Source organism: Kitasatospora sp. NBC_01300, from assembly GCF_041435235.1.
In the GTDB taxonomy this organism is placed as follows: domain Bacteria; phylum Actinomycetota; class Actinomycetes; order Streptomycetales; family Streptomycetaceae; genus Kitasatospora.
The window spans coordinates 735281-849651 of the sequence record NZ_CP108408.1 but is presented as its reverse complement, the minus strand read 5'-3'; the positions used below and the strand labels follow the sequence as shown (position 1 = coordinate 849651).

The window sequence follows — 114371 nt, the reverse complement described above, 5'->3', positions numbered from 1 at the left end:
CCACCAGCCGGAGACCCACCCGTCGGAGACCGACCAGGCGGAGGCTGGCCAGTTGGAGGCCGATCAACCGGAGGCCGACCAGTCGGAGGCCGACCTCGCCTTCATCCGGCGCGAGACCGAGCTGAAGCCCGTCCCGTTCGTCCCCGAGGTCGGCCTGCACATGGCCGAGGACGCGATCGCCCTGTGGGAGACCACCGAGCGGGCGCGGGGGGAGGTCGGACTGCCGCCGCCGTTCTGGGCGTTCGCCTGGGCGGGCGGGGTGGCCGTCGCCCGCCACGTGCTGGACCATCCCGAGCTGGTGGCCGGGCGGGTGGTGCTCGACGTGGCCGCCGGGGGCGGGGTGGTCGGCGTCGCGGCCGCGCTGAGCGGCGCCGCGTCCGTGCGCGCCGCCGAGATCGACGCCTACGCGGTGGCCGCCATCGGCCTCAACGCCGAGGCCAACGGCGTGCGCGTGGAGGCCGCGCTGGTGGACCTGGTGGACGGCGACGGCGCCCCGGCCGACGTGGTGCTCGCCGGAGACGTCTTCTACGAACGGGCCATGGCCGCGCGCTTCCTGCCCTTCCTGGAACGGGCCGCCGCGCGCGGCGCCACCGTCATCGTCGGCGACCCCGGCCGGGCCTACCTGCCCCGGGAGCGGTTCACCGCGCTCGCCGCCTACCAGGTGCCGGTCGTCGCCGACCTGGAGGACACCGCCGTCAAGACCACCACGGTGTGGCGGCTGGGCTGACGGCCCGTCCGTCCAGGCTGTGGAATTCCCGGCCGCCGGGCGGGACCGCCTGCTAGACAGGCCGCCATGACCGACGAGTTCGCCCCGCGCACTGCCGCCCCCGACGGGATCGCCCCGCGCCCCGCCACCCCCGACGGGATCGCCCTGCGCACCGCCACCCCCGACGAGATTCCCGCCCTGCTCGCCCTCTGGGCCCGGGCGGCGAAGGGCGCCAGCATCACGGACGACGCCCCGGGCGTGGCCGCGCTGCTCGCCCGGGACCCGGAGTGCCTGATCGTCGCCACCCCGGTGGGCGACCCGACCGCCGTCCTCGGCACCGTGATCGCCGGCTGGGACGGCTGGCGCTGCCACCTCTACCGGCTCGCCGTCGACCCCGACCACCGCCGCCGGGGCATCGGCGCCGCCCTGCTCGCCGCCGCAGAGGCGCGCTTCGCCGCGCTCGGCGGCCGCCGAGCGGACGCCATGGTGCTGGACGACAACGCCCTCGGCCACCGCACCTGGGAGGCCGCCGGCTACCGCCCCGAACCGCAGTGGAGCCGCTGGGTCAAGCCGCTGACCGCCTGATCCCGCACCCGTCCGGACGGGCGCCGAGCGCTGGCGGCCGTGCCCGGGGCGTGGTCCGCTGGGGCCGATGCGTGTGCGAACGACCATGTTCCGGCACGCCTCCCAGCCCACCCCGCGAAGCCCGGAGAAGGACTGCCATGACCGACGACACCCGCACCCTCGCCTCTCCCGAGGCGGCCGCCGAACAGCTCACCCGGATGACCGACCTGGAGCAGGCCCTCGCCTACTTCCACCAGCACGTGGCGTCCCCCCGGGCGGTCAACCTGTCCGTCGCCGAGAACGTCCTGCTCTACCACCACTCGATGAAGAAGAAGGTCTTCGACAACATCCAGCTGATCCCCGAGCGGTACATCCAGTACATCGACTCGGCCGGGACCTTGGCGGTGCGCCGGCCGGTCGCCAAGCTGCTCACCCTGGCGCTCGGCGCCGAGGTCGACGAGGGCGACGTGTTCGGCGTGGCCGGGGTCTCGTCCGCGCTGGAGTGCATCGCCTTCGCGCTCAAGGGCCGCGACCCGGTCGGCCCGCCGCTCAGGGACGGCGACGAGGTGCTGATCCCCGCGCCGTACTGGCAGGGCTTCAACTGGTCCTTCCAGGAACGGCCCAGGCTCAGGTGCGTCCCGGTGAACCTGCCGACCACCGGGGAGGAGCGGTACCGGCTCACCCTGCCCCTGCTCAAGAAGGCCTACGAGGACCGGAAGGCGGCCGGCCGCACGCCGCGCCTGCTCGTCCTCACCAACCCGCACAACCCGCTGGGCGTGAACTACTCGCGGGCCCTGCTGGACGAGATCTACGGGTGGGCGCTCCACCACACCGACCTGCACATCATCTCGGACGAGATCTACTGTCACTCCCAACTCGACAGCAGCACCACGAAGTTCACCAGCGCGCTGGCCCTGAAGGCGTACCGGGAGCAGCCCGACCGGATCCACGTGGTCTGGGGCTTCGCCAAGGACTTCGGCCTGTCCGGCTTCCGCACCGGCTTCGTGATCTCCCGGAACCCCGCCGTGCGCAACACCATGCTCGGCAACAACGACCCGGCCGAGCCCACCCACCCGCTGCCCTGGTTCAGCCCCTTCGACTCGCTGAAGACCTACGTCATCCAGGACCTGCTGAGCGCCCCCGCCAACGGCCCGGGCGGCGAGCTCTACACCACCTACGCGATGCGGGAGTACCGCTCGCTGCTCAAGACGAGCTTCGAGAGGGTCAAGGACGCCCTGGACGCCGCCAGGATCGACTACGTGCACCGGCCCGGTGACAACGCCGCCCAGTTCTTCTGGCTCGACCTCACCAAGTACCTCGGCAAGCACCCCGTCCACGGTCACGAGGAGGTGGCCGGGCTGCCGCTCGCCGGGCCGAGCGGACTCGACCCGAAGGAGGAGCGGCTGTTCAGGTACCTCATGGCAGAGCCCACCGAGGTCACCCTGCTGCCGGGCGGCACCATGTACAACCCGGCGCCCGGCTTCTTCCGGCTCTGCTTCACCGCCCGCCAGCCCGAGGACGTCGTCGCCGCCGTCCAGCGGGTGGGGACGGCGCTGGGGAAGCTGAAGTAGCCGCAGCCCGCCGGGACGTGTCCCGGCGGCGGGAGGGCGCGCGACGGCCGGATACCGTGGGACGTATGCGAATGCTGAGGCGGTGGTTCCGTCGGCCGGACTTCGACCACGAGGCCTTCGAGGAAGGGCTCCAGAGGTCACTGGAGCGGTTCCACGGCGATCTGCTGAACTACCCCGCCGACGGGCCCTGGGGCGAAGTCGCGTACTGGGACCCGCTGTCGGCCGTCCGGCTCTTCGGCGGCGGGGTCGGTGACGGGCGCTGGGAGGACCGGAGCCGGCTGGGCGTGCCCGGGCCGTTCTACGCCGGTATGACGGACACCGGCCTCAACGGGCCGTTCTACCTGCCCGCGCACGTCCTCTCCAGCGAGGAGCACTGCGAGTTCGTCTACCGTCAGCCGGGCGACTTCCGGGAGCTGGCGGCCCTCGTCGGGGTCGCCCAGATGGAGCCGATCGGCGGCTTCAACTGCGACGGCGACGACTACTGGACGCCGGAGACCGTCCGGGCGTGGTGGCACGGGCGGGACGCCGTCCGGGAGTGGATCGCCGCCGAACTGGCCGACACCGACGGGCGCAACGACCCCGAGGCGTTGCGCGGGTACGCGGCGTACCTGGACGACGGGCTGGAGGACTACCTGCGGGGCTACGTCTTCTGGTTGACCGAGGGGCGCGAGCCGGGGCTCGACGAACCGCTGCCGACACTCTGACGCCTGACGCCTGACGCCTGACGCCTGACGCCTGACGCCCGGCGCCCGGCGCCCGGCACCGCGCCGTGCGGCACCCGGGATCTCCCGGGTGCCGCAGCTGTCGTTCCGGGGCTCAGCCGCGCAGTTCGGCGAGCCAGGCCTCGACCTCGGTGGAGGTGCGGGGGAGGCCGGCCGAGAGGTTCTCGTTGCCGTCCTCGGTGACCAGGATGTCGTCCTCGATCCGGATGCCGATGCCGTGGTACTCCTCGGGCACCGTCAGGTCGTTCTCCTGGAAGTAGATGCCCGGCTCGACGGTGAGCACCATGCCCGGCTTCAGCGGGCCGTCGACGTGCTCCTCGGTGCGCGAGTGGGCGCAGTCGTGGACGTCGAGGCCGAGCATGTGGCCGGTGCCGGCCAGGGTGAAGCGGCGGTGCAGGCCCAGCTCGTACACCTTGTCGGCGGTGAGGTCGCCGAACAGGCCCCAGGAGGTGAGGTGTTCGGCGAGTTCGCGCTGGGCGGCGTGGTGGAAGTCGCGGAAGTCGGCGCCGGGCTTCACCGCGGCGATGCCGGCCTCCTGTGCCGCGAACACCGCGTCGTAGACCTTGCGTTGCAGGTCGGTGAAGCGGCCGCTGACCGGGAGGGTGCGGGTGACGTCGGCGGTGTACAGCCGGTTGGTCTCCACGCCGGCGTCGAGCAGCAGGAGGTCGCCGGGCTTGGCGTGGCCGTTGTTGCGCACCCAGTGCAGGGTGGTGGCGTGCGGGCCGGCCGCGGCGATGGTGCCGTAGCCGACGTCGTTGCCCTCGATCCGGGCGCGGACGAAGAAGGTGCCCTCGATCAGCCGCTCGGGGGTCTCGGTGTCGGTGCCGAGGATGCGCACGACGTCCTCGAAGCCGCGGGCGGTGGCCTCGCAGGCGAAGCGCAGCTCGGCGATCTCGAACTCGTCCTTGACCAGGCGCAGTCCGGACAGGAAGACCTCGAACTCCGCGTCCCGCTCGGCGTCGGCCCGGCCCTGGAGGGACTGCTCCACGCCCGCGTCGTGGCGGCGCAGCACGCGCACCGGTCCGGTGGCCGCGCGCAGATCGGCGTGGACGGTGCGGACGTCCCGGCAGGGCAGGCCGAGCAGGCGCTCGCTCTCGGTCAGGCTGTTGCGGCGGCCGTCCCACAGCTCGCCGTGGTTGTCCAGCCAGAACTCGCCGTTGTCGGTCCGGGAGCGGTCGCGCAGGTAGACGGCGGCCCGGTGGCCGGTGTCGCCGGTGGGCTCCAGGACCAGCACGGCGTCCTGGGACTGGTCGCCGGTCAGGTAGACGTAGTCGGAGGACGGGCGGAACGGGTAGTCGGTGTCGTTGGCCCGCACCTTCGGGTTGCCGGACGGGATCACCAGCAGTTCGCCGGGGAAGGCCGCGGACAGCTCGGCGCGGCGGCGGGCGGTGTGCGCGGCCTGCGGGATCGGCTCCAGGGCGCTGCGCTCGGTGTCGGCCCAGCCCTGCTTCATGTGCTCGGCCAGCTCGTCGGTCACCCCGCGGGTGAGGCCGTTCTTCCGGTACTTGATGGTCTCGGCCGGTTCGGTCACTGCGGTCTCCTGGTGAGGGTGGTGGATGCGAGGCGCTTCGCTACGCTGGCCCATCCGTCGGCCTACGTCCCGTACGGTATATCGAACACTGTCCGGAGAGAAGGGGGAAGGCGTGAGCGTCTCCGAGGGATCCGTCCGGGGCGTCCTCGCCGCCAACCTGAAGCGCGTCCGGGCCCAGCGCGGGCTGTCGCTCTCCGAGCTGTCCCGGCGGGCCGGGATCGGCAAGGCGACGCTCTCCCAGCTGGAGTCCGGCACCGGCAACCCGACCCTGGAGACGGTCTTCGGGCTCTCCCGGATCCTCGGCGTGCCGATCTCCGACCTGGTCGACGGGCGGCCCGCCGGCGCGCTGACCGTGGTGCGCGCCGCCGACGTCGAGGCGCTCAGCGGCGAGGGCGTCGACCTGCGCCCGCTGCGCCGGATCGAGGCCGGGGACTCGGTGTTCGAGGTCTACGACCAGCAGGTGCGCCCCGGCGGCACCCAGGACTCCGGCGGCCACGTCGGCACCGAGCACACCATCGTGCAGGCGGGTCGGCTGGGCGTGCGGGTGAACGGGTGCGAGACCGAGCTCGGGCCGGGGGACTACGTCGGCTTCGACGCCTCGCTGCCGCACGCGTACACCGCGCTGGGCGGCGAGCCGGTGCGCTCGGTGCTGCTCCTGCACCACCGGGCGGAGCAGCGGCTGCACCTGGCGGACCAGCCGTGCCAGGCAGGCCGAAGGGAGCAGGCGGGCCAGCCGGGCCGGGCGGACCGGGCGGACCGGGCGGACCGGGCGGACCAGGGCGAGGCGGCCGCGCCGCAGCCCGGCCACTGAGCGCCGTCCGGTTCGCCGACGCGCGCCGGTCGTTCGGTTTACCGAACCCTCGAAGTGGGCGCGATCCGACCCCGCCCCACCACGCCGGGGCCGTTCGCATGCATCCCCTATGATCCCCACCCCGGCGGCCTCCGGCGTCGGCGTCTACCGGCCCGGCGACCGCAGCGTCAGCGAGAACAGCCACAACGACGTCCACCTGGGGACCTCCGGCACCTCGGCCCTGTTCACCGGCCCGGACGACGTCCCGCTCACCGGCCACTGGAACGGCCCCGGCATCGACCGTGTCGGCGTCTACCACCGGGGGACGGCGACCTTCGTCCTGCCCAACGCCGACGGCACCACCTCCACGTACCCGTACGGCAACCCGGGCGACGTCCCGCTGATCGGCGACTGGACCGGCCAGGGGCGCAGCACCATCGGCGTCTACCGGCCCGGTGACCAGACCTTCTACCTGAGCAACGACAACGTGAACCCCACGATCGGGATCAAGTACGGCAACCCCGGCTGGACCCCGCTCGTCGGCAACTGGAGCGGCAGCGGCGCCGACACCATCGGCGCCTACGACCCGAACACCCAGATGTTCTACCTGCGCAACACCAACACCCCGGGCGACGCCGACCACGTCTACAGGTTCGGCAATCCCGGCGACACCCCGATCAAGGGCGACTGGGACGGCACCGGCATCGACACCGCCGGCGTCTACCGCGCCACCGACCGCTCCTTCTACGGCTCCGCCAAGGAAGGCACCCTGCTCACCTACGGCACCCGCTTCGGCAACGCCGGCGACCTGCCGCTGGTCGGCAACTGGGGCTGAGCGCCAGCCGGTTGACCCTGCTCCCGGACGCCACCGCGGCGACCGGGAGCACCCGGCCGCCACCCCGGCGGTGCGATGGCGCGACGGCGGCCCGGCCGGCGTCCCGTCACCGCACCGCCCCGCGGCTCAGGGGTTGTTCAGGGCGTAGGTGCGGAAGGTGGCCAGCAGGGGGAGGACCTCGGTCTGGCTCGGGTCCTCGGTCACGGCGCGCATGGAGTCGATCACCGCGCGGGCGATGGCCTTGGTCACCGCCAGGTCGTCCCGGGGCGCGAGGGCGCCCCAGGTCTTCAGGGACTGGGTGAGCAGGGCGCTCATCCGGGCGCCGATGTTGGAGCTCACCGCGTCCGAGAGTTCGGCGATCTCCTCGTCGCTCATGGTGGACCGCAGGCCGAAGGCCAGGGCCATCAGGGTGTCCATCGCGTGCTCGCCGTACGCGGCGACCAGCGCCGGGAGCGACCGCTCGTCCGCACCGCCCGCGGCGAGGGCGGAGAGCGCCTCGTCGTCGTCCTTCCACGCAGCCTCCAGGGCGGCCAGGGCCCGAAGAGACTCGTCTACCGTCATCCCGTCTGTCATGGGAGGAACGGTATTGAGCCCGTAGCGTCCGAACCCAGGGTTCGGGCGCCGGAATCACCCCTTCGAGCGAAGCGGGGCCTGTTCGGGCCGGTGGGAGTGCGTGAAGTGCTCCGCGTCCCAGGTGCCGCCCAGCTCGGGGGAGAGCGAGGCGAGGGCGAGGTCAGCGAAGTCCGCGGCGGCTGCGGCGCGTTCCGGCAGGGCGCCGAGCAGCGGGGCGCCGGCCGAGCGCGGCAGGTCGGCGAGGTTGCACCGTTCGGCGAGCCCGGGGGCGGTGGGCCAGGAGCCGACGAGCACGCCCGCGAGGGGGAGTCGGCGGGCGGCCAGGGCCTCCGCCGTGAGCGCGACGATGTTCAGCGTGCCCAGTCCGGCGGAGGCGACGAGCAGGACCTCGGCCGGCAGCCCGGCGTCCAGGACGGCCCGGGCCTGGTCGGCCAGGGTGCGGCCCTCGTCGTCGTAGCGGACGAGCAGCCCGCCGGCGCCCTCGACCAGCACCAGGTCGTGCGTGGCGGCCAGTTCGGCGACGGCGGCGGCCACCTCGGCGGGGGAGAGGAAGGGCATCCCGGCCCGCCGGGCGGCGGTGTCGGGCGCCAGCGGCTCCGGGTAGCGGACGAGCTCACGGATCGTCAGGTCGCCTGCCAGGCGCCGGACTTCGGCGGCATCGCCGGGCTCGCCGGGGGCGATCCCGGTCTGTCCGGGCTTGAGCACCGCGACCCGCAGGCCGGCCCGCAGCGCGGCCGAGGCGACGGCCGCCGTGGCGACGGTCTTGCCGACCTCGGTGTTGGTGCCCGTCATGAACAGGATCCGCGTGCTCATCCGGCCACCGCCGCAGCGGTCACGGCGTCGGCGATGCGTGCCACGTCCTCGTCCTCCGTCACGTAGGGGGGCATGGTGTAGATCAGGTCCCGGAAGGGTCGCAGCCAGACGCCGGCCCGGGCGGCCGCCTCGGTGGCCGCCGGGACGTTCACCGGGTGGTCCAGCTGGACGACGCCGATGGCGCCCTGGACCCGGACGTCCCGGACGCCCGGGAGGCCGGCGGCGGCCGCGAGCCCGTCGGCCAGCCCGGCCTCGATGCGCTTGACCCCGACCGCCCAGTCCTGGCCCAGCAGCAGCTCCAGCGAGGCGTTGGCGGCCGCGCAGGCCAGCGGGTTGCCCATGAAGGTCGGCCCGTGCGCGAGCACCGGCATCTCGCCGCGGCTGATGCCGTCGGCGATCTCGCCGGTGCACAGCGCGGCGGCGAGGGTCAGGTAGCCGCCGGTGAGCGCCTTGCCCAGGCACATCACGTCCGGCGAGACGCCCGCGTGGTCGGCGGCGAACAGCGCGCCGCTGCGGCCGAATCCGGTGGCGATCTCGTCGAAGACGAGCAGCACCCCGTACCGGTCGCAGAGTTCGCGCAGCATCCGCAGGTAGGCGGGGGAGTGGAACTGCATCCCGCCGGCGCCCTGCACCACCGGTTCGACGATGACGGCGGCCAGTTCGTCGGCGTGCCGGGCCATCAACTCCTCGAACTCGGCCGCGTACCCGGCGTCGAGCGGGGCGTCGAACCCGGCCGGCGGCTGCGGGGCGAACAGCTGCCCGGGCAGCACCCCGCCCCACAGGTGGTGCATGCCGCCGTCCGGGTCGCAGACGGACATCGGGTGGAAGGTGTCGCCGTGGTACCCGCCGCGCCAGGTCAGCAGCCGACGCTTGGCCGGCTGGCCGGTGGACTGCCAGTACTGGAGGCACATCTTCATCGCGACCTCGACGGCCACCGAGCCCGAGTCGGCGAGGAAGACGTGCTGCAGCGGCTCGGGCGTGATCTCGACCAGCGTCGCCGCCAGCCGGACGGCGGGCTCGTGGGTGAGCCCGCCGAACATGACGTGGCTCATCCGCCCCAGCTGCTCGCGCACGGCCTCGTCCAGCACCGGGTGCCGGTAGCCGTGGATGGCCGCCCACCAGGACGACATCCCGTCGACGAGCTCGCGCCGCCCGCCCGCGACGGGCTCGGCGAGGCGCAGCCGGACCCCGGAGGCGGATTCGACCACGTACGGGGTGGCGGTGCCGGGCATCGGCCCGTACGGGTGCCAGACGTGGGCGCGGTCGAGGGCGAGCAGCGTGTCCGCGGACAGCTGGGGCATGGTGCGTCAGTCTCCAGAACTATGAACTATCAGGCATTGGGCGCGAGTTCGGTGCCGGCGCCGCGCAGCCGGACCTTGACGAGGTCGCTGCGCAGCTCCCCGTCCGAGCCGCCCGAGCCGTCCGAGCCGCCCGAGGTGCCCGAGGAGTCCGAGGTGCCCGAGGAGTCCGAGGCGGCGTCGTCGGCGTCGACCGCGACGGCGGCGTCGGCCGGGGCGTGCGCGTGCCCGCCGCACGGGCCGCAGCCGCCGCCGCTGCCGCAGGCCGAGGCCGCGGTGCCGCAGGAGGCGGCCGCCGCGACGTCCGCGCGGTGGCGGGGCAGGGTGGCCTCGCCGGCGCCCTCGACCTCGAACCCGGCGTCCTTGATCATGTCGAGGTCGGTCTGCCCGGCCTGGCCCTCGCTGGTCAGGTAGTCGCCGAGGAAGATCGAGTTGGCGACGTGCAGGCCGAGCGGCTGCATCGAGCGCAGGTGCACCTCGCGGCCGCCGGCGATCCGCACCTCGGTGTCCGGGTTGACGAAGCGGACCATCGCCAGGATGCGCAGGCAGCGCTGCGGGCTGAGGTTCCACTCCTTGGCGAGCGGGGTGCCCTCGAACGGGATCAGGAAGTTGACCGGGACGGAGTCCGAGCCCAGCTCGCGCAGCGCGAACACCACGTCGACCAGGTCCTCGTCGCTCTCGCCCATGCCGGCGATCAGGCCGGAGCAGGCGGACAGGCCCGCGCCGTGCGCCTTCTGCACGGTGTCCACCCGGTCCGCGTAGGTGTGGGTGGTGGTGATGTCGCCGTAGGTCTTCTCGGAGGTGTTGAGGTTGTGGTTGTAGGCGTCGGCGCCGGCCGCCTTCAGCCGCTCCGCCTGGTTGTCGGAGAGCAGGCCGAGGCAGACGCAGATCTCGACCTCGGGGTCGGCGTCCTTGATGGCGGCCATGGTGTCGGTGACCCGGTCGATGTCGCGGTCCGTGGGGCCGCGGCCGCTGGCGACCAGGCACACGCGCTTGGCGCCGCCGGCCACCCCGGCGCGGGCCGCCTCGGCGGCCTGGTCGGGCTTGAGCCAGGTGTACTTGAGGATCTCGGCCTTGGAGCCCAGCCGCTGCGAGCAGTAGTTGCAGTCCTCCGGGCAGAGCCCGCTCTTGAGGTTCACCAGGTAGTTGAGCTTCACACGTCGGCCGAACCACCTCCGGCGGACCTTGCCGGCCGCGGCGACGACGTCCAGCAGCTCGTCGTCGGTGGTGGCGAGGACGGCCAGCGCCTCCTCGCGGGTCGGGACTTCGCCGCGCAGGCCCTTGGCGGTGAGGGTATCGAGCAGATCCATGGGGCCGATCCTGCCTGGTGGCGCTCGAATGGCGCCAGAGGGAACCCGCCAGAAGATCGGCGGAAGGATGTGCCACTTGCCACAGTGTCGAAGCTCACGGTGTCGCCGCTGGTCACGAGCTTGACGCCGGGGCGAATCGGAGGTTACCGGCCGGTAGGAGGTGGCTGTGGCGAAGGGCCGGGGAGGTCGGCGCGGGGCGGTCGCCGGTACGCGCGCCGGACGGTCGCGGGCGCCCGCGCGCGGCGGTGACCGGCAACCGCCCACCCAGTGATCCACGCCACCCGACGGTTGCTTAGAATCTGCGCCATGACCACGCAGGGGGAGCGCACCCCGACTCCGGGAGAGGGCCAGAACGGCCAGGCAGTGCGGCGGACCGGCGGGGCCCCCGCCGGCGCGGGCACGGACCTGATCGGCAGTCGGAGCGGCGGCAGGGGCAGGCGGTTGACGGCCCGCCGGGCGGTGGGCTGGGTCGTCGTGGTGGGAGTGGTGGCCGCCGGCGGATGGATCATCACCCGCCCGATGCCCGGCGACTACATACCCGGGCTCGGCCCGTCCACCAAGGACGCGGCCAGGACGCCGCCGGTGGTGGGGACCCCGCCGCCGCGCACCGACCCCGAGGGGCTCAACGCGGACACCTTCTTCCCGCCCCAGCGCCCGGTCGAGGTCGGCGCCTACAAGGCCCGGCGCGGCGGCATCCGGCAGGGCGGCAACTGCACCGAGGTGCTGCAGGACCGCACCCAGGAACTGCTCAAGGACACCGGCTGCCAGGCCTACCTGACCGTCAGCTTCACCGGCCAGGACCGCCCGGTGCTCAGCAGCGTCACCGTCCTGCGCTTCGGCGACCAGGCCGCCGCCACCCGGGCCGCCGACACCCTGCGCGGCAAGCCCGGCGCGCTCGCCTTCATGCTTCCGGACACCAACCCCGCCCCCGCGCCGTCGTCCGGCGGGCCCAAGTCGGCCGAGCCGCGGGTCGAGGCGGTCGGGCACTACGTGACGGTGGCGAGCTCCCGGCTCAGCGACGCCCGCACGCCAGGCCCCGGCACCGCGTCCACCCCGGCCGCGACCACGTCGGGCCCGGCGCTCACCACCGAGCAGGCCCTGGAGGAGGCGACCCGCGCGCTCTCCTACGCGGCGGGCGCGCCGTTCGTCTGGATGTGACGCCGCGCCGGCCCCCCGCTCCGGGGGGCCGGCGACTCCGCAAGCGGGGGTTGACGGACCGTCAGCCGCCCAGCCGGTCCACCGCGGTGACCCGCAGCACCGCCCGGCCCTCCTCGTCCGAGCCGTACAGGTCGACCTCGGCGCTGATGCCCCAGTCGTGGTCGCCCTCCGGGTCGTCGAAGATCTGCCGGACCTTCCAGGCGGAGTCCTCCTCCTCGATGATCAGCATCTTGGGGCCGCGCGCGTTCGGGCCGGTGCCGAGGTCGTCGTACTCCTCCCAGTACCCGTCCATGGCGTCCGCCCAGCGGTCCGCGTCCCAGCCGTACGAGCCGTCCAGCTCGGCGAGCTCCTCGTAGTGCTCCAGCGCGCACAGCTCGACCCGGCGGAACAGCTCGTTGCGCACCAGCACCCGGAACGCCCGCGCGTTCGCCGTCACCGGCGCCGGCTTGTCGTCCAGCGTCACCTCGGGGGCCTGCGGGTCCGTCGGGTTGGCCAGCTGCTCCCACTCGTCCAGCAGGCTGGAGTCGACCTGGCGGACCAGTTCGCCGAGCCAGGCGATGACGTCCTTCAGGTCGTCGGTCTTCACGTCCTCGGGGACGGTCTGCTCCAGCGCCTTGTACGCGCTCGCCAGGTAGCGCAGCACGATGCCCTCGGTGCGCGCCAGCTCGTAGAAGCCGACGTAGTCCGAGAAGGTCATCGCCCGCTCGTACAGGTCGCGGACCACCGACTTCGGCCTCAGCTCGTGGTCGCCGATCCACGGGTGCGCCCGGCGGTACACCTCGTACGCGTGGGTGAGCAGCTCCTCCAGCGGCTTCGGGTAGGTGATCTCCTGGAGCCGCTCCATCCGCTCCTCGTACTCGATCCCGTCGCGCTTCATCTCGCCGACGGCCTCGCCGCGCGCCTTGTTCTGCTGCGCGGCGAGGATCTGGCGCGGGTCGTCGAGGGTCGCCTCGACCACCGAGATCACGTCCAGCGCGTACGAGGGCGAGGTCGGGTCGAGCAGTTCGAAGGAGGCCAGCGCGAAGGTGGAGAGCGGCTGGTTGAGCGCGAAGTTCTCCTGGAGGTCGAGGGTGAGGCGCACGATCCGGCCCTCGGCGTCCGGCTCCGGCAGCCGCTCGACCACGCCGCCCTGCAGCAGGGAGCGGTAGATCGCGATCGCGGTGCGGATGTGCCGGCGCTGCGCCGCGCGGTCCTCGTGGTTGTCGGTGAGGAGCTTGCGCATCGCCTCGAAGGCGTTGCCGGGGCGGCCGATCACCGACAGCAGCATCGCGTGGCTCACCTTGAACCGGGAGACCAGCGGCTCCGGGTCGGCGCCGATCAGCTTGTCGAAGGTCTCCTCGGTCCAGCCGACGAAGCCCTCCGGCGCCTTCTTGCGCACCACCTTGCGCTTCTTCTTCGGGTCGTCCCCGGCCTTGGCGATCGCCTTGTCGTTCTCGATCACGTGCTCGGGCGCCTGCGCCACCACCTGTCCGACGGTGTCGAACCCGGCCCGGCCGGCCCGCCCGGCGATCTGGTGGAACTCCCGGGCGCGCAGGATCCGCACCCGGTTGCCGTCGTACTTGGACAGCGCCGTGAACAGCACCGTACGGATCGGCACGTTCACCCCGACGCCCAGCGTGTCCGTCCCGCAGATCACCTTCAACAGGCCTGCCTGGGCGAGGCGTTCGACCAGCCGGCGGTACTTCGGCAGCATGCCCGCGTGGTGCACGCCGATGCCGTGGCGCACGAAACGGGACAGGTTGCGGCCGAACTTGGTGGTGAAGCGGAAACCGCCGATCAGGTCGGCGATGGCGTCCTTCTCCGCCTTCGAGCACATGTTGATGCTCATCAGCGACTGCGCCCGGTCCACCGCCTCCTTCTGCGTGAAGTGCACCACGTAGACCGGCGCCTGGCCGGTCTGCAGCAGCTCCTCCAGGGTGTCGTGCATCGTGGTGCGGCGGTACTCGTAGAACAGCGGCACCGGGCGGGTCGTGTTGCGCACCACCGTCGTCGGGCGGCCCGTCCGGCGGGTCAGGTCCTCCTCGAAGCGGCGCACGTCGCCGAGCGTCGCCGACATCAGCAGGAACTGCGCCTGCGGCAGCTCCAGCAGCGGGATCTGCCAGGCCCAGCCGCGGTCCGGCTCCGCGTAGAAGTGGAACTCGTCCATGACCACCTGGCCGACGTCCGCCCGGAGCCCGTCGCGCAGCGCGATCTGCGCCAGCACCTCGGCGGTGCAGCAGATGATCGGCGCGGTCGGGTTCACGCTCGCGTCGCCGGTCATCATGCCGACCTGCTCGGTGCCGAACATCTTGACCAGGTCGAAGAACTTCTCCGACACCAGCGCCTTGATCGGCGCCGTGTAGAACGTCCGCTTCCCCTCCGCCAGCGCCGCGAAGTGCGCGCCCGCCGCGACCAGGCTCTTGCCCGAACCGGTCGGCGTCGCCAGGATGACGTTGTTCCCCGACACCAGCTCGATCAGCGCCTCCTCCTGCGCCGGGTACAGCGTGATCCCGCGCTCCTCCGCCCACGCGGCGAAGGTCTCGTACAGCGCATCGGGCGTGGCGGGCTTCGGCATCAGATCAAGGAGGGTCACCCGGCTATCTTGCCTGCTCGCCGCCACCCCGGGCAAAGCCCGCCCTCCGCCGGCACCCGCCCCGGGACTGTCCGGATCGCTGCACCCGCGGCCGCGAAGCTGTGCGCGGCCGCACATTGATCGCGGCGGCGGGGCCGTGCCAGAGTGCCGGGCATGGTCCAACCGCTCGCGTCCGGAACGCACACCACCGACCCGGCCCCGGCGGCCGTCTTCGACTGGCTCGACGAGGCCGCCGAGCTGCGGGCCGAGGCCGGGCTGACGCGCCGGCTGCGCAGCCGCGCGGCGCAGGACCCGGTGCTCGACCTGGCCGGGAACGACTACCTGGGGCTGACCAGGCACCCGGCGGTGACGCGGGCGGCCGCCGAGGCGGCGCTGCGCTGGGGCGGAGGATCGACCGGGTCGCGGCTGGTGACCGGGACGACCGCGCTGCACACCGAACTGGAGGAGGAGCTCGCCGCGTTCTGCGGGGTCGAGGCGGCGCTGGTGTTCTCCTCCGGGTACACCGCCAACCTGGCCGCGCTGACCGCGCTCACCGACCCGGACACGCTGATCGTGTCGGACGCCTACAACCACGCCTCGCTGATCGACGGCTGCCGGCTCGCCCGCGCGGACGTCCACCGGGCCCCGCACAGCGACCCGCAGGCCGTCCGGGAGGCGCTGGAGCGCCGGACGCAGCGGCGGGCGCTGGTGGTCAGCGACTCGGTGTTCTCGGTGGACGGCGACGCCGCCCCGCTGGCCGGGCTGTCCGCCGCCGCCCGGGCGCACGGCGCCGCTCTGCTGGTCGACGACGCGCACGGGCTGGGCGTCCTCGGCCCCGGCGGCGCCGGGGCGCTCGCGGCGGCCGGGCTCGCCGGGCAGCCGGACACCGTCGCCACCGTCACGCTCTCCAAGTCGCTCGGCTCGCAGGGCGGCGCCGTGCTCGGGCCGCGCCGGGTGATCCGCCACCTCACCGAGACCGCCCGCACCTTCATCTTCGACACCGGCCTCGCCCCGGCCGCCGTCGCCGCCGCTCTCGCCGCGCTGCGCCTGCTGCGCGCCGAGCCGCACCGCGCCGACCGCACCCGCGAGGTGGCCCGCGGCCTCGCGGCCCGGCTGACCGCCGCCGGGCTCCTGGCCTGCGAGCCGGACGCGGCCGTGGTGTCGGTGCGCGCCCCGGGCGCGGAGGCCGCCGTCGCCTGGGCCGCCGACTGCCGGCGGGCCGGGCTGGCCGTCGGCTGCTTCCGCCCGCCGTCCGTCCCGGACGGGGTGTCCCGGCTGCGGCTCACCGCGCGCGGGGACCTGACGGACGCGCAGCTCGCGGAGGCGGTCCGGATCATCGCCGAGCTGGCGCCGGAGGGCGCCCGGGCCGGCTGACACCCGCCGGAAGGGACGCGGGGCGGCCGCCCGCCCGGCTGCCCGCCCGGCCGCCCGTGCAACCGTCCGGCCGTCGGTGGCGTCACCCCAGCGGGGGTGAGTCGATGGGGGTGGCGGTGCGGCGGTGGGGGCCGGTGGCGGCCGGGGTGCTGTTGGCGGTGCTGGCCGGATGGCTGGTGGGAGGGCCGGTGCGGCAGTTCGGGCAGGCGGCGGGGCTGGTGGGGACGCCCGGGATGTTCCGCGCGGAGCGGTGTCTGATCCCGGCGAACGAGGACGGCCCGCATCCTTCGGACTGCCGGGGCGTGTTCCGCCCGGACGGCGGCGGCCCGGCGCACGAGCACGCCCGGATGTGGGCGGGCGCGACGGTCGGCGAGGACGTCTGGGCGGTGTGCGAGGGCGACGAGTGCCACCTGGTGTCGGACGCCGAGGTGGCGCGGACGGTGATGCTGCTGGGGCTGGCCCTGGCACCGGGTGTGGCGGGCGTGCTGCTGACCGGCGTCGGCCTGCGCGCGTGGCGGGTCGGCCGGGGGCTGCTGCTCTCCGGCGCGGTCGTGGGCGTCCTGCTGTTCACCCTGGTGGTGCTGGGCGGCGTCTTCTGGTTCGTGCTGGCCATGACGGGGGTGTGAGCCCGGCCGGCCTACGCCTTGCGGGCCCGGCTGGGCTGCACCCGGGGAGGCTCGCCGGCCGCCTTGGGGTGGTCGGGCGGGTACGGGAGCTCGCCGAGGCCCTCGTCGCGCAGCTGCTTGTCGTACAGCTCCAGCAGGCCGTCCAGACGGTACGCCCGGCCGTCCATCTCGGCGTTCAGGTCGCCGAGTTCGGCGAAGCGGGCGGGGACGGTGCGCAGGTCGAAGTCCTCGGGGGAGGCGTCGTCCAGCTCCTCCCAGCGCAGCGGGGTCGAGGCGGTGGCGCGCGGGCGGGCGCGCAGCGAGTAGGCGGAGGCGATGGTGCGGTCGCGGGCCATCTGGTTGTAGTCGACGAAGATCCGCTCGCCGCGCTCCTCCTTCCACCAGGCGGTGGTGACCTGCCCGGGCATGCGCTGCTCCAGCACCCGGCCGAGGGCGATCACCGCGTGCCGGCCGTCGGTGAAGGTCCACTCGGGCACCAGCGGGACGTACACGTGCAGGCCGCGCCCGCCGGAGGACTTGGGCCAGCCGCGCAGCCCGTACTCCTCCAGCAGGGCGCGCAGTTCGTGGGCGGCGCGGACGGCGTCGTGGAAGTCGGTGCCGGGCTGCGGGTCGAGGTCGATGCGCAGCTCGTCGACGTGCTCGGTGTCGGAGCGGCGGACCGGCCAGGGGTGGAAGGTGAGGCAGCCGAGGTTGGCGGCCCACAGCACGGCGGCCGGCTCGGTGGGGCAGATCTCGTCGGCGGAGCGGCCGCTGGGGAAGCTGATCCGGGCGGTGGGCAGCCAGTCCGGCAGGCCCTTGGGGGCGCGTTTCTGGTAGAAGAACTCGCCGTCCACGCCGTCCGGGAAGCGCTGCAGGGTGGTGGGCCGGTCGCGCAGCCCGCGCAGCACCCCGTCGGCGACGGCCAGGTAGTACTGCGCGACGTCCAGCTTGGTGAAGCCGCGCTCGGGGTAGTACACCTTGTCCGGGTTCGACAGCCGGACGCTGCGCCCGGCGACATCCAGTTCCACGGCTGAGCCCATGCTCCTCACGCTAAGGGCGCCGTGCGCGGCGCGCGTCTTTTCGCCGTGGGCCCTTTTCGCCGTGGGCCCTTCTCGTCGCGGGGCCTTTTCGTCGGGCGCCTTTTCGTCGGGCGCCCTTTCGTCGCGCGCCTTCCGGCCGTGCGCGCGAGGATCGGAGCCATGGACCTGCCCGTGATGCCGCCGGTCGCGCCGATGCTCGCCAAGTCGGTGGCGAAGATCCCGCCGGGGATGCAGTACGAGGCCAAGTGGGACGGCTTCCGGACGATCGTGTTCCGCGACGGCGACGAGGTGGAGCTCGGCAGCCGCACCGGCAAACCGCTGACCAGGTACTTCCCCGAGCTGGTCGCCGCGCTGCGGCGGGAGCTGCCGCCGCGCTGCGTGCTGGACGGCGAGGTGGTGATCGCCCGGGACGGCCGGCTGCGGTTCGAGGAACTGCTGGAGCGCATCCACCCCGCGGCGAGCCGGGTGCGGCTGCTCGCGGAGCGGACGCCCGCCTCCTTCATCGCCTTCGACCTCCTCGCGCTCGGCGACGCCCCGCTGCTGGACGAGCCGCTGTCGGTGCGCCGCGCGGCCCTGGAGACGGCGCTCGGCGCCGCCCGCGACCCGGTGTTCACCGCCCCCGCCTCCACCGACCGGGACGTGGCGCAGACCTGGTTCGCCGAGTACGAGGGCGCCGGGCTGGACGGCGTGGTGGCCAAGCCGCTGGACCAGCCGTACCGGCCGGGCGAGCGGACCATGTTCAAGATCAAGCACGAGCGCACCGCCGACTGCGTGGTGGCCGGCTACCGCGAGCACAAGAGCGGCCCGGTGGTCGGCTCGCTGCTGCTGGGCATCAACGACGCCGAGGGCCGGCTCCAGCACGTCGGCGTCTGCGCCGCGTTCCCGATGGCCCGCCGCCGCGAACTCGCCGAGGAACTGGCCCCGTTGCGGATGACCGACCTCTCCCGCCACCCGTGGGGCGGCTGGGCGGACGAGGCGGCGCACGCCGAGGGCCGACTGCCGGGCGCGGTCAGCCGGTGGACCGGCGGCAAGGACCTCTCCTGGGTCGCGCTGCGCCCCGAGCGGGTGGTCGAGGTCGCCTACGACCACATGGAGGGCACCCGCTTCCGGCACACCGCACAGTTCCGCCGCTGGCGGCCGGACCGCACGCCGGAGAGCTGCACCTACGCGCAGCTGGAGGAGCCCGTCTCCTACGACCTGGCTCGCGTCCTGGGCAGTTGACGGCGCGTCGGAGGCCCGGCCCGGTGATCCGGGCCGGGCCTCCGACGGGTTGCGCTCCGACGGCTCGGGCGCTCAGGCGGTCCGGAGCTCAGGCGTTGACCGTGGTCGGCGCGCCGGAGGCGGACCCCGGGGCGCCGGACGAGGCCGGGGACGAGGCCGATCCCGAGGGCGAGAGCGCGGGCGACGGCGACGGCGACGGCGTCGGTGACGCGGACCCCGAGGACGAGGCCGACGGCGAGGCCGTGTTGCTCGGCGGCATCGAGTAGACGTTCTTCGGCGAGACGATCTGCGTGATCGCCTTCGCGAACAGCGAGGACGGATCCGAACCCCGGTACGGCACATCGGTGTTGATCAGCACCACCAGGGTGGCCTGCGACTGCGGCAGGTACACCGCCACGGTCTCGTAACCGGGCAGCGAGCCGTTGTGCCCGATCCACCCGTTGTTGTTGAACAGCCCGAGCCCGTAGCCGACACCGTCGTCGCCGGTCGGCTGGGTCTTCAACCGCTGGGACTGGGTGTCCTGCTTCAGCAGGGAGCCGGTGACCAGGGACTTCGCCCAGTTCTGCAGGTCGGTGAGGTTGGAGATGACCGCCCCGGCCGTCCAGGCCCAGGACGGGTTCCAGTCGGTGGCGTCCGTGGTCTGGCCGTTGGGCGTCTGGTCGGTGTAGCCGCGGGCGTGCGGGTCGGGGAAGGTCGCGTCGGTCGGGAAGACCGTCCCGTTCAGTCCGGCCTGGCTGAACACCTGGTCCTTGAGGAACTGGTCCACGGGCTCCCCGCCGGCCTTCTCGATGACCTTGCCGAGCAGGATGTAGTTGCTGTTGCTGTACTGGAACTTGCTGCCCGGCGGGAAGTTCGCCGGGTGCTTGTACCCGTAGGCGAGCAGCTGGTCGGGCGTGAACACCCGGTTCGGGTCGCTGATCAGCGCGTTCACGAAGTCCGGGTCGGAGGTGTACGGGAACAGGCCGCTGCGCATCCCGGCGAGCTGGCGGATGGTGATCTTGTCGCCGCCGGGCACGCCGTCCACGTACTTGGAGACCGGGTCGTCCAGGCCCACCTTGCCCTGGTCGACCAGCCGCAGCACGCCGGTCGCCGTGAAGGTCTTGGTCACGCTGCCGATCCGCATGTTCAGATCGGGCGACATCGGGGTGCCGGCGGACTTGTCGGCCTGGCCGAAGGCCCGCTGGTAGCTGCCGTCGGGGGTGGTGACCCCGACGATCACGCCGGGGGTGGAGGTCTGGTTCAGCACCTGCTTGATCGCGGCGTCCAGCTGGTTGGCGACGTCGGGGGTCAGCGGCACCACCGCGCCGGCCGAGCCGCTCGCCGAGCCGCCGGCCGCGCCCGGGCCGGCGGTGGAGCCCGAGGCGGACGGGCTGAGCGCGGCGGGCTCGGCGGTGAGGGCAGCGCCGCCGGCCGGCCGGTTCGGCGGCGACCCGCCGGAGCAGGCCGCGGTCGTGAGCAGGCCGGTCAGCGCCAGGGCGGCGCAGGCCGCTCGGCGGGTGGTACGGGACGCGGCCGGATGCGGCCGTCGGAGCGTGGTCATAGGTCGAGGCGCCTCTCTGCGGCGGACGGCCCCGGAGCGCTGCTCCACGAGGCCGACGGGGGAGCGCCGCCACCGTAAGCACCGCCGGTGCGGCCCCGCGCGTCGGCCGCCGCAGGGCTGACCCGAACGGATCCAGCGGTCAGCCGACTGCCCCAGCCGGCTGGCGCACATCGCCTCCCGTGCTGTCAAGCACCGCTGCCCACCGGGGGGTTGGTGTCGCGAAAACGGGCTCACGCTCGGCCGGACGGGTGAGCGCCGGCATGCCGCACCGGCCCCCGGCCCCTGCTCGGGCACGATCGTTTAGCCCAGCTGTGGCCGCCCTTAAGAATTCCTCGATGGACCGCACCCGCCCTCACCAGGCAGATTGCTGCCTGCCCGGATCGCGTCCGACAGGAACGGCCACACCGGGGCCACTCGGCCTGCCCACCCGCGAAGGCCGCCCCACTCGCACGTCAGGAGCCGTCGCCCGTGAAGGCACTCGTCAAGCAGAAGGCCGAGCCCGGGCTCTGGCTGGTGGACGTCCCGAAGCCCGAGATCGGCCCCGGCGAGGTGCTGATCAAGGTGCTGCGGACCGGCATCTGCGGCACCGACCTGCACATCCGCAACTGGGACGGTTGGGCCCAGCAGACCATCACGACCCCGTTGGTGCTCGGTCACGAGTTCGTCGGCGAGGTCGCCGAGATCGGCGCCGGCGTCGCGGACATCGCGGTCGGCGACCTGGTCAGCGGCGAGGGCCACCTGGTCTGCGGCAAGTGCCGCAACTGCCAGGCCGGCCGCCGCCACCTGTGCCGCAACACGGTCGGCCTCGGCGTCGGCCGGGACGGCGCCTTCGCCGAGTACGTGGCCCTGCCCGCCTCCAACGTCTGGGTGCACCGGGTGCCGGTCGACCTGGACGTGGCCGCGATCTTCGACCCGTTCGGCAACGCCGTCCACACCGCGCTCTCCTTCCCGCTGGTCGGCGAGGACGTGCTGATCACCGGCGCGGGCCCGATCGGCATCATGGCCGCCGCCGTCGCCAAGCACGCCGGCGCCCGCAACGTGATGATCACCGACGTCTCCCCGTACCGCCTCGACCTGGCCCGGAAGGTCGGCGTCACGCTGGCGCTGAACGTCGCCGAGCACACCATCGAGGAGGGCCAGCAGAAGCTCGGCCTGCGCGAGGGCTTCGATGTCGGCCTGGAGATGTCCGGCCGCCCCGAGGCGATGCAGTCGATGATCGCCAACATGACCCACGGCGGGAAGATCGCCGTGCTCGGCCTGCCCGCCGAGCAGTTCCCGGTCGACTGGGCCTCGGTCGTCACCTCGATGATCACCATCAAGGGCATCTACGGCCGCGAGATGTTCGAGACCTGGTACGCGATGTCCGTGCTGCTGGAGGGCGGGCTGGACCTCGCCCCGGTGATCACCGGCCGGTACGCCGCCGACGACTTCGCGGCCGCCTTCGACGAGGCCGCCGGCGGCCGCTGCGGCAAGATCATCCTCGACTGGACCGTCTGAGCCCCCCGTTTCGTCCTCGTTAGGAGTCCGCAGTGTTCGACAACGTGCGCGCCGACATCGCCACCACCCTCGACGAGATCCGCGAGGCCGGGCTCTTCAAGCCCGAGCGGGTCATCGGCACCCCGCAGAGCGCCGCGGTCACCGTCACCGGCGGCGGCCGCCCCGGTGAGGTGCTGAACTTCTGCGCCAACAACTACCTCGGCCTGGCCGACCACCCCGAGGTGCTCGCCGCCGCCAAGGACGCGCTGGACCGCTGGGGCTACGGCATGGCCTCGGTGCGCTTCATCTGCGGCACCCAGGACGTCCACAAGGCGCTGGAGGACCGCCTCTCGGCCTTCCTGGGCCAGGAGGACACCATCCTGTACTCCTCCTGCTTCGACGCCAACGGCGGCGTCTTCGAGACCCTGCTCGACGACCGCGACGCCGTCATCTCCGACGCGCTCAACCACGCGAGCATCATCGACGGCATCCGGCTCAGCAAGGCCCGCCGCCACCGCTACGCCAACCGCGACCTGGCCGACCTGGAGCAGCAGCTCAAGGAGACCCAGGACGCCCGCCGCCGCCTGATCGTCACCGACGGCGTGTTCTCGATGGACGGCTACGTCGCCCCGCTGCGCGAGATCTGCGACCTGGCCGACCGCTACGACGCCATGGTCATGGTCGACGACTCGCACGCCGTCGGCTTCGTCGGCCCCGGCGGCCGCGGCACCCCCGAACTGCACGGCGTGATGGACCGCGTGGACATCATCACCGGCACCCTCGGCAAGGCGCTCGGCGGCGCCTCCGGCGGCTACGTCGCCGCCCGCCGGGAGATCGTCGCCCTGCTGCGCCAGCGCTCCCGCCCGTACCTGTTCTCCAACTCGCTCGCCCCGGTGATCGCGGCGGCCTCGCTGAAGGTGCTCGACCTGGTCGAGCAGTCCAACGAGCTGCGCGAGCGGCTGGCGGCCAACACGGCGCTGTTCCGCAGCAGGATGACCGAGGCGGGCTTCGAGATCCTGCCGGGCGACCACCCGATCGCCCCGGTGATGATCGGCGACGCGGCCAAGGCCGGCCGGCTCGCCGAACTGCTGCTGGAGCGCGGCGTGTACGTCATCGGCTTCTCGTTCCCGGTGGTCCCGCACGGCCAGGCCCGGATCCGGGTGCAGCTGTCCGCCGCGCACTCCACCGAGGACGTCGAGCGCGCCGTCGCCGCCTTCGTCGACGCGCGCGCCGCGCTGGGCGAGTAGGCCGACAGCCGGTACGCCGGCGGCCTCATGAGCTGCCCGCGGGCCGGTCCGCTCGGAACCGGACCGGCCCGCGGGCTCACCACCGTCGTGCGGTGGGGGCGCATCGATCCGCCCCCACCGCACGGCCCACCAACCATCTGCCCCACCCTCCCGCTTCGGGGGCGGGACGCCGGCCCGGCCGACGTCCCGCCCCCGTACGCGGTTCACGGTGCGAGCGGTGGTTGACGGTCAGTCGTCGCTGTCCTGGCCCAGGTCGTCGCCCTGGTCCTGGTCCTCGCCCTGGTCGTCGCCGTGGCCGTGGTGCGCGGTGGCGCGGGCGAAGACCTGGGAGTCGGTGCCCGCCGGGCCGCCGGTGCCGGCGAGCAGGTTGCCGCTGGTCGAGCCGAACACCACCGTGCGGCCGCGGGCGTCCACGACCGGGTCGGTCGAGGAGCCGTTGCCGAGCGAGCCGTCCGCGGCGGTGGCGACCCGCTCGGTCCGGCCGGTGCGCAGGTCGTGGCGGTAGACGTCCCAGCCCGGGTGCTGCGGGCCCGCCACCAGGTTGTCGGCGGCGGAGGCGAAGTAGACCCAGCGGTTGTCGGCGGTGATCCGGGCGTGGTCGGAGGAGCCGACCGAGGTGGTGCCGGGCAGGCCGCCGCTGATCTTCGTCACGGTGCCCTTCCTGAGGTCCCGGACGTACAGCACGGTGTGGAACCGGTGGCCGCCGGTCGACCCGCCGGGCTCGGGCAGGGCGTAGATCGCGCGCCGCCCGTCGGGGCTGATCGTCGCGCCGAAGCTCGGGGCGCCGAGCTTGCCGTCGAGGTCGAGGCTGGCGGCGGAGATCCGGCCGGACTCCACGTCGTAGGTGTAGTAGGGGGCGGTCACCGGCCGGGCCAGGTTCGGCTGGGCCAGGCCCTTCTGCGCGCTGCGGGGCAGGGCCGGGGCGATGCCCGGGGCCAGCTCCACGTCGCCGTTGGCGGCTGCGCCCTCGCCGGCCGGGGTGGGGGTCTGGTCGGCGGGCAGCAGGTTGTCGGCCATCGAGGTGAAGCCGATGGTGCGGCCGTCCGCGCTGATCGTCGGGTGGAGGGACATGCCGTCGCCCGGCTTGCCGTCCACGCCGCGGGTCACCAGCTTGGTCTTCCCCGTCCAGCGGTCGGTGACGTAGATGTTGTAGTCCCAGGTGTAGGGCCTGGCCAGCGAGGGGGCGTCGCCCTGGAGGTCGGGGACGAGGTCCTTGCGGCTGGAGCCGAAGACCACGTAGCGGCCGTTCGCGCTGATCGAGGGCGCGTAGGAGGAGTGGAACTTGTCGGTGTCGGTGCCGGTGAGTCCGCCGCTGATCAGCTCGGTGCGGCCGGTCTTCCGGTCGCGGACGTACACCTCGTCGCGCCCCTGGACCTGCATGCCGGGCACCACGTTCTCGGCGTCGCTGTCGAAGGCGACGTAGCGGCCGTCGGCGTTGATCGCGACGTTGTCGGTGAAGCCGTTCAGCGCGCTGCCGTCGGCGGCCAGGTTGACCCGCTCGGTGCGGCCGGTCCTCAGGTCGCGGACGTAGGCGTCGCGGGCGCTCTTCGCGGGCTGGGACACCAGGTTCGTGGCCCAGGAGGTGAACAGGGCGTAGCGGCCGTCGGCGCTGATCGCCTGGCTCCACGACTGGTTGTCCGGCGCGGCGCCGTTCTCCCCGACGCTGACCTGGACGGTGCCGCGCGGCGCCCGGTCGGCCCGGTCGGCCTGGGCGGGTGCCGCGGTCACGGCGAGTACGGCGGTGGCCGCGAGAATGCTGCCGCCGCCGGCCAGCCACCGGTTGCGGGTGGTGCGGGTGCTGCGTGTCATGACGTCTGCCTCCCCGGGGGTCGCCCGGCCGGGCTCCCTCCCGGCGACGGGCTTTCGGGAGAGCCAATCGTCGGGAGGGCCGGGTGGTCAACGCCCACGGGTGATCTCGGCCGAAAATACGTCAACGGACGTATGCGGCAAGGGAGTCAGGACATCACAGGCGGCGCAGGAAGACGTCCAGGAAGGTGTTGGTGTCGCCCGGCACAAGGTCGCCGTCCGAGGCGTCGAAGATCACCGTGTCGCCGGTGGCGTCCACGTACGGGCCGTAGGAGGAGGCGGTGCTCTGCCCGCCGCTCCGGGTGAGGCTGACCCGCTCGATCCGCCCGGTCCACAGGTCGCGGCGGAAGATGTCGCTGGCGGAGTTGGTGTCGTCGGGGACGAGGTTCTCGGCGGCGGAGTCGAAGTAGACCCAGCGGTCGTCGAGCGTCATGACGCCACCGGACGAGGACCACTTGGCGGTGGTGCCCGGCAGGTCGGTGTTGACCTTGGTGATCTTGCCGGTGGCCAGCTCGTGGACGTACACGTCCATCCGGATGCCGTGGGCCGGGGCGGGCGCGCCACCGATGAAGACCGGGAGGCTGTAGATCGCGTAGCGGCCGTCCGGGCTGACCCGGCCGTCGCGGCCGCCGTCGCTCAGGGCCCCGGTGTCGTCCAGGCTGGCGCCGGCGATCTTGCCGGTGCCGGCCTTCCAGACGTAGTACGGGTAGAACTTGGGCCCGGCCAGCTGGGGTGTCCCGGCGTCGGCGGATACGGCGCCGGTGGCAGGTTCGGTGGCCGGGGCCGGAGTGCCCGGGAGCAGGTTCCCGGCTCGGGAGCCGAAACCGACGGTCGATCCGTCCGCACTGATCGTCGGGCTGAAGGAGTTGTTGTCGGCGCCCTCGCCCTCCGTACCGGAGGTGACCAGCCGGGTGGTGTGGGTCCAGCGGTCGGTGACGTAGATGTTGTTCTTGCCGCGCTTCACGCCCGGGGCGAGGTCGGTGCGGCTGGAGGCGTAGGCGACGAAGCGGCCGTCCCAGCTGAGGGTGGGGCTGTCGGCGGTGCGGATGCTCTGGTCGTCGGTGCTCGCCGAGCCGGGGGCGGTGATCAGCTCGATGCGGCCGGTCCAGCGGTCGCGGACGAAGACGTCGTTGCCGTGCTTCGGCTGGCCGGGCAGCACGTTGGTGGCGGCGGTGCTGAACGCCACGTACCGGCCGTCGCCGCTGATCGCGGCCTGGTTGGTGGCGGCGTCCAGCTTGGAGCCGTCGGCGGCGACGCTGACCCGCTCGACGTGCCCGTTGCGCAGGTCCCGCACGTAGACCTCGTCCGAGTTCGGGGTGCCGGCCCCGGGCAGCAGGTTCGTCGCGGTCGAGGTGAACAGCGCGGAGCGGCCGTCGGCGCTCAGCCCGAGCGCGGACGAGGTGCCGTCGAGCTGCTCGCCCTTGGGCCCTTCGCTCACCCGGGAGGTGTCGCCCTTGAGCGGCCGGGCCTCGGCGGCCGGCAGCGCGGTGCCGGCGGCGACGGCGGCGGCCACCAGGACGCTGGCGGTGCGGGCCAGTCGACGGCGGGTTCGTGCAGTGGTCATGGACATCCTCCCCTGATGACGGCACCGGGCCCTCGTCACCCCCGCGGCCCGGCTCGGGAAGAGCCAATCGCCGCCCGGGCCGGGTGGTCAACCGGGCGAAGCGATCTCGTCCGGAAATACGCCACCGGTCGTATCGCCCCTTACGCGGAACCGGGCCCGGAGCCGGGGCCGGCCGGCCCGGACCCCGCCCCGGCTCCGGGCCCGGTCCGGCCGGCCCCGGCACGCTGGCAGAATTGGCCCGTGATCGACGCCCGACGGCTGCGGACCCTGCGGGCCGTGGCGGACCACCGCACCGTGACCGCCGCGGCGGCCGCCCTCTACCTGACCCCTTCCGCCGTCTCCCAGCAGCTGGCCGCCCTGGAACAGGAGACCGGCCACCACCTGCTCGCCCGCGAGGGCCGGGGGGTGCGGCTGACCGCCGCCGGGGAGATCCTGCTCGGCCACGCCGACGCCGTGCTCGCCCAGCTGGAGCGCGCCGAGGCCGACCTCGCCGCCTACAGCGAGGGCGTCTCCGGCGAGGTCACCGTCGCCTCCTTCGCCACCGGCATCGCGCTCGTCCTCGCCCCGGCGATCGGGCTGCTGGCGGCGCAGGCGCCCGGGGTGCGGCTCAAGGTGCTGGACGCGGAGGGCGACGCCAGCCTGCCGATGGTCCTCGACGGCCGGGCCGACCTCGCGGTGGCCGTCGAGTACCGGGGCGCCCCGCGCGCCGACGACGCCCGGCTCACCCGCGTCCCGCTGTACGCCGAGCCGTTCGAGGCGGTGCTGCCGCTCGGCCACCCGCTGGCCGCCGACGGCGGTCCGCTCGCCGTCGCGGCCCTGGCCGACGAACGGTGGATCGGCCCCTACCCGGGCAACCCCTGCCACGACGTCGTCCTGCTGGCCTGCGAGCACGCCGGCTTCCAGCCGCGCCTGGTGCACTCCTCCGACGACTTCCGGGCCGTCGTCGCCCTCGCCTCGGCGGGCGCCGGCGTCGCCCTCGTGCCGCGCTCGGCGCTGCGCGGCGTCGACCTCGGCCGGATCGCCGTCCGGCGGGTGGACAGCGAGCTCGCCACCCGCCGGGTCTTCGCCGCCGTCCGGGCCGGCGCCGACGGGCACCCGCTGATCCGCCCGGTGCTGGACGCCCTCGCCGAGGCGGCCGCGGCGGGCGCCTGAGGGTCCGAGTTCAGGTGGGTCGGGGGTCAGGCGGGTCGGGGGGTCGTGCGCGTGCCGTTGACGACCGCCCGGAACATCCAGGACAGCCGCTCCTCCGGCGCCCCGGACACCAGGTCGTCCCCGAGCGCGGCGATCCTCGGGTAGGTGGCGGCGGGCGCCGTGCGGAGCGCGTCGGTGAGCGCGGCCTGTTCCCGCTCCGCCTGCTCGCCCTGGCGGGCGGACTGCTCGGCGGCGGTGGCGGTGGCCACCTGGAGCAGCACGTCCACGCCCCAGGCCGCCTGCCCGTCCGGCACCCCGCCCTCGTGCAGCAGTGCCAGGACCGCCTCCACCAGGGCCAGGTAGTGCGGCCCGGACGGCCTCGCCACCAGTGCGGCGTGGGCGAGCGCCGGGTGCCGGAACAGCACCCCGGTGCAGGAGTCGAGGACGGCGGCCAACCGCTCGCGCCAGTCCCCGGCCGCCGTCACCGGGCTCAGGTCCACCTCCCCGAGGTACTCCTCCAGGATCGCGGCGTGCAGTTCCGCGGCGTTGGCCACGTACACGTACAGCGAGGCCGGCCCGGTGTCCAGCTCCTGGGCCAACCGCCGCATGGTCACCCGCGGCAGGCCCTCCGCCTCCAGCACCCGTACGGCGGCGGCGACGATCGCCTCGTGGCTCAGCGCGGGCTTCGCCGGCCGCTCGCGGCGGCTGCGGGGTCGGGAGGGGGAGCTCGTCATACCGGCCAGCCTAGCGACCGCGTTCGTCACGAACTGGTTCGCCGAAACGGCCGCCGCCGCTACCGGCCGGCCGCCGGGGCGGGCTGGTCGGGGGTGGGCTGGTTCGGGGTGGCGAACTGGTCGAGCAGGGCCTGGAGGCCGTCGGGGCCGAACATCAGGTCCAGGCTGGCGGCGGAGGCGGCGGCCGAGGCCTCGCTGCGGGGGAAGAGGGCGCGCTCGTAGGCGGTCAGGGCGGCCTCGGGGTCGCCGGGGTGGTGGGCGAGGGCCTTGCCGAGTTCGGCGCCGTCGAGCATGGCGAGGTTGGCGCCCTCGCCGGCGAACGGGGACATCAGGTGGGCGGCGTCGCCGAGCAGGGTGATGCCGGGGGTGCGGTTCCAGCGGTGGCCGACGGGCAGGGCGTGGATCCGGCGCGGGACCAGGTCGCCGTCGGCGTCGGCGAGCAGGGCCCGCAGGCCGTCGGCCCAGCCGTCGAAGCCGGCCAGCACGGCCGCCTTGGCGGTGTCGGGGGCGGTGGTGTCGATGCCGTCCAGCCAGTCCTCGTCGGCCCGGACGGCGGTGTAGACGTGGATGCTGCCGTCGCCCTCGCGGTGGGCGAGGAAGCCGCGGTCCTCGGCCACGGAGAGGAAGAACCCGCCGCCGACCAGGGCGGCCGCCTCGGGGTGCCGGGTGTCCGCGTCGTGCAGGTCGGCCTCGACGAAGGAGATCCCGGTGTAGGCGGGCCTGGCGTCGGACAGCAGCGGCCGGATCCGGGACCACGCGCCGTCCGCCCCGACCAGCAGGTCCGTGGTGACGGCCGTGCCGTCGGCGAAGGCGACCTGGTGGCGGCCGTCGCCCAGCGCGTGGGCGCGGACCACCTTGTGGCCCCAGCGCACGGTGTCGGCGGGCAGGGAGTCCAGCAGCAGGTCGCGCAGGCGGCCCCGGTCGACCTCGGGGCGGCCGCCGGTGCCGTCGTCCTCCTGCTCCAGACGGACGGCGCCGTCCGGCCCCACCACCCGCAGGGCCTCGCCGCCCGCGTGGACCAGGGCCAGGAACCGGTCGTGCAGCCCGGCGTCGCGCAGGGCCTGCTGGCCGGAGTCGTCGTGGATGTCGAGCAGGCCGCCCTGGGTGCGGGCCTCGGGCGAGGGCTCCAGGTCGAAGACGGCGGCCCGGATGCCGTGGACGTGCAGGACCCGGGCGAGCACGAGGCCCCCGAGCCCGGCTCCGATGACGGCGACGGGAACGTGCTGGACGGTCATGGCCACTCCTTCGGTCGGTGCCGGCCCGTGCCGGTCGGCGCGGGTTCGTCGCCCGCTCCTCCACGGTAACGAACATGTTCGTAACGAACAAGTTCGTTCTATGGAACGGCCCACCGGAGGCGGGGGTTGGGACACGCCCTGGGCGGCCGCGACGGACCGTTCGGGTCGACCCGGGCCAGGTAATAGAGGTCGAGGTGATCGGTGCCCAGGCGGGAGAGCGAAAGCTCCATGGTTCGGGTAGTCGCCGACTACCTGCTCGACACCACCCGCGCCGCCATCGACCGGACCAACTCCGCCCGGCTCTTCGCCGGGGCGGCGTTCCTCAAGTAGCGGCCGAAGGCTGTGGGGGCCTCACTCGACGATCAGGTACCGCTGCGCGCTCGCCCCGCTGAAGCAGGCCCCGCCGTCGCAGCCGCCCTTGGCCTCGGTGAACGCGCTCCAGACGTAGATCCCGGGCGAGGGCGGCGTGTACAGGTAGGTCGGCGCGTCCTGCCAGGGCAGGTTCTGCCAGGTCCCGCCGGGGGAGAGCACCGAGGCGTGGGAGGCGAAGCCGCTCGCCGTCCAGCTCAGCGAGACCGGCTGGCCGGCCTTGGTCACGGCCTGGTCCGCCGGGGCCAGCAGGCGGGGGACGGCCGGGGCGTCGTGCCCGGGGTCGGGCGTCGAGGAGCCCTTCGCCCTCACGAACAGGAACCGGTCCTCGGACCACGCGCTGCCGACCTGTCCCTCGGTGGCGTTCGCGGTGCTCGTCTCCCACCGGTACAGCCCGGTGGCGGTGGGTGTGAACGTGCAGGCGGCGGTGCTCAGCCAGGCGGTGTAGCGGGGGGAGTCGTCGCCCAGCCCGGTGAAGACGCGCGACACCGTGGCGGCGTGGTCCCAGCTGAGCGTGACCGACTGGCCGAGCTCGATGGCCGTCCGGTCGGCGGGCCCGGTGGGCTCGGGCGGGTGCGGGGTCCCTGCGGGCACACTGGTCACCCCGGTCGGGGCCGAGGAGTCGCCCGGGGCGCCGCCGGACGGGAAGCAGTCCGGCGGCCCGGAGCCGCCGGTGATCACGAACAGCCGGAAGCAGACGGCGGCGGCGACGAGCACGAGGGCGAGCGGCACCGGCAGCCAGCGGAGCCGGCGCTTCCCGCCACCGGGCGGCGGCGGGTCGGGAGGCTGCTGGACCTCGGTGATCGCCGTACGGGTGCGGTCGTTCGGGTCGCTCGGCCCGTTCGGCCCGTTCGGCCCGTTCGGCTCGTTCGGCGGTCCGAGCGGCGGGGGCCCGACCGGTGGCGCGTCCCCCGGGCCCCCGGCCACGACCGGAGCCGCCCGCCGCTGCGCAGGGAGCCACGCACCGGCGGGCGCGTCGTGCGCGGCCGGCCCGAACAGGTCCAGCAACTCGGCGGGGGTGGGCCGGTCGGCGGGATCGCGCGCCAGACAGGCGGCGATCGCCGGGCGCAGGGCCTGCGGGACGCCGCCGAGGTCCGGCTCGGCGTGCACGACCCGGTAGAGCATCACCTGCGCTCCACCGTGGCCGAACGGCGCGCACCCGGCGGCGTGGCAGAGCACGTGGCCGAGGCTGAACACGTCACAGGCCGGCCCGATCGCGCCACCCGCGATCTGCTCCGGCGCCATGTAGCCGGGCGTGCCGACGACGACCTGGGTCCGGGTGATCGCGGTCCCGTCCAGCGCGCGGGCGATCCCGAAGTCGATGACGCGCGGTCCGTCGTCGGCGAGCAGCACGTTCGACGGCTTGAGGTCCCGGTGGATCAGGCCGACGGCGTGGATGGCGTCCAGCGCCTCGGCCAGTCCCGCCCCGAGGACGCGCAACGACGCTTCCGGCAGCGGGCCGTGGGCGGCGACCGCCTGGGCCAGGGACGGCCCCGGAACGTAGGCGGTGACCAGCCACGGCGGGTCGCCGTCCGGGTCGGCGTCGACGACCTGGGCGGTGTGGAACCCGCCGACCCGCCGTACGGCCTCCAGCTCGTGGGCGAAGCGCCGCCGGAACTCCGGGTCGGCGGCGAGCTCCCGGTGCACGCACTTGACGGCGACCAGCCGGCCGCCCGGCGAACGGCCGAGGTACACCACGCCCATCCCGCCGCTGCCCAGGCGCCCGAGCAGCCGGTACCGGCCGCCGACCGTCGTCGGGTCAGTGGCTCGTAAGGCCTCCACGACACCCCCGGTGGGTCACCGCGCAGCAGCCGGTCCCGTCGACCGGACCCCCCGTGACGAACCCTCGCCTCATCCCAGCGCGTCGCGCGCGGGGCTGTCAATGCCGGCCGCCGAACACCGGGCCGCCGAACACCCGGCCGCCGAACATCCGGCGACCGGCGCCCCGGCGCGCGGCGTCAGATGTGCAGGGTCCGCAGGAAGCAGCCCGTGGCCGAGTCGCAGCTGGTGACGTAGAGCGAGTGGCCGTCCGGTCCGACGGCGAGGGCGTGGATGTACGGCTCGGGAATGGAGAGGTGCACGCTCTGGTCGAACCGGTTCTCGCCCGGCACGAACGTGTACAGCGGGACGGGGATGGTGTAGGAGGGGCCGCCGAGCAGGTAGACGCGGCTGCCGTCGGCGTTCATCGCCGGGTGGTGGTACTCGAAGTAGCCGGAGCCGTACTTCATGACAAAGCGCACCTTGCCCGTGCCCGTGTCGAGCCCGATCCCCTCGGAGTAGGTGCGGACCGACCCGAGCGCCAGCAGGAAGGAGCCGTCCGGGGAGAGCGCCAGTTCGTCCTTGGCGCCGAGGTCGACGACCTTGGCGGTGCCGAGCCCGGTCCCGATGTCGAGGCGCAGCAGGTCGAGGTTCGTGCCCGCGTAGAGGGAGCTGCCGTCGGGCAGGACGGCGAGATCGTTGACCGCGTGGCCGGTGACCGCCGTCTGGTCGATGAACTCCTGGTCACCGGTGGAGAGTTCCAGGATCCGGCCCGGCTGCTCCTGCCCGGCGGGGCCCGTGGGCCCGGACTGGCCGACGTAGAGGGTCTCGCCGTCCGGGTCGGCGGCCAGACTGGTCGCCGCGCCCGGGGTCCAGCCCGCCGGGAGCTGCTGCTCCGGCGCGGCGATGCGGGCCTTGACCGTGTTGGTCCCGGTGTCGATGACGTAGACGGCGGAGCCGACTCCGACGTACAGCCGGTGGCCGTCCGGGCTGAGGGTCGGCCGCCCGTAGGGTGCCGGGTCGCCGAGCGGGAGGCGGGCCGTCACCGTGCCGGTCTGCGTGTCGACGGTGGACAGGTACACGCCCTGGCGCCCGCCGACCACGTCCGTCAGCACGAGGTAGACCTTCCGGCCGTCCGGACTGACCGCCTCGGTGACCTTCTCCCAGGTGAACTCCGCGAGCCGGACGGCCCCCGGTACGCCGGAGACGGGGCCGTGGGGATCGCCGGAGGCGGCCGCCCCCGAGGCCCCCGAGGCCCCTGAGGCCCCCGAGACACCCGCCCCACCGAGCAGCAGGGCCACCGCCGTCGCCGCCGAGACGGTCCAGCGGGATCCGCGCCGTAACGCGCTTGCCGGGCTCCTCATCATGTCCTCCCCTTGTCGGCCGGTGCGCCGAGCCGGGCACCGGGTGGATCGAAGCCTAGGTGATTCCATTGCCGTGAGATGGAGTAACCATTAAGTGGTGCAGGAGAGTTGGAAGTTCCATCAGTTGCCGACGGGAGATCAACTGACGCCCACCACCAGGTGAATCCCTCTCCCTCGAATGAGAGGATCACCCCGGCCCGCGAATTGTGTTCCGGACGGCCGGAGTTACGACCCACCAAAGGAATCGCAGATGACCGACCGACCGGCGCCCGCCCCCTTCACCACCGAGGACACCCTGTTCGGCGGGATCACCGTCCGCATCGACGGCCAGGACCGGGTGACGGTCTCCGGGGAGCGGATCCCCACCGCCATCCTGGAACGTGACCCGGGCAGCGAGCCGGACCCGCAGATCGCCATCGGCACCCGCGACACCGCCCACCTGACGCTGACCGTCGACGGCTCGCCGGTGCCGCTGCGGCCGGGCCGGGGCAAGCTCCGCCGGAAGTCCTACCGGGTCGAGACCACGTACGACGGCGCCGTCTACATCCTCGTCCCGGACTCCATCCCCAGCAGCCGCCTCATGCGCGACGGCAAGCGCCTCGGAGACTTCTCCTGCGACGGCGACCAGATCGTCATCGTGGAGTGGCGGGACGGCGCCCCCGCCCGCCCCGCCGACGCCGCGATCGGCTACGTCCTCGCCTCCGCCTTCGGCACGGGCGGGCAGCCCACCTGGATGCTGCTCGCCGAAGGGGTCGCCGCCCTCATCCCCTGAGCCCCCGCCCCGAGCTCACCGGGCTCACCGGGCTCACCGGGCTCACCGAGCGCATCCGGCGCATCCACTCCGAGTCCGATGCGACCTACGGCTCCCCGCGGGTCCACGGACTCCTACGACAACGCCCCGCACCGGGCAGGTACGGGGCGTCGTGCTGCCAAGGTCAGGCGGGGCGGATGTGCTCGGCCTGGGGGCCCTTCGGGCCCTGGGTGATGTCGAAGCTCACCTTCTGGCCCTCCTGGAGCTCACGGAAGCCCTGTGAGTCGATGTTCGAGTAGTGGGCGAAGACGTCGGGGCCGCCGCCGTCCTGCTCGATGAAACCGAAGCCCTTCTCGGCGTTGAACCACTTCACGGTGCCGGTGGCCATGTGCTGCTCCCTGGTCGGGGAACGAGATACGCGCTGGTGCGCACCCCTGGGGTTGAGGTGATCGCCCTGGTCCTCCGACTGCAGGTGTTGCGGTACTTCGGATCCACGACTGCTACCTCAGACGATCCCACGACGGTGGAGATCGCGCGACCGCACCCTCGGGCCGTCGAGGCCGCCGTCACCTGCCGGACCCAGTACCTCGCCGACCCCCGCGAACCCGAGAGCGCCTTCGTTGAAGCCACCCGGCCTGCTCGGATCGTCCGTAGCCATGGATCACCTGGCTTCACGTCGCGTTCCCCGTTGACTGGCGTCGGCCCGAGGACAGGCGCCACGGGTGGTGATACCCCGAGTCGGGCGGCCGCACCGTCGATGCCGGGACCGGTCGGATCCGGTGAGCCTCCGGGCCGCCAGGGGCGTCCCTTGTCATGAGGGGGGATCTGTTGTCGGGCCGCTCCGTGGGGGCGTCGGCGACGGGTTGGTGGTGTACGGGAGCTGGTGAATAGGGTGGGGCGGATGGTTTTCGGCGCATGAGTATGGAGATTCGTATGAGCTCGACCTTTGTTTCCGACGACCTTCTCCCGGTCGGGGTGATCGGCCTCGGTGACATCGCGCAGAAGGCCTATCTGCCGGTCCTGGGCGCGCTGCCGGCGCTGGACCTGCGGTTGATGACCAGGGACGGGGCGAAGCTGGACCGGATCGGTGACGCGTACCGGATTGCGTCGGAGAATCGCTTCACCGATCTCGGGGAGTTGATCGGGAGCGGGATCCGGGCGGCGTTCGTGCACGCCGCGACCAGTCAGCACGTCCCGATCGTGGAGCAGCTGCTGACGGCCGGTGTCGACGTCTACGTCGACAAGCCGCTCGACTGCACCGTGGACGGTGCCCGCCGGCTCGTCGACCTCGCCGACCGGACGGGCCGCTCGCTGATGGTCGGCTTCAACCGCCGGTACGCGCCCGGCTACGCCCAGGCCAAGGAGCGCCCCCGCGACCTGATCGTCCTGCAGAAGAACCGCGAGGGCCTCGCCGAGGCCGCCCGCTCCCTGGTGTTCGACGACTTCATCCACGTCGTCGACACCCTGCGCTTCCTGGCCCCCGGCGAGATCGAGCACGTCGACGTCCGCGCCCGCGTCCGGGACGGGCTGGTCGAGCACGTCGTCCTGACCCTCGGCGGGGACGGCTTCACGGCGCTCGGCATCATGAACCGGCTCTCCGGCTCGACGGAGGAGATCCTGGAGGTCTCCGGCGGCGACTCCAAGCGGGCGGTGCACAACCTCGCCGAGGTGATCGACCACCGCGGCCAGCCCACCGTCCGCCGGCGCGGCGACTGGGTGCCCGTCGCCCGTCAGCGCGGCATCGAGCAGTGCGTCCAGTCCTTCCTGGACGCCGTCCGGGCGGGCAAGACCCTGGACGCGCACGACGCCCTGCGCACCCACGAGCTGTGCGAGCTGATCGTGGAGCGGATCGAGGCGGGCTGAGGGGCCGTCGAGGCGGGCCGAGGGGAGCGGGGTAGGCGCAAGGGGCCGGAGCGGAACCAGAAGTTCACTGACGGGGTCTTGTCGCGTCATTTTCTACGCGCGTATCTTGGGGGCGCTGCGGGGGGCGGGTGACCGGCTTCCGCTTCATCTACGCGGGTAGCGCGTGCCATGGGCACGCCGCCTGACCATGCGTCACGGCCCGGCGGCCGCAGACCCGCCGGGTGGACGACGCGCCCCTGTGCCCCGCTCCACCCTCGACCGCCGTGCCACGACCGTGCCGCACGGCGGAGCTAGGAGTCATGCCCCGGTGTCCACCGCCCCCGCTCCCCGCCCCCGCCGGGCCCTGCTGCGCGCCGCGATCCTCCCGGCCGGACTGGCCGCCTCGCTGGTGCTCGTCCCGCTGCCGGCCGCGAACGCCGCGCCCGCCGTTGCGAACGCCGCTGCCCCGGCCGGGCCGACCGAGGCCGGACCGCTGCGCATCCACGACATCCAGGGCACCACCCGGATCTCCCCGCAGGCCGGGAAGCCCGTCACCGGCGTGCCCGGCGTCGTCACCGGCGTGCGCGCCTACGGCAGCGCCAAGGGCTTCTGGATGCAGGACCCGAACCCCGACGCCGACCCGGCCACCAGCGAGGGCATCTTCGTCTACACCGGCGGCAACCCGACCGTGAAGGCCGGCGACTCGGTCCTGGTCAGCGGCAAGGTCACCGAGTACTACCCGAACTTCGCGGGCGGCTCGCAGTCCGTCACCGAGCTCACCGGCCCCGCCGTCACCGTGCTGTCCTCCGGCAACCCGCTGCCGGCCCCGGTGGTCGTGGACACCCGCAACATCCCCGGCACCTACGCCCCGCCGGTGCCCGCGGGCGGCAGCATCGACGCGCTGCCGCTCAACCCGGAGAAGTACACCCTGGACTTCTACGAGTCGCTGGAGGGCATGCTCGTCCAGGTCAAGGACGTCCGGGTGATACAGGCGACGGACAAGTACAACGAGCTGTGGGTCGCCGCCGACCGGCAGGACCAGCGCAGCAAGCGCGGCGGCGTGCTGTACGAGTCGTACGCGGAGCCCAACGTGGGCCGCCTGATGGTGCAGCAGCAGGCGGCGGTCACCCCGCAGCAGCCGTTCCCGGTGGCCAACGTGGGCGACGTGCTGACCGGCACCACCACCGGCCCGCTGGACTACAACCAGTTCGGCGGCTACACCCTCGTCGCCGGCACCCTGGGCACGCTCCAGGACAACCACCTCCAGCGCGAGGTCACCGCCAAGGCGGCCGACCGCGAACTCGCCATCGCCACGTACAACGTGGAGAACCTGGCCCCCGGCAACCCGGACGCCAAGTTCGCCGAGCTGGCCCAGGGCATCGTCACCAACCTGCGCTCGCCCGACATCGTCGCCCTGGAGGAGATCCAGGACAACAACGGCGCCAAGAACGACGGCACGGTCGACGCCGGCCAGACCGTCGCCAAGTTCATCGCCGCGATCAAGGCGGCCGGCGGCCCGGCGTACGACTGGCGCTCGATCGACCCGCAGGACGGCAAGGACGGCGGCGAGCCGGGCGGCAACATCCGGCAGGTGTTCCTGTTCAACCCGCAGCGGGTCTCCTTCACCGACATCCCCGGCGGCACCGCCACCAGCGCCGTGGACGTCGCCGGCAGCGGCGCCACCACCGCGCTGACCGCCTCGCCCGGCCGGATCGCCCCGACCGACGACGCGTGGACCAACAGCCGCAAGCCGTTGGTCGGGCAGTTCTCCTTCCGCGGCAAGAAGGTCTTCGTCATCGCCAACCACTTCAACAGCAAGGGCGGCGACCAGGGCATCGACAGCCGCTTCCAGGCCCCCACCCGCAGCTCCGAGGTGCAGCGGATCAAGCAGGCCACCGTCGAGCAGGCCTTCGTCGCCAAGCTGCTGGCCGCCGACAAGGAGGCGCGCGTCGTCTCGCTCGGCGACTTCAACGACTACCAGTTCTCGCCCGCGCTGGCCGCGCTCACCAAGGACGGCGTGCTGCGCGACCTGGTGAACGAACTGCCGGAGACCGAGCAGTACTCGTACGTCTACCAGGGCAACTCGCAGGTGCTGGACCACATCCTGGTCAGCCCCGAGGTCGGCTACGCCAAGTACGACGTGGTGCACATCAACGCCGAGTTCGCCCAGCAGGCCAGCGACCACGACCCGCAGGTGGTGCGGATCAAGCCCTGACCGGTCTGCATCAGGCCCTGACCTGTAGCCATGCTGCCTTCGCCGGCGGTGACCACCGCCGGCGAAGGCGACTGCGGCAGTGGGGGCCACTCCCCGAACTGCCCGAACTGCCGGAACTGCCCGAACTCCCCGAACTGCCTGACTCCCCGAACGGCCCTTCCCGTGCCGCAGGTTGGGCGGAAAACCGCGGGCCCCGAGCGCGCCCGCGCCCTAGGATCGACGGTCATGGTTGATCTCTATCCTCCGACGAGTCCCTACGGCCACGGTTTCCTCGACACCGGAGACGGCAACCGGGTCTACTACGAGCAGCTCGGCAACCCCGAGGGCAAGCCCGTCCTGTACGTCCACGGCGGCCCCGGCGCGGGGACGCCGGACCGGCCCACCCGGGCGTGGGACCCGGACTGCTACCGCGTGATCCGCTTCGACCAGCGCAACTGCGGCCGCAGCACCCCGCACGCCAGCGACCCGGCGGCGGACATGGGCCTGAACACCACGCAGCACCTGATCGACGACATGGAGCGGCTGCGCGAACACCTCGGCATCGAGCGGTGGTTGCTGAACGGCGCGTCCTGGGGTTCGACCCTCCTGCTGGCCTACGCGCAGCAGCACCCCGAGCGGGTCAGCGAGATCATCATCCAGGCGGTGACGACGACCCGCCCGGCCGAGACCGACTGGCTCTACCGGGGCGCCGGGTCCTTCTACCCCGAGGCGTGGGACCGGTTCCGCGAGGGCGTGCCCGAGGACGAGCGGGACGGCGATCTGCTCGCCGCCTACGCGCGGCTGATGGAGAACCCCGACCGGGAGGTCCGGGCGAAGGCCGCCGCCGGCTGGCTGGCCTGGGAGGACGCGGTCATCTCGAACGAGCCCAACGGCTCGCCCGGCATGTACAGCGCCCGGGAGGTCGACGAGCAGATCGCGTTCGTCCGGATCTGCGCCCACTTCTTCAGCAACGGCGCCTGGCTGGAGGAGGACCAACTGCTGCGCAACGCCCACAAACTGGCCGGGATCCCGGCGGTGCTGGTGCACGGCCGGCACGACATGGGCTGCCCGGTGCAGACGGCCTGGGAGCTGGCGAAGGCGTGGCCGGGCGCGCGGCTGCACATCTCCGAGGACTCGGGGCACATCGGCAGCGAGGAGATGAAGGAGACCGTCCGGGCGGCCATCGAGGAGTTCAAGCACCGCTGATCCTGCCCGGGTTCCACCACTCGTCGATCACGACTCGACGCCCTCCCCGGTACGGGCCTACAGCCAGCGGTCGTACCAGGCACGGATGCGCCGGAGGGCGTCGAGTTGATGGGCGCGTTCGTTCAGCCCGTGGCCCTCTCGGGGGTAGACGACGAACTCGTGCTCGACGCCGAAGTGGCGCAGTGCGCGATGGAAGTGGACGGCCTGGCCGAGGGGGACGTTGGTGTCCTGCTCGCCGTGCAGGATCAGGACCGGGGTGCGGATCCGGGACGCGTAGGAGATCGGGCTGTTCCGGTCGTGGAGGTGCGGTCCCGGCCCGTTCCAGCCGGTGCTGCCGCCGAGCGCCGCGTCCATGACTCCCCACTCGCCGGTCCCGGCCTGCATGCCCCAGTCGGTGATGCCCGCGCCCATCACGGCGGCCTTGAACCGCCCGGTCCGGCCGATGGCCCAGGCCGCCAGGAAGCCGCCGTGGCTCCAGCCGGAGATGCCCAGGCGTTCGGGATCGGCGACTCCCTCGGCGACCAGCAGGTCGATCCCGGCGAGGATGTCGGTCCACTCGTCGCCGCCCACCGCGCCCGCCACCACGGCGGCGAACTCATGGCCGTGGCCCGACCCGCCCCGGGGATTGGCCAGGAAGACCGCGTATCCGGCGGTCGCCAGCCACTGGCCGCAGTCGACCATGGTGAGCGTGAACTCGTCGGCATGGCGGAAGTAAGGGCCGCCGTGGACCAGGGTGACGAGCGGGAACGGGCCCTCGTCCCGAGTCCGGCCGACGGGCAGGATCAGCAGGCCGTCCAACTGGAGTCCGTCGGACGCCTGGTAGCCGAGCCGTTCCTGGACACCCCAGCGGATCCGGCGCAGTTCGGGGCTGGTGTCGCTGAGCCGGAGCAGTGGCCCGCCCGTGGGGCCCGCGTGGACGTTCCTGGGCTCGCGCGCGGTGCTCAGCAGCACGGCGAGGGTGTCTCCGGAGCGACTCGCAGTGAGCCCGGCGAGTGTGCCGGGCGTGCCGAACGTGCCTGGCGTGCCGAACGTGCCTGGCGTGCCGAACGTGCCTGGCGTGTCGGGCGCGCGGGACAGTCGGCGGAACCGCAGCGACCGCGGATCGAGCCGGTACAGCGCGGTGTCCAGCCCGTCGGCGAACAGCGCCAGCGGCGGCCCGTCGGCGACCTGCACCAACTCGGTGGGGCAGACGGACATGCCGACCGTGAGATCGCGCTGCTCGACGGCCGGGCCGGTCGCCGGCGGCACGGTGTCGATCACGGCGAGCGCGCCGACCAAGTGCCCGGGGGTCACCGCCAGGTGGGCCAGATGCCATTCGCCGTCGTGGTGCCACCAGACGGGGGACCGGGCCTCGAATCCGACCGGTCCCAGGTCCTGGACGGCCCCCGTCTCCGGGGCGACCAGGTGCAGTGCTGCCGTCGTGACGCCGGGGTCGAGCTCGGGGGTGGCCCAGCTCAGCACGGCCAGCGGGCCGCCGTCCGGACGCTGGGCCACCTCCACGACATGGCGGTCGCCGAGGCCGTCCACGGTGCGGACCACGCCGGTCGCCAGGTCGAGCAGGCGCAGCCGGGTGACGGGGAGGTGCCGGCCCCAGACCCACGCGTCGTCACCCTCGGCCTCCCGGCGTTCGTCCTCCGCGGTGGGCTCGTCCTCGGCGAGCAGCGCGACGGTGCGGCCGTCGGCGAGCGGGTAGTGGTCGCCGATGCCCCCGCGCCGGCTGGTCAGGGGCTCTGCCTCGGCGCTGTCCCCGCTGCCGTCCAGAAGGATCCGCTGGAGTTGGGCGGTGCCCCGCTCCTCGCGGTCGGAGGTGAGAAACAGGGAAGCCGAGTCCGGCGCCCACTTCGCGGCGGCGGCGCGGGCCGTGCCGTCGGTCAGCCTGCGCGGGGCCGCGCTGCCGTCGGCGGCGGCGACCCAGACCGAGCTGTGCGGCCGTCCGTCCCTGCCACTGTTCGCGACCACGCCGTAGGCGACCAGGCGGCCGTCCGGCGAGATGGCCGGCGCCACGGGGGCGGCCATGTCCACCACCAGTTCCGCGGTGAGCAGGTGGGTCGAGTCGGGAGTCGGTCGCGGTGCGGGATGCGGCATGCGGACTGCCTTTCACTCGCCAGTACGACGGACGGACATCGTGTCGCACCGAGGAGCCGGTGTCAGTCGGGTTTCGGAGAATCGGGCCGTACGAGGCCCTGTCGAGTGCGGCCACCGGCTCGAAACAAGCAGGCGTGATTGCTTTTTTTCGCGCCCGGTGCCACGCTGCTGCCCGGCGGCGCTCGTGTGGGGGCGTCGCCAACCCGTCGGCAGGGGAGGCGCTTTGGCGCGCGAACGCTCGGTACTGCGGATCGGCAACGCCTCGGGGTTCTACGGGGACCGCTTCGCGGCGGTGCGGGAGATGCTCACCGGCGGGCCGCTGGACGTGCTCACCGGGGACTACCTGGCGGAGCTGACCATGCTCATCCTGGCCCGGGACCGCCTGAAGGACCCGTCCCTCGGCTATGCGCGGACGTTCCTGCGGCAGATGGAGGAGTGCCTCGGCCTGGCGCAGGAGCGCGGGGTGAGGATCGTGGTGAACGCGGGCGGGCTGAACCCGGCCCGGCTCGCCGCCGAACTGCGGAACCTGGCGCAGCGCCAGGGCCTCACGGTGGCCGTCGCCCACGTCGAGGGGGACGACCTGCTGCCGCGCAGGAACGAACTCGGCTTGCCCGAAGGCCTGTTGGCCGCGAACGCCTACCTCGGCGGCTTCGGGGTGGCGGCCTGCCTGGCCGCGGGCGCCGAGGTGGTGGTCACCGGGCGGGTCACCGACGCGGCGCTGGTCGCCGGGCCCGCGATCGCCCACTTCGGCTGGACGGCGGCGGACTTCGACGCCCTCGCCGGGGCGGTGGTCGCCGGGCACGTGCTGGAGTGCGGCGCCCAGGCGACGGGCGGGAACTATGCGTTCTTCCGCGAGCACGACGTCACCCGCCCGGGCTTCCCGATCGCCGAACTGCATGCCGACGGCTCCAGCGTGATCACCAAGCACCCGGGCACCGGCGGCGCCGTCACCGTGGGCACCGTCACCGCCCAACTCCTGTACGAGACGGGCGGAGCGCGCTACCTGGGCCCGGACGTCACCGCCCGGCTGGACACCGTGCGGCTCGCCGAGGACGGGCCGGACCGGGTCCGGATCGACGGGGTGCGCGGCGAGGCGCCGCCGCCCACGTTGAAGGTGGGCCTGAACCGGCTCGGCGGCCACCGCAACGAGGTGGTGTTCGTCCTCACCGGCCTCGACATCGAGGCCAAGGCCGACCTGGTGCGGCGGCAGTTCCTGGACGCCCTGCCGCCCGCCGCCCGGCCCGCCGAGCTGCGTTGGACGCTCGCCCGGACCGATCACCCGGACGCCGGCACCGAGGAGGCCGCCTCCGCCCTGCTCCGGCTCACCGCCCGCGACCCGGACCAGGCCAAGGTCGGGCGTGAACTGGGCAAGGCCGCCGTGGAGTTGGGGTTGGCCGGCTACCCGGGCTTCCACCTCACCGCGCCGCCCGGCCCCGGCGCGCCGTACGGGGTGTTCGCCGCCGCCTACGTCGACGCCGAGGCCGTCGAGCACACCGCCGTACTGCCGGACGGCCGCCGGCTCGCCGTCCCGCCGGCCCCGGTGACGGGCCGGCCGGCCGAGACCTCCGACGAGCCGGCACTCCCCGACGCAACCCCCGCAGAAATCCCCGCAGCGCTCCCCGCAGCACCCCCCGCCGGCCCGACCCGCCGCGCCCCGCTCGGCCTGGTGGCCGGCGCCCGCAGCGGCGACAAGGGCGGCGACGCCAACCTCGGCGTCTGGGCCCGCTCCGAGGCGGGCTGGCGCTGGCTCGCCCACACCCTCACCGTCGACAAGCTGCGCGAACTCCTGCCCGAGACCGCCGACTTGCCCGTCACCCGGCACCTGCTCCCGAACCTGCGCGCGGTCAACTTCACCCTCACCGGCCTGCTCGGCGAGGGCGTCGCCGCCCAGCACCGCTTCGACCCGCAGGCCAAGGCGCTCGGGGAGTGGCTGCGCTCCCGCCACCTCGACATCCCGGAGGCCCTGCTGTGACCGTGCTGCCCACTCGCGTCGACCTGGCCGGGCCCGAGTACGCCGAGTACCGGGCCGCGATGCTCGCCAAGCTCGCCGGGCTGGACGCCGAGCACGCCAAGGCGCTGGCCGGTGGCGGCCCCAAGTACGTGGACCGCCACCGCGCCCGCGGCAAGCTGCTGGCGCGCGAGCGGATCGAGCTGCTGGTCGACCCGGACTCGCCGTTCCTGGAGCTGTCGCCGCTGGCCGCCTGGGGCAGCGACTACCCGGTGGGCGCGGCGCTGGTCACCGGCATCGGCGTGATCGAGGGCGTGGAGTGCCTGATCACCGCCAACGACCCGACCGTGCGCGGTGGCGCCAGCAACCCGTGGACGCTGCGCAAGGCCCTGCGCGCCAACGAGATCGCGTTCGACAACCGCCTCCCGGTGGTGAACCTGGTCGAGTCCGGCGGCGCCGACCTGCCCAGCCAGAAGGAGATCTTCATCCCCGGCGGCGCGCTGTTCCGCGACCTCACCCGGCTCTCCGCCGCCGGAATCCCCACCGTGGCCGTGGTGTTCGGCAATTCGACGGCCGGCGGCGCCTACGTGCCCGGCATGTCGGACCACACCGTGCTGGTCAGGGAGCGCGCCAAGGTGTTCCTCGGCGGCCCGCCGCTGGTCAGGATGGCCACCGGCGAGGAGGCCGACGACGAGTCGCTCGGCGGCGCCGAGATGCACGCCCGCACCTCCGGCCTGGCCGACCACTTCGCGGCGGACGAGGCGGACGCGCTGCGGCTGGCCCGCCGGATCGTCGCCCGGCTGGACCACCGCAAGCCGGGCCCGTCGCCGGACCGGCTCGCCGAGCCGCCGAAGTACGACGAGGAGGAGCTGCTGGGCATCGTCCCGGGCGACCTCAAGGTGCCCTTCGACCCGCGCGAGGTGATCGCCCGGATCGTCGACGGCTCCGACTTCGACGAGTTCAAGCCGCTCTACGGCACCAGCCTGGCCACCGGCTGGGCCCGGCTGCACGGCTACCCGGTCGGCGTGCTGGCCAACGCGCAGGGCGTGCTGTTCAGCGCGGAGTCCCAGAAGGCCGCCCAGTTCATCCAGTTGGCGAACCAGCGGGACATCCCGCTGCTGTTCCTGCACAACACCACCGGCTACATGGTCGGCCGGGCGTACGAGCAGGGCGGCATCATCAAACACGGCGCGATGATGATCAACGCCGTCGCCAACTCCCGGGTGCCGCACCTGTCGGTGCTGATCGGCGCGTCCTACGGCGCCGGCCACTACGGCATGTGCGGGCGGGCGTACGAGCCGCGCTTCCTGTTCGCCTGGCCGAGCGCCAAGTCCGCGGTGATGGGCCCGCAGCAGCTCGCCGGGGTGCTGTCGATCGTCGCCCGGCAGTCGGCCGCCGCGAAGGGGCAGCCGTACGACGAGGACGCGGACGCGGCGATCCGCGCCATGGTCGAGCAGCAGATCGAGGCGGAGTCGCTGCCGGTCTTCCTGTCCGGGCGGCTGTACGACGACGGCGTGATCGACCCGCGCGACACCCGTACGGTGCTCGGCTTGTGCCTGTCCGCGATCCACAACGCGCCGGTCGAGGGCGCGCGCGGCTACGGCGTCTTCCGGATGTGAGACGGAGTCGCGAGACCGAGCTGTTCGACCGAGCCGCGAGACCGAGCCGCGAGACCGAGCCGCGAGGCGGAGCTGTGAGGGGCACCCGAGACATGATCACCAACCTGCTGGTCGCCAACCGTGGCGAGATCGCCCGCCGGGTCTTCCGCACCTGCCGGGCCCTGGGCGTCGCGACCACCGCCGTCCACTCCGACCCGGACGCCGGGGCCGCGCACGTCCGTGAGGCCGACGCGGCCGTGCGGCTGCCCGGCGCCGCGCCCGCCGACACCTACCTGCGCGCCGACCTGATCGTCCGCGCCGCGCTGGCGGCGGGCGCGGACGCCGTCCACCCCGGGTACGGATTCCTGTCGGAGGACGCCGGGTTCGCGCAGGCCGTGCTGGACGCCGGGCTGGTCTGGGTCGGCCCGCCGCCGGCCGCGATCGCCGCGATGGGCTCCAAGACGGCCGCCAAGCGACTGATGGCCGCGGCCGGGGTGCCCGTGCTGGACGCCCTGACCGACCCCACCGAGGCCGACCTGCCGCTCCTCGTCAAGGCGGCGGCGGGCGGCGGCGGACGCGGCATGCGGGTGGTGCGCACGCTCGCGGAGCTCCCCGGCGAACTGGCCGCCGCCCGCGCCGAGGCGGCGAAGGCCTTCGGCTCGGACGAGGTGTTCTGCGAGCGCTACCTGCCCGCCGGGCGGCACGTCGAGGTCCAGCTGCTGGCCGACGCGCACGGCACGGTCTGGGCGGTCGGCGACCGGGACTGCTCGCTCCAGCGCCGGCACCAGAAGGTGATCGAGGAGGCCCCGGCCCCCGGCCTGCCCGAGGCGGTGCGCGCCGGGCTGCACGCGGCGGCCGTCAGCGCCGCCCGGGCGATCGGCTACACCGGTGCCGGTACGGCCGAGTTCATGCTCGGCGAGGACGGACGGTTCCACTTCCTGGAGATGAACACCCGCCTCCAGGTCGAGCACCCGGTCACCGAGGCGGTCACCGGCCTGGACCTGGTGGCGCTCCAACTCGCCGTCGCCGAGGGGGCGCGGCTGCCCGGGCCGGTCCCGCCGCCCGCCACCGGCTGCGCGATCGAGGCCCGGCTGTACGCGGAGGACCCGGCGAAGGACTGGCAGCCCGCCACCGGCACCCTGCACCGGCTCGAACTCACCGTGCCGTACCAGGAGTTCGGCGGCCGGGGCGTCCGGCTGGACTCCGGCGTGGCGGCCGGCGACGAGATCACCCCGCACTACGACGCGATGCTCGCCAAGGTGATCGCCTGGGCGCCGACCCGCGCCGCCGCCGCCCGCCGGCTGGCCGACGCGCTCGCCCGCGCCAGGGTCCACGGGCCCGCCACCAACCGGGAGTTGCTGGTCCGGGCGCTGCGGCACCCGGCCTTCCTGGCCGAACGCCTGCACACCGGCTTCCTGGCCGAGCACGCGGCCGAACTCACCGCCCCGGACGGCAAGGAGACCGCGCGCGCCGCCCTGGCCGCCGCCCTCGCCGACGCCGCCGCCCGGCGCACCGGCCCGCACGGCGCACTGCCGTCGGGCTGGCGCAACCTGCCCTCGCAGCCGCAGTCCAAGCGCTACCGCACCGACGAAGGCGCCGAGTTGGAGGTCCGCTACCGCCTCACCCGGGACGGCCTGCGGGCCGACGACCACCCGCAGACGGAGCTGTTGGACGCCTCGCCCGAGCAGGTCACGCTGCGCGAGGGCGCCGTCCGGCGCGGCCACCGCGTCGCGCGCTACGGCGACCGGGTGTACGTCGACACCCCGAACGGCGGCATCGCGCTCACCGCCCTGCCGCGCTTCCCGGACCCCGCCGCCCGGGTGGACCCGGGCGCGCTGCTCGCCCCGATGCCCGGCACCGTCGTGCGCACCACCGCCGCCGTCGGCGACACCGTCACCGCCGGTCAGCCGCTGCTCGTCCTGGAGGCGATGAAGATGGAGCACCGCGTCACCGCCCCCGCCGACGGTGTCCTGGTCGAACTCCGCGCCGCCCCCGGCCTTCAGGTCGAGCTCGGCACCCTGCTCGCCGTCGTGCAGCCCGAGGCCGGGCTCACCGCCGAGCCCGAGGCCGGGCTCACCGCCGAGCCCGCCACCGAGCCCACCGCAACAGCCGCCGTCCAGCCCGCCGCAGAAGCCTGAGGAAGGACCCCGCATGTCCACCATCGGCAGTCAGCTCATCGAGACCCCCGAACGCCGGGCCCTGCGCCAGGCCGTCGGCGACCTCGGCCGCCGCTACGGCTCCGCCTACTACATGGCCAAGGCCCGGGCCGGCGAGCCCGCCGACGAGCTGTGGGCGGACGCCGGCAAGGCCGGCTACCTCGGCGTGAACCTGCCCGCCGAGTACGGCGGCGGGGGCGGCGGCATCACCGATCTGGCCATCGTGCTGGAGGAGTTGGGCACGGCCGGCTGCCCGCTGCTGCTGCTCATCGTCTCCCCGGCGATCTGCGGCACCGTGATCGCCCGCTTCGGCACCGAGGAGCAGAAGCAGCGCTGGCTGCCCGGACTCGCCGACGGCAGCCGCAAGATGGCCTTCGGCATCACCGAGCCGGACGCCGGCTCCAACGCGCACCGGATCTCCACCGTCGCGCGCCGGGACGGCGAGGACTGGCTGCTGACCGGCCGCAAGGTGTTCGTCTCCGGCATCGACCACTGCGACGCCGTGCTGTTCGTCGCCCGCACCGAGGACGCTCGGACCGGCAGGCTCAAGCCCTGTCTGTTCATCGTCCCGCGCGACGCCGCCGGCTTCGAGTACCGGGCGATACCGATGGAACTCGTCGCCCCCGAGAAGCAGTTCCAGGTCTTCCTGGACGACGTCCGGCTGCCCGCCGACGCCCTGGTCGGCGACGAGGACGCAGGCCTGCTGCAGCTGTTCGCGGGCCTCAACCCCGAGCGCGTGCTGACCGCCGCGTTCTCCCTCGGCCTGGCCCGCCAGGCCCTCGGCAAGGCCGTCGAGTACGCGAAGACCCGTACCGTCTGGTCCACCCCGATCGGCGCCCACCAGGGCCTGGCCCACCCGCTGGCCCAGTGCGCGGTGGAGATCGAGCTGGCCCGGCTGATGACCCAGAAGGCCGGGCTGCTCTACGACGCGGGGGAGGACCTGGCCGCCGGGGAGGCCGCCAACATGGCCAAGTACGCGGCCGGCGAGGCCGCCGCCCGCACCGTCGACCAGGCGGTGCAGACGCTGGGCGGCAACGGCCTCACCCAGGAGTACGGGCTGGGCGCGCTGCTGGCCGCCACCCGGGTCGGCCGGGTCGCCCCGGTCAGCCGCGAGATGGTGCTCAACTTCGTCGCCCAGCACACCCTGGGCCTCCCGAAGTCCTACTAGTCCGCCTCCGTCCAGGGCGCACCGCAAGCACCTGCCGGACCCACCGGACCCACCGGACCCGCTGCACCCACCAGACGCACCGGGCGCGCCTCCGGTGGGTCACCAGAGGGACTTCTCGGCGAACTTTGCAGTGGCGGACGTCATGGTCCGTATGCTCCTGTTCGTACCCTCGGTCGACCTTTCGCCGCGCCAGTCGATGCGTCAACTACCTTCCTGGAGGCTTACTTTGGTGTTCCGCAGCGAATTCCCGGACGTGCCGACGGTGGACCTGCCGATCCATGACGCGGTGCTCGGCGGCGCGGCGGCGTACGGTGACGAGCCGGCCCTGATCGACGGCGTCACCGGGGAGCGCGTCAGCTACGCGCGGCTCGCCGCCGGCGTCGAGCGGGTGGCCGCCGGACTGGCCGAGGCCGGGGTGTGCCAGGGCGACGTGGTGGCCCTGTTCAGCCCCAACACGCTCGGCTACCCGACGGCCTTCTACGGCGCCACCCGGGCCGGCGCCACCGTGACCACGGTGTCCTCGATGGCCACGCCCGCCGACCTGGCCGGGCAGCTCGGCGACAGCGGCGCCCGCTGGCTGGTGACCGTCTCCCCACTCCTGCCGACCGCCCGCAAGGCCGCCGCCCTGCTCGCCGAGCAGGGCGGCCCACTGGCCGAGATCCTCGTCCTGGACGGCGCCGAGGGCCACCGCTCGCTCGCCGACCTGCTGGCCACCACCGGCCCCGCCCCCGGGATCACCATCGACCCGGGCCGGGACGTCGCGGTGCTGCCCTACTCCAGTGGCACCACCGGACTGCCCAAGGGGGTGATGCTCACCCACCGCTCGATCGCCACCAACCTGGCCCAGTGCGACGCCCTCTACCGGCCCGCCGTGGGCGAGCGGGTGCTCGCCGTGCTGCCCTTCTTCCACATCTACGGCCTGACCGCGCTGCTCAACCAGCCGCTGCGCTGCGGCGCCACCGTGGTGGTGCTGCCCCGCTTCGACCTGGAGCAGTTCTGCCGCACCATCGAGGAGCAGCGGGTGCAGGCGCTGGTGGTCGCCCCGCCGATCGCGCTCGCCCTGGCCAGGCACCCGGTCGTGGACCGCTTCGACTTCTCCTCGGTCGAGTACCTGCTGTGCGCGGCCGCCCCGCTGGATCCGGAGCTCGCCGCCGCCTGCGCCCGCCGCCTGGGCCTGCCGCACCTGCTCCAGGGCTACGGCATGACCGAGCTGTCCCCGGTCACCCATGTGGTCTCCCCGCTGGAGAGCGACCCCTCGCCCGGCTCGGTGGGGCGGCTGATCCCGTCCACCGAGCTGCGGGTCACCGCCCTGGACGGCGCCGGCGAGGACCTCGGGCCCGGCGAGCCGGGCGAGCTGCTGATCCGGGGCCCGCAGGTGATGAAGGGGTACTTCGGCCGCCCCTCCGACACCGCCGCGGTGGTCGACGCCGAGGGCTGGCTGCACACCGGCGACGTCGGCTTCGTGGATGACCGGGGGTACCTGTACATCGTCGACCGGGTGAAGGAGCTGATCAAGTACAAGGGCCACCAGGTGGCCCCGGCCGAACTGGAGGCCGTGTTGCTCGGCCACCCGCAGATCGTCGACGCCGCCGTGATCGGCGTCCCGGACGCCGACGGCACCGAGTGCCCCAAGGCCTTCGTGGTCCGTGCGCCGGGCAGCGGCCTGAGCGCGGAGGACGTCACCGGCTTCGTGGCCGGGCTGGTGGCCCCGTACAAGAAGGTCCGCGCGGTGGAGTTCGTCGAGGCCGTCCCCAAGTCCGCGGCCGGCAAGATCCTCCGCCGCGAGCTGCGGGCCCGCGAGGCCTCGCGCCGTGCGTCGGCGACCGCGGCCGCCGCACCCACCGCCCCCGAGGCCTCCCGCTGAGCGGCCGGGCCCCCGGCGGCCGAAGACCGGCGCCCGTCTGTGAGGATCGACCCGCCGAGCACGGCGGGCCCGCCGACCGTAGCGGGCCCGCCGGGCACGACCGGCCCGCCGAGCCCCCACCGGAACAGGAACCGCCGCCAGCCATGACCAGCCACCCCGCCGCCCGCACCCCCCAGCAGGACCGCAGCCGCGCCACCCGCGCCCGGCTGCTCGCGGCGGCCGTGGACTGCCTGGCCGAGCTCGGCTGGCACGGCTCCACCGTCACCGTGGTCGCCGAGCGCGCCGGAGTGTCCCGGGGCGCCGCCCAGCACCACTTCCCGACCCGCGAGGACCTGTTCACCGCCGCCGTCGAACACGTCACCGCCGAGCGGCTGGCCGCCGTCCGCGCCCACACGGACGAGCTGCCGGCCGCCGGCCCCGACCGCACCCGGGCCGTCGTCGACATGATCGTGCGCCTCTACACCGGCCCGCTGTTCCGCGCCGCCCTGCACCTGTGGACGGCCGCCGCCACCGAGGAGCCGCTGCGCGAGCGGATCATCGCCCTGGAGGGGCACGTCGGCCGGGAGGCCCACCGGGCCGCCGTCGAGTTCCTGGACGCCGACGAGGCCCGCCCCGGCGTACGCGAGTCCGTGCAGGCCACCCTCGACCTCGCCCGCGGGCTGGGCCTGGCCAACCTGCTCACCGACGACAGCGTCCGACGATCCGGGGTGATCCGGCAGTGGACCGGCGTTCTGGAGAGTACGCTGCGGCCGGTACGCCCATGACTTCCGTACTACCGGAGCGGCCGGATGACCCCTGACCAAGGGGTCGCCGGGCGGCCGATGTCCGTGCAGTCTGGAGAAGAATCCCGGCCGGCACGGACCGTGAGGCCCCCGGCCGGGCACGAGCCGAACCGGGGTGCTGCCTGATCATGCACGGAAACGAGTGGGACGTGACCTCCGCCGCCGGCCCCGCACCGGGCGGCACCCCCGTACGCCCCGAAGGCCACCGACTCGTCCCGCTCGCGACGGCCCTGCTCCAGGGCGACGGCCTGATCCTGCACTGGAGCGAGGACGCCGAGGCGCTGCTCGGCTACTCCGCCGAGGAGGCCGTCGGCAGCTACGCCGCCCAACTGCTCACCGACGGCACCGACCGCCCCGAGGTGCTGTCCCTGTTCGCCCACATCATGGGCGGCTCCACCGGCTGGTCCGGCGTCTTCCCGGTCCGCCACCGCGACGGCCACAAGGTCGACCTGGAGTTCCGCACCTACCCGATCGCCGGCCCGGCCGGCACCCTGCTGCTGCTCGCCACCGCCTCCGACATCCGCGCCCTCCAGGCCGTCGAGGCCGACCTCGCCGTCCTCGACGGCGTCTTCGACCGCTCGCCGATCGGCATGGCCGTCTACGACACCGAGCTGCGCTACGTCCGGCTCAACGAGGCGCTCGCCCGGATGAACGGCGTCCCCGTCGCCGCCCACCTCGGCCGCCGGATACCCGCGGTGCTGCCCGGCATCAACAGCGTCGAGATCGAGCAGACCATGCGGCAGGTGCTCAGGAGCGGCAAGCCCGTGGTGGACGCCCGCTCCCACGGCCGGGTGCCCGGGGACCCGAAGCGCGACCGCGCCTGGTCCGCCTCCTACTTCCGGCTGGAGGACTCCACCGGCCGGGTCTTCGGCGTCTGCTCCTCGATCATCGACGTCACCGAGCGCTTCCAGGCCGAGGCCCGCGCCGCCCGCGCCCAGGAGCGGCTCGCCACCATCGCCGAGGCGACGGCCCGGATCGGCACCACCCTCGACCTCCAGCGCACCGCCGAGGAGCTGATCGAGGCCGTCGTCCCCCGGTTCGCCGACTTCGCCACCGTCGACCTGCTGGAACCGGTGCTGCGCGGCGCCGAACCCACCCCCATCCCCTCCGACCGGACGGTCACCCTGCGCGCCGTCGCGGTCGGCGAGTCCTACGAGTCGGGCCTCGCGCACGCCGTCGACACCGTCGGCGAGACCTCCGAGTACGCCCCCGACCGCAGCTACACCCAGTGCCTGCGCAGCGGCCGCCCCCTGCTGCGCGCCCATGTGGACGCCGAGGTGCTGCGCGGCCTGGTCTCCAGCGAGGACCGGGTCGAGCCCGGCATCGCGGCGGGCATCCACTCGTACCTGATGGTGCCGCTCACCGCCCGGGGCATGGTGCTCGGCGGCTCCGAGTTCATCCGGATGCGCAACTCCGAGCCGTTCAGCGACGCCGACGTGGCGCTCGCCGAGGAACTGGTCGCCCGCACCGCGCTGGCCATCGACAACGCCCGGCTCTACCGGCGCGAGCGGGAGACGGCGCTCACCCTCCAGCGCAGCCTGCTGCCGCAGGAGATCCACCGCACCCTGGGCCTGGAGATCGCCTACCGCTACCTGCCCAGCAGCGTGGTCAGCGAGGTCGGCGGCGACTGGTTCGACGTCGTGCCGCTGTCCTGCGGCCGGGTCGCCCTGGTGGTCGGCGACGTGATGGGCCACGGCATCCGGGCCGCCGCCACCATGGGCCAGCTGCGCACCGTCGCCCGCACGCTCGCCACCCTCGACATGCCGCCCGAGCAGGTCCTGACACGCCTGGACGAGACCGCCTCGGGCATCGGCGAGGGCCAGTTCGCCACCTGCATCTGCGCCGTCTACGACCCGCTGGAGCGCACCGTCCAGATCGCCTCGGCCGGCCACCTGCCGCCGGTCAAGGTCGCCCCCGACGGCACCACCAGCCGGGTCGAGGTGCCGCCCGGCGTGCCGCTGGGCGTCGGCGGGGTGGCCTTCGAGTCGATCGAGTTCACCCTGCCCGAGGGCGGCATGGTCACCCTCTACACCGACGGCCTGGTCGAGCGGCGCGGCCAGGACCTCGACGACGGCATCGACCTGCTGGCCGACACCCTCGCCGGGCCCGGCCGCACCCTGGAGGAGAACTGCGACGCCGTCCTCGGCGCCCTCGTCACCGACGGCACCGAGGACGACATCGCGATGATCATGGCGCGGGTGCTGCCGCTGCCCGCCGACCGGATCGCCACCCTCCCGCTCACCGGCGGCGGCCGGCTGCCCGGCCAGGCCCGCCGCTTCACCCGCGCCACCCTGGACGCCTGGGGCCTGACCGCGCTCTCCGACTACGCCGAACTGCTGGTCAGCGAGCTGGTCACGAACGCCCTGCTGCACGCCGGGGCCCCGCGGCGGCTGCGGCTGTTCCGCGACCGGGTGCTCACCCTGGAGGTCTCCGACGCCGGCGGGGCGGCCCCGCAGCTGCGCCCCTTCGCCGAGCAGGACGAGGGCGGGCGCGGCATGTTCCTGGTCAGCGAGCTGGCCCAGCGCTGGGGAAGCCGGCTGACCAGGGACGGCAAGGTGGTCTGGGCGGAGCTGGAACTGCCCTTCGGGGCTGCCTAGTTCCCCGCGGGTCAGTCCCTGGCCAGTGCGCTTCCCCGGTCAGTGCGCGGCGAGCGGGTAGTGGTCGGAGAGGTCGGTGTAGGTGTAGCTCTTGCCCCAACTGCTCACCGTCCACGGCGCGCTGTGCGTGCGCAGGACCTGGTTGGTGTACTGCTGCGGGCGGGCGTGGTCGGCCCGGTAGAGCACGTAGTCCAGGTCCTCCTTGGGCTCGCCCGGGTAGCGGTAGGCGGCGATGGAGTTGTCGGCGGTGTCGAAGGAGTACGGCCAGCCGGTGCGGGCGGAGGCCGGCGCCAGGTTGGCGTTGTCCAGCAGGGCCTGGTACTCGGAGCCGTGCGAGTCGATGTTGAGGTCGCCGGCGAGCAGGATCGGCTCGTTCGCCGGGATCTGCTTGGCGTCCAGGAAGCCGCGCATGGCCGTGAGCTGCTTGGCCCGGATGGCGGCCGGCTGGCCGCTGGAGCAGCCCGAGTCGGTGGACTGCAGGTGGGTGCCGACCACGTGGGTGCGCTGGCCGTTGACGTTCAGGACGGCGTAGACGAAGCCCTTGTTCGAGAAGTAGTCCGAGCCGCAGGCGTCCTTGAAGACGTACTGCTCCTTGCGCAGGATCGGCCACTTGCTGAGCAGCGTCACGCCGCCGTCCTCGGGAGTGGCGGAGCTGTAGCTGCCGGAGGTCGCGTCCCAGCCGCTGGTGGAGCGGCCGACGACCGGGGTGTGGTACGGGTAGGCGGCCGAGGCCTTGGCGGTCAGGGCGTCGGAGGCCGCGTTGTCGAAGGCCTCCTCCAGGACGACCACGTCGTGACCTTGGAAGAAGTCCGCCGAGGCGATCGCCTGCGCCCGGTACTGCTGGCCCCAGTTGGGGTAGAGGGTCGTGCTCATCAGGAACGTGTTGTACGTGAGGACGTCCAGCGCGGGCGCGGTGACCGGGGCGCTCTCGGTCGTGGCGCCGGTGGCAGCCGTGGCGGGGGCGGTGGCGAGCGCGCCGAGCACGGCGGCGGCAGCGCAGGCGGCGGCGGCCTTGCGGAGGGACGACAGCGGCATTGGGGCTCCGTGAGGGTATGACGTGAACGCGACGGTCAGCGGATGTTGTACATCCAACGTTGCCGCCCGCACGGTGCACAAGACCGCGCACGAGCATTCGGTGAACGCAGTTGAAACACTGTCACCACCCAGAACGCGCGAGCCCCACTACCCGCCGTGGGTAGTGGGGCTCGCGAGAGTCGTGCGCGTCAGACCTCGCCGAACTCGCCGGCCCGGACGGCGGCGACGAACGATGACCAGGCGTCGGCGGGGAAGACGAGGGCAGGACCCTCGGGGTCCTTGGAGTCACGGACGGGCGTCAGGCCAGGGAAGTTCGGAGCTACCTCAACGCAAGTGCCACCGTTGTTGCTGTAGCTGGACTTGAACCATGTGGCGCCGGATAGGTCTACAGGGGCGATCATGATGTTCCTCTCACGCCTTGCACTTTCGGATCAGCTCCAGTGACGCAGCCTTCGAGAGCGCTTCCACTTGGAGCTGGTGGCATTCCCGCTCCCAGGCTTGAGCAGTCTCGGCGTCCCGCGAGAGGAAGCCGCGCAGCTGGCACTCCGAGTATGCCAGGAGTTTGCGATCCGCCAGGGTCAGCAAGGTAACAACCATCGTGAACGGCAGCTCTTCTGCAAGAGAGAACGGCGCCACTTGGATCGTGATGTTCGGACGAGTGGCGAGGTCTTCAAGGTGCGCAAGCTGCCGAGCCATGACCTTGCGCCCGCCCACCGGTCGGAGGAGGGCGCCCTCGTCCAGGACGAAGTGGAGCCGGGGCGCAGGCTGCCGGTCAAGTAGTTTCTGGCGCGTGGCAAGGAAGTCGAGCCGATCCGCAGCCTGCTCCTCGGTGACGCTGCCACGCCGCACGGCGGCCGAGGCGAAGGCTGCGGCGTACTCCATTGTCTGCGCCAGACCTGGCACGATGCCCAGTTCGAAGTGGTTGATGCTCAAGGCCTTCGCTTCTTGCTGGGCGTACTCGGGAAACCCTTCCAGCAACGATGAGCCGCTGAGACTCCAGTACGTCAGTTCTAGTGTTCCACCGGCATCAAGAGCCCGGTCGGCTTGTACGACCCAGTCGAGTGTGGGACTGCGTGTCCCTCGTTCGAGGTTGGAGATCTGACTGTCGCTCAAGTTCGTCATCACCCCGAGGTCGGTCTGCGTGAGCCCCGCCGCCTTGCGCAGCCTGCGGAGTTGTGCGCCGAAGGCCTTGAGGGGCGATGCGGACGGGTCCAGTTCGGTCTCGCGCATGATCAGACCTCCGTTGCATTCCGTATCCCACAGGGGATTTCGTCAAGTGGAGAACCCTTCCGATCGTAGAGGCTGTCGCGCCACCATGGCTACACCAAGTGACACGCCAAGAGCGAAGCGCTACGGAGACCCCCATGCCCGAAAACCCGAAATCCGCGCTGCCCGACTTCGTCCGCAACGAGGTGGTGCGGGACCTGAAGCACCGAGACGACGACGGCAAGCCGAAGGAGGGGGTCTTCATGGAGATCCTCTGCGGGGCGGCCTTCCTGAGGCCGCTCGGCGGGGGGTGCGAGTGGACGACCAGGCCCGATCAGCTGCGACGGTGCGACCCCAGGGAGATCGCGCCGGGCACGGGCAGCAACTCCCAGCGTCGGCCGATGTTTCCGGAGCCGGCGTGACCTCGGGGGAGATGCTGCTCGCCGGGCTGCACCTCAGCTCGTTGGCGGCCGGCGGCTTCACCGCCGTGGCGGGGACGACGCAACGAAACGCGATCGAGCCGACCACCGAGCTGGCCGCCGATCCGCCGGTTCAACACCCGTGCAGCTGCGGCACGTTCATGCCGGACTGACAACACGCTCCCGCCGCCGCGCCGCGAGTTCTCATCCCGCGCGGTGGCGGGGTCAACGCCCGTCCGTGACAGGTGGTCACGGACGGGCGCCGGCAGGAAGACCTCCCCTGCCGGCCGGCTCCGAGGGCACGTTGGCGCCAGACCCTCGCCGAGCCACATCGCTCCCCGCCGGAATCGCCGCTCCGGCGGGGAGCGGCCGTCCCTCGATCACCGGTCGGTGGAGTCGAGATCACGTTCCTAGAACAACGTCTTTGGCTGCCAGAGCCAGAACGCTCTGGGCCGAGTAGGGGAGCCCGATGCGATTCCAGTGGAAGATCACGTGATGGGTGATCACCGCGCGCAGGCCTCGGACAAGTCGGCCCTCGGACCACAGTAGGTACAGCGCGTGGCCCGTCTCCTCGGCGGCGTCCAACCAGGTCGTGCTGAGGTCTGCGGACTCGTCGGAGACCGAGATGAGTCCCGACCGGGGATCGGCAACGAGCAACTGGCGCACGGCGTCCCGGAGCTCGCGCATCTGGTCTTCGGTCGCGTCACCGGTGTTCGGCCGGTTCTCTGCCACGCGGGCCCAGACGTCGCCTTGCTCGTACCAGTCGAGGCCGGCGCCGCGCATCAGCGCCGCGCACAGCAGCACCGACAGCTCCCGGCGGCGGTCCGGGCCGGGGAGTCGCAGGTAGTCCAGGACGTGTTGGCTGTCCTGGTGGAAGAACTGGTGGGCGGTGTTCATCGCCTGCTGGCCGCCGAAGGCGTGGATTTCGGGCTCGTAGGTCTTCTCAACCCAGCTTTCGACGGCACCGTGCTCCCGCATGGTTGCCAGTGCGCCCATCACCACGGCCTTGGCTGCGGCGGTGGCGGCCTGGTTCGTGGAGTTGTACCGCAGCCGCCACTCGCCCTTGCGGATGAAGAACCAGGACTCCACCGGCCCGGTGCCCGTCGCCCGCAGCGCATCCCCGAGGTGGTCGGACGCCGCCTGCTCGGCGCGGTGGCGGTCCGCGAACCGGATGTCCACCTGTTGCCACAGGTGTCCGTCGTCCATCACCATCCCCTTTCGCCGGTCTGTCAGTTGAGCAGGAGACAGCTGTCCCATCCGGTGGCCGGAGCGGTTCCCGTCGCGGTGTGCAGGGCCAGCGTGAGCCCGGCCGAACCGTCCAGGAACCCAGAGTGGGGGACCTGCGGGCCGCTGACCAGGTACGGCAGCAGAGCGGCCAACCGCTCGGTGATCTCGGGGCCGTCCGCGTCGGCGGCGACGCGGACGGCGGCCTGGAACAGCCCGGCCCAGCCGTGACACAGACCGCCGTCGGTGATCCGTGCCAGCTGGGCCGGGTCGGCGAGGCAGTCGAGCAGCGCGGTCTCGGCGAGCCGCTGGCGGGCAGGGTCGTCGGTGGCCTGTCCGGCGAGCTGTTGGGCGCGGGCCAGCCCCGGGGTGCCGTAGCACCAGGACGGCCGCATGGGTGCCTGTTGGTGGACGACGCCGGTTCGATGCTCGTCCAGGGTGATCCACTCCGGCCACCATGCCCCGGTGGTGGTGCGTTGCTGCCACTGGTCGAGCCAGTTGCAGATCCGGCCGATCGCCTGGGCGTGGCCGTCCACCGTGATCCCGCGCTTCATGGCCAGGCTCAGCAATGCGAGGGGCCCGGCGATGCCGTGGGCCGTGCCCTGGTTGGCGTGGCCGTCAGGGAACTGCGGCGAGAGTTCGCCGGAGGGAGCCAGGTCGGTCCACCAGCCGGGCAAGCCGTACGGGGGCACACCGATCGGTTCGGTCAGGCGCACCAGATAGGCGAGCACATCGCGGAGCACCTGGCCGTGCGGATCTCGGCGAAGGTGGTGGGCTCCGAGCCCGGTCAGGCCGTAGATCAGATCGAACTCGGCGAGGGCGGGCCGCTGGCGGCGGTCGATGCGGGCGTGAGCCGCCTTCAGCCGCTCCCGGGTCACGGCGGTGGTGGCGGAGTCCAGCACCGTGAGTGCCCGGTCGTAACGACCGGGGTGAGCTGCGCCGTGGAAGGTGAAGGCGAGGGCCGGGGCGCCGTAGAAGAGCGTGGCGTGCTCGCCGGTCTCCGCACCTTCGCGGATCGAGGCGGCAAGCCAGTGGTGCGCGGTATCCCAGCTGCCCCGGCCGGCGGCGGCGCGCTCGACGGCCAGCAGCGCGAGGGCGGCGGTGCCGCGGATCAGCGACTGCGGGTCGAGATCGTCGTCGACGTCAGGGTGCACCACCTCCTCGGCAAGGCGGTCCGCCGCGACTTCGGAGACGCTCGCGGTCACCGTTGACTCCTTCCGATCCGGTTTGTCCAGGAGAGCGCGACTGCTCGGGCGAGGCGGTTGGCCGCGCGTTCGCCGTCGCGGTCCAGGCCGTGGGTGCGGATGTGGTGCAGGTGCAGCAGGGTCGGCAGTACCTCGCCGGCCTCAAGGCCGCCGGTGGCCGCCAGACGGTCGCGGTAGGCCGCGAGCGCCAACCGGCGCTCTTCCCAAAGCTGGAGAAGTCCGGGATCGAGCAGGGTGACGCGGGTGTCCGGGGCGGCCAGCTGGACGGCCTCGGCGAGCACCGCCCGGCCCAGCGGTTCCTTGTGGCCGGTGCTGATGTGGTTGACGAGCCAGTTCATCCCGGTCGGGGCGTCACCCAGGAAGGCGGTCGCCAGGTCTAGGAAGCTTGCGGCCGTCAGCGCGCCGGGGTCGGTGTGGCCGTTCGTGGCGGTGAGCTGGGCGACGGCGGCGGCGGAGTCGGCGACGAACACCCGCTCGGCCGCCGCCATCGCCTCGTTGCCGCCGAAGCGACCGGACTCCGGAAGGTAGGTATCGAACTGGAGGCGTCCGACCAGGCCCAGCCCGCGCAGGCACACGGCCCAGGCGCCAACCCGGGCGGCGACGGGCCCGAAGTCCTCGGGGCCGCCGAGTCGCAGCCGCAGCCGCAGGTGGTGCTCGGGATCGGCGTAGCGCAGGAACCACCATCGGGGCCGCTCGTCGAAGCCGTCCAGAAGTTCCGGCAGATGGGCGGTGAGGATCTGCGCCTGGCGGGCAGGGTGGCCGTACACCTTGGCGTACAGCCACGTTGAGTGGCCGGGCAGGTGCCCTCGGACGGTTCCGACCGCCTTCCGGTGGACGCGGCGCGGGCGACCGGGCGGGGTGGTGGCGCTCAGCGGCAGGACGATCTCGTGCGTCCGGTCGTCCAGCCAGCCGTCGTCGTCCGGTTCGCCGGCCTCGGTCAGCACGGCTGTTCCTCGTTGGTCGAGGTGGGCGCGCAGCAACGCGAGGTGGGCGGGCTCGTCAAGATCCAGCCGCAGCTGGAGGCCGTTGTCGTCCAGCTGCACGAGGTCGGGCACGCGTAGCCGCGCCCGCCAGCCGTCCACCGCAGCGGCCCAACGTGGCCACGCTTCGCCGTGAACGGGCAGTCCGGCAGAGGCGAGGGTCCAGCGAGCGGGGGAGAGCACGGTCCGGCCGTACCGGATTCGGGGCAGGAACGGCAGCTCGTCGCCCGCACCCCAGTAGAACGCCTGGAAGGTGGCGGTGTGAGAGCGGACCAATTCGCACAGGAACCGGGCGACGGGCTGAGTGTGGTGGAGGAAGTCCACCGCGATCATCACGGTGGGCTCGACCGAGCGGCCGGTCGAGAGGGAGACGAGCCGCAGACGGGAGCCGTCGCTGGTGACCGCCAGGTCGTCCAAGGGGATTGTCCGATCACCCGCCGGGGCGTGCTCGGCGAGCGGAATCACGGTGGGCAGCACGGCGGGGGAGCGATGGACGTTGCCGGTGCGCACGTACATCGGTGGACCGGACACCTGGGCCAGCACCGCGCCCTCGTCCATCGTTGCCAACCGCGCGTAGGCGGCGGCCATGCGGTCCCGGTCCGCCGGGTCGAACAGATGGAGGAAGCGGCCGGCAGTCGCCCCAGCGGCCCGCATCGCACCGAGCACGACCAGCCGGAACGCCCCGCTGTCCAGAGCCGCGTGTGAGGCAGCCTGGAGACGGAACGACAGCTCGACGTGAGGCGTCGGCTGGGCGTTTGCGCTGCCGTCGACGGCGAGTTCGGCCACCGCCCGATCGTCCAGCACCACTTCGCTCCGGCCGTCGATCGCGGCACACTGCGCCAGGGCCAGGAGCCGGCGGTCACGCCGGGACACATCCGATGCGGGCTTCTTGAGGAGCGAACCGCGGTAGGTCGCAGGGAAGCCGAGCCCCGTGTCGGCGTGGACCAGGTCGGTTACGGGGATCAGCGCACCGGGCCCGTAGCGCTCCACGAACTGCTGGTGGTAGGCCCCCCACACCGAGCTGCCGAACGGGAACGGCGTCAACCGGGCCAGCACCCCGGCTGCGGCTGCGGCCTCACGGGCGACTTCCTCCGGTAGCGTGATCGCGCAGTCCAGCCGAAGGTCGGTCATCAACGGCTGAGCCACCGAGCTGCACGAGGCCCGCATGCGGTCGACGGCATGCCGACCGATGCGGCGCCGGTCGGCATCGGTTGCGGTGTTGTGCGCAGCCAGGGCCTCGCTGATCCCGCGGAGTCCGTCCAGCAGGATCTGCGCCTGGGGCAGATCCTTGGCGCCGGCGCGCTCCAGCTGCTCCACGAGGTGGCTGAGTGGATCGGTGACGGTGGCCGGTGCGTGCAGGGCGGTGATCAGGAACCGCTGCTGGATGAGGCCGGCCAGTACGCCGGTGATCGCGGCAGTCGGCGCGTCGGGGAATCCGGCAGCCAGCAGCTCGCCGAGTTCGCGCACCGTCAGTGGGGTGCGGGCAGTGGCCATCACCGATTGGACGGGCCGACTGTGGCGCACGGCGACCTCCGACGGGCTGATGTCGTCGTTGCCGTCGGTGCTGGGCTGGAGCGGCAGTACCAGACGCTCGTCTCGGACGAAGCACAGGTTGTTCGCCACCACCGGTAACTGCTCCCGCAGTTCGGGTATCGCCTCCAGCTGCCGGATCGTCTCGTCCAACCACGCCGCGTCCGGCCTCGCCGAGGCGCGGTGCTCACCGCCCCAGTGGGTGGTGCTGTGCGACCCGAGGCCGACGGGTGCCACCCCGGCGAACAGACCGAACGGGGTGGCACGGCCGGTGAGCCTGAGCAGATACCGGACGGTGGACAGTACGGTCCGCCGAAGGTGCCGCTCAGACAGAGGACGACCGTCGCAGACCTGCCCGATGTGCTCGGCCAAACCGGGGCTGGCCACCTCGATAGCCTCGACGACCGTGGGAAGCTCCCGGACCTGGCACAGCCAGTCCCGCCAGTGCTCGGCCTGGCCGGGAGTCCGGTCCTCGCCCAGATGCGGCCACGGCGGCAGCCGCAGACCGGCGGGGTGGGAGACGGCCCGGATCAGGGCCGCATCGACGTGCTCGTACAACGTGCCACCTCGTGATTCTCCGCAGCCCCGGCCCGGTGCTCCAGGCGCACCGGGCCGGACGTGACCACTTGATGCAGGTGGATCAGGCGAGGATCAGGCCGCCCTCGCCGCCGCCACCACCGCCCTCGCCGCCGCCGCCACCACCGCCGTTGCCGCCCCCACCGCCGGCACCGCTGGCGCACGCCGGGCAGGTGCTGCCGCAGCCGTCGTCGGTGCTGCGCATGATCGCCGACAGGACGTTGGTGTTGCGGACGATCGACACGTCGAGGTCGAACTCGGTCGTGCTGTCCATGACCTTGTTGGCCACTGTTGATCCCCTCTTTGCGTAGTGGTGATCAGGAGCACCTGGTCCCTCAGCAGGGCCAGGAGACGGTGAACCGGGTGTGTTTCTTGTCGATGACCAGGCTCCCGGGAAGCTGGTCGTCGGGAGTGCCCACCGGGTAGGCGCTGATGACCGGGGCCGCGCCGTTGCGGTGGCGGCTGTTCCAGGCGTTGATCTGATCGACCACCCTGGCGGCCAGGCCCTCGGCGTCGGCGCCGTGTCCGTACACGCCGAACTCGTGGCGGTCCGGGCCCAGCTGCCGCAGCACGACGTAGGCGAAGGTGCCGTCGCAGAACACCGCCGAGCTTCCCCAGGGACGGGCTTGGACGATCCCCTCCGCCACGGCAGAGTCGTGTGCCGTCAGCAGGCAGAAGCCGGGCAGGGTGGTCGCCAGGAACATGTCCAGGTCATCGAAGGGTTCCTGGTCGCGGACGGTGACCCCGGTCCACGCTTCCACCCGTGGCTGCTTCAGTGCGGCGGCCAGAAGAGCGCCGTTGGCCTGCTGCCCGTCGTCCACCCGGAGAGCCACCGTGTCGTCGTGCAGGTAGACCACCTCTTCACCGAAGGCGCCGGCTCCCTGCATCGCGACGAATCCGGCCCGCTCGATCGACCGGCTGACCAGGTGACCGCCGTCCAGCTGGAAGGCCACCGAGCGGTTGAGGCTGCGGATTCGGATCGGCACGACGATCCGGCCGCCCGGGGCCAGCTGCTCCCACCACGCGGCCGGGATGTCCCATGCTCCGACGGTGACCACGATGCGGTCGAACGGTGCGTGCTTCGGGGCGCCGAACTCGCCGTCGGCGAGCACCACGTTCACTCGCCCGTACCCGGCCTCCGGCAGGAACCGCTTGGCACGGTCGATGACGAACGGGTCGATGTCCATCGTGGTGACCTCGCCGGCCTCGCCGACCAGCTCCGCGATGTACGCGGCGTTCACCCCTCCCGAACCGATCTCCAGAACGCGCATGCCCGGCTGGATGTCGGCCTGCTCCAGCATGAACGCCTGGATGCGGGGCGCGGAGACCGTGCTGATTGCAAGGCCACGCTCATCGCGCTTGGTCACGATGGGCTGGTTCGAGTAGACCTCCTCTACAGGAGCCTCGGGGGCGAAGACGTGGCGGGGGACGGCTCGGAAAGCGTCCGCTACCCGATCGGTGCGGATCGCGTTGAGGTCACGCAGCTGGTCGATGAGAGCCGCACTCAGCGACCCGAAGGGAGTGACGATCTTGTCACTTTCGGTGGTCATGTCGGGGAGCTTAGGCACTGCGGTCCCTTCGGTTGGGCACGTGCGGGTGATCTCCTGCGATGCAAAGCATTGAGGCGTGGCACGGTGCGAGACTGGGCGCCCGCGAGGTCGGCGCGAGCCGATGCGCCGTGTGTGTCGAGCTCTCCACCCAAGTGGTCGCGGCCTGAGTGGCACCAACGACGGTAGGGAGTAACCAGTCGACCACTCAACGCACTTGCATCTGATTGCAGATTTAGTCGAGAGAGTCCAGCGCGTTCGTGATCAACTGTCGGGCCTTCGCTCCGTGGACCGCGAGTTCACCAAGTTCCGCGAAGGCGCGGCCGTACATCGCGATCTCGCTGGGCTGGGTAACGGTGAGGTAGCCGGAAACCAGCTCGACGCTGACTTGTGCGGTGTCGTAGATCCAGAACCCTTCGACAGGCCAGGCCCTTTCGCGATCCGACCGGAAGGGGATCACGCCGAGGCTGACCGTCGGGAGCCGGCCGATCGTCAGCAGGTGTCGGAGCTGGAACGCCATCACCTCGGGCCCGCCGAGTCCGCTCCGAAGGACGCTCTCCTCGATCAGCAGCACGAAGCGGTGGTTGCCGTCGTGGACGACACGCTGCCGGGCCATGCGCTCTTCCACCGCAGCGGGTACGTCGTCCACCAGGCCGCGGCGGTCGCGGATCGCGGACAGGATGGCGGTGGTGTAGCCACGGGTCTGCACGAGCCCCGGAAGAATCCACGGGGCGTAGGCGCGGAAGCGCTGAGTCCGCTCGTAGAGGGGGCGTACCGATTCCTGGGCGGCTCGAAGCCCGGTGCGCTCCATGCGCCGCCACTCCAGGAACATGGAGTCCGCCGCGCGGCTCTTGGCGATCAGATCGGCGGCTTGGTCCTCAGCTCCGCAGGCGGCGCACCACGCCCTGATATCGGAGTCGGACGGCGCCGTCTTCGCATTGATGATGCGACTGGTCTTGGCGGCGTTCCAGCCGCACAGGGCCGCCAGCTCTTGCCCTTGAAGCCCAGCGTCCAGCATCAGTTCACGGAGGCGGTCCGCGACGGCCTTCTGTGCGGCCTGAGCGCTGGAGGACGGAGATGTGGGCATTGGCTGACGGCCTGGCGTTGGATCAGATCTCGTACTGCTCGTGGTCGATGGCGCGGCTCCAAACTGAATCGAAGGCGGAGCTGCACAGCTTCACCACCGCGGGATCGGTGGTCGTCTCCATGTCCGGATCGGCCCACTGCCCGTTGCCCGTGAAGTGGTTGAACAGGGCCACTCGGTCATCGAACAGCCAGAAGTCCACGCCGGGCAGTGCGAGGTCCGTGGTGTTCCGGCGGGGCAGCCAACGAACCTGCTCGCCGGCGGCGATGTTCGGGAACGTCACGTCGTACTCGTACCGGATGTAGTCGTGCACCGGCTCCGAGACGACCCGTGCGCGGCGGAACTCCACGCCGCGGGCGGCAGCGGTGGCGACGGTGTCACACCACGGGCGCCACCACGAAGCCCGGTCCTCCCGGTTGATGCGGTAGCCCTGCTGCCAGCGGATGAACTCGGGGTCGTCCAGCATGTAGGAGTCGCGGAGTTCGAGGTGCAGCGCGGAGCGCCGGGCGCCTGCCAGGGCCTCAAGAAACATCGGGGTCCTCGTCGTCGGGCCGGGGAATGAACTGGATCATGTTCTGTGGAAGGCGAAACACGCCCTCGTGGGGCGGGACATCGGTGGTGTGCCCGGGGATGGAACCCACCTCCTGGGCCCTCTTGATGGTCGCCTCGTCAGCGAACCAGGACTGGATGATCAGGTCCCCCGTCTCCTCCTCCAGCCAGATGGTCGGCGATCCGTTGTCGGGGGTGTTCGGCCAGATCCCCAGAAACCTTAGAGCCACGGTGCCCTCCCGTACCAAGCCGGTTGCGCGTTCTTGCAAGCCAGGTAACCAGTCTGGTTGCCGTCGAAACTCCGGGGGGCAGAACGGCCCGAAGTGGTCGTCCCCGTTCGGGGCTCCAGCTATCGGGGTTTGCGTACGTGCCCGGAGAACTCGTCGACATCGGACACTGGCACTCCGCAGACTCGCGGGGCCGTCTCCGTCGAGGGCGTTGAGGAGGAGCGTCTTCTTGCCCCAGAGGGCGGGGCCGCAGGCGTCGCCCACCCAGGCGTACGGAACGTGGGCGGCCCGATCTCTCTACCGCAGGGAGGTCGATCAACTGCGGGAACAGCCCACCGGGGGCGCCGAGATGGAGTGACAGCCGGGCGCGGGGCATTCATCGATGACGACCGCATGCGCATTCCGCGCCAACCGGGGCCCGGCTCAGCCAGGCGGGCCTATGCGTCGACCCGATGCGCGAGCCCCACTGCCCGTCGTGGGCAGTGGGGCTCCGACAAGGTGCGCGTCAGGCCTTGCCGAACTCGCCGGCCCGGACGGCGGCGACGAACGAGGACCAGGCGTCGGTGGGGAAGACGAGGGCGGGGCCCTCGGGGTCCTTGGAGTCGCGGACGGGAGCGAGGTGGGGGATGCCGGTGGCGACCTCCACGCAGTCACCACCGTTGTTGGAGTGTGAGGACTTGATCCAGGAAGCGCCGGACAGGTCTGCGCGGTCACTCATGACTGGAATTCCTTTCGGGCCCGATGGCGAACTGCCAGGTGTAGTAGGGCTACCCCGGCGGCAAGACGGACAGGCGTTGGCGATCAGCGATCAGTGGTCAGCCCGCGTCGACTTCCGCCCTCCACATGGTGCGGAGCTGCGCGTCGACGTCGTCGGCCTGGCGGAGGCCCGCCTGGTAGGCCGGTTCCCAGGCCGCCAGGTCGCCCGGGTCCGAGCCGAAAGCTCGCACCGAGGCCGGGTCGGGGCCGATGGTCACCACGGTGTCCGCCCCCACTGCCGCCAGCTGCTGGTCGAGCGGTTCCCGGGGGAACAGGTGGGCCATCGGCTCGACCACGACCAGCTTGCGGGCTCCAGTGGCGAGATCGGCGTTGGGGCCCGCGCGCAGCGCGCCGTCCATGTACCGCAGGCCGTCGATGGCGACGGGCGGTGCGGCTCCGGGGAAGGCACTGCTCGCCGCCACCGCGTGCACCAGCGGCACGCCGCTGTCGCGGTCCCACACCACGGGCTCACCGGTGGTGGCGCAGACGGCGGCGATCAGCAGCCGTCGCTCCGGCCACGCGTCCGCGCCGATCAGGGCGGCGCGCCCCGCGATCAGCGCCTCCTCGGCCTGGGGGTCGACGCCGTCGAGCGCGAGGCGGCCGACGCGACGCCTCGCCTCTGCGGGGTCCAGGCTGCGGTCGCCGAGTACGGCGAACACCGCGCCCATCCGCTCGGGGTCGGGCTTGACCCGGTGGGCGGCCTGGCGAGTCGAGGAAGCGAGCCGCCCCGGGTCCTGCCCGGTGGCGAGCAGCGCTCCGACGATCGAGCCGGCTGACGTGCCGACGATCAGGTCGGCCTCGCCCAGATCGACGCTGTTGCGGCGCAACCCGTAGGCCAGTCCGGCCGTCCAGGCCGTGCCGACGTGACTTCCGGGGCCCAGGACGAGCGCGCGGTCGACGGTGTGCATGCGGTCTCCCCTCGTTATTGAAACAGTCGTACCATATACTCGCCAATGCCGTTTCAACTCCGATGCGCCGAAGGGAGATCCGCCGTGGGGCGACCCGCCGACCCCGCCCGTCGCGAGCGCACGCTGGCCCGGGCGACCGACTACGTGCTGGCGCACGGCCTGGCCGGGCTGAGCCTGCGACCACTGGCCGCAGCCCTCGACACCAGTCCACGGATGCTGCTCTACGACTTCGGCAGCAAACAGGAGTTGGTCGCGGCGGTCCTCGCCGAGGCCCGCCGCCGGGGCGCGGTGCGTCTGGCCGGGAACCCTCCGCAGACGAAGGGCTCCGTGCGGGAGCGGCTGCGGGGCATCTGGGGGTGGATGAGCGCGGACGAACGCGCGCCGTTCGTCCGGCTGTTCTTCGAGGTGCACGCCGACGGCCTGGTCCACCCCGAGAACTACCCCGACCAGGCCGAGGCGATCACGGACTGGTTCGACACTCTCGGCGCCACCTTCCGGGACGTCTCCACCGGCCCTGACGACACCGTCACGCCCACGCTGGTCATGGCCGTCATCCGGGGTCTGCTGTTCGACCTCACGACCACCGGCGACCGTCGGCGCACCGATCTCGCGCTGGACCGCTTCGCCGAACTCCTGGGGCGGTGAACGCGCGAGAGCGGTGAACGCGCAAGAGGCGTGACGGGCGAGTGGCGTGACGGACAAGGCTGCGTGCGGTGACGGTGACGGTGACGTCAGCGAGGCCGCGGAAGGCGCACGTGCCGGTCCTGCCCCGCGCCGTACCCGGCCGCCGCCATGGCGATGCCGAGGACGACCAGAACGATGAGCGGAAGCGTCCAACTGCCCGTGCTGTCGTGCAGGATGCCGAGGAGGAGCGGGCCGGCCGCCGCCACGAGGTAGCCGATGGACTGCGCCATGCCGGCCAGTGCCGCGGCCTCGCCGGAGCTGCCGGCGCGTTCGCTCTGGAAGGTCAGTGCGAGGACGAGGCAGGCGCCGCCGCCCAGCCCGAGCAGGGTGCACGCCACGACGGACAGCGCGGGGGCGGACACCAGCACGGTGAAGCCGCCGGCCACGGTGACCGAGGCCCCGGCCGCCGTCCACCGCTGGTCGTGGCGGCCCCGGGTGAGCAGGGGCAGCAGGCCGCTGGTCGCCAGGGAGATCAGCTGGTAGTAGAAGAGCATCCATCCGGCCGCGGTGCTGCTCGTGCCGTGGTGGATCAGGATGCTGGGCAGCCACGCGACGGCGGTGTAGAAGGCCAGGGACTGCAGGCCCATGAACATGCTGACCTGCCAGGCCAGTCCTGACCGCCAGGGGGCCGGACTGCGGGTTGTGCCGGTGGAGGCCCGCGCCCCGTCGCCCCGCATCCGGGGCAGCCAGACGAGGAGCGCCGCGACGGTGAAGGCGATGCCCCAGGCCAGCGCGGTGTGCCAGGAACCCGGCAGGGAGTGGGAGAGCGGGGCGGAGATCCCGGAGGAGACGGCGGCCGTGATGCCCATGACGGTGACGTAGAGCGCGCTGATGCCCTGGATGCGGTGGGCGGGCACGCTGCGCCTGATCATGGCGGGCAGCAGCACGTTGCCGAACGCGATGGCGGCGGAGAGGATCACCGTCCCGGCGAACAGGCAGCTCACGGAGGGCAGCGACCGGACCACCGTTCCGACGGCCAGCGCGCCGAGGGCCGCCACCAGCAGGCGCGCGCTGCCGAACCGGTGGGAGGCCCGGGCCACCAGAGGCGACGTCGCGGCGAACGTCAGCAGGGGGAGGGTGCTCAGCAGCCCGCCCCAGCTCGCCGTCAGGCCGCTGCCCTGCTCGATCGCCGGCAGCAGGGTGCCGACGCCGGTGAGGCTGGTCCGCAGGTTGGCCGCCACGAGGCAGATCGCGAGGACGAGCCCGATCGACACCGCGGGCCGCGTGCTGTCGGTGGCCGCCGGCTCGGAGACGGAGTTCGGTCCGGAGGCGGAGTCCGGCCCGGAGGCGGAGTCCGGCCCGGAGGCGGAGTGCTGACGGGGCGTCGAGGACAGTTGTGGACTCATTGCTGCTCCGTCGCCGGTGATGTCTGGACCTCGCGGTCGTGGGTGATGCGTTGCATGGAGGCAGCCTATACAAACATCAGACATTTGAACATCGGACGTTTCCGGGCCTGAAGTGGCCTCGGTTCCGGCCGCCCGGCACGCGGTACGCCACCGGCGGGTGCGGAGGTGGGTGCGAAGGAGGAGGGCGGACCGGCTACAGCAGGTGCTGCGCCCGGAGGTCCGCCACGTACTTGGTGATCAGGTCCCGCGACAGGTGCGGGATGTCGTTGTCCTCGTTGAGGGCGGCGGCCCGGACCGCCGCGCGGAACCGGTCCGCCGGCAGGGCGGATCCGGGCAGCGGCTCCGACGGCGTGGCGAAGGCGTGCAGCAGGGGGAGCAGCGAGTGCTGTCGCTGGCGGTCGGGCAGGGCGCGTATGGCGCTCTCGAAGCGGTCGAGCCACTCGTCGTAGTCGTGGATGCGCGTCAGCTGGTGTCCGGCGGCCACCAGCCAGTCGACGAAGGTGTCGAGGGAGATTCCGTCCTCGTGCGGGTTCACGATGTTGAAGGTCCGGTACCCCTCCCGGGTGTCGTCGCCCAGCGCGGCGACGGCCTGCGCGGTGAAGTCCACGGGCAGCGCGTCGTAGTGGCCGCCGCCGTCACCGGTGCCCCGGGCGTAGAAGCTGCCGGGGGCGATGCCGGTCGCCAGCAGGCTCAGCAGGAGGCGGGTGAACACGTCCGGGACGTTCAGCTGCCCCCGGTAGCGCGGGTGGGCGAGGATCAGGTTCGAGCGGAACACGGCGACCGGGAGGCCGAACGCGTCGTGCGCCTCGCGCAGCAGTACCTCGCCCGCCCACTTGCTGGCCGCGTAGCCGTTCGCGTAGCCGCTGCCGAGGTCGCGCGTCCCGCAGGCGGTGCGGATGTCCGCGTCCTCGTCGGCTGCGGCCGCGGAGTCGAAGACGACGGCGACCGTCGACAGGTAGGTGAACTGTTTGGCCCTGGAGGTGACCGCGAGCCTGATCAGTTCGGCGGTGCCCAGCACGTTGGGGCCGAACAGCTGGTCGTAGGGCAGGACGTGGTTGACGAGTGCCGCCGGGTGGACGATCAGGTCCACGGTGTCGGCCAGCCGCTGCCAGGTCTCCCGGTCGAGCCCGAGGTCGCGCTCCCCGACGTCGCCGGCGACCACCTCCAGGTGCGCGGCGGCCAGGCCGTGGTAGCGCCGGAGGAGCTCCGGGTCGCCGCTGTCGAAGGCCGCGTCGAGCCGCGCCCGGGCCGACTCGTCGGTGGCGCCGCGGACCACGCAGACCAGTGTGCCGCCGCGCTGCGCGACGCGCTCCAGCCATTCGAGGCACAGGAAGCGGCCCAGGTAGCCGTTGGCGCCGGTGAGCAGGACGGTCCGCGCCTCGGGCAGCGGGCCCCTCGGCCTGCCGGTCCGCGTCCCGGTCCCCGGGTCGAGGAACGCGTCCAGGGTCAGGTCGCCCGCCAGGAGCCGCGTCGCGCCCGGTCCGTGGACCTGGTCGGCGGTCGGGCGCCGGTCGCCCGACGCGAGGGCGTTCTCGATGTGGTCGGCCACCCGCTGGAGCGTGTTGACCGGGTTGATGACGACGTCGACGGGGACGTCGACGCGGTAGACCTCCTTGAGCAGTTGGGAGAACGACAGCGCGGAGAGGCTGTCACCGCCGAGTTCGAGGAAGCGCGTCCCGGGGTGGACATCGTCCTGCCGGCTGCCGAGCAGCGCGCGGGCGGCCTGGCACACGGTCTCCGGTACGGGCCGGGACGGGCCGAGCCGGCGCAGTGCCCGGAGTTCGTCGCCCTCGCGCTCGGTCAGCTCGGCGTACAGGGCTTCGAGGCGCTCGCCGTAGCGCTTCGCCAGCGCGGGGCGCAGCAGCTTGCGCACGCCGGAGAGCAACCCGTTCTGCTGGCTGAACGGCTCGGTCTCGATGAGGAAGTCCCGTGGGATCTCGTACGAGTTGAGGCCCGCCTCGGTGGCGAGGCGGTGCAGGGACTCTCGCAGGAGCGACCTGAGGCGCGGGCCGTCCCCGGCGGCGAGGTCGAGCGCCTCCTGGGTGGGCACGATGACCGCGAGCAGGTAGGCGCGGGCGCTGTTGCCGTACACGAAGGCCTGCCGGACGAGCGGACTGTCGGTGAAGAGGGCTTCCAGCCGGGAGGTGGCCACGAACTCGCCCTGCGACAGTTTGAGGACGTTGGAACGGCGGTCGACGTACACGAACTCGTCGGGGCCGGTGAGGGCCACGATGTCGCCCGTGCGGTAGAAGCCGTCCTCGTCGAAGACCTGGGCGGTGGCGTCCGGCTGCTGGAAGTAGCCGGGAACGAGGCGTTCCGACTTGACCAGCAGTTCGCCCCTGGGGTGCGGGGAGTCGGTGCGGAAGTACCCCAGCTCGGGCACGTCCGCCAGCCGGTGGTCGGTCACCGGCGGGCGCAGTACCCGGCCGTCGAGCGAGACCAGCCCGGCTTCCGTCGACCCGTAGCCGTTGAACACCCTGATCTGCAGGCAGCTCTCCAGGAACGCCGCCAGCTCCGCGCTCATCGGGGCCGAGCCGTAGGTGGCCCACAGGAGGCGGCCGCCGAGGGTCTTCTCCCGCAGCTCCTCCTTCGCGCGGTCCGCCTGCGCGGCGGTGTCGCCCCCCGCCTCGCTCCGGTAGCGCTCGAAGAGCATGTCGCAGATGCGGGGCACCAGGATGAACTCGGTGGGCCGGACCAGGGAGAGGTCCTCGAAGAGGGTCGACAGGTCGCTCGACGCCACGAAGTGGGCGGTGCCCCCCTTGGCGAGCGTGCCGAACAGCACGCCCCGTCCCATCATGTGGCTCAGGGGCAGGTAGTTGAGCACGATGGACGGCTGCGGCCCCTGGCCGGGCACGAAGTCGATCCAGAAGTGCTTGACGAGACGTTCGGTGTACACGGCGCCCTTGGGGGTGCCGGTGCTCCCCGAGGTGTAGATCAGCGCGCTGAGCGTGTCGGCCGTCGAGCCCTCGGGGGCCCGGGGGAGCGGCGGCAGGCTCCTGCCCCGCTCGACGACCGACGCCAGCGCGTCCAGGGTGACGCCCCGGCCCTGCGCCGCGAGCCGTCCGCGGGCGGAGTCCAGTGCCTCCTGGTGGTCGGTGACCTCCGGGCGGTGGCCGAGCACGACGATCCTGCCCAGTGACGGGGCGTCCGCCGCGATCCGGAGCGCGACGTCCAGGTGTGCCACGTCCACCGCCAGCAGACGCGGTCCGGTCTGCGCGACGACGGGGGCCAGGTGTTCCGCCGAGGCGCCGGCCTGGAGGGGGACGACCACCGCGCCGGAGCGGACGCAGGCGAGGTCCAGCACGGCGTACTCGGGGCTGGTGGAGCCGAGGACGGCGACGAAGTCGCCCGGGCCCACGGCGTGGTCGGGGTGGTGGCGCCACTCGGAGGCCACCGCGCCGACGCGCTCCCACAGTTCGCCGTAGGTGACGGTGTCGAACCGGTCCAGGAGGCGCAGGGTGGTGCGGCCGCTGTCCGGGTCGGTCACCGGCTCGGTGGCGCGCTCGCCCAGGGCGGGGCGGTCCGCGTACCCCTCCATCACCGTGGCCACGAGGTCGGCGAGCGGCAGGCCCGGCCGCCGGATCGCCTCGCTGACGGAGTCCAGGGGTGCGGCGGCGCGGAACTGCGGATCCGTCGCGTACAGGTGGGCGGTGCGCTGGGCGGTGCGTGCGTCGAGGTCGTCGGCCGGGGGCGGTAAGACGGGCATCGGTGTTCTCCTCGTTCTCCTCTACGGCCTCGAAGGCCTGGGCAACGGGCGGGCGGTCCTCATTCTTCGGTGGAGGCCGGGCCGGTGGAAGTGAGTGGTGCCTGGACCTCGTGGTCGTGGGTGAGCCGGACGATCGCCGCCGCCGCGGTGCGGGCGCCGTTCTCGTCCTGGGCCTCGATCGCGTCGACGAGTCGCCGGTGCAGGCCGGCGTGCTCCTCGGCGGCGGTGGCGTCCCAGGACAGGCCTCCCAGGGCGGAGGTGAGGGCCGTGCCGAGGTAGTCGTAGACCTCGATCAGGAGGTCGTTCCCGCTCGCCCGGACGACGGCCCGGTGGAACAGCGCGTCGACGCTCATGGCCGCGGACCTGTCCTCGCCGGCGCAGGCCGCGTCGGCGTCGGCCAGCAGTTCCCTGAGCTGGTGCAGCTGGTCCTCGCTGCGCCGCAGGGCGGCGGCCCCCGAGGCGTACTCCTCGAGGACGGTGCGCAGTTCGAGGACGTTGTCCCGCCGCGCGGAGCTCGCCCGCCGCACCATGACCGACTGGAGCTCGCTCGACGCGCGGACGTAGGTGCCGTCCCCGGCCCGGGGTTCCAGCAGGCCGAGGTGCACGAGCGCGCCGATCGCCTCGCGCAGCGTGCTGCGTCCGACCCCGAGCTCCTCGACGAGGACCTGCTCCGGCGGGATCCGCGTCCCCACCGGCCAGCCGCCCGCCTCGATGTGCGAGCGGAGGCTGTCCACGAGCTGCGCGGACAGGCTGGCCGTCCTACGCGGTGTGCTGATGCGTGTCATGGGGGCAGCCTATACAAACATCAGACATTTGAACATCGCATGCTCCTGCGCCAGGGCCGCCCCGGTTCCGTTCGCCCGGCCCGCGATACGCCACCGGCGGGAACGGCCGTGGCCGTTCCCGCCGGTGGCAGGGGGAGTCGGGCGTGCTTACGCGTCGACCTTCTCCGACTTCTGCGGGTTCTGCGGCTTCTCCGGAGCGGGCACCTCGACCGCGGTGGCCGTAGTGACCTCGGCGACCGCGCTGGTCGGGGTGTCCAGGCCGCGCAGCAGCCGCCAGGCCATCGCGGCCGCGCCGATCAGCAGGACGGCGGCCAGCAGGCCGGCGCTGTTCATGCCGTGCGTGAAGGACTCCCGGGCGCTCGCCAGCAGCGGCTCCGCGACGCCCTGCGGCAGTGCGTGCGCCGTCTCGACCGCCGCGCCCAGCGACTCGCCGGCCCGCGCCGCGGCCGCCGGGTCCGTCCCGGCCGGGACGACGAGGCCGCCGGCGTAGATCGAGCCGACCACCGAGCCGACCAGCGCGATGCCGAGCGCGGTGCCCAGCTCGTACGCCGTCTCCGAGACCGCCGAGGCCGCGCCGGCCTTGTCGGCGGGTGAGGCGCTCAGCACCAGGTCGGCGCCGAGCGTGTAGACCACGCCCTCCGCCGTCCCGACCAGCAGGAAGGAGGCGGCCAGCAGCAGGTACGTGGTGTCCTGCTGGAGCCAGCCGAGCATGCCCACGCCGAGGCCCATGGCCAGCAGGCAGCCGGTCAGCGCCGCCCGGGCGCCGGTGCGCCGCACCAGCCGGGCCGTCAGCAGACCGCCGACGACGGCGCCGACGAAGGCCGGCAGCTCGGCCATCCCGGCCCGCAGCGGCTCGTAGCCGCGCACCAGCTGGAGGTACTGCGAGGTCACGAAGACCACCCCGGACAGGCCGATCAGGGCGATCAGCGAGGCCAGCACGGCGGCGGTGAACCGCCGGTCGCGGAACAGCCGCACGTCCAGCAGCGGGGTCTCCAGCCGCAGCTGGCGGCGGACGAAGACGGTCAGCGCGGTGACGCCCAGCACGAAGGCGACCGGGACGTCCCAGCGCGCCACGCCGTGCGCGGCGGCCTCCTTGATCGCGTAGACCGTGCCGATCACCCCGGCCATCGACAGGGCGACGCTCAGCACGTCCCAGCGGCCCGGCTTCGGGTCCTTGGACTCCGGCAGCAGCCAGGCGCCGAGCACCAGCAGCAGGAGCAGGATCGGGATGTTCAGCAGGAACACCGAACCCCACCAGAAGTGCTCCAGCAGCACCCCGCCGACCACCGGCCCGAGCGCGGCGCCGGCGGTGGCGGCCGCGCCCCAGATGCCGATCGCGGTGGCCCGCTCCCGGTCGTCCGGGAAGAGGCCGCGGATCAGCGACAGGGTCGAGGGCATGATCGTCGCGCCGGCGACGCCGAGCAGCGCGCGGGCCAGGATCAGCCAGCCGGCGCTGGGCGCGTAGGCGGCGAGCAGCGAGGCGGCGCCGAAGGCGGCCGCGCCGATCAGCAGCAGCTTCTTGCGGCCGATCCGGTCGCTGAGCGAGCCCATGCTGACGAGCAGGCCGGCCAGGACGAAGGAGTAGGAATCGCCGATCCAGAGCAGCTGGGTGCCGCTGGGCTCCAGCGTCTCGCTGATGGAGGGGATGGCGAGGGACAGGACGGTCGCGTCGAGGGCGACCACGGTGACGGCCAGGACGAGGACGGCGAGGCCGGTCCAGCGCTGGCGGGGGCTGGCAAGGACGGTACTGCTCATGCGCCCACCTCGCTTCGCTCGGCAGGCGCTTCGCGCAATGCGCACCCGCTGATGATTCGTTCGCTTCGCTTACTCATGGGATATCGGTTTCCGGTGTGCGGGCCGAAGGTGCTGTGGGCGGGGGAGTGGCGGCGTCCGGTCGGCGCAGCGCGCCGCCGAGGAACAGCTCGGCGAGCGAGAAGGCGGCGTCGCGCGGGGCGAGGCGGCCGTCCTGGATGGCCCAGCCGACGCCGGCCACCAGATCGAAGAAGGCCTCGCTCAGCCAGGCGGCGCTCAGCTCGATGCGGAACGTGCCCTGCTGCTGGCCGCGCAGGAAGAGCGCGTGCAGTCGAACGATCTGGAGCTCCCAGAGGTCGTTGATGCTGTCGTCGTCGTAGAGCTGGTTCTCGCCGGCCAGGAAGGCGCAGAGCGTGGCGTCCGGGACGGCGGCGTCGACCAGGCGGCGCAGCGCGGCCTCGGCGTCGCCGTCCTCGACGGAGGCGGTGTCCAGGGCGGCGGCGAACCGGCGCAGGCCGAGCAGGCCGACCTCGCGGATCAGGGCCTCGCGCCCGGGGAAGAGCCGGTGCAGGGTGGCGCGGCTGATCCCGGCGGCGCGCGCGATCTCGTCCAGGTGGGCGGTCGGGCGGCGGGAGAGCACGCCGACGGCGGCTTCCAGGACGGTGTCGCGATCGGTGGCCATGAATCCAGTCTAGGTCATGTGAGACATGGATGTCTCAAAATTATGGTGGGCGTCTCGAATGAGGCGTCGATCGCCGCAGCCGGGGCAGCAAAAACCGGGGACGGCGGGTGCCGTCCCCGGTCGGGGTGCCGCAGTCGTGCGGCCGGTTCAGCTCGGTCGGTTCAGCCCGGTCGGGCCGTGCGCCGCCCGGATCAGCTCTGGTTGTAGAACCCGGTCTCGTCGAGCGGGCGGTCGATCACCATGACCTCGACGTCGGCCGGGGTGAGCAGGAACACCCGGCGGGCGATCCGCTCGATGCCGCCCTGGGTGCCGAAGATCAGCCCGGAGGCGAAGTCCACCATCCGCTTGGCCTCGGCCTCGTTCATCTCGGTGAGGTCCATGACCACCGGGATGCTCGCCCGGATGTGCTCGCCCACCGTGCGGGCCGCCTCGAAACCGGTCGGCCGCAGGGAGACGATCTTCGCGGGCGCGGGCGCGGCCGGCATCGTCTCCTGATCGACCCACTCGTCCTCGTACACCGCGGCGGGGTAGTTTCCCGAGGGCATCAGCCACCCGTTGTGGTGCTCGTCGCGAAGTGCTCCCATGCCGCGCCTCCCTGCCTCGTCCCGTCCTGGTCCCCCGGGGTCGCGTGTCCTTTTTGACACGTCATCCACTCGTCGGAACTGTCCGAGTATCGCACTGTTCACCGGTCCCGTGCCCGCTCGCGCCCCCCGTACGAGTCGCGCCGCGCCGGAAACCCGGGCGAACCCGGGCAACATCAGCGACGCGGCGGTGAGCCGTACGGTTGCGCGCGTAGACCATATCGGTCGCGGTCACCGCGCAATTGACCTTCTGTCAACAATGCGGAAACGATTTCACCCGCCGGTATTGCCGTCCACCAGTTCGCGCAGAAGATCGGCGTGGCCGTTGTGCCGCGCGTACTCCTCGACCATGTGGACCAGGATCCAGCGCAGCGTCACCTCCTCGCCGCGGCGCAGCTTCTTGCCGACCGTGTCCAGCGACAGGCCGGCGACCGCGCTGCGGGCGGCCTCGACCTCGGCGCGCCAGGTGGCGAAGTCGGCCGCGACGTCGGCGGTGTCGACGCCGTTGAAGTCGCCGTCCTCGTCGGCCTCCGTCCAGTAGTGGTTCTCGGCGGACTCGTCGCCGTGCAGGACGGTCCGGAACCAGTACTGCTCCACCTCGGCCATGTGCCGGACGAGGCCGAGCAGCGAGAGGGCGGACGGCGGGACGGAGCGCAGCCGCAGCTGGTCGTCGGTCAGGCCCTCGCACTTGAGCGCGAGGGTGCTGCGGTGGTAGTCGAGCCAGGCGGTGAGCATGGCGGTCTCGTCGGCCGCCATCGGCGGGTCGACCCGCGGGGAGAGTTCGGTCATGCGGGACATCCTGGTGCCCACCGACCGGCGGGCGCGAGCGAATTGTCGAGCGCCCCCCGAGTGCCTCGGAATCTCGGCCGGTCAGGGGGGTGTGGCGGTCAGGCGCTTAGGTGCTCAGGCGGCCGGTGCGCGGCGGCGGGCGGCCGCGGCCCGCCACAGCCCGACCACGCTGCCCAGCACGAGCAGCGCGATCACCCCGGCCGACACCAGGAAGGCCGCCGAGCCCGGCTCGCCCGCGCTGGCCGCCGCCGTCACGTACACCGCGGTGGTCGGCACCACGCCGATCGCGGTGGCGAACAGGAAGGGCGCGAAGCGCACCCCGGAGAAGGCCGCGCCGTAGTTGGCCGCCTGGAACGGCATGCCCGGCAGCACCCGCAGCACCAGCACGCTGCGGAAGCCCTGCTCGGTGAAGCGCCGGTCCAGCGTGCCGAGCACCCGCCCGCGCAGGTACGGCCGCAGCGCCTCGCGCCCGAGGCCCCGGCCGAGCCCGAAGGCCATCGCCGCGCCCAGCGTGGTGCCGAGCACCGACAGCAGCACGCCCTGCTGGATGCCCAGCAGCAGCCCGGCGGCGGCGTTCAGCGCCGGCCGGGGGACGAAGGCGAGCGTGCCGACCGCGTACACGGTGGCGAACAGCGGCGCGAACCAGTACCCGGGCATCCGGTCGGCGAGGCCGCCGTTCAGCAGCGCCGTCGGGCTCCACAGCAGCAGCGATCCGGCCGCCGCGCCGAGCAGCACCACCAGCAGCGCGAACCGCCACCACGGCGAACGCGGCGCGCGGCCGGCCGGCGGCGGCTCGACGGCGGGCGGGGGCGTCGCGGGTGCGGCCGTTGCGGGCGGGGGCGTGACGGGTGCGGGCACCGGCCGAGCCTAACCGGTGCCCCTCCGCGGCCGTCGAGGGCGGTCGCGGTCAGCTGTACGGGGGCTTCTCCGGGTTGTAGTGCCAGAACTGGTTGTCGCCGCTGTGGAACCCCCACTGGATCACCGGGGTGCCGTCGGTCAGGGCGCCGCCCGAGACGTCCAGGACGAGGCCGCTGTAGCCGTTCACGATCCGGCGGGGCGTGCCGGGGTGGCTGGCCGGGGGGTCGCTCCAGCTCTGGTTGGCGCCGCCGTCGCAGGTCCACTGGTCGGCCTGGGTGCCCCAGGTGGTGCTGAAGGCCGGGATGTCCAGGCACTTGCCGCTGTTCAGGTTCACCCAGCCGCGGGCGCTCTGGGTCCACTGCTGGTTGGCGCCGCCGGTACAGGTCCAGATCCGGACCGGGGCGCCGTCGTCGGTGCGCCAGTCGGCGACCTCCAGGCACAGGTCGTTCGGGCCCGCGTACATGCCGGTGCGGATCTCGGCGGGCCCGAAGTCGGCGGCGCGGGTGGCCGCGGGGGCGGGCGGCGCGGTGAGCGCCACCGCGGCGGTGGCGAGGGCGGCCGTGGCGGCGGCGAGCCGCGCACGACGGGGCAGGAGGTAGCGGCAGGACAGACGGGACGGGCGGGACAGGCGGGACATCAGAGCGTCCTCCGGGGGGTCGCGGATGCGGAGCGGTCTGCGCGGAGCGGTCGGCGAGGAATCCCAGCAGACGTCGCCAGGAGTCCCGGGCCGCGTCCGAACATTCGACGGCGGAGGGCGCGAAGAGGTTGTGCGGCGCGCCCGGGCAGGTGACGAACTCGTGCGGGCAGCCGGCGGCCACCTCGGGGCGGCCACCTCCGGGCGGCGCCGCCCGGAGGTGGCGCACCGGGTTCACCCCGGGGAACGCGGGACCGCCGGGCGCGGAATGCGCCCGGCGGTCGGCGGTCGGCGGGAGGAGGGGCGAGGGGGAGGGGGGAATTCCTGGGAATTCCCCGGCTCAGATCGCCGAGAGGTCCTTTGCGGACGCGCCGCCCGGTGGCATCGCGGCCGCGTCCTCGGCACCGGATCCGGGGGAATTGCGTTCGGCCCGGCGCAGCGCCCCGGCGCTCAGCAGCAGCGCGAAGGCGAGCGCGGTGACCAGGCCGAACGAGACGGTCAGCGAGGTCGCCTGGGCGAGGGCACCGATGATCGCGGGCGCGACCAGGCCGGAGGTGTAGGTGACGGTGGCGACGCCCGCGATGGCCTGGCTGGGGTTGCTGCCGATCCGCCCGGCCGCCGCGAAGGCCAGCGGGACGGTGACCGCGATGCCGATGCCGATCAGGGCGAAGCCCGGGATGGCGAGCGCCGGGCTGTCGGCGGCCACCACCAGCAGGCCGCCGACGGTGGCGACGGCGCCGCCGAGGCGGGTGGTGCGCACGGCGCCGAGCCGGCGGACCACCGCGTCGCCGCAGAGGCGGCTGACGGCCATGGTGAGCGAGAAGGCGGTGTAGGAGGCGGCGGCGATGGTGGCCGAGGCACCGGTGACGTCGCGCAGGTAGACGCCGCTCCAGTCCATCGAGGCGCCCTCGGCGAAGACGGCGCAGAAGCCGACCAGTCCGATCACCAGCGAGCTGCGCGGCGGCAGCGCGAACCGCGGCGGCTCCTCCGCCCCCTCCGGCGCCCGCAGGTCGGGCAGGTTCCGGCAGACGGGCTGCGCGAGGACGAGCAGCACGAGCGCGGTGACGGCCAGCTGGAGCCGGGCGTCGAGGTCGAGGTGGGCGGCCAGGATGCCGAAGCCGGAGGCCAGCAGCCCGCCCGCGCTCCACATCCCGTGCAGTCCGGACATGATCGAGCGGCCGAGCCGCTGTTCGATCTCCACGCCCTGCGCGTTCATCGCGACGTCCGCCATCCCGGCCGAGGCACCGTACGCGAGCAGCGCCACGCACAGCACCGGCAGCGAGGGGGCGAGCGCGGGCAGGGCGAGGGCCAGGCACCAGAGCGAGATCAGTCCGCGGACGGCCGCCCGCCCGCCGTAGCGGTGGACGAACCGGCCGGCCAGCGGCATCGCGAGGGAGGAGCCGATGGCGGGCATCACCAGGGCCAGGCCGAGCTGGCCGGGGGAGAGGTCGAGGCGGTCCTGGATCCACGGGATGCGGGTGACGAAGCTGCCGCTGACGGCGCCGTGCACGCCGAAGACCAGGGCGATGCCCGCCCTGGCCCGGCGTGGGGAGGCCAGTGGCTCCAGTGAGTGTGCGGTCGTGCTCATCCGGCGTTCCCTCCCGGGTCGCGCAGGCGGGGCGGCGCGACGGTGCCCTGTGTGGGTGGTCTGACGTGCTGGTGGGTGGTCTGACGTGCCCGGCAGTGGTTCTGACGTGCCTGAGGGTGGTCTACGTGCAGGCCGTTCGGTCCGCGCGGCGGCGACGGCCGTCCGGCGGATGGTTCGATAAAATTATCAGGAAGGGACCCTGATAGAAACACTCTGGAAGGATGAGCCGCCATGACCACCGCGCGCACGGCCACGCCGAGCACCGCCCGGGCGATCAACGACCGGCTGGCCCTCAACCTGCTCCTCGAACAGGGCCCCCTGACCGCGACCGAGCTGCGCGACCTCACCGGCCTCTCCCGGCCGACCGTCGCCGACCTGCTCGACCGCCTCCAGCGCACCGGCCTGGTCGCCGTCGTCGGCGAACGGGGCGAACAGCGGCGCGGCCCCAACGCCCGGCTCTACGCGCTGATCGCCTCCCGCGCCCACCTCGCCGCCTTCGACGTGCGCTCCGGCGGCGTCAGCCTGGTCGTCGCCGACCTCACCGGGCGCACCCTCGCCAGCGCCGAGGTCCCGGTCCACGGCGACGGGACGCCCGACACCGCCGGGCACCTGGTGCGCACCCTGCTGGACACCGCGCGCGGCGTCGGCGTCGAACGCCTGCACACCGTCGCCGTCGGCGCCCCCGGGCTGGTCGACCCCGCCACCGGGCGCCTCAACAGCACCGGGAAGCTCCCCGCCTGGCACGCCGAACTGCTCGCCGAACTGCGCGGGCTGCCCGGCACCGACGTGATCCTGGAGAACGAGGTCAACCTGGCCGGCCGGGCCGAGTACCGGATCGGCGCCGCCCGCGACCGCGACACCTTCGTGCTGCTCTGGCTCGGCCACGGCGTCGGCGCCGCCGTCGTCCTGGACGGCCGGCTGCGCCGGGGCTTCTCCGGCGGCACCGGCGAGATCGGCTTCCTGCCCGTCCCCGGCACCGGCGGCCTGCCCAGCGCCACCGGCTGCGACGGTGGCTTCCACAGCCTGGTCGGCAGCGCCGCCGTCTGCGAGCTCGCCCGCGCCCACGGGCTGCCCGCCGGCGCCGCCGGGGACGCCCCCGCCGCCGAGGCGGCCGTCCGCGCCGCGCTGGACGCCCTCGGCCAGGACGGGCCCGGCGGGCCGTTCCTGGACGAGCTGGCCGCGCGGATCGCGGTCGGCGCCGCCAGCATCTGCGTCGTCCTCGACCCGGGGTGCGTGGTGCTCGGCGGCGAGCTCGGCCGGGCCGGCGGCGCCGAACTGGCCGGCCGGGTCGAACGGCGGCTGGCCGAGCTGTCCCCGCTGCGCACCGAGGTCCGGCCCGGTGCGGCGGGCGGCGGCGCGGTGCTGGCCGGGGCCGTCCTCACCGCCGGGGACGCGGTGCGCCGCGACCTCTTCGGCGAGTCCTGACCCGCCTCGCTTGGCGGCCCCGGCCGCCGGTACGGCAGGATGACGGCGACGGCCCGCCGCGCGTGCGGCGTCCCCGTTCCCGTCCCACGTTGTTCCCGTCCCACGTTCCCCGAGTCAGCCCCGGGGGCAGTCCCCGAGTCAGTGTCAGGAGTCGCACATGGGCCAGTCCGAGGCGCCGGTCAACCCGTACCGCATCGGCGAAGCCGCGGCGCTGCTCGGGGTCAGTGCCGACACCATGCGGCGCTGGGTGGACGCGGGGCGGGTCGCGGCCGAGCGGGACGAGCACGGCCACCGGATCATCCCCGGCGTCGACCTCGCCGCCTTCGCCCGTGAGCTGGCCCGCCCGGAGAACGCCGAGGCCGAGGGCCGTCCGTCCTCGGCCCGCAACCGCTTCCCCGGGATCGTCACCCATGTGGTGCTCGGCGACGTCGCGGCCCAGGTGGAGGTCCAGGCAGGGCCCTTCCGGGTGGTGTCGCTGATCAGCCGGGAGTCGGCGGAGGAGCTGAACCTCGTCCCCGGCGCCCCCGCCACCGCGGTCATCAAGTCCACCAATGTGATGATCGAGCGGCGTTAGGCCCGGCCTGACCCGCACGGCACGCCCCACCGGGCGCCGCGCGCCGACGGCGCGTCGGGCCCCGTCCGTACCGGTTCCGAACGAGAGGCCCCGCCCGGGATGTCCCACCCGCATCTGCCGACCACCCAGAGCGCCGTCAGCGCGGTCGGGGAACCGGCCGCCGAGCGCCGCCGGGTGCTCGCCGTCGCGCACCGCGGCGACCCGTACCGCCACCGCGAGAACACCCTGCCGTCCGTCGAGTCCGCGCTCGCCGCCGGCGCCGACGCCGTCGAGGTGGACGTCCAGCTCACCCGCGACCGGGTGCCCGTCCTGCTGCACGACCGCACCCTGGAACGCCTCTGGGGCGACCCGCGGTCGATCGGCCGGGTCACCACCGCGCAGCTCGACGAACTGCGCCGAGGGCCGCTCGCCGTCCCGACCCTCGCCGAGACGATCAAGGTCGTCGCGGCCGCCGGAGGCCCCCGGCTGCTCATCGACCTCGACGACCCCGGCCCCGTCGCCGCCACCTGGTCCGTCGTCAGCGAGCTCGACGCCGAAGGGATCGTCTCCTTCTGCGGCCCCGCCACCGCCATGCTCGCCGTCCGCGCGCTGGCGCCCGGCGCCGAGATCGCCCTCACCTGGAAGGAGCCCCGGCTGCCCGTCCGCGCCCTGCTCGACGACCTGCGCCCGCGCTACCTCAACCCGCCGTTCGGCCTGGTCACCCCCGAGTTCACCGCCGCCGCCGCGGACGCCGGGCTCGCCGTCTCCACCTGGACCGCCGACCTGCGCCGCACCATGCGCCGGCTGCGCGACACCGGGGTCGCCTCCATCACCAGCAACCGGATCGGCGTGCTGCGCGCCGTCCTGGACGGCCGCCGCTGAGCGTGCCGACCGGCTGAACCGGGGCGGCCGCTCGGGGGGGACGGGGCGGCCGCTTCGAGGCGAACTGAGGTCCGGCGCTCGAACGCGTCCGCCAGGGCGCTTCGTCCGATGAGGTGAGCTCCACCGGCTGCTCTGTACGCGACGGACGGGGGCGGATTGAATCGGCTCCACCCTTGATCGGCCGGACGGCGGTGTGCCGTTGTCGCCGGAGAGACGGCCGGAGGCGGGCACGCCGACGGACCGTCCGCCGAGACGGGGCGATTCGGACTCGTCGACGACCCAGGCGGAGGTGGCCGTGCCCGAGGAGCACCCGGCCGGGGAGGGTCCGGCGGCGGAACCCCGGTTCGTCGGCGGGGCCGCGCCGGACCCCCGCAGGCCGTACCTGATGCTGCCGCCGGTGGTCCGGCAGGCGGCCGCCTGGTCGGCGGCGGTGATCCTGCTGCTGGCCCTCGCCTCGCTGCTGGTCTTCGCGCTGGTCGAGCTGCGGGCCGCCACCGTGCCGGTGGTGCTGGCGCTGCTGGGGGCCTCGCTGCTCTACCCGGCGGTGCCGTGGATGGTCCGGCGGGGCGTGAGCCGGGGGCTGGCCGCCGGGCTCACCTGCGTGCTGCTGGTCGCGGCCGTCAGCGGGGTGATCGCGCTGCTGGTCAACGCGCTGGTGCACAGCGCCCCGCAGATCGCCGAGTCCCTCCAGCAGGCGGGCAACCAGCTGGCCGCGTGGCTCGGCCCGACCGGGGAGAAGATCCGGCACGCGCTGGACAACGCCAAGGGGGAGACCAACTCGCTGGTCTCGACCGTCACCAACGGCGTGCTGTCCGGGCTGGGGCTGGCCACCCAGCTGATCGCCGGCGGCGTGCTGGCGCTCGCCCTGGTGTTCTTCTTCCTCCGGGACGGCCACCGCACCGGCGACACGATCCGCTCCTACCTGCCCGAGCGCAGCGCCGAGACCGTGATCGCGTGTGCCGAGCGGGCCTTCGACGCGATGGCCGGCTTCATGCGCGGCACCTCGCTGATCGCGCTGATCGACGCCACCTTCATCACCATCGGCCTGGTGGCGCTCGGGGTGCCCGGCGCGCCGGGGCTGGGTGCGCTGGTGTTCATGGGCGCCTACATCCCGTTCGTCGGGGCCTTCCTGTCCGGGGCGGCGTCCGTGCTGGTCGCGCTTGCCGACGGCGGGATCGGGACGGCGCTGTGGGCGCTCGGCGTGGTGATGGCGGTCCAGCTGTTCGAGGGCAACGTCCTCCAACCGCTCATCCAGAGCCGGACGGTGGAGCTGCACCCGGCCACCATCATGGTCGCGGTGGTGGCCGGCTCCGGGATCGCCGGCATCCTCGGGGCCCTGCTCGCCGTCCCGGTGTGCGCCGCCGGCGTGGGCATCATCTCCGTCCTGCGCGGCGTCCCCGCCCCGCGGGCCGCCCGCCGTGCGGGGAACGGGGTGTAACCCGGTTGCCGGGGGCGGGGAGGGCGTGCGAGGATCGCTAATGCGACGGAAGTCGCAATAGTGAGGACGGGGGTTCGCATGACACGGATCGTGGAGCTGATCGAGGTCGCCGAGGAGGGGGCCGGGCCGTACGGCGTCGCCGTGGGGCCGGACGGGGGCGTGTGGTTCACGCTGGTGCACGCCGGGGAGATCGGACGGCTCGCGGCGGACGGCACGGTCGAGCGCTACGGCCTCGGGGCGCCGGAGTGCGGGCCCGCGGTGCTCACCGTCGGCCCGGACGGCGCGCTCTGGTTCACCCGGATGCGCGACCACCGGATCGGGCGGATCGACACCGACGGGAAGGCGTGCTCCTTCGCCGTCCCGACGGCGGGCGCCGGGCCGTACGGGATCGCGGCGGGGCCCGACGGGGCGCTCTGGTTCACCGAGCTGAACGCCGACCGGATCGGGCGGATCACCGTCGAGGGCGAGGTGACGGAGTACCCGCTGCCGCGGGCCGGGGCCTTCCCGTCGCTCATCACGGCCGGCCCGGACGGCGCGCTCTGGTGCACGCTCAACCAGGCGGACGCCGTCGCCCGGATCACCGTCGGGGGCGAGGTGGCCGTCCACCCGCTGCCGACCGGGGGCACCGCCCCGGTCGGGATCACCGCCGGGGCGGATGGTGCGCTCTGGTACGTCGGCATCGGCGGCGGGCTGGTCGGCCGGATCACGGTGGACGGCGAGGTCACCGAGTACCCGCTGGCCGACCGGGCGGCCCGGCCGCACGCGATCACCTGCGGCCCGGACGGCCGGCTCTGGTTCACCGAGTGGGGCGTCGGCCGGATCGGGGTGCTCGGCCCGGACGGGCAGCTCGACGGCTACCGGCTGCCCGGCCCGGCCGCCGAGCCGCACGGCATCGCCGTCGGCCCGGACGGCGCGGTGTACGCGGCACTGGAGCGCGGATCGATCGCGAGGTCGGCGCCGCGTCAGGGCTGACGGCGCAGCAGCTCCTCCAGGTCGGCCAGCAGGTCGAGGGCGGCGGCGCGGTCGGGCACCGCCGCCGGGGCCGGGGAGCGCTCGGCGATGACCCGCAGGGCGGCGGCGGCCTGGCGGGCGAACAGGGCGAGCAGGTCCAGCTCGGGCAGGCTGGACCGGGCCTGCGGGGCCGGGTCCAGCACCTCCAGGACGCCCAGCACCCTGCTGCCGTGCGTCAGCGGCGCCGCCATCAGCGCGTTCGGAACGTACGCGGTGGACTCGGCGAAGGCCCGGTCGAAGGTGCGGTTCGCGCCCAGGTCGTCGACCACCATCGGCTCGCCCGAGGCGGCGACCCAGCCCGCGATGCCGCTGCCCGCCGGGAAGCGGCGGCCCACCAGGGACTCCTCGCCGCGCCCCGAGACGGCCTGGAACACCAGCTCCCCGGCCGCCTCGTCGAGCAGGCAGACCGAGCCGGCCTCGGCGCCGAAGATCGCTCGGGCCACGTCCACCACGGACTGCAGCAGCTCGCGGGCCAGCGGGTCGACGGCGGGATCAGTGCTGAGGGTCATCGGGCGCCTCCGTGATGGGGGTGGACGGGGTGGGCCCGGTCGTCGAACTCCCGCCTGGGGGACGGCGAGGACCGGCACCGGGGCCGACCTGGACGTTGGCTGCGGTGAGGTAGAGCGCGCTCTTCAGCTGGAAGGTCGTCAGCCTCGGGTGGCCGGACAGGATGCGGGCGCACAGCCCGGCGACGTACGGGGTGGCGAAACTGTTGCCGGTGGTGCGGATGGTGGAGCCGCCGAGCCAGGGGACCCGGACGTTCTGGCCGGGGGCGAAGAACTCGACCGGCGGCGCCGGGTTGTACAGGTGCAGGGCCGGGTCCTCCTCCTGGTGGCTGCCGACCGAGATGACCGAGGAGAACCGCCAGGGGTAGCTCTCCACCGGGGTGTTGTGGGCGGAGGCGACGATCGCGGTGCGGGCGAAGAAGGCGTCGTCGGCGATCGCGTGCAGCTCCTCCAGGAAGCGGGTCCGGGTGGTGGAGAGGCTGAGGTTGACGACGTCGAAGCCCTGCTCGACGGCCCAGCGCAGGCCGGTGATCAGCATGTCGCCGGTGCCGGTGAAGCGTTCGCCGAGCACCCGGACGCTGTACAGCTCGCAGTCCGGGGCGGTGCGGCGGATGATGCCCGCGCAAGCGGTGCCGTGGCCGCAGGTGTCGCCGGTGCGGTCGGGGCGGACCACCAGCTCCCGGGTCGTCGGGTCCTTGACGACCACCCAGGAGCCGTTCAGCGGGCCGACCAGCGGGTGGTCCGGCTCGATGCCGGAGTCCACGACGCACACCCGCACGCCCTTGCCGGTGCCGCCGCCGTCGGGACCGGTGGTGTCGGGGCCGGTGGTGTCGTGGGCGGTGGTGTCGGGGCCGGTGGTGTCGGCGAGCACCGGCAGGTCCGCGGCGGCCCGGCCGCGCAGGCTCCAGGTGAGGCCGGCCGGGCCGCTCACCGGGTGCCCCCGAGCCGCTCGGCCCGGCGCACGCCCGGCAGGTGGCCCTTGGCGGCGAACCGGTCCCGGGCGGTGGCTGCCGCCACGGCGGCCTCGGCACGCCGGTCGAGCAGCAGCAGCGCGTGGGCGCGGTCCAGTGCGGTGAGCGCCTGGAGCAGCAGCGACTCGGTGGCCTCGGCGGCCTGCACGGCGGACGCGGTCAGCTCCTGCGCCTGGTCGGCCTCGCCCCGGGAGGCGGCGAGCCGGCCGCGCAGCGCGTCCAGCTCGATCGCCAGCACCGGCGGCAGTGCGGCCGCGGCGTCGACGCCGTCCAGGTGGCGGGCGGCCGGGCCCGGGCGGTCGGCGTCCAGCAGGGCGCGGGCGGTGGTGAGGGCGAGCCGGGGCAGCGGGGCGGAGTTGCCCAGCCGGCGGGCGACCTCGGCGGCGTCGGCGAGCAGGTCCAGCGCCTGCGCGGTCTGGCCGGTGGCCGCCGCGGCCTGGGCGGTCAGGGCCGGCAGCGAGATCATCGCGTCGGCCAGCGACAGTTCGCCCGCCAGGCCGTTGGCCTCGGCCAGCAGCAGTTCGGCCTCGCCGGGCCGGTCGCGCAGGGCGAGCAGGACGGCGAGCGGGCCGTTGAGCGCGACCCGCACCGTCCGGTGGCCGGCGCCGTGCCCGGCCAGCAGGGCCCGCAGCCGGAAGACGGCGTTCGGGACGGGCTCGGGGCCCGCCAGCAGGGAGGCGGCCAGCGCGGCCAGCACGGCGGCCCGGTCCAGCTCGGCGTCGGTGCGGGCGGCGTGGTCGAGGGCGTCGTCCAGCAGCCGTTCCGCCTCGGTGTGCCGGCCCGCCAGCAGGTGCTCCTCGGCCAGGCGCAGCCCGGCCCGGGCCCGGCCCAGGTCGTCCCGCAGGTCGATGAAGAGCGGGAGGACGGCGCGGGCGGTGGCGGCGGGCTGCTCCGGGCCGGGCGGCAGGCCGCGCGCGGCCAGCGCGAGCCGGGCGTGCGCGGCGTCCAGCGGGTCGGCGGCCGAGTCGCGGACCTGCGCCAGGACGGGCAGGGCCTCGTCGGCCCGGCCGAGTGCCAGCCGGGCCTCGCCGAGGCGGCGCAGCGCCGGGCCGGCGGTGCGCTCGTTCGGGTAGTGCAGCCGGACGGCGCGCTCCAGCAGGTCGGTGGCGGCGGGCAGGTCGGCGTGGGCGAGGGCGTGGGCGCCGGCCACGCCGAGGGCGGCTGCCGCGCGGGTGCGCAGGGCGTCCGTCCGGGCGTCCAGCAGGCCGAGTTCGAGCCGGTAGCGGTGGGCGCGCTCCAGGTGGCCGCCGACGGCGGCGTCCCCGGCGGCGCGGACGGCCGGCAGGTCGGCGGCGCGTTCGTGGCGCTCGGCGCGGGCCCGCTTGGACATCGACTGGTAGACCGACTCCTGGACCAGGCCGCTGCTGAACCGGAAGCTGGTGCCGGCCGGTTCGACCAGGCGGCGTTCGGTCAGCCGGGCCAGCGCGGCGTGCAGCCGCGGCGGGGTGTCGTCGCCCGCGGGCAGGCCGGGGAGGCCGTCGAACGGGCCGGTGAAGACGTCGTCCTCCGGGTCGGCGAAGGCGTCCTGGTCGGCGCCGCCGTGGGCGAGCTGGGCGAGTTCGGCGGCGGTGAAGGCGCGGCCGAGCACGGCGGCCAGGTCCAGGGTGGTGCGCTCGTCGCGCTCCAGGTCGTCGATCCGCGCGCTGAGCAGCGCCCGGCCGGTGGGCGGGAGTTCGTCGGCGAGGGCGGGGCCGTCGGCCTCGGTGAGGGCGGCCAGCAGTTCCTCCAGGTGCAGCGGGTTGCCCTCGGCCCGCTCCAGCAGCCGGGTCGGCACCGTGTCCTGGTGGGCGCTCAGCTCCGTCAACTGGGCGGCCAGCAGCGCCGATTCGTCCCAGGACAGGCCGCCGACCGGCAGCGCCGGCAGCTCCGGGCGGGAGGCCGGCAGCTCCGGCCGGGCCAGGCACAGCAGCAGCACCGGGGCCGGGCCGAGGGCGGCGACCAGTCGTTCGGCGGCGTCCAGCAGCACCGGGCCGGCCCACTGGCAGTCGTCCAGGACCAGCACGGCCGGGCGCTCGACGGTCCGCCCGCGCAGGATCGCGGCCAGCCGGTCCAGGGACTGTTCGGCGCTCACCCCGGGCGCGGTGGCCTGCGCCAGCCGGTCCAGCGCCTCGGCGGGCGCGGGCGTCCCCGGGCCGCCGAGCAGGGCCCCGACGGCCTCCGCGAGCGGGGTCAGGACGCCCTGCTCGCCGTAGCTGCGGCAGCGGCCGGTGCCGCAGCGCGCGGTGTGCCGGCCCGTCCGCTCCTGCCACTCGCGCACCAGCCGGGTCTTGCCGATCCCGGCCTCGCCGACGACCAGCAGCAGTTCGGCGCCCTGGCCGCCGGCCACCCGGGCCAGCGCGGCGTCCAGCTGGGCGAGTTCGCGCTCCCGCCCGACCAGCGGGACGTCGAAGCGGCGCAGCAGCTCGGGGTCGTCCTCGTCCAGCCCGACCAGCCGGTACGCGGTGACGGGCTCGGTCTTGCCCTTGAGCCGCAGCGGGCCGACCTCGTGCACCTGGGCGGCCGGCCCCGCCGCGCGCAGGGTCTGCGGGCCGATCAGCACCTGGCCGGGGGCGGCCTGGGTCTGGAGCCGGGCGGCGATGTTCACGGTCTCGCCGGAGATCAGGGCCTGGCGCGCGGAGGCGTCCGAACCCGCCACCACCTGACCGGTGTTGACACCGATCCGGACGTCCAGGCGGACCCCGAGGGTGGCGTCCAGCTCGGTGTTGAGGTCCTCCAGGTCCTCCAGCATGGCGAGCGCGGCGGCCAGCGCCCGGTGGGCGTCGTCCTCGCGGATCACCGGGACGCCGAACACCGCCATCACTGCGTCCCCGATGAACTTCTCCAAGGTGCCGCCGTGCGCCTCGATCTGACGGTGCATCCGTTCGAAGTAGCGCAGGATCACCTCGCGCAGCGTCTCCGGGTCGAGCGCGCCGGACAGGGCGGTGGAGTCGACCAGGTCGCAGAAGACCACCGTGACCAGCTTGCGCTCCTCGGCGGCCAGGTCGAGGGCGGCGGCCCGGGGCGTGCCGCAGGCGGGGCAGAACTGGTCGTTCGTGCTGGCGAGTTGGGCGCAGAGCGGGCAGGGCATGGTGGCAGTCCTTCGCTAGTCCTTCGCGGTGCGGGGAGTGCATCGGGGCGTGCGTGGGGTTGGGGGCGTATGAGGCTGGAGAGTGCGCGGAGTCGGGGTGTGTACGGAACCGGGCGTGCGGGCGTGCCGGGCCAGGCTCCCCGGCCCGGCTTCGGGCCCGGTTCACAGCCGCCTTGCCGGCGGTATGGCCGCAGCCCGGAGCGGGTGCGCGGGCCCGCCGGGCGGGCTAGGCGGGCCGGGATGCGCCGCCGCCGGCGCCCCGAACTGCGGCCATACCGGTGCCGTACCGGTTCGCAGGCCGTGCGCAGCCCCTCCTGCCTAACGTCTTCACCACGGCGGGCCACCACCCGTCGAACCCCCACCGATCAACCCAGCGAGAGGAGTTCAGCCATGGCCGAGAACATCGACCCGATCGTCGGCGAGGACAGCGAGGAGACCCCGGAGGTGCAGGCGCACGCCGCCAACGTCCTGGACCTCCAGGCGATGAAGGTCCTCCAGGAGGCCTCCGACGGCAGCTGCTTCAGCCTGATCAGCTACGTCAGCTCCGCCGAGACCTCCGCCTGATCAGCGGCAGGTCAAAGGTGTCCGGCGCGGGGGCGGGCGCACCACCGCCCCCGGCCGCCGGGCAGTGATTGGCTTCCGGGGCGGTCCCGCCGGTGCGGGGCCGCCCCGGCCCGATTCCACCCCCCACCCCGGAGGACGGCCATGGAGCCCACCTCGCTTTCCCGCAACCGGGACTTCCGGCTGCTCTGGGTCGGCGGCCTGATGGCCTCGCTCGGCTCCCAACTCGCCTCGATCGCTCTGCCGTTGCTCGTCCTTCGGGAGACCGGATCGGCCGCCCAGGCGGGCGCCATCGGCACCGTCTCGATCGGCGCGCTGCTGCTCACCATGCTGCCCGGCGGCGTCCTCGCCGACCGGGTCGAGCGGCGCCGGCTGATGCGGGTGTGCGACGTCGGCAGCCTGCTCGCCGTCACCGCGCTGGTGATCGCCGTCCTGCGCGGCCACACCCCGCTGCCGCTGGTCCTGCTGGTGGCCGCCGCCGGGGCGCTCATCACCAGCGCCTACGGGCCCGCCGCCGGCGGCCTGCTGCGCGCGGTGGTGCCGCGCGAGCAGGTCCGCGCGGCCTCGTCCCGGATGCAGGCGCGCGGCGCCGCCGCCCGGCTGGTCGGGCCGATCGCCGGCGGCGCGCTGTTCGCCTGGCACCCGGTGCTGCCGTTCCTCGCGGAGGGCGTCGGGCTGCTGCTCTCCACCGTCTGCGTCGCGCTGATGCGCACCCGCTCGGTGCCCGCCGCCAGGAGCGGCGCGGCGTTCAGCCGCGGCGAACTGACCGCCGGGCTCAGCTTCATCTGGCGCCAGCCCTACCTGCGCACCCTGCTGCTGATCTTCGGACTCGGGATGAACTTCGCGTTCAGCGCGCTGATGTTCACCACCCTGGCCGTGGCCTCCGACGGCGGCCGCTCCGGGATCGGCGGCGGCACCGTGGTCTCCTGCACCGCGGCCGGCGCCCTGGCCGGCGCGCTGCTCGCCCCGAGGCTGGAGGCCAGGGCGCGCTCTGGGGCGCGCCCCGGGGTGCGCGACGGCAGGCTGGTGGCGCTCAGCTGCTGGGCGGCCGCGGCCACCGCCGGGGTGCTGGTGCTCACCCGGATCCCGCTGCTGATCGGGCTGCTGTGCGCGGTGTGCATGTGCCTGTCCACGGTCGCCAGCATCGGCTTCGTCTCCGGCATGCTGCTCGCCGCGCCGCCCGACCGGATCGGCCGGGTGCAGAGCGCCGCCGGTTTCCTGTCCACCCTGGTCCAGCCGTTCGGCCCGCTGGTGGGCGGCGCGCTGCTCGGCGCGCTGGGCGGCACCCGGACCTTCGCCCTGCTGGCGCTCGCCATCTCGCTCTGCGCAGCCGTGGTCACCTGGGCGCCGCCGGTCCGGCGCGGCCCGGCGCCGGCCCCGGCACCGCTACCCGTACCCGCACCCGCGGGCTGAACCGTTCGGCGGCCCGGGAGACGAGCGACCCGGAAGAGCCCGGAAGACGACCCGGAAGAGGAGGCGCGCCATGGCCGGCGCCCAGGAGACCCAGCTGTACTGCCTCGCCGATCCGACGTACTACGACACCCCCGGCCGGCTCCGCGACCGGGCCGGCCGGTACCGGCTGGGGCTCGGCGCACCGCCCGCCGGGTGGCGGCGCGAGCGGCGCGGGCTGTGGACGGCGCTGCGGCCGGACGGCGCCCGGCTGCCGGAGCAGGGCTGGAAGATCCACGTCTCGACCGTGCCGGAGGAGGCCGAGGAGACCCTGCTGGCCGTCGCGCGGGTCTGCACGGCACGCCGCACGACGTTCAAGTTCCTGCGCAGCGACGAGGCGTTGCGGGTCGCGAACGGCAAGTACATGGGGCGCGGCAGCAGCGGCAAGTTCGTCACCGTCTACCCGGGGTCGGAGCAGGAGTTCCTGGCCGTGGCGGCGGAGCTGGCCGAGGTGCTGGCGGGCCGCCTGGGGCCGTACGTGCTCACCGACCTGAGGATCGGGACGGCGCCCGTGTACGTGCGCTACGGCGCGTTCGTCGAGCTGTGGTGCCAGGACGAGGACGGGCGGCCCGTGCCCGCGCTGCGCGACCCGTCCGGCGAGCTGGTCCCCGACCGGCGCGACCCGGTGTTCCAGCTGCCCGCCTGGGTCGAACCGTCCGAGGAGCTGCGCCCGCACCTGGCCGCCCGGGAGGCGGCCGGCGGCGACCTGCCGTACCGGATCGTCGAGGTGCTGCAGTTCTCCAACGCCGGCGGGATCTACCTCGCCGAGCACCGGACCACCGGGGAGCGGGTGGTGCTGCGCGAGGCCCGCCCGCACGCCGGGCTGGACGCCGCCGGGGACGACGCCGTGACCCGGCTGCGGCGCGAGCAGTGGGCGCTGGAACGGCTCGCCGGCCTGGACTGCGTGCCCCGGTTGCACGAGGTCCGGACGGTCTGGGAGCACACCTTCCTGGTCCAGGAGCACATCGAGGGCGTCCAGCTGTTCGCCGAGGCGATCCGCCGTTACCCGCTGGTGCACCAGAACTGCACCGCCGGGCAGCGCGCCGAGTACGCGCACTGGGTGGCCGGGGTCGTGGCCGGGCTGGAGAAGGCGCTCGGTGCCCTGCACGAGCGGGGCGTCCGGTTCGGCGACCTGCACCCGGCCAATGTGATCGTCCGTCCGGACGGTTCGGTGGTGCTCGTCGACTTCGAGTACGCGGAGGAACTCACCGGCCGCAGTGTCCCGATCGCCGGTGCGGGCGCGCTGCAGCCCCCGCCCGGGCTCGACGGGGCCGACGCCGACCGCCACATGCTCTGGGCCACCTGGCTGATGCTGCTGATGCCCGTGATGGAGCTGGCCGAACGCGATCCCGGCAAACTGCCCGCGCTGGAACGGCGGGCACGGCAGTGGTTCGGCCTCGGGCCGGAGGAGGGGCCGGTACGGCCGGGCGCCGTGGCACCGGTGGCGCCGGTGGAACCGGTCGGCGAACGGCGGGTCCGTGAACTCCTCGCCGGGCCCACCCTCGACGCCGCCAGGAACGAACTCGTCGCCGGGATCCACGCCGGGGCCACCCCCGACCGGCCGGACCGGCTCTTCCCCGGCGACCCGGCCGGATTCGCCGACGGCGGCACCGGCGTCGCCCACGGCGCCGCCGGCGTGCTGTACGCGCTGCACCGGGCCGGGGCGCCCTGCCCCGACGAGTACGCGGACTGGCTGATCGCGGCGATGCGGCGGCGCGGCCCGAGGCCGGGCGCCGGCGGGCTCTTCGACGGGCCGCTCGGCGTGGCGGCCGTGCTCGCCCGGGTCGGCCGCGGCGACGAGGCCGCCGAACTGGCCGCGCAGGCCCGGCAGGCCCGGCCCGCGCCCACCGTCGCCCTCCACGGCGGCCGGGCCGGCGCCGCGCTCGCCCGGCTGCGGCTCGCCGACGCGCTCGGCAGCCGGCGCGAACTCGCGGACGCCCTCGCCGACGCGCGGGCGCTCGACGCGGTGCTGCGCGGGCGGACCGTCCCGGGGCTCGGCGCGCCGACGGCGGCCGGACTGCTGTACGGCCTGGCCGGGATCGCCCTCGTCCAGCTGCGGCTGTACCAGCGGACAGGTGAGGACTGGCTGCTGGCCTCCGGGCGCGAGGCGCTGGGGCGGGCCGTGGCGCAGTGCGTGCGGGTGCCCGACGGGTCGGTCCAGGTCCTCGACCGGGGGAGGCGGCTCGCCTACCTCGACCGCGGCAGCAGCGGGATCGCGCTCGTCGCCCGGGAGTACCAGGCGCTCGGCGGCAGCGGGTCCGAGGGGTTCGGCGGGTCCGAGGGGTTCGGGGAGTTCGGCGGGTTCGGGGAGTTCCTCGCCGACGTCCGGCGGGTGTGCGCACCCGGATTCGTGCGCGAGCCCGGGTTGTTCCGGGGCCGCGCCGGGCTGCTGCTGGCGCTGGACCGGCTGGGCGGGCCTGCGGCCCGGGACGCCGTCCGCGAGCAGGTCCGCAAGCTCCAGTGGCACCTGGTCGCGCGGCCGGAGGGGCTGCTCGTTCCCGGGATGCGGCTGCGGCGGTTCTCGGCGGACCTGCACACCGGGGCGGCGGGCGTCCTGCTGGCCCTGCGGGCCGTCGAACAGGGCCTGGAGGGCGGGGAGTTGCTGGACGTGCTGACGCTCGGCCCGAGGGGCGCCGGCCGGCGTGGCGGGCTCAGCTGAGGCTGTCGGTCAGGGCTGCGCTGTGCTCGCGGGCGTGCAGGTGGGTGAGGCGGGGGAGGGCGTAGAGGGCGGCGTGGGCGGTGACCTCGCCGGTGGGGGAGGTGACGGCGCCGGTGTCGGTGAGGGCCTCCAGGGTGCGCAGGGCGAGGCGTTCGGGGCGGCCGAGGGCGGCGGCTGCCTCGGGGAGGGTGAACAGCAGGGAGAGCGGGAGGGCGGCGAGCCGGCCGAGGGCGAGGCGGCCCTGGTCGGTGAGGTCGCGCCAGCCGGAGTCGAGGCGGGCGCGGACGGTGACGTCCCCGGCGACGAGTTCGTCCAGGGCGCCGGCCGGGTCGGCGAGGCGGGCCGCGTACTCGGCGAGCGGCAGGTGGCGCAGGACGGCGAGCCGGGTGCCGGCGACCCGGACGGCGAGCGGCAGCAGCCCGCAGGCCTCGACGATCCGGGCGGCGGCGGCGCGGTCGGTGCCGGTCCGGCCGGTGCCGACGATCCGGCCGAGCAGGTCGAGCGCCTCGGCGGGGGCCAAGGGCGGCACGGTGACCCGGTGCACCGAGGCCAGTCCGGCGAGCTGGCTGCGCGAGGTGACGAGGGTGGCGCTCGGGCCGAAGCCCGGCAGCAGTTCGCGGACCACGGCCTCGCCGGGGGCGTCGTCGAGGATCAGCAGCATCCGGCGTCCGGCCAGGGAGGCGCGCCAGAGGGCGGCGGCCTGGGCCGGGTCGGCCGGTCTAGGGCCGGATCGGCCGGTGAGGGCGGCGAGTTCGGCGAGGATGTCGGCGAGCGGGCGCGGGGCGCCGTCCTCGGTGCGCAGCCGGAGCAGCAGCCGGCCGTCGGGGAAGCGGTCGGCGAGCAGGTGTCCGGCGTGCACGGCGAGGGCGGTCTTGCCGATGCCGGCCGGGCCGGAGAGGACCGCGACGCGCTCGCCGCCCTCCGCCAACGCGTCGATCAGCTCCCGTAGTTCGTGGCTCCGGCCGGTGAAGTCGGCGGTGTCGGAGGGCAGCAGTGCGCCGCTCGGGCCGGGGTGCTGCGCCGGCCGGGCGGTGGCGGGCCGGGCCGGGCCGTGGGCGAGCAGCTGCCGGTAGCGGGCGGTCAGGGCGGGGCTGGGTTCGAGTCCCAACTCGCGGGCGAGCAGCTGGCGGTGGGTGTCGTAGACGGCGAGCGCCTCGGCCTGCCGGCCGGACAGGTGCAGGGCGTTCATCCGGGCGGCCTGGAGGCGTTCGCGCAGCGGGTGGCGCTCGGCGAGGTCGGCGAGTTCCTCGGCGACGGCGGTGGCGTTGCCGAGCTCCAACTCGGTCTCTGCCCAGTCCTCGTGGACGCCCAGGCAGCGGGCCTCCAGTCGGTCGGCCTCGGCCTGGACGGCGGGCGAGCAGCGCAGGTCGGCGAGCGGCGGGCCCTGCCACAGGTCGAGGGCCTGGCGCAGCAGCCGGGCGGCGGGGGCGAGCGCGCCGCTGTCGGCGGCGGCCCGGCCGGCCCGGGCGAGGGCGCGGAACTGCAGGACGTCGAGCTCGGGTTCGGCGACCCGCAGCAGGTAGCCGCCGGCGGTGTGGACCAGCCGCTCGGGTCCGGGGTCGCGGCCGAGCAGGGTGCGCAGGGTGCAGATGTAGACCTGGAGGTTCTTGCGGGCGGTGCGCGGCGGCTCCTCGGGCCAGACCGCGTCGGTGAGCAGGTCGACCGGGACGGCCGTGTTGGCCCGGCTCAGCAGGACGGCCAGCACCAGCCGCTGCTTCAGCGGGCCGAGGGCGAGCGGGCGGCCGTCCGACTCGCCGGTCAGCGGGCCGAGGACGGAGAAGCGCGGCCGGGTGGGGGCGGCGGGCTGGGCCAGGGGCATCGGTGTACCTCCGGGGCGTGGGTGGGGGCCAGGGCGTGTCCGAACGGGGGCGTGACCGGTGCGGTGCGGGTGTGGGCGCAGGCTACTTGACGGCAGATCCGATCTGTAGGGCACGGAATCGGCCTGTTTCGCTCACGTCACCCTCACACTTCGGGCACCTGGGGGAGGGGGCATCCGGGGGAGGAGGCGGCCGGGGGCGGTGGCGGCCGGCGGGCGCGGTGTCGTGGCCGGTGGGGTGGGGTGGGAGAGGCCGGCGGGGTGCGGCGGAGGGCCGGGGCCGGGGGTGCGGGCCCCGGGGCGGACGGGGCCGGGCGGGGGCCGTCCGGGGCGCGGGCGCCGGGGCGGTTCCGGCGTTCCTCCAGCGGCGCTCGTCGGCGCGGTGAGCGCCGCCCGAGGGGCCGGGGCGGGACCGACGGCCACCGGAGGTCCCGGTCCGGGTGCCGGAACGCGGGCCGTGCGGCCCCGGGGGCGCGGGCCGAACGGCCCTAGGGGGCGGGGGCGGTGCGTTCGGATCATGGATCGCCAGCCATTCGCACGACGTTCCTAAGGAGTGCGTCCTTGAGCGCCACCCCGGCACAGGGCGACCCCACGCCAATGCCAACCTCCGTACCGCAGCCGTTGGTTCGGCCGAAACGGCCCGGTTCGGCCGTGGTCAGACTGCTGACCACCACCGACCACAAGACGATCGGCTCCATGTACCTGGTGTCGGCGTTCGGGTTCTTCCTGATCGGCGGTGTCCTGGCGCTGGTCATGCGCGCCGAACTCGCCCGGCCCGGAACGCAGATCCTCTCCAACGAGCAGTTCAACCAGGCCTTCACCATGCACGGCTCGGTGATGCTGCTGCTCTTCGCGATGCCGCTGTTCACCGGCTTCGCCAACTGGATCATGCCGCTGCAGATCGGCGCCCCGGACGTCGCCTTCCCGCGCCTGAACATGCTGTCCTTCTGGCTGTTCATGTTCGGCTCGCTGATCGCCGCCGCCGGCTTCGCGACCCCGCAGGGCGCCGCCGACTTCGGCTGGTTCCTCTACGCGCCGCTGTCCGATGCCGTCCACTCGCCCAGCGTCGGCGCCGACATGTGGATCATGGGCGTGACGCTCTCCGGCTTCGGCAGCATCCTCGGCGCCGTCAACTTCATCACCACGATCATCTGCATGCGCGCACCCGGGCTGACCATGTTCCGGATGTCCATCTTCTGCTGGAACGTGCTGCTCACCTCGGTGCTGGTGCTGCTGGTCTTCCCCGTCCTCGCCGCCGCCCTGCTCGCCCTCGAGTGCGACCGCAAGTTCGGCTCGCACGTCTTCGACCCGGCCAACGGCGGGGCGATGCTGTGGCAACACCTGTTCTGGTTCTTCGGCCATCCCGAGGTGTACATCCTGGCGCTGCCGTTCTTCGGGATCATCTCCGAGATCATCCCGGTCTTCAGCCGCAAGCCGATGTTCGGCTACGCCGGGCTGATCGCCGCCACCGTCGCCATCGCCGGCCTGTCGGTGACGGTGTGGGCACACCACATGTACGTCACCGGGCAGGTGCTGCTGCCGTTCTTCTCCTTCATGACCTTCCTCATCGCCGTCCCGACCGGGGTCAAGTTCTTCAACTGGGTCGGCACCATGTGGAAGGGCTCGCTCAGCTTCGAGACACCGATGCTCTGGACGGTCGGCTTCCTGGTCACCTTCCTGTTCGGCGGCCTCACCGGCGTGCTGCTCGCCGCCCCGCCGATCGACTTCCACGTCTCCGACTCGTACTTCGTCGTCGCCCACTTCCACTACACGCTGTTCGGCACCGTGGTCTACGCGATGTTCGCCGGCTTCCACTTCTGGTGGCCCAAGATGACCGGCAAGAAGCTCGACGAGCGGCTCGGCCGGATCACCTTCTGGACGCTCACCGTCGGCTTCCACGGCACCTTCCTGGTCCAGCACTGGCTCGGCGCCGAGGGCATGCCCCGCCGCTACGCCGACTACCTGGCCTCGGACGGCTTCACCACGCTCAACACCCTGTCCACCATCTTCTCCTTCCTGCTCGGACTGTCGATCCTGCCGTTCCTCTACAACATCTGGAAGACGGCCAAGTACGGCGAGAGGGTCGAAGCCGACGACCCGTGGGGCTACGGCCGCTCGCTGGAGTGGGCCACCTCCTGCCCGCCGCCCCGGCACAACTTCGTCCGGCTGCCGAGGATCCGCTCCGAATCCCCGGCCTTCGACCTCCACCACCCCGACATCGCGGCCCTGGACGTCCTGGAGAACACCGGCAAGCCCGCCACCCACCTGGGCGACGTGAGCCCGGCCAAGTACGACCTGCCGAACACCAGGGCGGAGCGGGCGCGGTCCGCCGTGGACAGCTGACCCGGGGCCGGGCGCGCCCCGGCCCCCCGCTCCGAACCCCCCGACCGCCGTCTCCGCCCGCGCCCCCGTCACGGGCGGGGACGGCTCCCTCCCCTCGCGACCTGGAAGGCCGGCCCCATGACCCACACCGTCCTCGCCATCGGCACCGCCGCGCTCACCGCGAGCGGCTGCGTCTGGTACCTGCCCGCCATCGCCGACCTCCAGGCCGGCGCCGACCGGCCCCGCTCCACCCGCACGGCCGCGGCGGCCTGCGTCCTGTGGTGGGCCGCCCTCGCCATGGCCGGCGGGCTGCTGCTCGCCGTGCCCGACTGGCGGCCCGCCGCGCAGATCGCCCTCGCCGGGCTGGTCGGCGGCGTGGCGCTGCGGGTCCGCGCCCGGTGGGACCGGCGCGGGGAGCAGCACGAGGCCGCCGCCCGCTGGGCGGCCCTGGGCGCCCGGCCGGCGCCGCGCTCCGGCCGCCCCGCCGCCGTCACCCTCGCCGGGTGGCTGGTCGTCGGCGCCGCCGTCGCCTCGCTGGGGGCGGTGGCGATCCTGCTGTCGGACGAGGGCGCCGTCGGCTCCCGGGTGGTGCTCGCGGCGGTCAGCGGGGCCGGGGTGGCGCTGGCCTTCCTGCTGGCGGGCCTCGGCAGCGCGCGGCGGCGCTGACGGCCCCTCCGGTACGGGCGGCGCGGCTCCTGCGGGGGCCGCGCCGCCCGCGCGCTCGCCCGGAATGGGGTCGTTGGGCCCTGGGCCCTGCGGCGGCCGGCGGGTGATGATGCCCTGGGCCCTGCCGGGAGTGTGCGGGGGTGACGAAGGTGGAGCCGCGTGATGGCGACCAATACGGCGGGCGCCGGGGCACCGGCGCCGGTGCGGGTGTTCCTGCTGGACGACCACGAGGTGGTGCGCCGCGGGGTGCACGACCTGCTCGACGGCGAGCCCGATCTGGAGGTGGTCGGCGAGGCCGCCACCGCCGAGCAGGCGCTCGTCCGGGTGCCCGCGCTGCGGCCCGACGTGGCGGTGCTGGACGTCCGGCTGGGCGACGGCGACGGGGTGTCGGTCTGCCGTGAACTGCGCTCCCGGATGCCCGGCCTGGCCTGCCTGATGCTGACCTCCTTCGACGACGAGGAAGCGCTGCTGGACGCCGTCATGGCGGGCGCCGCCGGGTACGTGCTCAAGCAGATCAGCGGCACCGACCTGGTGGCCGCCGTACGGACCGTCGCCTCCGGCCGCTCGATGCTGGACCCGGGCGCCGCCACCCGGCTGCTCAACCGGCTGCGCAGCGACGCCGAGCCCGCGCAGCCCGTCACCACCGGGCCCGCGCTGACCGTGCGCGAGCAGGAGGTGCTGGCGTTGATCGGCGAGGGCCTGACCAACCGCCAGATCGGCGAACGGCTCTACCTCGCCGAGAAGACGGTGAAGAACCACGTGTCGCGGCTGCTCGCCAAGCTGGGCGTGGAGCGGCGGGTGCAGGCTGCGCTGATCTCCACCGAGCTGCGCCAGGCGGCGGCCGCCGCCGCGCAGCCGGCGCACCTGCGCTCCCTCCGGGGCTGACGCGACGTCCGGGCCCGGGACCCCCGGCGGGACCATCGGCCCTCGCGGCGCCGCCACCGCCGGGGCGAGCATCGAGGGCATGAACGGTGATCACGACCTGCTCGAACTGGACCGGGAGCGGGCGCTGGAACTGCTGGCCAGGGCCGCGGTCGGCCGGGTGGTCTACACCATCCGCGCCCTCCCGGCGGTGCTGCCGGTGTCCTTCCGGCTCGACCTGTCGGACGGCGGCGGAGTGCTGCTCTCGGCCCCGGCCGGCTCCGAGCTCGCCCGGGCCGTGGACGACGCCGTGATCGCCTTCGAGGCCGACGAGGTGGACGGCGTGGACGGCTCCGGCTGGTACGTGACCGTCCTCGGTCGCGCCCAGGTCGGCCCCGCCGCCGGCCGCGCCCCCGGGGCCGTGCGGATCCGCATCCGCCCGGAACTCGTCGTCGGCCGGCGGCTGCCCCCGCGCACCAACTAGTGCGGATCGCCCTCGATGCGGCCAGCCAAGGCGCGGACGGTGGGCGGGAGTTGGCGCAGGCGCAGGATGAGGAGCGGGGCGGCCAGGGCGAGGTAGACCCAGCTGAGCGCGACCCGGGCGGACTCGCCGGGAAGGGCGAACTGGACGGCGAACAGGGCGAACAGCAGCCCGGCCTTCCAGGGCAGGAACCGCAGGTCGAGCAGGAGCACCACGGCCAGGACGGTCTGCGCGGCGGTCAGCAGCACCTCGTCCACCTGGCGCTCGACCAGCGGGAGGGAGGCCGCGCCGCCGCCGGCCAGGTAGGCGAACGGGAGGCAGCCGATCAGCAGCGTCCACTGGTTGACCTTGCTGGAGAGCAGCGCGCCGAGGCCGTCGTCCCCGCGCAGCCGCCAGGCGAAGACGACCGCGACGATCAGCTCGGGCGCCTCGGAGGCGAGCGGGGCCAGCCACTGCACCAGCAGGAAGCGGTCGATGCCGAGCGAGGCGCCGGCGTCGACCAGCGAGGTGGCGAAGGGCTCGGCGCAGGCGAAGATCACCCCGGCCGCGACCGCGAACACCAGGACGGTGGTCGCCCGGCGGCGTTGCCGCGGGAGGGCGGCCAACCGGGCCGGGACGCCGATGAGTTCCTCCTCGTCTTCCTCGCCGCAGCGGCTGACCCGGAAGAGGTAGTAGCCGTACCAGGCGATCAGGACGACCGCGAGCACCCAGGAGATCTGCCGGGTCAGCGGCATCACGAAGGCCACCAGGGCGGCGGCGCCGAGGAAGGCGGTGTCGATCCGGCGGTGCTCCCGTAGGGTGATCCCGGGGGCGGCGCCGCGCCGCCGGGCGGCGAAGTAGGAGGCGAGGGCGACCAGCGGCCAGCCGACGCCGACCAGCAGCCGGTTGGCGCCGGTCATGTTGGCGGCCGCGTAGGCGGCGTACTCGGGCCGGGTGCCGGCCGCGTACGCGAAGTAGAGGTCGACGGCGTACTCGGGCAGGACGGCGATGAACGCCAGCAGGGCCAGGGCGAGCGGGCCGGAGATGTCGGCCCGGGCGGTCTCCGCGGCCCACATCAGCAGGAGCGCCGCCGCCAGGACGCCGAGGCCGAAGACCACCATGCCCGGCACGGGCGTCAGGTGCACCCCGGCCAGCCGCAGCACCACGGAGGGCAGCGCGCCGGCCACGGCGGCCCCGATCCGCAGGGCCGTCACGGATCCGCTGGGCGGCTGCGCCGACGGGATCTCGGCGGGGCCCGGTGGGGTGGCGGTCGCGGGTGACTTCTGGGCCATCAGCCGTCCTTGCGCTCGGGGAACCTGAGCAGGCCAGGGCCTGTCCGGCGGATCTTGCCGGACAGACCCTAGGGTCGGCGGGCGGCGGGCTGGGCCGAACGGCGGGGCGGCGCGGCCGAGTTCCCCCGGACGGCGGCCGGGCGCCGTGCTCTAGGCTGGCCCGGGACGCCGTCGACGGAGGGAACACAGGACGCCATGCTCGACCCCGGGACCGCCGCCCTCTACGCGCGGGACGAGACCTGCCGGCTGCTGGGCATCGCGCTGGACGAGGTGTCCGCCGGTCGCGCGGTGACGCGGATGACAGTGGCCGCGACGATGGTCAACGGCCACGGGACGGCGCACGGCGGCTTCCTGTTCCTGCTCGCCGACGCCGCGTTCGCGTTCGCGTGCAACAGCCACGGCCCGGTGACGGTCGCGCAGGCGGCGCAGGTCGTCTTCCTGGCCCCGGCGGCGGTCGGGGACGAACTGGTGGCGGAGGCGGTGGAGCGGTCGCGGGCCGGGCGCAGCGGGGTCTACGACGTGACGGTCCGGCGGGCGGACGGGAAGGTCATCGCCGAGTTCCGCGGGCAGAGCGTGGTGATCGGGGGCCGGCCGCAGACCGACTGAGCGCCCGGCCGCCCACCGCTGCTCGGCCGCTCACCGCTGCCCGGCCCCTCAGCGCTGCCCGGCCCCCGCCGTCACCGCCCGGTCAGGACTGCGGACGCTCGTCCAGCACCTGCTGGAGCTTGCCGGTGCGCGGGTTGGTGACCAGTTCGGAGCGCGGCACCCACTCGACCGCGAGGTCGTGGATGCTGCCCAGCGCGACCTCGTCGGGGTAGAGCGGCCGGGCCGTGTACACGGCCTCGACGAGCCGGTCGGCGAGCTCGGGGGCCGGCCGTTGCCCGGTGTAGCCGAGGCGCAGGATCAGGCCGTCGCGCCCGGCCCAGCGGCGCTGCACGAGCTGCATGCCGGTGATGTGGCGCTCCGGGTCGGCGGCGAGCAGGACGGCCCGGATCTCCTCGGTGGGCATGGCGACGGTGCCGACCCGGGCGCCCTCGGTGGAGCGGCCGAGCAGGCGGAAGCGGCGGCAGCGGGCGTCGGTCCACTCGGCGCGGTCGCCGGTCGGGTAGCGCAGGATCGGCATCAGGGTGCGGAACAGGTTGGTGACGACGACCCGGCCGGGAGTGTGGGGCGTGGTGATCGTCCTGCCGGTGACGTCGTCGACGAGCTCCACCACCGTGCGGTGGGCGAAGGCCTCGTGCACCCGGACGTCGTCGCCGGGGACGGGCGAGCCGACCAGCCCGGCGTCGTTGGAGGCGTAGCCGACGGAGGCGACGGCGGCGTGGGGGAAGGCCTGGGCGAGGATCGGCCGCAGGTCGGCGAAGAGCAGGTCGCCGCCGAACAGCAGCAGTTCGACCCCGTCGGCCGTCTCCCCGCGCTGGACCAGGCACTCGGCGACGGCGCTGAGCTTCATCGGCTCGCCGGCCAGCACGTGGACGCCGAAGCCGGTGATGAGGTCGGCGATGTACGGGTCGGGGGCGGCGCCGCCGACGCCCAGGCGGACGTTGTCCACGGGGGCGTGGTGCAGGGCGCCCTCGATGTAGAGGAAGCCGCCGTAGAGTTCGCCGGCCGTGAACAGGTTGGCGACCCGGTGCCCGGGCCGCAGGCCGGCCCGGACGAGTCCGGCGCCGAAGGCGGTGACCGAGTCGGCGTGCTCGGTGCGGGTCCAGGGCGAGAACTTGGGGACGCCGGTGGTGCCGCCGGTCTTGTAGATGCCGGCGTCGCTCAGCGGGCCGGTCAGGACGCGGTTGTCGGGCCAGGTGTTGGCAGCCCAGAAGGCGGCCTGGTCGATGACGGGGAGCTGGTCGAGGCGGTCGGCGGCGGGGGGCAGGTCGCGGTACAGCTCGGCGTAGAACGGCGAGTTGGCGCGGGCGAAGGCGATCAGCTCGGCCAGGGGCTTGGCGGGCATGGTGGTCCGGTCCCTTGCTCAGGAGGAGGGTGCGGCGGGGAGTGCTTCGGCGGGTGCTTCGGGAGGTGCTTCGACTAGGCCGTGTCTCATAATTGATCTTGTGGTGGGTCGAGGAGAGATAACGGATGCCGCATGGGCTCGGATAGAGCCGTTGTTGCCGCAGCGGGATGGGGTCGGGCGTCCTTGGCGGGATCACCGCCAGGTGGTGAACGGGGTTCTGTGGCGGGTGCGCACGGGCGCCCCGTGGCGTGACCTGCCCGAACGGTACGGTCCGTGGCAGACCGTCTACCGGCGCTTCGCCCAGTGGGAGAAGGACGGCACGTGGGCTGCGCTCCTGCGCGAGGTCCAGGTCCGCAACGACGCGGTGGGGGCGGTGGAGTGGACGGTCTCGATCGACTCCACCGCCGCGAGGGCTCACCAGCACGCGGCCGGGGCCCGCAAAAAGGGGATCAGTCCGAGGACGAATCGGATGATCCGGCAGCAGTTGCGCGCCGTGAGGCGCTCGGCCGGTCCCGGGGCGGGCTGACCACCAAGATCCACCTGGCAGTCGACGGCCGGGGTCTGCCGCTGTCGATCGTGCTGAGCACGGGCAACACGGCCGACTGCACGATGCTGCCCGACGTCCTCGACGCGATCCGCGTTCCGCGCGTCGGGGCCGGGCGGCCAAGGACCAGGCCCGACCGGGTCGTGGCCGACAAGGCGTACTCCTCCCGGGCGATCCGCCGGCTGCTGAGGCGCCGGCGGATCAAGGCGACCATCCCCGAACGCCGGGACCAGATCGCCGGCCGCGCCCGCCGCGCAAGCCGCGGCGGGCGGCCACCGGCCTTCGACAAGGCCGCCTACAAAGGGCGGAACGTCGTTGAGCGCTGCTTCGCCAAGCTGAAGCAATTCCGGGCAGTGGCAACCAGGTTCGACAAACTGGCCAACCGCTACCGAGCCGGCGTCGTCCTCGCCTCACTGATCCTGTGGCTGCGAGCCGACGAGCAATAACCCCTGCCGAGATCAATTACGAGACACGCCCTAGCGCTTCGGCTCGCGCTCCGAGGCGCGCTTCGGGCTGCCCGAGCCAGGTCCGGGCGAGGGACTGGACGGTGGAGCCGTCCGGGTCGGCGAGTTTGGCGGCCAGGTAGTCGGCGGCCCACTGGTTGGCGGGCACCCGGAAGGGCGGCCGGTCGGCGAGCAGGGTCCGCACGACGACCTCGGCGACCTCCCGGGCGGGCTGGCCGGCCGACTCCCAGCCCTGGCCGCCGATCCAGTCCAGGTAGCCGGCGAAGGTGGGCGCGTACGGGCCGGAGGCGGCCTGGATGGTGCCGCGGTCGATGTCCGGGAAGACCCCGAACCGGGTGTCCGGGACGTAGCCGGGGACGACCACCGAGACCTGGACGCCGTGCGCCGCCGCGACCGGGGCGAGCGCCTCCAGGAACCCCTCGACGGCGAACTTGGCGGCGCAGTAGGCCTCGTTGAACGGCTGGCCGACCACGCCGTGCACGCTGCCGACGGCGACCAGGCGGCCGGCGGCGGCCCGCAGCAGCGGCAGCGCGGCCCGGCTGACGGCGGCCACCCCGAAGAAGTTGACCTCCAGGTTGGCCCGCAGCGCCGCGTCGGTGGACATCTCCAGGGTCGGGTCGGAGTTGGAGACGCCCGCGTTGTTGACCACGGCGTCCAGCCGCCCGTACGTCCGGGCCACGCCGTCCAGGCAGGCGGCGATCGAGTCGGGGTCGGTGACGTCGAGGCGGCGGACGTCCACGGTGACGCCGGCGGCCTCGGCGGCCCGCCGGAGCTCCCCGGCGCGGCCGGGTTCGCGCAGGGTGGCGACCGTGCGGTACCCGGCCCGGGCCGCCGCGACGGCGGTGGCCAGGCCGATGCCGGAGGACGTCCCGGTGATCAGCAGGACCTTGCCGTCGGCGCTCCCGGTCTTCGCGCCGCTCCCGCCACTCACGTCGCTCCCAGCCTTCGCGCCGCTCATGACGCGCTCTCCGCGAGTTCCCCGGGAGTGGCGGCCTCGCGCCCGGCGGCGTCCAGCAGCGGCTGGAGGCCGAGGGCGGGGAGGAAGGAGCAGGCGGCCAGCAGGGTGCCGCCCGCCATCACCGCCCGGGCCGCGTCCAGGATGCCCAGCGGGCCGGTGAGCAGGGTGACGGCCAGGCCGCCGACCAGCGCGGCGAGCGGGATCACGCCCCAGGTGACGGTCCGGAAGGCGGCGTGCATGACGCCCTGGTTGCGGGCGGTCATCCGGGCCTGCCGGGTGGGCGCGCTGCACACGTTGATGCAGGACATGAAGAACCCGTAGCAGCCCATGGTCACCGCGATCACCGGCCCGGGCGGCAGCGCGGGTGCGGCGAGCAGGCCGAGGCCGGCCAGGCAGTGCAGCAGCAGCGACCAGGCCATCGTCCGCCCCAGGCCGAACCGCCGGCTGAGCCGGGGGGCGACCAGGGCGCCGATCAGCGCGCCGAGCGCGGCCACCGACATGGCCGCGCCGAAGGCGCCGACCGTCACGCCCAGGCCCCGGTAGGCGAGGACGGGCAGGACGGTGACGAAGACCGGCCCGCCGCAGTTCAGCGTGACGGCCGCCAGCACCACCCGGCGCAGCACCGGGTCCGCCCAGTTGAGCCGGAAGCCGAGGGTCAGCCGCTCCCGGATCGAGCCGGGTTCGACCGTCCGCTCGCCCCACGGGCTCATGTACCGGAAGCAGACGGCCGAGACCAGGTAGCTGGCCGCGTCCACCAGCAGGGCGGCCACCCCGAGCGCGCTGTACAGGGCGGCGGCGATGGAGGGGCCGGCGACCTCGGCGACCGAGCCGCTGCCCTCCAGCCGGGAGTACGCGCGGACCATGCCGTCCTCGGGCACCACGGCGGGGACGGCGACCAGGTAGCCGACGTTGAAGAAGATCGTCGCGCCGCTGATCACCGCCACGCAGCCGAACAGCAGCGGGGTGGACAGCACGTCGAGCCAGTACGCGAGCGGGATCGCCGCCACCGCCGCCAGCCGGACGAGGTCGCAGCCGAGCATGGTGCGGCGCTTGTCCCAGCGGTCGACCAGCACCCCGGCGACCGGCCCGAGCAGCGGGATGCCGAGGTACTGGGCCATCGCCACCACGCCGACCTGGAGGGCGGAGGCGTGCAGGACGAAGATCATCAGGGTGGGGACGACGAACACGGTGACCTTGTCGCCGACCAGGCTGACGGTCTGCCCGGCCCAGAACAGGTCGAAGCCCCGGCCCAGCGGCGCCGGCCGGACGGGCGCGGCCCCGCCTCCCACCGGGTCGGGCTCACCGAGCCCTCCCGTCCGGTCGGACTTCACGCACCCTCCCGCAGGACCAGCCCGGCGGTCTTGCCGGTGCGGCCGTTGCTGATCAGCTCCTCGACCGGCCGTACCCGGAAGGACTCCGGGTCGTGCTGGAAGGCGGTGCTGAGCGTGAAGGTGGCGGTGAACAGCTCCTTGCGCAGCCGCTCGGCGTCGGGCGCGGCGCCCGTCCCGCCGGTGAGCAGCAGCACCTCCACCCCGGTCGCCCGGCCGCGCTGTTCGGTCAGCACCACCTGGGCGCGGGCCACGCCCGGTTCGCGCTCGGCCCGGGCGATCAGCTCGGCCACGTCCAGTCCGAGGCCGCGGACCTGGACGACGCTGTCGCGCCGGCCCAGCACCCGCATCGCCGGGCCCGGGCGCCCGCACGGGCAGTCGGTCAACTCGCCCGCGTCGCCGGTGCGGTAGCGCAGCACCGGGTTGAGCATCTCGGGGTTGAGGGTGGTGAAGTCGAGCAGGCCGCCGGCGTCGGCGTGGACCAACTGGTCGGGCAGCGGGTGGAAGGTGTCGGCCGGGCAGTCGGGGGTGTTGGTGGCCACCACCCAGGTCTCGGTGCTGCCGAACATGCCCCAGCGCCGCGCCTCGGGCGCCACCACGGCGAGGTCCTCGTCGAGTTGGGGCTGCCAGGCCTCGCCGAGCCACAACACCTTGCGCAGGGAGGGGAGCCGGATGCCGGCGGCGCGGGCGTGCGCGAACCAGAGCCGCAGCACGCTGGGCGTCCCGCCGATGGCCGTCACCCGGCGTGCGGCCAGGAAGGCCAGCCAGTCGCCGTACTCCTCGGCGGCGACCGAGCCGAGCGCGATGATCCGGCAGCCGGAGAGGTCGGCGAGCGCGGCGGCGAGGAAGTGCGCGCCCCACATCCGGCCGGCGCCCCAGGCGTTGACGAAGACGTCCGTCCGGTCGAGCGGCTGCCAGTGGGCGTGCACGCCGGCCATGTAGAAGCCGGTGGGGGCGTAGCCGACCTGGGGGGCGCCGGTGCTGCCGCCGCTCTGGAACAGCCAGGTGGCGGCCTGCTCGGCGGCGGGCTCCAGGTGGGCGAGCGCGGTGTTGAGGTCGTCCTTGGCCAGGGGCGGGAGCGTGGCGAGCCGGTCGAGGGTGTGGACGTTGATGTGGCTGGCGTAGCGCGGGGCCAGGGCGGGGACGCTGCGCAGCCGCTCCAGGGTGCGCCGGGCCACGTGCAGGCGGGGCTCGGCGGCCTCGGGGGGCAGGGAGAAGGAGGCGGTCATCGGGAGTCCGTCCGGGGGTCGGGGGCTTGCCGGTGGGCGGGGTCGAGGGTGAGCGGGCGGGCGCCGTCCGCGAGCCACTTGGCGTGGCCGTCGCGGTAGGCGGCGAAGCGGGCGCGGGTGACGTCCCGTTGGAGGGTGCGGTCCGGGTCGGTGAGGTCGGGGGCGATCACGCCGTCCGGTTCCAGTTCGGAGAACCAGTACCGCTCGCCGTCGTACAGGAAGTCGACGCAGAAGAACGGGATCGGCAGCCGCTCGGCGAACCAGGCGGTGGCGGAGGCGAGTTCGGGCGGCACCGGCGGGAACTCCATGGCGCCGCCCCGGCTGGCGTTGGCGACCGGGGAGCCGGGCTCCGGGGTCCGCTTCATCACCGCGTACGGCTCGCCGTCGACGACGTACACCCGGTAGTCGATCGTGCCGTCGCCCAGGTAGGGCTGGACCACCAGCGTGGTGTCGCCGCCCTGGGCGAGGCTGGCCAGGCCCCTGACGTCCTCGGGGCCGCGGGCCAGGTTGATCCCGCCGCCGCCGCACCAGCCGGCGGGTTTGACGATCGCGGGGTAGGTCATGTTCCGCAGGCCCACCTCGTAGACGTGCTTGCTGATGTCCCGGCCGGTGCCGATCCGCACCGTCGGGATGGCCGGCACCGGGGAGCCGGCCAGGAACAGCAGGGTGGCCAGCTTGTCGTTGCCGATCAGCGAGACCTGCGGCGGGAACGGCAGGTAGAACCCGGCCTGTTCGAGCACCGCGTACAGCGCGTACTGGTTGAAGACGTCCATCGACTGGTACGGCAGCGAGTAGAGCGCGGTGATGAACAGGGTGTCCTCGGGGGTGACCGGCTCGTCGTCCACGTAGACCCGGGGGCGGCCGGGACCGGTGGCGTCCACCGTGACGGCCTCCGGGGCGTGCCTGGTCCAGCGCAGGCCGAGGTCGGCGGCGCTCTCGGCGTAGAGGTCCCAGAAGAAGCCGTGCCACATCGCGGCCATCCGGGAGGACTCCCGGTCGGGGAAGATCCAGCACAGGCGGCGCAGTTCGCCGTCCCGGGGAGGGCCGGGGCTCGGGTCGGGGCTCGGGTCGGGGGTGCTCATCGCGCTCCTCCTGCGGTGGACGGCTCGGACCACCAGCGGCGGCCGGTCTCCGGGAGGGTGTCCACCGGGTCGTAGTAGGGGTGGCGCCGGTCGAGCGGGGCGTCCTGGCCGCCGCCGCTCTCCAGGCCGGTGCGGTAGTTCTTGGTCCAGTACGAGATGCCGAGCTCGCGGTCGTAGGCCACCGCCTGGTGCACCCAGCGCTTGCCGACGTGCGGGACGTCGCAGACCAGGCGCGGGGTCGCGTAGCCGGGCAGGTAGCCCATGATCGCCTCCTGGAGGCGCTGCGCCTGGTGCAGCGGCGTCCGCCAGTGCTCGGCGCCCGGGATCACGTCGCAGAGGTAGAAGTAGTACGGCAGGATGTTCGCCTCGCCCTGGAGGGCGAAGCAGAGGTCGAGCAGGTCCTCGGGGGTGTCGTTGACGCCCCGCATCAGCACGCCCTGGTTGCGGACGTCCCGCACGCCCGCGTCCAGCAGGGCCCGGGCCGCCTCGGCGACCAGCGGGGTGATCGAGCGCACGTGGTTGGCGTGGGTGTGCACGGCCAGGTTGACCGCGCGGCGGGCGGCCAGTTCGGCGACCCGGGCCAGCCCGTCCAGCAGCTGCGGTTGCAGCCAGTGCTGGGGCAGGCCGACCACGGCCTTGCTGGCCAGCCGGATGTCCCGGACGGTGCCGAGGTCCAGCAGCCGCAGCAGGAAGGACTCCAGCCGGGGCCAGGGGACGTTGGCGAGGTCGCCGCCGGACAGCACCACGTCGCGCACGGCGGGGGTGCGCTTGAGGTAGTCGAGCATCTGCTCCTGCCGGTCGGCGGGGCGCAGCAGCAGCCGGGTCTTGGCCACCTGGGGCGTCGAGGTGCCGACCAGGTCCATCCGGGTGCACTGCCCGCAGTACTGCGGGCAGGTGGCGGTCAACTCGGCCAGCACCTTGGTGGGGTAACGGTGCGTCAGGCCCTCGACGGCCCACATGTCCGCCTCGTGCAGCGAGTCCCGTTCGGCCCGGGGGTGGCTGGGCCAGTGCGGGTGCCGGTCGGTGCGCACCGGCAGCATGTAGCGGCGCACCGGGTCGGCCAGGAACGCCTCGGTGAAGGCCTGCGGGTCGGCCGGGGCGTCCGGGGCCATGGTGTTCAGCAGTTGCGGCGGCAGCAGCATCGGCATGGTGGCGAACCCGGCCTGGTCGGCGGCGAGTTCGCGGTAGAAGTGGTCGGTGAGCCGGTCGCCGACGACGGCCCGCAGCTGCCGGGCGGTCTTCACCGAGTGGGCCCGCTGCCACTGGGCGTCGCGCCACTGCGCCTCGGTGACGCGGCGCCAGCCCGGCAGCCGCCGCCAGTCCGGCTCGACCAGTGCCGTCCGCGCGTACGTGTACGGCTGGCGGATCACGGGGTGGTCCATGGCCGGCTACTGGCCGGCAGAGGGGGCGGTGGAGGGGCCGGTGGAGGGGTCGGTTTGTGGGCCGGTTCGGAGCTCGGCCCGGGTGTCGGTTCGGGACTCGGGTCGGGTGTCGGTTCGGGTGTCGGTGAAGAGCCCCGCGAAGCGGGTGCGCAGCTCGCGCTTGAGCACCTTGCCGGTCGGCCCGAGCGGGAAGTCCTGCGGTGTGCGGGCGATCCGGACGGCGGCGAGCGCGGCCAGCCCGGCCGCGGCCAGCGCCTTGTTCGCCGCGTCCTGCACCTCCTCGGCGCCGGCCCCGGCGGCCCCGGCCTGCAACCGGACGACGGCGACCGGGCGTTGGCCCTCGCCGGGCCCCCCGGGCACGCCGACCACCGAGCAGTCCTGCACCAGGTCGGCGCAGTCGGCGAGCAGCACCTCCTCGATCGGCAGGCTGTAGACCGGGCCGTCGGCGGTGTCGATGACGTCCACCGTGCGGTCGAGGTGGTAGAAGCGGCCGTCGGGTGAGCGGCGGGCGACGTCGCCGGTGAGCCAGTAGCCGGCCAGCTCGAAGCTCTCGGTGAGCCGCCGGTCGTGCCAGTAGCCCGGGGTCCGGGAGGGGCTGACCACACCGAGCAACCCGACCGTGCCGTCCGGGAGTTCGGTGCCGTCCTGGTCGAGCACGGCGGCCTTCAGGACCACCTCCAGCGGCCTGCCGACGCAGCGGTCGTCGCGGGCGCTCTCCGGGGTGGTCACCTGGCCGAAGAGCGCCATGCCCATCTCGGAGGAGCCCAGGCCGTCGACGAACTGCGAACCGGGCAGCGCGGGTTGGTCGGCCCGGTCCTGCGGCAGCAGCCAGGGGCGGATCAGTCCGGCCGGCCGCTCGCCGAGCGTCACCAGACGGCGGATGTGCCCGTGGTGCGCGCTGTCACCGGTGTTGAACCAGGAGTGCACCCGGGCCGCGCCGCGGACCGGGAGGTCGCCGGTGGCCAGCTCGACGAAGGTCCGGGGGAAGGAGGCGACCATGGTCGGCTGGAAGGCCTCCATCACCGGCTCGACGACGGCGCGCCGCCAGTCGGACATCACCACGGTGGGCAGGCCGAGCAGGGTCGCGGTGAGGAAGTAGCTGAGCCCGCCGGCGTGGGTGTGCGGCATCAGCGACATCAGCCGGTCGTACGGCTCGGCGGGGAAGCGCTCCATCCGCGGCTGCTTGCCGTCCCAGAACTGGCGGTGCGCCAGCATCGTCGACTTGGGGGTGCCGGTGGTGCCGGAGGAGTGGATCAGCGCCACCACGTCGTCCGGGGCGTGCCGGTACGGGTGGCCGGCGGGCAGTTCGACGGCGTCGGCGTCGAATGCCTGCACCTCGGCGGCCAGGGCGAGGAAGCGCGGGCGGCGGCCCGGGTTTTCGCGGTAGGCGGCGGCCAGCCGGGTGGGGTCGTCGGCGACCACGCCGACCACGCCGACGTGGTCCAGGTAGCGGACCAGCACGTCGTGCCGCATCGCGTCGTTGACCAGCGCGGGGACGGCGCCCAGCGAGGTCAGCGCGAGGAAGTGCAGCAGCGGTTCCAGGCCCTCGCCGACGACGACGCCCACCGGCTCGCCGGGGCGCACCCCGTTGGCGTGGTACCAGGCGGCGTAGCGGTCGCGCAGCGCGGCCAGGTCGAGCAGGCTGTGGCCGCGCAGCACGACCTCGCCGCGGTGGTCGGTGCGGTGGGTGAAGACGGACGGGACGGCGCGGTGCGGGTTGGCCGCGAGGGCGTGGTCGAGGAAGTTGCCCGCGCCCAGGTCGGGTTCGGTCATCAGCCGCTGTCTGGCGGCGAGGGGCGCGATGGAACTGCGGTCGCTCATGGGGGTCTCCCGAAGGGGGGCCGGGCGCGGATTCTCGTGGAACCGGCGCCGGTGAGGGGAAAGGCCGGGAAAGGCCGGGGAAGGACGGGGGTGGAACGGGGGAAGGGCGGGGCGCGGGCGTCTGGCGCGGGTTTCAGGCGCGGGCGAGGATGTCGGCGACGACCCGGTGGCCGGAGCGGATCGCGCCCTCCATCAGCCCGAAGTACGCGGTGCTGGTCTCGGTGCCGGCCCAGTGCACCCGGTGGTGCGGCGCGGTCAGCGCCGGGCCGAGCCGCGGCCAGTCGCCGGGCCCCAGCAGGGCGGCGTAACAGCCCTGGCTGTACGGGTCGTTGAGCCAGTCGGTGACATGGCAGGCGGTCGGCTCGGGGAGCATCGGGAAGAGCTGCGCGGCCTGCCCGACGGCCGCGGCGCGTTGCTGCTGCGGGGTGAGGGCGGCGAAGCGGTGTGCCTCGGCGCCGGTGACGAAGCCGGTCAGGACGCCGATGCCGGCCTCGGCGGGGGAGTCGTCCACGGTGGAGAGCAGTGGCCCCCGGGCGTTGACCGACCAGCCGGACAGGCCGTGGTCGCGCCACAGCGGCGCCGGGTAGACCAGGTGGACCTTGACCGCGCAGCCGCGCGCGGTGCGCTCGCCGGCCCGGCGCACCGGCAGGCCGGGCCGGTAGTCGATCGCGTCGGCGAGCAGTGGCGGCAGCGCCATGACGGCGACGTCCGCGCGGTGTTCGCCGCGATCGGTGTGCACGGTGACGGCGTCGGCGTCCTGGTGGACGGCCCGGACCGGCTCGCCCAGCCGTACCCGGTCGCCCAGGCGCTCGGCCAGCCGCTCGCACACCTGGTGGGCGCCGCCGGAGATCCGGTCCTGCTGGGCGCCGCCGGCGAAGGCGTTGAGGTAGCGCAGGCCGCCGCCGGAGCGCAGGTAGAAGGCGAGGTGGAGGACGGAGATGTCGGCCGGGTCGGCGGCCGTCATCTCGCCCAGGAACAGCGGGAAGAACAGCCGGGCGTCGGGGTGGGTGAGGTGCTGCTCGGCCCACTCGGCGGCGGTGAGGGCGTCCAGGCGTTCGGCGTCCGGGGTGAGCCAGGGCGCCTCCGGCTCCACGGCGGCGGTGAGTTCGGACAGCCGGTCGAACAGGTCGCCGAGCGCGACGCCGTCGAGCGGCGGGAACCGGCCGTCGCGGGTCTCGGCGCCGGCGCTGCTTTCGTTGCCGCTGCCGAGCGCGAACCGGCTGGCGCCGGACATCGTGGTGGGGGTGGTCTTGAGCCCCAACTCATCCATCATGGCGAGGAGTTCGGTGTGCCGGTCGCCGAGGTAGGCGGCGCCGGCGTCGACCAGGACACCGGGGGCGGCCTCGATGCCGTGGGTGCGCCCGCCGACCCGGTCCCGGGCCTCCAGGACGGTCACGTCGAAGCCGTGCGCCGCCAGCCCGGTCGCGGCGGTGAGCCCGGCCAGTCCGGCGCCGACCACGACGGCGGTTCCTCCGGGCCGATGCGCGTCGAACTGCCGGCCGTTGAACGGGCGGTCGTCGAGCTGCCGGCCGTTGAACGGGCGGTCGTCGAGCTGCCGGCCGTTGAACGGGCGGTCGTTGAACGGGTGGTCGTTCATCTCGCGGCCGTGATTCTGCGCGCGAGCGCGGTGGGGGTGGGCGCGAGCAGGAACTCGTCGAAGGTGAGCTCGACGGCGTAGCCGCGCGCGACGGCGCTCAGCACCCGGGTGGCGATCAGCGAGTCGCCGCCGAGGTCGAAGAAGTCGGAGTCGGGCGCCACGTCGTCGCGTTCCAGCACGCGCCGGAAGACGGCCACCAGGTCCTGCGGGGTGGCGGGGGTGGTGAGGTCAGTGCTCAACGGAGGTCTCCTTCGACCTGTCGTGGGCGCCGTAGCGCAGGTGGCAGCCGGCCCGGTCGACCTTGCCGCTGGGGGTGTGCACGAGTCGGGGGACGACGGTGATCCGCCCGGG

The 114371-nt window shown here is 73.7% G+C and carries 95 protein-coding genes (2 of these 95 running past the window's edge); 41 read left to right on the top strand and 54 right to left on the bottom strand.

Going from position 1 to position 114371, the window contains the following annotated elements; genetic code table 11:
- The 4 genes from OG556_RS03720 to OG556_RS03705 all read left to right on the top strand — a co-directional run.
- Window positions 1-727 carry the 3' portion of a methyltransferase gene (locus OG556_RS03720; RefSeq protein WP_371515831.1) on the top strand. It extends 35 nt beyond the left edge of the window, so only the last 727 of its 762 coding nucleotides appear in the window; its start codon lies off the left edge, out of view; it ends in the stop codon at window positions 725-727.
- 66 nt (window positions 728-793) lie between these two features.
- The gene (locus OG556_RS03715; RefSeq protein ID WP_371515830.1) at window positions 794-1291 is read left to right on the top strand and encodes a GNAT family N-acetyltransferase; all 498 of its coding nucleotides are present in this window, start codon (window positions 794-796) and stop codon (window positions 1289-1291) included.
- Window positions 1292-1428: 137 nt separating this feature from the next.
- Window positions 1429-2841, top strand: a complete 1413-nt coding sequence (locus tag OG556_RS03710; RefSeq protein ID WP_371515829.1) for a pyridoxal phosphate-dependent aminotransferase — start codon at window positions 1429-1431, stop codon at window positions 2839-2841.
- 65 nt (window positions 2842-2906) lie between these two features.
- Window positions 2907-3545: a hypothetical protein gene (locus OG556_RS03705; RefSeq protein ID WP_371515828.1), complete on the top strand. Its 639-nt coding sequence runs from the start codon at window positions 2907-2909 to the stop codon at window positions 3543-3545.
- A gap of 112 nt (window positions 3546-3657) precedes the next feature.
- Here the strand turns inward: OG556_RS03705 and OG556_RS03700 are convergent, their stop codons facing one another.
- Window positions 3658-5148: an aminopeptidase P family protein gene (locus OG556_RS03700; protein WP_371515827.1), complete on the bottom strand. Its 1491-nt coding sequence runs from the start codon at window positions 5146-5148 to the stop codon at window positions 3658-3660.
- A gap of 58 nt (window positions 5149-5206) precedes the next feature.
- Here OG556_RS03700 and OG556_RS03695 point away from each other — a divergent pair, with 58 nt between their 5' ends.
- Both OG556_RS03695 and OG556_RS03690 read left to right on the top strand, forming a co-directional pair.
- Window positions 5207-5905, top strand: coding sequence for a helix-turn-helix domain-containing protein (locus OG556_RS03695; protein ID WP_371515826.1), 699 nt, complete (start codon window positions 5207-5209; stop codon window positions 5903-5905).
- A 109-nt stretch (window positions 5906-6014) separates the two neighbouring features.
- Window positions 6015-6719, top strand: coding sequence for a hypothetical protein (locus OG556_RS03690; RefSeq protein WP_371515825.1), 705 nt, complete (start codon window positions 6015-6017; stop codon window positions 6717-6719).
- Between the two features lie 126 nt (window positions 6720-6845).
- Here the strand turns inward: OG556_RS03690 and OG556_RS03685 are convergent, their stop codons facing one another.
- The 4 genes from OG556_RS03685 to bioB are packed head-to-tail and all read right to left on the bottom strand — an operon-like array spanning window position 6846 to window position 10713.
- Entirely contained in the window at window positions 6846-7292 is a 447-nt protein-coding gene (locus OG556_RS03685; protein ID WP_371515824.1) for a hypothetical protein, read from the bottom strand.
- 54 nt (window positions 7293-7346) lie between these two features.
- Window positions 7347-8105, bottom strand: coding sequence for a dethiobiotin synthase (bioD, locus tag OG556_RS03680; RefSeq protein WP_371515823.1), 759 nt, complete (start codon window positions 8103-8105; stop codon window positions 7347-7349).
- Window positions 8102-9406, bottom strand: coding sequence for an adenosylmethionine--8-amino-7-oxononanoate transaminase (locus tag OG556_RS03675; protein ID WP_371515822.1), 1305 nt, complete (start codon window positions 9404-9406; stop codon window positions 8102-8104). Before OG556_RS03675 ends, bioD begins: the two co-directional genes overlap by 4 nt.
- Before the next feature lie 29 nt (window positions 9407-9435).
- Window positions 9436-10713: a biotin synthase BioB gene (gene bioB, locus OG556_RS03670; protein ID WP_371515821.1), complete on the bottom strand. Its 1278-nt coding sequence runs from the start codon at window positions 10711-10713 to the stop codon at window positions 9436-9438.
- A gap of 306 nt (window positions 10714-11019) precedes the next feature.
- Between bioB and OG556_RS03665 the strand changes: the two genes are divergently transcribed.
- Entirely contained in the window at window positions 11020-11871 is an 852-nt protein-coding gene (locus OG556_RS03665) for a hypothetical protein (protein WP_371515820.1), read from the top strand.
- A gap of 61 nt (window positions 11872-11932) precedes the next feature.
- Here the strand turns inward: OG556_RS03665 and OG556_RS03660 are convergent, their stop codons facing one another.
- A complete protein-coding gene (locus OG556_RS03660) occupies window positions 11933-14425 on the bottom strand; it encodes a DEAD/DEAH box helicase (protein ID WP_371522554.1) in 2493 nt (830 codons plus the stop codon).
- 171 nt (window positions 14426-14596) lie between these two features.
- Between OG556_RS03660 and OG556_RS03655 the strand changes: the two genes are divergently transcribed.
- Both OG556_RS03655 and OG556_RS03650 read left to right on the top strand, forming a co-directional pair.
- A complete protein-coding gene (locus tag OG556_RS03655) occupies window positions 14597-15796 on the top strand; it encodes an 8-amino-7-oxononanoate synthase (RefSeq protein ID WP_371515819.1) in 1200 nt (399 codons plus the stop codon).
- 104 nt (window positions 15797-15900) lie between these two features.
- On the top strand, window positions 15901-16422 hold the full coding sequence (locus OG556_RS03650; protein ID WP_371515818.1) for a hypothetical protein: 522 nt from the start codon (window positions 15901-15903) through the stop codon (window positions 16420-16422).
- Window positions 16423-16433: 11 nt separating this feature from the next.
- Here OG556_RS03650 and ligD read toward each other — a convergent pair whose 3' ends face one another.
- Window positions 16434-17441 carry a non-homologous end-joining DNA ligase gene (gene ligD, locus OG556_RS03645; RefSeq protein ID WP_371515817.1) on the bottom strand — a complete coding sequence of 336 codons (1008 nt, stop codon included), beginning with the start codon at window positions 17439-17441 and terminating at the stop codon, window positions 16434-16436.
- Between the two features lie 159 nt (window positions 17442-17600).
- Between ligD and OG556_RS03640 the strand changes: the two genes are divergently transcribed.
- Window positions 17601-18662 (top strand): ATP-dependent DNA ligase, encoded by a 1062-nt coding sequence (locus tag OG556_RS03640; protein ID WP_371515816.1) that lies wholly within the window; start codon window positions 17601-17603, stop codon window positions 18660-18662.
- An 88-nt stretch (window positions 18663-18750) separates the two neighbouring features.
- Here OG556_RS03640 and OG556_RS03635 read toward each other — a convergent pair whose 3' ends face one another.
- Complete coding sequence (locus OG556_RS03635; RefSeq protein WP_371515815.1) at window positions 18751-20202, bottom strand: serine hydrolase domain-containing protein; 1452 nt, start codon at window positions 20200-20202, stop codon at window positions 18751-18753.
- Window positions 20203-20670: 468 nt separating this feature from the next.
- Between OG556_RS03635 and tdh the strand changes: the two genes are divergently transcribed.
- Both tdh and OG556_RS03625 read left to right on the top strand, forming a co-directional pair.
- Window positions 20671-21699, top strand: coding sequence for an L-threonine 3-dehydrogenase (gene tdh / locus OG556_RS03630; RefSeq protein ID WP_371515814.1), 1029 nt, complete (start codon window positions 20671-20673; stop codon window positions 21697-21699).
- Window positions 21700-21731: 32 nt separating this feature from the next.
- On the top strand, window positions 21732-22925 hold the full coding sequence (locus OG556_RS03625; protein ID WP_350882332.1) for a glycine C-acetyltransferase: 1194 nt from the start codon (window positions 21732-21734) through the stop codon (window positions 22923-22925).
- 228 nt (window positions 22926-23153) lie between these two features.
- Here the strand turns inward: OG556_RS03625 and OG556_RS03620 are convergent, their stop codons facing one another.
- Window positions 23154-24734: a TolB family protein gene (locus OG556_RS03620; RefSeq protein WP_371515813.1), complete on the bottom strand. Its 1581-nt coding sequence runs from the start codon at window positions 24732-24734 to the stop codon at window positions 23154-23156.
- A gap of 154 nt (window positions 24735-24888) precedes the next feature.
- Entirely contained in the window at window positions 24889-26295 is a 1407-nt protein-coding gene (locus OG556_RS03615; RefSeq protein WP_371515812.1) for a TolB family protein, read from the bottom strand.
- 240 nt (window positions 26296-26535) lie between these two features.
- Between OG556_RS03615 and OG556_RS03610 the strand changes: the two genes are divergently transcribed.
- Window positions 26536-27447, top strand: a complete 912-nt coding sequence (locus OG556_RS03610) for a LysR family transcriptional regulator (RefSeq protein WP_371515811.1) — start codon at window positions 26536-26538, stop codon at window positions 27445-27447.
- Between the two features lie 26 nt (window positions 27448-27473).
- On the opposite strand, the gene OG556_RS03605 is transcribed toward OG556_RS03610, so the two are convergent.
- The 4 genes from OG556_RS03605 to OG556_RS03590 form a co-directional block, all read right to left on the bottom strand.
- Window positions 27474-28160, bottom strand: coding sequence for a TetR/AcrR family transcriptional regulator (locus OG556_RS03605; protein WP_371515810.1), 687 nt, complete (start codon window positions 28158-28160; stop codon window positions 27474-27476).
- A gap of 59 nt (window positions 28161-28219) precedes the next feature.
- Complete coding sequence (locus OG556_RS03600) at window positions 28220-29395, bottom strand: FAD-dependent oxidoreductase (RefSeq protein WP_371515809.1); 1176 nt, start codon at window positions 29393-29395, stop codon at window positions 28220-28222.
- A 351-nt stretch (window positions 29396-29746) separates the two neighbouring features.
- Complete coding sequence (locus OG556_RS03595) at window positions 29747-31546, bottom strand: serine/threonine-protein kinase (protein WP_371515808.1); 1800 nt, start codon at window positions 31544-31546, stop codon at window positions 29747-29749.
- A gap of 176 nt (window positions 31547-31722) precedes the next feature.
- A complete protein-coding gene (locus OG556_RS03590) occupies window positions 31723-32886 on the bottom strand; it encodes a hypothetical protein (protein ID WP_371515807.1) in 1164 nt (387 codons plus the stop codon).
- Between the two features lie 250 nt (window positions 32887-33136).
- Between OG556_RS03590 and OG556_RS03585 the strand changes: the two genes are divergently transcribed.
- A complete protein-coding gene (locus OG556_RS03585) occupies window positions 33137-33658 on the top strand; it encodes a hypothetical protein (RefSeq protein WP_371515806.1) in 522 nt (173 codons plus the stop codon).
- 163 nt (window positions 33659-33821) lie between these two features.
- Here the strand turns inward: OG556_RS03585 and OG556_RS03580 are convergent, their stop codons facing one another.
- Window positions 33822-34025 (bottom strand): cold-shock protein, encoded by a 204-nt coding sequence (locus OG556_RS03580; RefSeq protein WP_371515805.1) that lies wholly within the window; start codon window positions 34023-34025, stop codon window positions 33822-33824.
- A 545-nt stretch (window positions 34026-34570) separates the two neighbouring features.
- Between OG556_RS03580 and OG556_RS03575 the strand changes: the two genes are divergently transcribed.
- From OG556_RS03575 to pip, 3 genes are all read left to right on the top strand, one after another.
- The gene (locus OG556_RS03575; RefSeq protein ID WP_371515804.1) at window positions 34571-35500 is read left to right on the top strand and encodes a Gfo/Idh/MocA family protein; all 930 of its coding nucleotides are present in this window, start codon (window positions 34571-34573) and stop codon (window positions 35498-35500) included.
- Between the two features lie 187 nt (window positions 35501-35687).
- The gene (locus OG556_RS03570) at window positions 35688-37694 is read left to right on the top strand and encodes an endonuclease/exonuclease/phosphatase family protein (protein ID WP_371522552.1); all 2007 of its coding nucleotides are present in this window, start codon (window positions 35688-35690) and stop codon (window positions 37692-37694) included.
- A gap of 225 nt (window positions 37695-37919) precedes the next feature.
- Window positions 37920-38879, top strand: coding sequence for a prolyl aminopeptidase (gene pip / locus OG556_RS03565; RefSeq protein ID WP_371515803.1), 960 nt, complete (start codon window positions 37920-37922; stop codon window positions 38877-38879).
- Window positions 38880-38936: 57 nt separating this feature from the next.
- Here pip and OG556_RS03560 read toward each other — a convergent pair whose 3' ends face one another.
- The gene (locus tag OG556_RS03560) at window positions 38937-40964 is read right to left on the bottom strand and encodes a prolyl oligopeptidase family serine peptidase (RefSeq protein ID WP_371515802.1); all 2028 of its coding nucleotides are present in this window, start codon (window positions 40962-40964) and stop codon (window positions 38937-38939) included.
- A gap of 301 nt (window positions 40965-41265) precedes the next feature.
- Between OG556_RS03560 and OG556_RS03555 the strand changes: the two genes are divergently transcribed.
- The 7 genes from OG556_RS03555 to OG556_RS03525 all read left to right on the top strand — a co-directional run bounded on the left by OG556_RS03555 (window position 41266) and on the right by OG556_RS03525 (window position 53077).
- On the top strand, window positions 41266-42936 hold the full coding sequence (locus tag OG556_RS03555; RefSeq protein WP_371522550.1) for an acyclic terpene utilization AtuA family protein: 1671 nt from the start codon (window positions 41266-41268) through the stop codon (window positions 42934-42936).
- A complete protein-coding gene (locus OG556_RS03550; protein ID WP_371515801.1) occupies window positions 42933-44531 on the top strand; it encodes an acyl-CoA carboxylase subunit beta in 1599 nt (532 codons plus the stop codon). Before OG556_RS03555 ends, OG556_RS03550 begins: the two co-directional genes overlap by 4 nt.
- Before the next feature lie 92 nt (window positions 44532-44623).
- Window positions 44624-46648 carry a biotin carboxylase N-terminal domain-containing protein gene (locus OG556_RS03545; protein WP_371515800.1) on the top strand — a complete coding sequence of 675 codons (2025 nt, stop codon included), beginning with the start codon at window positions 44624-44626 and terminating at the stop codon, window positions 46646-46648.
- Window positions 46649-46661: 13 nt separating this feature from the next.
- A complete protein-coding gene (locus OG556_RS03540) occupies window positions 46662-47834 on the top strand; it encodes an acyl-CoA dehydrogenase family protein (protein ID WP_371515799.1) in 1173 nt (390 codons plus the stop codon).
- A gap of 226 nt (window positions 47835-48060) precedes the next feature.
- Window positions 48061-49698 (top strand): AMP-binding protein, encoded by a 1638-nt coding sequence (locus OG556_RS03535; protein ID WP_371515798.1) that lies wholly within the window; start codon window positions 48061-48063, stop codon window positions 49696-49698.
- A gap of 143 nt (window positions 49699-49841) precedes the next feature.
- Window positions 49842-50462, top strand: coding sequence for a TetR/AcrR family transcriptional regulator (locus OG556_RS03530; RefSeq protein WP_371515797.1), 621 nt, complete (start codon window positions 49842-49844; stop codon window positions 50460-50462).
- A gap of 146 nt (window positions 50463-50608) precedes the next feature.
- Window positions 50609-53077 carry a SpoIIE family protein phosphatase gene (locus tag OG556_RS03525; RefSeq protein WP_371515796.1) on the top strand — a complete coding sequence of 823 codons (2469 nt, stop codon included), beginning with the start codon at window positions 50609-50611 and terminating at the stop codon, window positions 53075-53077.
- 39 nt (window positions 53078-53116) lie between these two features.
- Here the strand turns inward: OG556_RS03525 and sph are convergent, their stop codons facing one another.
- From sph to OG556_RS03510, 3 genes are all read right to left on the bottom strand, one after another.
- Complete coding sequence (sph, locus tag OG556_RS03520) at window positions 53117-54112, bottom strand: sphingomyelin phosphodiesterase (protein ID WP_371515795.1); 996 nt, start codon at window positions 54110-54112, stop codon at window positions 53117-53119.
- Window positions 54113-54300: 188 nt separating this feature from the next.
- Window positions 54301-54513 (bottom strand): DUF397 domain-containing protein, encoded by a 213-nt coding sequence (locus OG556_RS03515; RefSeq protein WP_371515794.1) that lies wholly within the window; start codon window positions 54511-54513, stop codon window positions 54301-54303.
- A 10-nt stretch (window positions 54514-54523) separates the two neighbouring features.
- Window positions 54524-55342, bottom strand: a complete 819-nt coding sequence (locus OG556_RS03510) for a helix-turn-helix domain-containing protein (RefSeq protein ID WP_371515793.1) — start codon at window positions 55340-55342, stop codon at window positions 54524-54526.
- Window positions 55343-55476: 134 nt separating this feature from the next.
- Here OG556_RS03510 and OG556_RS03505 point away from each other — a divergent pair, with 134 nt between their 5' ends.
- Together OG556_RS03505 and OG556_RS03500 are read left to right on the top strand one after the other, a co-directional pair.
- Window positions 55477-55740 (top strand): hypothetical protein, encoded by a 264-nt coding sequence (locus OG556_RS03505; protein ID WP_063346205.1) that lies wholly within the window; start codon window positions 55477-55479, stop codon window positions 55738-55740.
- Complete coding sequence (locus OG556_RS03500; protein ID WP_371515792.1) at window positions 55737-55910, top strand: hypothetical protein; 174 nt, start codon at window positions 55737-55739, stop codon at window positions 55908-55910. The genes OG556_RS03505 and OG556_RS03500 overlap by 4 nt, the downstream gene beginning before the upstream one ends.
- A gap of 229 nt (window positions 55911-56139) precedes the next feature.
- On the opposite strand, the gene OG556_RS03495 is transcribed toward OG556_RS03500, so the two are convergent.
- The 10 genes from OG556_RS03495 to OG556_RS03450 all read right to left on the bottom strand — a co-directional run bounded on the left by OG556_RS03495 (window position 56140) and on the right by OG556_RS03450 (window position 66323).
- Window positions 56140-56943, bottom strand: a complete 804-nt coding sequence (locus OG556_RS03495) for a thiopeptide-type bacteriocin biosynthesis protein (protein WP_371515791.1) — start codon at window positions 56941-56943, stop codon at window positions 56140-56142.
- Between the two features lie 23 nt (window positions 56944-56966).
- The gene (locus tag OG556_RS03490) at window positions 56967-58166 is read right to left on the bottom strand and encodes a lanthionine synthetase C family protein (protein ID WP_371515790.1); all 1200 of its coding nucleotides are present in this window, start codon (window positions 58164-58166) and stop codon (window positions 56967-56969) included.
- Window positions 58163-61234, bottom strand: a complete 3072-nt coding sequence (locus tag OG556_RS03485; protein ID WP_371515789.1) for a lantibiotic dehydratase — start codon at window positions 61232-61234, stop codon at window positions 58163-58165. The genes OG556_RS03490 and OG556_RS03485 overlap by 4 nt, the downstream gene beginning before the upstream one ends.
- Before the next feature lie 82 nt (window positions 61235-61316).
- The gene (locus tag OG556_RS03480) at window positions 61317-61526 is read right to left on the bottom strand and encodes an FxLD family lanthipeptide (protein WP_371515788.1); all 210 of its coding nucleotides are present in this window, start codon (window positions 61524-61526) and stop codon (window positions 61317-61319) included.
- Between the two features lie 61 nt (window positions 61527-61587).
- A complete protein-coding gene (fxlM, locus tag OG556_RS03475; protein ID WP_371515787.1) occupies window positions 61588-62802 on the bottom strand; it encodes a methyltransferase, FxLD system in 1215 nt (404 codons plus the stop codon).
- 232 nt (window positions 62803-63034) lie between these two features.
- On the bottom strand, window positions 63035-63886 hold the full coding sequence (locus tag OG556_RS03470) for a helix-turn-helix domain-containing protein (RefSeq protein WP_371515786.1): 852 nt from the start codon (window positions 63884-63886) through the stop codon (window positions 63035-63037).
- A gap of 22 nt (window positions 63887-63908) precedes the next feature.
- The gene (locus OG556_RS03465; protein ID WP_371515785.1) at window positions 63909-64415 is read right to left on the bottom strand and encodes a DUF6879 family protein; all 507 of its coding nucleotides are present in this window, start codon (window positions 64413-64415) and stop codon (window positions 63909-63911) included.
- The gene (locus tag OG556_RS03460) at window positions 64405-64662 is read right to left on the bottom strand and encodes a hypothetical protein (protein WP_350879744.1); all 258 of its coding nucleotides are present in this window, start codon (window positions 64660-64662) and stop codon (window positions 64405-64407) included. Before OG556_RS03460 ends, OG556_RS03465 begins: the two co-directional genes overlap by 11 nt.
- 502 nt (window positions 64663-65164) lie before the next feature.
- Window positions 65165-65377 carry a DUF397 domain-containing protein gene (locus OG556_RS03455; protein WP_371515784.1) on the bottom strand — a complete coding sequence of 71 codons (213 nt, stop codon included), beginning with the start codon at window positions 65375-65377 and terminating at the stop codon, window positions 65165-65167.
- A gap of 97 nt (window positions 65378-65474) precedes the next feature.
- Entirely contained in the window at window positions 65475-66323 is an 849-nt protein-coding gene (locus OG556_RS03450; protein ID WP_371515783.1) for a patatin-like phospholipase family protein, read from the bottom strand.
- A gap of 84 nt (window positions 66324-66407) precedes the next feature.
- Here OG556_RS03450 and OG556_RS03445 point away from each other — a divergent pair, with 84 nt between their 5' ends.
- The gene (locus OG556_RS03445) at window positions 66408-66968 is read left to right on the top strand and encodes a TetR family transcriptional regulator (protein WP_371515782.1); all 561 of its coding nucleotides are present in this window, start codon (window positions 66408-66410) and stop codon (window positions 66966-66968) included.
- An 86-nt stretch (window positions 66969-67054) separates the two neighbouring features.
- On the opposite strand, the gene OG556_RS03440 is transcribed toward OG556_RS03445, so the two are convergent.
- From OG556_RS03440 to OG556_RS03395, 10 genes are all read right to left on the bottom strand, one after another.
- Entirely contained in the window at window positions 67055-68353 is a 1299-nt protein-coding gene (locus tag OG556_RS03440; RefSeq protein ID WP_371515781.1) for a CynX/NimT family MFS transporter, read from the bottom strand.
- 193 nt (window positions 68354-68546) lie between these two features.
- The gene (gene car, locus OG556_RS03435; RefSeq protein WP_371515780.1) at window positions 68547-72059 is read right to left on the bottom strand and encodes a carboxylic acid reductase; all 3513 of its coding nucleotides are present in this window, start codon (window positions 72057-72059) and stop codon (window positions 68547-68549) included.
- A 59-nt stretch (window positions 72060-72118) separates the two neighbouring features.
- On the bottom strand, window positions 72119-72844 hold the full coding sequence (locus tag OG556_RS03430) for a FadR/GntR family transcriptional regulator (protein ID WP_371515779.1): 726 nt from the start codon (window positions 72842-72844) through the stop codon (window positions 72119-72121).
- A gap of 147 nt (window positions 72845-72991) precedes the next feature.
- On the bottom strand, window positions 72992-74599 hold the full coding sequence (locus OG556_RS03425; protein WP_371515778.1) for an MFS transporter: 1608 nt from the start codon (window positions 74597-74599) through the stop codon (window positions 72992-72994).
- Window positions 74600-74672: 73 nt separating this feature from the next.
- Window positions 74673-75278 (bottom strand): TetR/AcrR family transcriptional regulator, encoded by a 606-nt coding sequence (locus OG556_RS03420; protein WP_371515777.1) that lies wholly within the window; start codon window positions 75276-75278, stop codon window positions 74673-74675.
- Window positions 75279-75469: 191 nt separating this feature from the next.
- Window positions 75470-75862, bottom strand: a complete 393-nt coding sequence (locus tag OG556_RS03415; protein ID WP_363584675.1) for a cell division protein SepF — start codon at window positions 75860-75862, stop codon at window positions 75470-75472.
- A 270-nt stretch (window positions 75863-76132) separates the two neighbouring features.
- A complete protein-coding gene (locus OG556_RS03410; RefSeq protein ID WP_371515776.1) occupies window positions 76133-76648 on the bottom strand; it encodes a DinB family protein in 516 nt (171 codons plus the stop codon).
- Window positions 76649-76762: 114 nt separating this feature from the next.
- A complete protein-coding gene (locus OG556_RS03405) occupies window positions 76763-77506 on the bottom strand; it encodes a TVP38/TMEM64 family protein (protein ID WP_371515775.1) in 744 nt (247 codons plus the stop codon).
- A gap of 49 nt (window positions 77507-77555) precedes the next feature.
- The gene (locus OG556_RS03400) at window positions 77556-78143 is read right to left on the bottom strand and encodes an RICIN domain-containing protein (protein ID WP_371515774.1); all 588 of its coding nucleotides are present in this window, start codon (window positions 78141-78143) and stop codon (window positions 77556-77558) included.
- A gap of 337 nt (window positions 78144-78480) precedes the next feature.
- Entirely contained in the window at window positions 78481-79728 is a 1248-nt protein-coding gene (locus tag OG556_RS03395; RefSeq protein ID WP_371515773.1) for an MFS transporter, read from the bottom strand.
- A gap of 231 nt (window positions 79729-79959) precedes the next feature.
- Between OG556_RS03395 and OG556_RS03390 the strand changes: the two genes are divergently transcribed.
- From OG556_RS03390 to OG556_RS03370, 5 genes are all read left to right on the top strand, one after another.
- On the top strand, window positions 79960-81153 hold the full coding sequence (locus OG556_RS03390) for an ROK family transcriptional regulator (protein WP_371515772.1): 1194 nt from the start codon (window positions 79960-79962) through the stop codon (window positions 81151-81153).
- Window positions 81154-81310: 157 nt separating this feature from the next.
- Complete coding sequence (locus tag OG556_RS03385; protein ID WP_208869038.1) at window positions 81311-81727, top strand: molybdopterin-binding protein; 417 nt, start codon at window positions 81311-81313, stop codon at window positions 81725-81727.
- Between the two features lie 99 nt (window positions 81728-81826).
- Window positions 81827-82588, top strand: a complete 762-nt coding sequence (locus OG556_RS03380) for a glycerophosphodiester phosphodiesterase (RefSeq protein WP_371515771.1) — start codon at window positions 81827-81829, stop codon at window positions 82586-82588.
- A 295-nt stretch (window positions 82589-82883) separates the two neighbouring features.
- Window positions 82884-84026, top strand: a complete 1143-nt coding sequence (locus tag OG556_RS03375; RefSeq protein ID WP_371515770.1) for an AI-2E family transporter — start codon at window positions 82884-82886, stop codon at window positions 84024-84026.
- A 78-nt stretch (window positions 84027-84104) separates the two neighbouring features.
- A complete protein-coding gene (locus OG556_RS03370) occupies window positions 84105-84998 on the top strand; it encodes a virginiamycin B lyase (protein WP_371515769.1) in 894 nt (297 codons plus the stop codon).
- Here the strand turns inward: OG556_RS03370 and OG556_RS03365 are convergent.
- The 3 genes from OG556_RS03365 to OG556_RS03355 are packed head-to-tail and all read right to left on the bottom strand — an operon-like array spanning window position 84989 to window position 89581.
- Entirely contained in the window at window positions 84989-85546 is a 558-nt protein-coding gene (locus OG556_RS03365; protein ID WP_350879761.1) for a GAF domain-containing protein, read from the bottom strand. The two genes, OG556_RS03370 and OG556_RS03365, sit on opposite strands and share 10 nt — an antisense overlap.
- Window positions 85530-86474 (bottom strand): S8 family serine peptidase, encoded by a 945-nt coding sequence (locus OG556_RS03360; RefSeq protein ID WP_371515768.1) that lies wholly within the window; start codon window positions 86472-86474, stop codon window positions 85530-85532. Before OG556_RS03360 ends, OG556_RS03365 begins: the two co-directional genes overlap by 17 nt.
- Entirely contained in the window at window positions 86471-89581 is a 3111-nt protein-coding gene (locus OG556_RS03355) for an adenylate/guanylate cyclase domain-containing protein (protein ID WP_371515767.1), read from the bottom strand. The genes OG556_RS03360 and OG556_RS03355 overlap by 4 nt, the downstream gene beginning before the upstream one ends.
- A 390-nt stretch (window positions 89582-89971) precedes the next feature.
- Between OG556_RS03355 and OG556_RS03350 the strand changes: the two genes are divergently transcribed.
- The 3 genes from OG556_RS03350 to lanKC all read left to right on the top strand — a co-directional run bounded on the left by OG556_RS03350 (window position 89972) and on the right by lanKC (window position 94250).
- Window positions 89972-90145 carry a hypothetical protein gene (locus OG556_RS03350; protein WP_350879764.1) on the top strand — a complete coding sequence of 58 codons (174 nt, stop codon included), beginning with the start codon at window positions 89972-89974 and terminating at the stop codon, window positions 90143-90145.
- A 141-nt stretch (window positions 90146-90286) separates the two neighbouring features.
- Window positions 90287-91555 carry an MFS transporter gene (locus OG556_RS03345; RefSeq protein WP_371515766.1) on the top strand — a complete coding sequence of 423 codons (1269 nt, stop codon included), beginning with the start codon at window positions 90287-90289 and terminating at the stop codon, window positions 91553-91555.
- A gap of 70 nt (window positions 91556-91625) precedes the next feature.
- The gene (lanKC, locus tag OG556_RS03340; RefSeq protein WP_371515765.1) at window positions 91626-94250 is read left to right on the top strand and encodes a class III lanthionine synthetase LanKC; all 2625 of its coding nucleotides are present in this window, start codon (window positions 91626-91628) and stop codon (window positions 94248-94250) included.
- On the opposite strand, the gene OG556_RS03335 is transcribed toward lanKC, so the two are convergent.
- Complete coding sequence (locus OG556_RS03335; RefSeq protein ID WP_371515764.1) at window positions 94243-96069, bottom strand: BTAD domain-containing putative transcriptional regulator; 1827 nt, start codon at window positions 96067-96069, stop codon at window positions 94243-94245. The two genes, lanKC and OG556_RS03335, sit on opposite strands and share 8 nt — an antisense overlap.
- Before the next feature lie 594 nt (window positions 96070-96663).
- Between OG556_RS03335 and ctaD the strand changes: the two genes are divergently transcribed.
- From ctaD to OG556_RS03315, 4 genes are all read left to right on the top strand, one after another.
- Window positions 96664-98409: a cytochrome c oxidase subunit I gene (gene ctaD, locus OG556_RS03330; protein ID WP_371522548.1), complete on the top strand. Its 1746-nt coding sequence runs from the start codon at window positions 96664-96666 to the stop codon at window positions 98407-98409.
- A gap of 117 nt (window positions 98410-98526) precedes the next feature.
- Window positions 98527-99054, top strand: coding sequence for a hypothetical protein (locus OG556_RS03325; RefSeq protein WP_363621700.1), 528 nt, complete (start codon window positions 98527-98529; stop codon window positions 99052-99054).
- 162 nt (window positions 99055-99216) lie between these two features.
- The gene (locus OG556_RS03320; protein ID WP_371515763.1) at window positions 99217-99939 is read left to right on the top strand and encodes a response regulator; all 723 of its coding nucleotides are present in this window, start codon (window positions 99217-99219) and stop codon (window positions 99937-99939) included.
- A gap of 79 nt (window positions 99940-100018) precedes the next feature.
- Entirely contained in the window at window positions 100019-100399 is a 381-nt protein-coding gene (locus OG556_RS03315) for a pyridoxamine 5'-phosphate oxidase family protein (RefSeq protein WP_371515762.1), read from the top strand.
- Here the strand turns inward: OG556_RS03315 and OG556_RS03310 are convergent.
- Window positions 100396-101667: a hypothetical protein gene (locus tag OG556_RS03310; RefSeq protein WP_371515761.1), complete on the bottom strand. Its 1272-nt coding sequence runs from the start codon at window positions 101665-101667 to the stop codon at window positions 100396-100398. The genes OG556_RS03315 and OG556_RS03310 overlap by 4 nt on opposite strands.
- A 195-nt stretch (window positions 101668-101862) precedes the next feature.
- Here OG556_RS03310 and paaI point away from each other — a divergent pair, with 195 nt between their 5' ends.
- Entirely contained in the window at window positions 101863-102273 is a 411-nt protein-coding gene (paaI, locus tag OG556_RS03305; RefSeq protein ID WP_371515760.1) for a hydroxyphenylacetyl-CoA thioesterase PaaI, read from the top strand.
- Window positions 102274-102355: 82 nt separating this feature from the next.
- Here the strand turns inward: paaI and OG556_RS03300 are convergent, their stop codons facing one another.
- Window positions 102356-103615, bottom strand: a complete 1260-nt coding sequence (locus OG556_RS03300) for a phenylacetate--CoA ligase family protein (protein WP_371515759.1) — start codon at window positions 103613-103615, stop codon at window positions 102356-102358.
- Window positions 103616-103718: 103 nt separating this feature from the next.
- Here OG556_RS03300 and OG556_RS03295 point away from each other — a divergent pair.
- A protein-coding gene (locus OG556_RS03295) for an IS5 family transposase (RefSeq protein WP_371522546.1) occupies window positions 103719-104605 on the top strand; the annotation gives its coding sequence in 2 pieces (ribosomal slippage) (window positions 103719-104073 and window positions 104073-104605; 888 coding nt in all).
- 16 nt (window positions 104606-104621) lie between these two features.
- On the opposite strand, the gene OG556_RS03290 is transcribed toward OG556_RS03295, so the two are convergent.
- The 9 genes from OG556_RS03290 to OG556_RS03250 form a co-directional block, all read right to left on the bottom strand.
- On the bottom strand, window positions 104622-105581 hold the full coding sequence (locus tag OG556_RS03290; protein ID WP_371515758.1) for an SDR family NAD(P)-dependent oxidoreductase: 960 nt from the start codon (window positions 105579-105581) through the stop codon (window positions 104622-104624).
- Complete coding sequence (locus OG556_RS03285; protein WP_371515757.1) at window positions 105578-106912, bottom strand: MFS transporter; 1335 nt, start codon at window positions 106910-106912, stop codon at window positions 105578-105580. Before OG556_RS03285 ends, OG556_RS03290 begins: the two co-directional genes overlap by 4 nt.
- On the bottom strand, window positions 106909-108138 hold the full coding sequence (locus OG556_RS03280) for a phenylacetate--CoA ligase family protein (RefSeq protein WP_371515756.1): 1230 nt from the start codon (window positions 108136-108138) through the stop codon (window positions 106909-106911). The genes OG556_RS03285 and OG556_RS03280 overlap by 4 nt, the downstream gene beginning before the upstream one ends.
- Window positions 108135-109220 (bottom strand): RimK family alpha-L-glutamate ligase, encoded by a 1086-nt coding sequence (locus OG556_RS03275; RefSeq protein WP_371515755.1) that lies wholly within the window; start codon window positions 109218-109220, stop codon window positions 108135-108137. The genes OG556_RS03280 and OG556_RS03275 overlap by 4 nt, the downstream gene beginning before the upstream one ends.
- A complete protein-coding gene (locus OG556_RS03270) occupies window positions 109217-110602 on the bottom strand; it encodes a KamA family radical SAM protein (protein WP_371515754.1) in 1386 nt (461 codons plus the stop codon). Before OG556_RS03270 ends, OG556_RS03275 begins: the two co-directional genes overlap by 4 nt.
- A gap of 6 nt (window positions 110603-110608) precedes the next feature.
- A complete protein-coding gene (locus OG556_RS03265) occupies window positions 110609-112423 on the bottom strand; it encodes a class I adenylate-forming enzyme family protein (protein WP_371515753.1) in 1815 nt (604 codons plus the stop codon).
- 133 nt (window positions 112424-112556) lie between these two features.
- Window positions 112557-114020 carry a flavin monoamine oxidase family protein gene (locus tag OG556_RS03260; protein WP_371515752.1) on the bottom strand — a complete coding sequence of 488 codons (1464 nt, stop codon included), beginning with the start codon at window positions 114018-114020 and terminating at the stop codon, window positions 112557-112559.
- Complete coding sequence (locus tag OG556_RS03255) at window positions 114017-114259, bottom strand: phosphopantetheine-binding protein (RefSeq protein WP_063346173.1); 243 nt, start codon at window positions 114257-114259, stop codon at window positions 114017-114019. Before OG556_RS03255 ends, OG556_RS03260 begins: the two co-directional genes overlap by 4 nt.
- Window positions 114249-114371: the 3' end of an amino acid adenylation domain-containing protein gene (locus tag OG556_RS03250; protein ID WP_371515751.1), read on the bottom strand. 1446 nt of this gene lie beyond the right edge of the window; the window shows 123 of its 1569 coding nt (coding positions 1447-1569); its start codon lies beyond the right edge, outside the window; it ends in the stop codon at window positions 114249-114251. Before OG556_RS03250 ends, OG556_RS03255 begins: the two co-directional genes overlap by 11 nt.

Excerpts from the sequence above, each read along its gene's own strand:
- OG556_RS03715 (WP_371515830.1), top strand. The coding sequence starts at position 794 with ATGACCGACGAGTTCGCCCCGCGCACTGCCGCCCCCGACGGGATCGCC.
- OG556_RS03710 (WP_371515829.1), top strand. The coding sequence starts at position 1,429 with ATGACCGACGACACCCGCACCCTCGCCTCTCCCGAGGCGGCCGCCGAA.
- OG556_RS03705 (WP_371515828.1), top strand. The coding sequence starts at position 2,907 with ATGCGAATGCTGAGGCGGTGGTTCCGTCGGCCGGACTTCGACCACGAG.
- OG556_RS03700 (WP_371515827.1), bottom strand. The coding sequence starts at position 5,148 with ATGGGCCAGCGTAGCGAAGCGCCTCGCATCCACCACCCTCACCAGGAG.
- OG556_RS03690 (WP_371515825.1), top strand. The coding sequence starts at position 6,015 with ATGATCCCCACCCCGGCGGCCTCCGGCGTCGGCGTCTACCGGCCCGGC.
- OG556_RS03685 (WP_371515824.1), bottom strand. The coding sequence starts at position 7,292 with ATGACAGACGGGATGACGGTAGACGAGTCTCTTCGGGCCCTGGCCGCC.
- bioD (WP_371515823.1), bottom strand. The coding sequence starts at position 8,105 with ATGAGCACGCGGATCCTGTTCATGACGGGCACCAACACCGAGGTCGGC.
- OG556_RS03675 (WP_371515822.1), bottom strand. The coding sequence starts at position 9,406 with ATGCCCCAGCTGTCCGCGGACACGCTGCTCGCCCTCGACCGCGCCCAC.
- bioB (WP_371515821.1), bottom strand. The coding sequence starts at position 10,713 with ATGGATCTGCTCGATACCCTCACCGCCAAGGGCCTGCGCGGCGAAGTC.
- OG556_RS03665 (WP_371515820.1), top strand. The coding sequence starts at position 11,020 with ATGACCACGCAGGGGGAGCGCACCCCGACTCCGGGAGAGGGCCAGAAC.
- OG556_RS03660 (WP_371522554.1), bottom strand. The coding sequence starts at position 14,425 with ATGCCGAAGCCCGCCACGCCCGATGCGCTGTACGAGACCTTCGCCGCG.
- OG556_RS03655 (WP_371515819.1), top strand. The coding sequence starts at position 14,597 with ATGGTCCAACCGCTCGCGTCCGGAACGCACACCACCGACCCGGCCCCG.
- OG556_RS03650 (WP_371515818.1), top strand. The coding sequence starts at position 15,901 with ATGGGGGTGGCGGTGCGGCGGTGGGGGCCGGTGGCGGCCGGGGTGCTG.
- ligD (WP_371515817.1), bottom strand. The coding sequence starts at position 17,441 with ATGGGCTCAGCCGTGGAACTGGATGTCGCCGGGCGCAGCGTCCGGCTG.
- OG556_RS03640 (WP_371515816.1), top strand. The coding sequence starts at position 17,601 with ATGGACCTGCCCGTGATGCCGCCGGTCGCGCCGATGCTCGCCAAGTCG.
- OG556_RS03635 (WP_371515815.1), bottom strand. The coding sequence starts at position 20,202 with ATGACCACGCTCCGACGGCCGCATCCGGCCGCGTCCCGTACCACCCGC.
- OG556_RS03620 (WP_371515813.1), bottom strand. The coding sequence starts at position 24,734 with ATGACACGCAGCACCCGCACCACCCGCAACCGGTGGCTGGCCGGCGGC.
- OG556_RS03615 (WP_371515812.1), bottom strand. The coding sequence starts at position 26,295 with ATGACCACTGCACGAACCCGCCGTCGACTGGCCCGCACCGCCAGCGTC.
- OG556_RS03605 (WP_371515810.1), bottom strand. The coding sequence starts at position 28,160 with ATGACGAGCTCCCCCTCCCGACCCCGCAGCCGCCGCGAGCGGCCGGCG.
- OG556_RS03600 (WP_371515809.1), bottom strand. The coding sequence starts at position 29,395 with ATGACCGTCCAGCACGTTCCCGTCGCCGTCATCGGAGCCGGGCTCGGG.
- OG556_RS03590 (WP_371515807.1), bottom strand. The coding sequence starts at position 32,886 with ATGAGGAGCCCGGCAAGCGCGTTACGGCGCGGATCCCGCTGGACCGTC.
- OG556_RS03585 (WP_371515806.1), top strand. The coding sequence starts at position 33,137 with ATGACCGACCGACCGGCGCCCGCCCCCTTCACCACCGAGGACACCCTG.
- OG556_RS03580 (WP_371515805.1), bottom strand. The coding sequence starts at position 34,025 with ATGGCCACCGGCACCGTGAAGTGGTTCAACGCCGAGAAGGGCTTCGGT.
- OG556_RS03575 (WP_371515804.1), top strand. The coding sequence starts at position 34,571 with ATGAGCTCGACCTTTGTTTCCGACGACCTTCTCCCGGTCGGGGTGATC.
- OG556_RS03570 (WP_371522552.1), top strand. The coding sequence starts at position 35,688 with ATGCGTCACGGCCCGGCGGCCGCAGACCCGCCGGGTGGACGACGCGCC.
- pip (WP_371515803.1), top strand. The coding sequence starts at position 37,920 with ATGGTTGATCTCTATCCTCCGACGAGTCCCTACGGCCACGGTTTCCTC.
- OG556_RS03560 (WP_371515802.1), bottom strand. The coding sequence starts at position 40,964 with ATGCCGCATCCCGCACCGCGACCGACTCCCGACTCGACCCACCTGCTC.
- OG556_RS03555 (WP_371522550.1), top strand. The coding sequence starts at position 41,266 with ATGCTCACCGGCGGGCCGCTGGACGTGCTCACCGGGGACTACCTGGCG.
- OG556_RS03545 (WP_371515800.1), top strand. The coding sequence starts at position 44,624 with ATGATCACCAACCTGCTGGTCGCCAACCGTGGCGAGATCGCCCGCCGG.
- OG556_RS03540 (WP_371515799.1), top strand. The coding sequence starts at position 46,662 with ATGTCCACCATCGGCAGTCAGCTCATCGAGACCCCCGAACGCCGGGCC.
- OG556_RS03530 (WP_371515797.1), top strand. The coding sequence starts at position 49,842 with ATGACCAGCCACCCCGCCGCCCGCACCCCCCAGCAGGACCGCAGCCGC.
- OG556_RS03525 (WP_371515796.1), top strand. The coding sequence starts at position 50,609 with ATGCACGGAAACGAGTGGGACGTGACCTCCGCCGCCGGCCCCGCACCG.
- sph (WP_371515795.1), bottom strand. The coding sequence starts at position 54,112 with ATGCCGCTGTCGTCCCTCCGCAAGGCCGCCGCCGCCTGCGCTGCCGCC.
- OG556_RS03515 (WP_371515794.1), bottom strand. The coding sequence starts at position 54,513 with ATGATCGCCCCTGTAGACCTATCCGGCGCCACATGGTTCAAGTCCAGC.
- OG556_RS03510 (WP_371515793.1), bottom strand. The coding sequence starts at position 55,342 with ATGCGCGAGACCGAACTGGACCCGTCCGCATCGCCCCTCAAGGCCTTC.
- OG556_RS03505 (WP_063346205.1), top strand. The coding sequence starts at position 55,477 with ATGCCCGAAAACCCGAAATCCGCGCTGCCCGACTTCGTCCGCAACGAG.
- OG556_RS03495 (WP_371515791.1), bottom strand. The coding sequence starts at position 56,943 with ATGGACGACGGACACCTGTGGCAACAGGTGGACATCCGGTTCGCGGAC.
- OG556_RS03480 (WP_371515788.1), bottom strand. The coding sequence starts at position 61,526 with ATGGACAGCACGACCGAGTTCGACCTCGACGTGTCGATCGTCCGCAAC.
- fxlM (WP_371515787.1), bottom strand. The coding sequence starts at position 62,802 with ATGACCACCGAAAGTGACAAGATCGTCACTCCCTTCGGGTCGCTGAGT.
- OG556_RS03470 (WP_371515786.1), bottom strand. The coding sequence starts at position 63,886 with ATGCCCACATCTCCGTCCTCCAGCGCTCAGGCCGCACAGAAGGCCGTC.
- OG556_RS03465 (WP_371515785.1), bottom strand. The coding sequence starts at position 64,415 with ATGTTTCTTGAGGCCCTGGCAGGCGCCCGGCGCTCCGCGCTGCACCTC.
- OG556_RS03455 (WP_371515784.1), bottom strand. The coding sequence starts at position 65,377 with ATGAGTGACCGCGCAGACCTGTCCGGCGCTTCCTGGATCAAGTCCTCA.
- OG556_RS03450 (WP_371515783.1), bottom strand. The coding sequence starts at position 66,323 with ATGCACACCGTCGACCGCGCGCTCGTCCTGGGCCCCGGAAGTCACGTC.
- OG556_RS03440 (WP_371515781.1), bottom strand. The coding sequence starts at position 68,353 with ATGAGTCCACAACTGTCCTCGACGCCCCGTCAGCACTCCGCCTCCGGG.
- car (WP_371515780.1), bottom strand. The coding sequence starts at position 72,059 with ATGCCCGTCTTACCGCCCCCGGCCGACGACCTCGACGCACGCACCGCC.
- OG556_RS03430 (WP_371515779.1), bottom strand. The coding sequence starts at position 72,844 with ATGACACGCATCAGCACACCGCGTAGGACGGCCAGCCTGTCCGCGCAG.
- OG556_RS03425 (WP_371515778.1), bottom strand. The coding sequence starts at position 74,599 with ATGAGCAGTACCGTCCTTGCCAGCCCCCGCCAGCGCTGGACCGGCCTC.
- OG556_RS03420 (WP_371515777.1), bottom strand. The coding sequence starts at position 75,278 with ATGGCCACCGATCGCGACACCGTCCTGGAAGCCGCCGTCGGCGTGCTC.
- OG556_RS03415 (WP_363584675.1), bottom strand. The coding sequence starts at position 75,862 with ATGGGAGCACTTCGCGACGAGCACCACAACGGGTGGCTGATGCCCTCG.
- OG556_RS03410 (WP_371515776.1), bottom strand. The coding sequence starts at position 76,648 with ATGACCGAACTCTCCCCGCGGGTCGACCCGCCGATGGCGGCCGACGAG.
- OG556_RS03400 (WP_371515774.1), bottom strand. The coding sequence starts at position 78,143 with ATGTCCCGCCTGTCCCGCCCGTCCCGTCTGTCCTGCCGCTACCTCCTG.
- OG556_RS03395 (WP_371515773.1), bottom strand. The coding sequence starts at position 79,728 with ATGAGCACGACCGCACACTCACTGGAGCCACTGGCCTCCCCACGCCGG.
- OG556_RS03390 (WP_371515772.1), top strand. The coding sequence starts at position 79,960 with ATGACCACCGCGCGCACGGCCACGCCGAGCACCGCCCGGGCGATCAAC.
- OG556_RS03385 (WP_208869038.1), top strand. The coding sequence starts at position 81,311 with ATGGGCCAGTCCGAGGCGCCGGTCAACCCGTACCGCATCGGCGAAGCC.
- OG556_RS03380 (WP_371515771.1), top strand. The coding sequence starts at position 81,827 with ATGTCCCACCCGCATCTGCCGACCACCCAGAGCGCCGTCAGCGCGGTC.
- OG556_RS03370 (WP_371515769.1), top strand. The coding sequence starts at position 84,105 with ATGACACGGATCGTGGAGCTGATCGAGGTCGCCGAGGAGGGGGCCGGG.
- OG556_RS03365 (WP_350879761.1), bottom strand. The coding sequence starts at position 85,546 with ATGACCCTCAGCACTGATCCCGCCGTCGACCCGCTGGCCCGCGAGCTG.
- OG556_RS03355 (WP_371515767.1), bottom strand. The coding sequence starts at position 89,581 with ATGCCCTGCCCGCTCTGCGCCCAACTCGCCAGCACGAACGACCAGTTC.
- OG556_RS03350 (WP_350879764.1), top strand. The coding sequence starts at position 89,972 with ATGGCCGAGAACATCGACCCGATCGTCGGCGAGGACAGCGAGGAGACC.
- OG556_RS03345 (WP_371515766.1), top strand. The coding sequence starts at position 90,287 with ATGGAGCCCACCTCGCTTTCCCGCAACCGGGACTTCCGGCTGCTCTGG.
- lanKC (WP_371515765.1), top strand. The coding sequence starts at position 91,626 with ATGGCCGGCGCCCAGGAGACCCAGCTGTACTGCCTCGCCGATCCGACG.
- OG556_RS03335 (WP_371515764.1), bottom strand. The coding sequence starts at position 96,069 with ATGCCCCTGGCCCAGCCCGCCGCCCCCACCCGGCCGCGCTTCTCCGTC.
- ctaD (WP_371522548.1), top strand. The coding sequence starts at position 96,664 with ATGCCAACCTCCGTACCGCAGCCGTTGGTTCGGCCGAAACGGCCCGGT.
- OG556_RS03325 (WP_363621700.1), top strand. The coding sequence starts at position 98,527 with ATGACCCACACCGTCCTCGCCATCGGCACCGCCGCGCTCACCGCGAGC.
- OG556_RS03320 (WP_371515763.1), top strand. The coding sequence starts at position 99,217 with ATGGCGACCAATACGGCGGGCGCCGGGGCACCGGCGCCGGTGCGGGTG.
- OG556_RS03315 (WP_371515762.1), top strand. The coding sequence starts at position 100,019 with ATGAACGGTGATCACGACCTGCTCGAACTGGACCGGGAGCGGGCGCTG.
- OG556_RS03310 (WP_371515761.1), bottom strand. The coding sequence starts at position 101,667 with ATGGCCCAGAAGTCACCCGCGACCGCCACCCCACCGGGCCCCGCCGAG.
- paaI (WP_371515760.1), top strand. The coding sequence starts at position 101,863 with ATGCTCGACCCCGGGACCGCCGCCCTCTACGCGCGGGACGAGACCTGC.
- OG556_RS03300 (WP_371515759.1), bottom strand. The coding sequence starts at position 103,615 with ATGCCCGCCAAGCCCCTGGCCGAGCTGATCGCCTTCGCCCGCGCCAAC.
- OG556_RS03290 (WP_371515758.1), bottom strand. The coding sequence starts at position 105,581 with ATGAGCGGCGCGAAGGCTGGGAGCGACGTGAGTGGCGGGAGCGGCGCG.
- OG556_RS03280 (WP_371515756.1), bottom strand. The coding sequence starts at position 108,138 with ATGACCGCCTCCTTCTCCCTGCCCCCCGAGGCCGCCGAGCCCCGCCTG.
- OG556_RS03275 (WP_371515755.1), bottom strand. The coding sequence starts at position 109,220 with ATGAGCACCCCCGACCCGAGCCCCGACCCGAGCCCCGGCCCTCCCCGG.
- OG556_RS03270 (WP_371515754.1), bottom strand. The coding sequence starts at position 110,602 with ATGGACCACCCCGTGATCCGCCAGCCGTACACGTACGCGCGGACGGCA.
- OG556_RS03265 (WP_371515753.1), bottom strand. The coding sequence starts at position 112,423 with ATGAGCGACCGCAGTTCCATCGCGCCCCTCGCCGCCAGACAGCGGCTG.
- OG556_RS03260 (WP_371515752.1), bottom strand. The coding sequence starts at position 114,020 with ATGAACGACCACCCGTTCAACGACCGCCCGTTCAACGGCCGGCAGCTC.